Source organism: Magnetofaba australis IT-1 (assembly GCF_002109495.1).
GTDB classification, from domain to species: Bacteria; Pseudomonadota; Magnetococcia; order Magnetococcales; family Magnetococcaceae; genus Magnetofaba; species Magnetofaba australis.
In genome coordinates this window covers 576,716-692,058 of the sequence record NZ_LVJN01000019.1, presented here as the reverse complement: position 1 = coordinate 692,058, position 115,343 = coordinate 576,716, and the positions used below count along the sequence as shown (strand labels likewise).

The following is a 115,343-nucleotide window of genomic DNA, read 5'->3' as shown; positions in this document are numbered from 1 at the left end:
GTTGAACCCCTCATACTCCTTCCGATCCGGCGTAATGGCGAACTGGATGGTGTTTTTGTCTGAGCCGTCGCGCTGATCTTTCTCCACATCAATCTTGGCCAGGAATTCGATCCCATCCAGATCGGCAAATCCGTTGATGCGCCGCGCCTGCTGCGCGTTGGGCGAGTTGTCCTTGTCCTTCAAGCCACGGCTTGAGTTGAGAATGGCGCGCACGAAGGAGCGACCCATGTTGCCCCATTCCGGCCCTTTGGGGCTGAACAGGCCGATGCGGCTCCACACCTTGCGTTTGGCGTACTGACCAGCGGTAATGACGAACTCGCAGTTCAGATACACCGCGCCGGTTTCCGGATTCTGCTTCGCGTAGCCGCCGGTCCATCCCCGGTTGGGATCGTCATAACCGCCGGGTTTGACGGTCATGCGCACCGGCGCGATGGTCCCACGGGGGATCAGGTCAAAACTCTGCTGACTCTCAGCATCGTTGAAGTCGGTCCAATTGCCGTTCATGATGATCGTGCTCCTTATTGCTGTTGCAGGCTATCGGGGGCCCCGGCGGCGGGGGCGGCTTCGGTCACTTTCTCAGGGCGTTCGAAGCTCAGCCTTTCCGCCGCCGGTTTCACCGGCTGGTGAATTTTTTCCATGAGGCGACCCAGATGGGGCTCCTCGATCATTTCGAGTCGTCCGCTGCGATCCTTGGCGGGATACCCCCAGGGATTGAGCGTGTGGCAGATGAAGGCGCGATAGGACGGTCCCTCCTCCGGGCGGATCTCCGTCATGGTGATCACCTGGTCGACGATGCCGGGAAGCTCCAGCCCGGTTTTGGCCCCCTCGATCTGTGGGGCAAAGTAGCGACGGCTGAAGTCGTCGGTCTTCTCATCAAGGATGCCGACAAACCAGACATTCTTGCCCCGGGTGTGCTGCAGATGGGTAATCCAGGCGATCATCTCCTGACCGTGCAGACCGTAGGCGCCGCGAATGTCGGGTTTGCCGCTCTTCTCCGAAAATGCCTGTGGCTGACCTTTGCACCACTGAAAGCAGAGACGCCCGGCCACGGTAATGCTGTCGACGAAGATGGTGCGGTACTTGGCGAGCAAACTGGGATCGCCGAACTTCTGCACCACCGCATCGTAGTGCGCTTGGCTGTAGTACTGGTCATCGCGCAGCGCCGGATTGGGGCCGCCGATGAACACCGCGAAATCTCGACATTCGTCCCAGGTGCGGGGCCGGATGGTGTCTCCGGGCCATCCCTCCACCGCCAGATCGCCAGCCTCCAGATCAAAGAACAGGGTGGTGGCCGCACCGACGGTGTGGAGCAACGAGGTCTTGCCGATACCGGATTTGCCGAAGATCACGCCCTTGTCGCTCCTCGGCTCCGCCATGCGCGCATCGGCGCTGATAATGGGTAAGCCGCTCATTGCCGCCCCTCCAGGCTCGGGTTGGTCAAACGAATTTCATTTTCTAATCGACGTTTGATTCTGCTCAGCTCAAGGTGGGCGCTACCCAACTCCGCTGGTTCAATCTCCCATGCCAAGGCCTGTCCGATGGGCAGCGACTCAATGGCGTCCATCACCGCTTGGACCTTGTTATGAAACTCAAAGGCATCCATTTCACTTCCCTTCCATGTCAAAAGGTTGTTCACCCGCCACATGACAGCGTGGCGCGCATTGCTCTAGACTCAGCTGAAGCCGATGCACGATCTCCGCGTTCATACTGCGGTTCTGCGCGCGCGCCGCGCGTTTGATCTGCTCTTTCATGCCAGTAGGGAATGAGAGCGTGTAGCGCTCCTGATCGCTGGGATAATCCCTTCGGCGCGTTATCGTGCTGCTCATCACGCCGCCTCCTGGCTCTCAGCCGACACGGTCAGCTTGAAGGTGGGTTTGCCCGGCTTAACGGTGCGCGCACCCTCGAACGCGCTGCGGATCTGCGTCGGCCACGCCTTGAACTTGCTCTCGGGCACTTTGAAGGCAACGTCCAGATATTCATGCGGATTTTCGCCCGCCTTGGCGATGCGCTGAAACAGGTCCGCCAGCCGTTTCTGATCCCAGTGGGGGCGCTTGGGCAGATCGGCAACCACCTGCACGTTGCCATCATTAAGACGCACCGTGCCGAAGTCCTTACCGCTCTGCTGGCGCAGCTGTTTGATGAGGTCCCCGTATTTGCGGGCGATGGCGCCATCGAGAAACTCCTTGGCGCTTTTGGCGCGCTCCAGAGCAGCGTTGGCTTGTTGCTGAAGGTCCGCCAGGGCGGCGCCGTCCAGATTGGCGACGTCACCGAGGGGCATGGTGTGCAGTTGCTTGAGGGTGATGGTGTCGTTCATGATCACTGACTCCGTTGCATCAGGTTGTTGTCGGCGCTGCTCATCGCCACTTCGACGATGGCGAGCGTTTTACGCAGACGGTCGTGTATGGGTTGAAGGTCCGCGACGTGGAGCATCGCGTGTATGGGTTTGATGGCGCTCTCCAATTCGCCAAGCAGGGTGAACAGAGTTTCCCTGGGCAGCATCGGCGCATGCTCATGCACAGTGACCGGCTCCGCATCAATCACCACCTCAGCGCGGGCGGTTTGCGCACTGGCTTGATTGCGCAGGTCGTTGCACTCGCGGCGCACATCCTGGAGTTCACGGGTCAACTCCGCGTTGCGGTTTGACCGGTTTTTCAGATCGAGCTTCAAGGTGGCGACTTCGGCTTTGAAATCTTCCTGCTTTTTCCGGCTCTGCTGTTTGAGTTCACGGATCTCCTCTTTCCACTTCTTCACATCCGCATTGGAAACCGAATCGCCTGCACTCGACTTCTCAACCGCTTTCTCGATGACCTCCTCTGGCGTTGAGGGGGCCGCGAGGAAGTAGAGAACTGAGGGTTTCAAATCCGTCAAATTGACGGATTTGGTTCCAAACCGCTCAGCAACCCGCATGAAACGAAGGGCGCTGCTTTCCGTCATCTCAAACTCAGCCTGGATCCAGGGGCCAAAGCTCCCGTGAGGGATCGCATCCTTCACACGCTGTAAATCCTGGCCAATGGCGATGATGTCCTCCGCCGTTCGGCGCATGCGCAAGCGGATCCGCTCCGCAGCTGGTTTGGCGATCTCGATCATCGGTTCGATCAAGCTGTCGTAGTTGAAGGGGGTGACAGCGCTCATTGTTCGGTCTCCTCGTCCAGTCCGTGGATTTGGGGGAAGGGCTCTTCAGCTGGATCCCAGTGTATGCAGCCGCGCTTTTTGCCCTGGGCAAAGAGGTTCCAGGCTTTGATGGTCATGGCGCGAACTTGAACTGAATTCAGCTTTTTGCTCGTCTGATTGACCAGAAGCGCTTCGCGCAGACGATAAACGGAATCCTGTTTGGTGATGTTTTCACCAGTGGTGAGTTTGTTGAAAAAATGGTCGGCTGCAGGCGTCTCTTTATCGCTATTCATCACGTACTGCGTGCGGCGAAAGAGGAAGTGCAACACCGCGCCGTTGGCCACGTTGATGAACCGGCGAGCCTTATTGCCGAATTGGATGCTCTCTCGCAGCTTGGGGTGTTCTTGAAGCAGATTCTCCAAGGTCTCCTGGTCAGGGGAAAACTTGGGCCCATCCTTGTGGAATTGCTCAGTGCTCCACATGTACAGAAGCCGAAGAGCCGCCCCGAGATTGACGTAGTGTTTTTCACCGTTGATGTTGAGGTGGTCCGCTGTAGTGCGCTTGGAGCCCTGGTCATAAGTGCGCATGACCCCGTTGTCGACGCCGAACACCACGATGGCGGCAGCGGCGATACCGCTCTTTTCGATGGCGTGCAGGCGGTGCTGACCATCAAGCAATTCCCCATGTTTGGAGAAGCAGATGGATTCACCATTCAGCCGCCAGTGGTTGTTCTCCAACACCGAGACCAATTCATGGAGATGGCGTTTTTTAAGGCTACGGTTCTTGACGTTCCGCTCAAGCCATTGCTGAGCCAGCGCGGGGGTGATGTGCATCACGCAGGCGGAGATGGCGTCGGGCCAGAAATCGATCCCCGGCGCGGTCCCCTCATCACAGGTGAGCGGGTCGATCTCTTCGAGCTTGTAGAAGAGCTTGTAGACCGAAAGGTCATCCTGATGAGCGTTTGTGGTTTGTGGGGCGCTGTTCATGTTCTTCCTCCTGATTGAAGATCCTGGAAATGCCGCGCGCCAGACCCGCCAGGAATCGGGCTTTTCGGGTACGTTTCCCTAGACGCGCGGTTCGGGTCCGCCCTGCCGTCGATTTCAATCAACAGCGCGGCGGGTTTTGCTGAACTCTCTCTGGCTAACTACAACTTTCCTTGCATCACTCATCATCACTGATAGAACTCCTGGGCTGATTCAGGCCGCAGGAATCCCGTCCGAGCGCATAGCCCTCGGTGAGACGTTCTGGTTAAATGGGGTTGATCAGTGCGTCACATAGCGCGATTCGATAAACTTCTCCACGTCGGCCGTGCGGTACATCACCTTCCGCCCCACCTTCACATAAGGTAGTGCGTAGCGTTTGGTGTGTCGCCAGTTACCCAGGGTCGTGGCCTCTACCCCCAGGATCCTTGCCGCCTCTTGAGGCGTGATCAATTTAGGGTTGTCCACGGTTTGTTGATTGCGTTTCATCAGCGCCCCTTTCTGCGTTGGCGTTGCTGTTGAAATTAACCGTACACGATCATTTATTTTAACTAAATACGGAATCTCGCGAGATTCCCAAAAGTAGGGTGTGAGATTCCCTTGTGCCTACAATCGAATCTGCAACCACCTGCTTCTAAATGGTTTTTTTGATTGCTCTGTAAACATAAAATCCGAAAAAAATGCAAAAAGGGAATCTCACACCCCCTCTGAGATTCCCTTGAGCGTACAACGTTTACATTGCAGGATGTTTATTTCCTATTTGTTTCCATAATGTTAATTCACGTTCCGCAATGCGGAATTTTGGCCTCGGGGAAAAAGGGAATCTCACTTTTTTAGGTGAGATTCCCTCTCATCTAGACAGTTTGGAGCGTCATTGATCCTCTACCTGTGCGAAAAGCCCTCACAGGGGCGTGATATCGGGCGCGTTCTCGGCGCCACCGCGCGTCGTGAAGGATACGTCGAAGGCTCTGGCGTGCGCGTGACGTGGTGCATTGGCCATCTTCTAGAAATGACAGAGCCCGACCGCTACAAACCGGAATGGAAGCAGTGGCGACTCGATACGCTCCCCATGACGCCTGATGTCTGGAAGCTGGAGCTCACCAAGCGCGGCGGCAAGCAGTTCAAGGTCATCAAGGAGTTGCTGAAGGGAGCTTCGGAGGTGGTGCTAGCCACTGACGCCGACCGTGAGGGTGAAACCATTGGTCGCGAGGTGCTGGAGCGCTGTCGCTATCGTGGAAAGGTCTCCAGGCTGTGGCTTTCGGCTCTGGATGACGCCAGCATCCGCAAGGCGCTCTCCGCCCTCCGGCCAGGGCAACAGACAGAGCCGCTGTATCAGGCAGGCTTGGGGCGAGCGCGCGCCGATTGGTTGGTCGGTATGAATCTAACCCGCGCCTACACCATTATTGGCCGTCAGGGGGGATATGACGGCGTGCTGAGCGTGGGAAGGGTCCAGACACCTACATTGAAGCTCGTGGTGGATCGTGACCGGCAGATCGAGAATTTCAAGCCGGTGGACTACTTTGACGTCACCGCGCTGCACCGAGTCGCCAGCGGCGCGTTCAACGCGAAATGGATTCCACAAAAGCAGCATGCCGACGATGAAGGCCGTTGTCTGGATCGTGCTGTCGCCGAATCCGTCATTCAGAAGGTCCAGGGCCAGGTCGGGAAGGTCACCAAGGCAGAGACCAAGCGGGTTAAGGAACCCCCTCCTCTACCGCTTGAACTCTCCACACTCCAGCAGGAGGCCTCACGCCGTTGGAGCATGAGCGCCAAGAAGACACTGGAGGTCGCGCAGTCCCTGTACGAAAAGCGCAAGGCCGTCACCTACCCGCGCACCGATTGTCGCTTTCTGCCTACGGAGCAATTCAAGGATGCATCCAAAGTGCTACAGGCCATGGCGGCAAGCGACCCGTCAATTACGTCTTTGGTCCAAAACGCCAACCCCAAATTGCGCTCCAAAGCTTGGAACGACAAAAAGATCACCGCTCACCACGCCATCATCCCCACGGCCGCCAAGGTTAAGATTGAGAGCCTGAGCCGCGAGGAGTCGCTGCTCTACGATCTGATCCGGCGCCACTATCTGGCCCAGTTCTTCCCACCCTTTGAATACGACGCCACCATCATTGACACCTTGGTTTGTGAAGAAGCATTCCGCGCCACGGGACGGGTGGAGAAAGCGCCCGGCTGGAAACAGGCTCTGGGGCAACCGCAAAAAGAGGCGAAATCCACCGACAACGAGGACTTGCAGTCGCTGCCGTCTGTTCAGGTTGGTGAGGATGTTCGAATTGAGAAGGCGGAGTTGACCGCCAAGCAGACCAAGCCACCCAATCGCTACACAGAGGGCACGCTGATCCAGGCGATGAAATCGGTGGGCAAACTGGTTGAGGATCCGCGTTTACGCAAGATCCTGCGGGAGACCTCCGGCATCGGCACTGAAGCGACCCGGGCATCCATCATTGAGACGCTGCTTAAACGCCAGTTGCTCGCCAATGAGGGGAAGAAACACCTCATCAGTTCGCCAGCTGCTCGCGCATTGGTAGACGCCCTGCCCCACAGCGTGACGGATCCGGCCACCACGGCGGTGTGGGAGCAGACGCTTGATGACATCGCCAACGGCAGCAGCTCCTTAGACGAGTTTCTGGGGAAGTCCGAACTCTGGCTCAACAAACTGATCGGCAATGTCAAAAAACGCCAGGAGATGGGGATCAATCCCTTTCACAATCTGCCCGAGTTGGCGATCGCCACCAGATCCCGGCGTCTGTCGTCACGCCGGGCCGCTGGCGCGGGCGCGCGCAGAGGGTCGCGCAAGGCGAATGCTGCTATGGTGGACCCTTCGCGCGCTTGCACGCAGTGCGGTAGCGCCATGGTGCGCCGAAAGAGCAAACATGGCGAATTCTGGGGATGCTCTGCATATCCCAAATGCCGCCACACCATGCCCATTGCTTGACGCCTCACTGCCCCGGTTGGAACGGCGCCAGCCAATTGCGCAGCGTCTTGGCGGCATACCCCTTCCCTTCGCAGGCGATGTCGACAATCGCTGTCGATTTAATCATCTCTTTGCAGGGGATCTTAGGATTCTGCGCCCATAGCGTCCGGGCAACCGCCTCCGCGCGGTCACGGTGACGATTGGAAACGCCATGACGACCAGTATACGGTCTGTCCGCGTCCGAGGGGTGGGAAGGAAATTGCGTAGGAGAGATGTTGGGTTCTTCTGCTTCAATATGGTGACGTTTCTCGAACTGGCGGACTTCCTCACCGCTCAACCGTACATCCGCAGGCGTCATAGGCAACCCGGTCTCATCGTCGCCCTCAAGACCAGGAATATGAAAACGCTTGAGCTTCTGGCGATCCCCTTCCGGGGTGTCCGCCAATGACCGGATATCCGCTTTGCCGTAGGACCACAGCAGACCGACATCCTTCATATCCAGTGGCAGCAGACCGGTGCGGTACTGTTCTATAAATGGGTGGAAGGTCTTTCCACCATCTCCCAGCACCACGCTCTCTGACACCTCGACATGCGCATGCAGCACCCACACGCTCACCATCACTTGACCATCCATGGCGTAGGCCAGGACGTCCTGCTCCGAACATCCCCATCGCTCCGCCACTTCGGCAAGCGTGAAGAACTGTTTGGGCGGCAGAGGCATTCGGCATCATCCTTTCATCAAATCGAGTTGCGCGTTATGAGTGGACATGGGCATAGTTTATTGATGCACAGCCTAACACCATACCAATTAGTTTTCAAACACATATATATTTGCGTTCCACGCAACAATCTGCCATCCTCCGCACTATGAGCACATTCGCAACACGCCTGCGCGAAGCGCGCACCGCCCTTAAACTCTCGCAAATGGCTTTGGCCAAACGCGCCAGGGTCAGCCAGGGCTTAATCCACAAACTCGAGCATGAGGGCGACGGTTCCACCACCCGTCTCTTGCAGATCGCCGAGGCTCTCAATGTGCGCCCGGAATGGCTAGCCAATGGCGAGGAGCCGCGCCGCTGGGGCTCGCCCAAACTGATGGGCGCAGACGAAGCCCACCTCCCCAAAGGGGCGCCACAGAAAACAGAACCGACTGCGCACGGATATACCCTGATACCCCGCTTTTCTGTAGAGGCTAGCGCAGGGTCTGGGAATGAGATCCTTCAAGAGGAAGTGCTGGATAGACTGGCTTTTCAGACCGCATGGCTGGAAGAGAAAAATCTCGACCCGCGCTTTCTGGGTATCATTCAGGCCATGGGCGACAGCATGACGCCGACGCTTTGCGATGGCGACACACTATTGGTTTCCATGAATCAGCGCCAAGCAATGGACGGCAGAATCTTTGTGCTGCGCTCTTCCACCGGTCTCTTTGTTAAACGACTTCGAATCCTACCAGGCAAGACCCAACTGATCAGTGACAACGACAAATACCCGCCCTACGAGATAAGCGCTGATCAATCCGACCAGTGGGAGATCATTGGCCGCGTCATTTGGGTTGGACGCGAACTGCTGTAACCTACCTCAGAATACCTCTGGCAACTTTGTCATACCGCGCCCTCATCACAAACACACTTGTATTTGTTTGATTGTTCAGACGCGTGTTACGGTCGCTCTCAGCACACATTTCCAGGAGAGCGATCACAATGCCCACCGCCATCCACCCAGACCTGCTCAGCCCCGAAGAACGCCTCGACGAGATTGCCGAGATTCTCTCGGCGGGCGTGTGTCGCCTGCTGGAGAAACGCAACGCGCCCACCCTGCTGAAAACACGGCGGAATAGCCTGGACTGTGAGTTCGATACGAGCCTGTATGGTAACCAAGTATCCTTACAAAACCAAGGAGATGGTCCCCATGACGACTGAGGTATTGAGACGGGTGGCGGCGCTGCCGGAGAAGTCCACTGACGATTTAAAGAAGATGTGGGTGGATCTGTTTCGGAATGAACCCCCGCCCTACAACCGCACGTTTCTGATCAAGCGCCTGGCCTATCGCATCCAGGAGTTGGCCTGGGGCGGCCTGTCGGCGGCCACGGTCAGCAAACTGGAGGCGCTGGCGGCGCAGGAGAAGACCATGGAGCGCGCGCCCAACCCGGTGCGTAACGACGGCCTGCCGGTTTCCGGCACGCGCCTGGTGCGCGAATGGAAGGGCGTGGAGCACCACTGCACCGTCCTCGATGACGGGTTCGAATATCAAGGACGCCGATTCAAGAGCCTCTCCGCCATCGCGCGGGATATCACCGGCACGCGCTGGAACGGAAAGCTCTTCTGGCTGGGAGCACGCAAATGACGAAAACCCGCTGCGCCATCTACACCCGCAAATCCACCGACGAAGGGCTGGACAAGGAGTTCAACTCACTTGATGCCCAGCGCGAAGCGTGCGAGGCCTACATCGCCAGTCAGAAATCCCAGGGCTGGATGCTCATTCATGACGACTATGACGACGGCGGCTACTCCGGCGGCGACATGGAGCGCCCGGGGTTACAGCGTCTGCTGAAGGACATTGAGAATGGACTGGTCGACTGTGTCGTCGTGTACAAAATCGACCGGCTTTCCCGCTCGCTTTCTGACTTTACCAAAATGGTCGACCTCTTCGACGCCCATCATGTCTCCTTCGTCTCCATCACCCAGAGCTTCAACACCGCCACATCCATGGGCAGGCTCACACTGAACATGCTCCTCTCCTTCGCCCAGTACGAACGCGAAATCACCGCCGAGCGCATCCGCGACAAGTTCGCCGCCAGTCGCAAAAAGGGCATGTGGATGGGCGGCAATCCGCCCTTGGGCTACGATGTGCGCGCCAGACGGCTGGAGATAAATCCTGATGAGGCGGCGCTGGTGCGCCTTATCTTCGACCGCTTTATCGAAATTGGCTCCTCCACCAAGCTCTGCAAAGAACTCACCGCCGCTGGCCACACCACCAAGTCCTGGACTGCGCAGACCGGGCGCTTCAATCCCGGCAAGCGGTTTGACAAAACCGCGCTCTACCGCATCCTGAACAACCGCGTCTACCTGGGCGAGGTGGTGTTCAAGACCGAAGTCTACCCCGGCGAGCATGAGGCCATCATCACCCCGCGGCAGTGGGAGCAGGTCCACGCCATCCTCGAGCAGAACAATCGGCGCGGCAAGCGGCCCATTCGCGCCGACAGCCCCTTCCCGCTCAAAGGCATCATGCAGTGTGGCCACTGCAACCGGGCCATGACCACCAGCCACACCCGCAAACAGGGCAAGCACTATCGCTACTACGTCTGCATGACCGCCACCAAACACAGCTACGGCGACTGCGACATTCGCAACATCTCCGCCGGGGAGATTGAGGCGCTCATTCTGGCCCACATTGAGCACCTGGTGCGCGCCCCCGAAGTGGTCGCCCGCGTCTGGCGGCAGACCAACGATGGCGCCGGTCCCGCCTACTCTGAAAACAGCATCGTCGAAGTCCTCAAAGCCATAGAGCCCATCTGGGCGGAGCTCTTCCCCGGAGAGCAGGGGCGACTCATTCAGCTGCTGGTGCGGCGCGTCACGCTGCGTGAAGACCAGCTTCAGATTCAGCTGCGCATTGAAGGCTTTGAGCAACTCATCGAGGAATTCCAGACCCAGGAGGCCGCATAATGCATCCCGACGCCACCACAGAGCTCTCAGACGACAGAAAGACGCTCACCATCACCATCCCCATCAATCTACGGCGCAAGGGGCTGCGCAAGCAGATCGTGGCCGCCAATGGTCAGGATCTCCCCCTCACCAAGCCACGCAAGGACGAGGCGCTGATCCGGGCTCTGGCGCGCGCTTTCTACTGGCGCAAACAGATTGAGTCGGGACAGTCCGCCAATGCTCGTGAATTGGCCGCAAAGGAGAAAATCGATCACGCCTACCTAAGTCGCATCATGCGCATTACCATGCTGGCTCCTGACATCGTAGAAGCCATTCTTGATGGGCGTCAACCAAGGCTCGTTTCCCTGGACCTGTTGATGGGAGGCTTTCCTGACGCTTGGCCAGATCAGCGAGAAGCACTCGGATTTCCAGACACTTAACAATACATTCTGAAAGTTTTTTCCGCAATCCGTATCAACCGGTCATCGCTCGCATTTCAAACCCACAAAAAAATTGTATGAGCTAAGTGCCCGATTCTCCATGGTCAACAGGCTGTTGACCTTAAAGCCAAGGTCCACAGCTTTCAGAGAATGTGTCGGCAAACGGAGAGTTTGGGGGCGATTTTGGGGCAAACGGAGAGAATCGGAGAAAAACGGGGTCTGCGCTAAGCATTGAATTCATTAAGGATATTCAGACAGAAAAAAGCCCCAAAACCATAAGGCATTGGGGCCAGAGTCTAAGCAGTGGTGCCGGGAGCGAGAATCGAACTCGCACGCTGTCGCCAGCGCCAGATTTTGAATCTGGTGCGTCTACCAGTTCCGCCATCCCGGCTTGGGAGGAATCAAAATAGACAATGGCGCATCGGTTAGTCAATGGTAGAATGCATCAATTCTCACTTCCTCCTGCGCAGCCCTCCCGGGGCGGCCAAAAAGAGTCCGGCGCCGCATGGTCACCTTACTGCAACTCTCCGATTGTCATCTGTTCGCCGAGGCCGACGGCAAGCTGTTCGATAGCATCCCCGCACTGGCGCCGTTGCAAGCGGTGGCGGCGGATCTGCGTCAGAGTCACCCCGACGCCACCCTGGGGGTGCTCACCGGCGATCTGTCGCAGGATGAGAGCGCCGCCTCCTACGCCCACTGCATGGCGGCGTTGAGCGGCTGCGATCTGCCGTTTCTGGCCATTCCCGGCAATCACGATGATGTGGCGACCATGCAGCAAGCGTTTGCCCAGGGCGGATCGATTCGGCTGTTCCTGGGTGAACTGCGTTTGGCGGGCTGGCGTCTGCTATTGCTGGATTCGTGCGACCCCGACGGCGACGAGGGCGGGCTGTTGGGCGAAGAGAGACTGGCGGAGTTGGATGCGCTGCTGAGCAAGGATCCCGACACGCCGACGCAGATCTGGTTGCACCACCCGCCGGTGGGCACGGGCAGCGCGTGGTTTGAAGCGAAGATTCTCAAGGATGGCGCGGCGCTGTTGGCGCTACTGGAGAAGCACAAGCAGGTCAAAGGGGTGGTGTGCGGCCACGCCCATGAGGCGCTGGACACCACCCTGCCCAGCGGCGCGCGCCTGGTGAGCGCCCCCTCCACCTGCGTGCAGTTTCTGCCCAAGACCCCCACCCTGCACATCACCGCGCAGCCGCCGGGCTACCGCTGGCACCGGCTGGATGACGGCGGCGTGTGGGAGACCGGCGTTACCTGGCTGCAGCAGTCGTGGAGCCCCGCATTGCGCGCCATGGGTCCTGAGCCCACCCCGCCGCCGTCAGCCTGAACCGCCCTCTTGCGACGGCGTCAGCCAGTAGTCCACCGCCTCGCGCGCCTGTTCCAACTCCCCATCGGCATAGCGCCCCGCCTGCTCGGCGCGCGCCACCTTGCGCAGGAACGCCGCCTGGGCATCGGAATCCGCCTGCATGTGATCCATCACCCCCAACGCCAATTTGGCCGAGGGCGAGAGCTTGACCCGATACGCCTCCGGCGCCCAAGGCCCGGTGGATGAGGCCGTGCGTCCGCGCGTAGCAGGCGCCGGGGTGGGTTTCTGCTCCGGCGCTCGCGTGCGCAGGCGTCCGGCGAAGTCATACAGCGCATGGGCGCTCTTGAGCGCCGCCTCTCCCAACGAGCGCCCCTGTGCGATCAACCCTTTGAGCGTCTGCGCGGCGCGACTGAGCAGCACCACCCCCGCTTCGGCGCTCCACGCGCTTTTGCCCGTTTCCGCCGCACGATCCTGTGGCGCCGTGCGTTTGCCGCTAGCGCGGGTGATCTCCGCATAGGCGTGCTCGGCGTAAGCGCTGGCGCGGGTCACGGCTTCGGAGACGGGTTGAATCGGTTCGGACACGCGGACCTCTCGCATTGAATGATTTGGCGCACTATTCCCAATAGACGCCAAACCCATTCAATGCAAAACTCAGACCCAACCTATAACACACGTTATGTCAAATAGTTACTCTCACTTTCAGCGAGAAATGCGGCAAAACGGTCCGCCCCGCCCGGCAATTCATCCCACCATCAGGTAATCTTCGCCGGGTTGATAGCCCATGTCGGACAGATCCGCCTCAATCAACTCCCGCGCGCCATGGCTGGCCACGGCGGCTAGCACAAAAGGGTGCGGCGCGGTATCCCGCAGCCACTCTGGCGCAACCACCGGCGCGCCCTGAATGCGATTGCCGATTTTGCGCGCATCGATATCGATCCACGCCACCGACGCCACGCCGCGCGCCCACAATCCATCCAGCCGCCGCCGCGTGCGCCGCCCCGCCCCCCACACCGCCACCGGGCGCGCTCCGGTTATGCGCGCATCACGCGCCAGGTAGTCGGCGCGCACCCGATCGAACGCGGCGCGCGCGCAGTGGGGGTCGGCGCGGGAGAAGCGCGTCGGCGAATCGCGCCAATCCAGCAACACTTCCGGCAGCTTGGCCAACTTGACCCCGGCGTGGATCAAGCGCAGCCACAGCTCGTAATCCTCGGGGAAATCCCCCTCCCGATAGCCGCCATGGGCCAACACCACCCGCCGCCGACACATGGTGGTCGGGTGGGCAATGGGCGACTCCCAGTAGATCTCCCGGGCGATTTGCTCCGGCGTCAAACAGCCGTTCTGCCACGCCATATAGCGATCCAGACCTGGGTTGCGCGCCGCCTCGGGCACAATGCGCGCCTGGGTCGCCACCACGTCGATGTGCGAATTGGCGTCCAAAAAAGCCGCCTGCTTGGCCAACCGCTGCGGGGCCATCACATCATCGCCATCCATGCGCGCCACATACGCCCCACGCGCCGCCTCCAGCCCCAACTGCAGCGCCGTGGCCAGCCCCACCCGCCCCGGCTGCAGCAGCGTCACCGCCACGCCGCTCTGCGCGCCCCACTGTTCGATCAACGCCGCCGAGCCATCAATCGAGCCATCATCCACCGCCACCATGTCGAAATCGCGACAGGTTTGGTTTACTATACTCTGTAGACACGTGGGCAGCGTCGTTGCGGCGTTGTGCACCGGCATCACAATGGAAATTCGCATCAAGGATCACACCCCGCTATGGAACACGCCATTCTGCACGATCTCCCCCACGGTCTGACCCGTGTTGACGTCGACTATGTCCGTCCCGGCTTGGCCGCCGGTTATGTCATGGCGCACAACGGCCGCGGCGCCATCATCGAGACCGGCACCCGCTTCTCGGCGCCGCGCTTCCTCGACGCTCTGGATCGCGCCGGGGTGGCGCGGGAGAATGTGGACTATATCTTCATCACCCATGTGCACCTGGACCACGCCGGCGGCGCCGGGGCGCTATTAGAGAGTCTGCCCAACGCCAAGCTGGTGGTCCACCCGCGCGGCGCCCGCCACATGATCGATCCGTCCAAACTCATCGCTGGCTCCATCGCCGTGTATGGCGAAGAGAAATACTTCGCCCTGTATGGCGAGATCGTCCCCGCCCCCGCCGAACGCGTGATTGAGAGCGCCGACGGCATGCAGTTGGAGCTGGCGGGCCGCCCGCTGGAGCTGCTGCATGTGGAGGGCCACGCCAAACACCACTATGTGGTGTGGGACGACGAGTCCCGCGGCCTGTTCACCGGCGACGCCTTCGGCATCTCCTATCGCGAATTCGACCACGACGGCGCCGCCTGGATCTACCCCACCACCACCCCGGTGCAGTTCGACCCCGACGCCGCTCACGCCGCCATCGACCGCTTGGCGGATAAGGATCCCCAGTGGCTCTATCTGACCCACTTCGACGCCCTGGCCTACCGCCCTGAGCATCGCGACGCGCTGCACGCCCAACTGCAACGCATTGTGGCGCTGTGCCGCAACGCCCCGCAAGCCCCCGGCGCGGAGCGCACGGCGCACCTGTCCGAGGGCATGCGCGCGCTGTTTCTGGAGTTTCTGGAGCGGGCGGGCGCAGGCGGACATCTGGACCTGACGACCAAAGAGGCGCTGATGGCCCCGGACATCGTCATCAACGTCCAGGGGCTGGAAGTGTGGATGGACAAATTGGCCGCCGCAAAACAGTAGGCGACAGAGAGCCTTAGCAAGCTGTTATCACGTATGATAATCTACTGGCATTTCGCGCATTGATGGATGGGTAAGAGAGCCCAACGGAATGATTGAACCCAGCGCACTGCCTGTTATTTGGTTCGACGACGCTCCGCCCGGCGGCGAAACGCTGCGTCGGGCGTTTGATGAGACGCCCGAGCTGCGCATACGCCTGCTGCGGCTGGAGCCGATGCCGGAGAGCGACCGTTTTGAACAGGGAGCGGTGATCATCCTGCACCTGCAAAAGACCACTGAGTTGGCGGCGCTGCTGTCGTTGTACAATCAGATACAAAATCGCGCCTGCGCCCCGGCGCCGATTCTGATTCTGGCGGATCTCTCCCCGGATCTGAGCGCGCGTCTGCTCGATTATGGCGTGCGCGACATTCTGCCCACCAACTGCCCGCCGGAGTTTCTGCAGCAACGCATCGTGCTGCATCGGGCCCACGCCCACCAGACCCGCCAAGGCGCCACCCGCGACCCTCTCGACAGCGGCAAACTCTACTGCCAGGAGAGCGCCTATCTGGTCAGTCGGCTCGATAGCGGCGTGACCATCTGGCGGCATCAGCACAACGAACCGCAAGATCCGTTGATCTGCTGTTGGCTCAACGACGCCGCCAACGCCTTTTTCGTCGGTCCCAACAACTCCGGCATCTGGATGAAGCCGCAAGAGGTGCATCCAGATGCGCAGGAGATCGAGTTCTACGACGCCTGCCTGGATACCCTCAAGCATCAGCAAAGCGTGCACATGCCGCCGCAGGAGATCCAGACCCGCCAGGGCGCGCGCTGGATGGAGATCCGCTGTCTGCCGCTGTCGGCGGATCGCGTGGGGGTGGTCTATCGCGACGTCACCCACCTGAAGCGGGCGGTGGACAAGCAGACCCAATCGCTGCAGCAGGCAATGCAGGAGCAGAGCGACATCTCCGCGCGCCTGCAACGCAGCGTGGAGATCGAACAGGCGGCCCACGCCAACCAGCAGGTGATCCACCAGATCACCCGCCTGGCGCTACAACTGGCCCCGCTGAAGGATATTCTCAATCAGGCGCTCAGTATCATCCTGGCGCTGCCGCAGTTCAACATGCTGCCCAAAGGGGCGATCTTCCTCACCGACGACAACCAGCCCGACGTGCTGCTGCTGGCCACCCATCAGGGGGTGGAGGATAGCCCCATCCCCACCCTGTGCAGCGCCGTCACCTATGGCTACTGCGTCTGCGGACGCCTGGCGCAACAGCCGGAAACCGACCTGCTGATCACCAAAGGCTGCTCGCAGGAGGAGGATCTGCACGATCTGCAATATCCGGAGATCTCACCCCATGGCCATATGGCGGTGAAAATTCTGGGCAAACGGCGCAAGCTGCTGGGCGTGATCACCCTCTACATCACCGTTGGCGGCCACATTAGCGAACGCGAGCAGCGGCTCATCCGCACCATCGCCAACACCCTGGGCTCGCTTATCGAGATCAAGAACGCCGAGAAGGCGGCGCTGGCCGCCGAACAGGCCAAGTCGGAGTTTCTGGCCAATATGGGCCATGAGCTGCGCACCCCGCTGCACGGCATCCTCGGCTTCTCCGAACGCGCGCTCAAACGCCTGGAGAGCACCCAGTGCGAGGAGTCCGACAAGCTCAAACGCTACATGACCAACGTGCAACGCGGCGGTCAGAGGCTGCTGGAGCTGCTCAATGATCTGATGGATCTGGCCAAGCTGGAAGCGGGCCGCATGCGTTTTATCAAACGCAACGCCGATCTGGCCGATGTGGTGCGCATGGCCTGCGATGAGTTCGACGCCCTGAGCAAAGAGCGTGATCTGGAGGTACAGGTCACCCTTCTGGCGCAGGAGACCATTGCGTTGATGGATGAAGGCAAGATGCTGCAAGTGGTCAGAAACTTGCTTTCCAATGCGATTAAGTTCTCTGAACCCGGCGGCGTCATCGAACTGCTGTTGGACAAGGACGCCATGCGCGGCGGACGACGCAAAAATGACCCGGAGATCGTGCCCGCCGTGCATCTGTGCGTGCGCGACCACGGCGTGGGCGTGCCGGAAAACGAGCTGGAGTTGATCTTCGACCGCTTTGTGCAGTCGAGCAAAACCAAAACCGGCGCTGGCGGCACCGGACTGGGGCTGGCCATCTGCCAAGAGATTGTCAGCGCCCACCATGGACGGATTTGGGCGGAATTGACCCATGGCGGCGGCACCGAACTGCATGTCATGATTCCCAGCATCATGCCGTTTGCGCCCAAGGATGCGCCGCGCGACCCCTCTGAATGAAATTTATTACTGGCTGTTGGATAGGGATCTCACGAGGTTTTCTTTATGGCGGACACCCCCATCGTTCTGGTCGTTGACGACGACCCCCTCAACCGCGAGTTGCTCGACGATCTACTCGAAGAGGAACACTATGAAGTGCTGCTGGCGGAAGATGGCGAAGATGGCTGGAAGGTGATGCAGGAGCGCCGTGGCGCCATCGATGTGGTGCTGCTGGACCGCATGATGCCGCGTCTGGATGGCTTGAGCCTGCTCAAGCGGGTCAAAGAGGACCCGGAACTGAAGAAGATCCCGGTGGTGTTCCAGACCGCCAAGACCTCCCAGGAGGAGATCCAGGAGGGGCTGCGCGCCGGGGCTTACTACTACATCACCAAACCGTTTGACCAGAATACGCTGTTGGCGGTGGTGCAGACCGCCATCGCCGAGCGCCGCGATTTCCGCCAACTCCAGACCGAAGCCAAACGCTTCAGCAGCATCATGAAGCTGATGAAGAGCGGCGCATTTGAATTCCGCACCCTGGATGAGGGGTTGGATCTGGCCGCCTTCCTGGCCTCGCTGTGTCCAGATCCCGACCAGGTGGCCATGGGGCTCTCAGAGCTGCTTATCAATGCGGTCGAACACGGCAATCTGGGCATCACCTACGAAGAGAAGAGCGCGCTCAATCTTCAGGGCGCCTGGATTCAAGAGGTGGAGCGCCGCCTGGATCTGCCGGAACATTGCGAAAAGTCGGTGAGCGTCACCTACGCCATGGATGATGAAGGCGACCTGCACTTCTTCATCGAAGATGAAGGGCATGGATTTGACTGGGAGAAGTATTTGGAGTTCGACCCCAAACGGGCGTTTGACACCCATGGACGCGGCATCGCCATGTCCCGCGCCATGAGCTTCAAGAATCTGATCTATACCGAACCGGGCAACAAGGTGCTGGCCATTGTCGACGGCAAGCACGCCAATCCCGATAGCGACGACGACGCCCAGTAACCCCCCCAATGCAAAACGACGCGACCGGCTCTCCTTGAGCCAATCGCGCCGCCCTCCGCCACTCCCCTGCAATATTCTCTTGCGTTATCCGCCCACCGGCGCCATCTGCTTGACCAGGGCCGACTTCTGCGCCGTTTGATTGCCTGTCACACAGAAGCCGATCATCTCGCCCGCCTCATTGTGGAAGCGGCCCAACACGCCCTCTGCGTCGCCCTCCACTTGCCACGCCCCCGCCGCGCCCGGCGCAGGCGGCAGCGTCACGATGGGGTGCAGGGTGGTTTTGATGATCACCGGCATGTGCGGATAGGCCACCTCAGTTGGGGTTCCCGTCAACGTCGCCGCCACCGCCTTGGTCTGCAGCAGCAGCGGCGCCACGAAGGGCAGATTGCGCCCGTGGGCTTCGGCGCAGTCGCCGATAGCGTAAACGTTGGGCGCGCTGGTTTGCATCTGCGCATCGGTGACGATGCCGCGATTGACCGTCACCCCCGCCTCTTTCGCCAGGCCGATATTGGCGCGCACCCCCACTGCCGACAGAATCAGATCCGCCTCCACCACATGGCCGTTCTTCAGCTCGGTGCGGTAGCCGTCTGCGGTTTTTTCGATGTCGCCATTGAAGGTCTCCAGCTCCCACTGCGCCCCCGCCTGCGCCATGCTCTGTTGTAGGGCGCGCCCCGCCTGCTCCGGCAGCAGCGCGCTGATGGGCCACTTGTCCGGACCGATCAGAGTCACATCCCGCTGGATTTGCAGCAGGTCATTGGCGAACTCACAACCGATCAAGCCCGGGCCGATCACCGCCACCCGCTTGGTCCCTTCCAGCGCTGCGCGGAAACGGGCGTAGTCGCCCAGATTATTCACGCTGAGCACATCCTCGGCGCCGCTGCCCTGCATGGGCGGACGGATCGGCGAAGAGCCCACCGCCAGCACCAAACTGGCGTAAGCGATCCGCTCAGCGCCGATGGTGATCTCCGCCGCTGCGGTATCGATGGCGTCCACGCTGGTGTGGACACGCACCTCGGCGTCCAGATCCTGCGCCATCTTCTCGGCGCTGGCCGACGCCAGCGCATCGGCGTCCTGCCCTTTGCCCAGGGCGCCGGAGAGCATCGGCTTGGAGTAGAAGCGGCCATCGTCCTGGGTAATCAAGATCAGCGGCGCGCTCGCGCCCTTTTTGCGCAGCTCCTTGGCCACGCCGTAGCCCGCCAAACCCGTGCCGAGAATCACAATCGGTTTCATCATCTCTCTCCCACTGCTGTCTGCCAAATACATAGTGAACGTTGCAATCACCCTAGCACCAGGCGCACAATCGGTCCAATTGGTTATTTTCTTATCACTGACAGGAAAATCCGATGATCCATCTTCCGACCCTGCGCCAGTTGCAATACTTCATCGCCGTGCTGGAGTTGCGCCACTTTGGCCGCGCCGCCGCCCGCATGGGGGTGACCCAATCCACCCTCAGCGCCGGGATTCAGGATCTGGAGTCCCGCCTGGGCGCCACCCTGCTGGAGCGCACCAAACGCTCAGTCATGCCCACCCCTCTGGGAGAGCGCATCGCCGAACGCGCGCACCAACTGATCGCCGACGCCGAAGAGCTGACCCGATTGGCCAAATGGGGCGATGAACCCCTCTGTGGTCCCTTGAAATTGGGGGTCATTCCCACCATCGGACCCTTTCTGCTGCCGCGTATTCTACCCGATATTCGCCAACACTACCCACAGTTGCAGTTGATCCTGGTGGAGGAGCAGTCCTCCACCCTGGTGGAGATGCTGCAAGGCGGGCGCTTGGACGCGGCGATATTGGCCTTTCCCTACCCCATCGGCGCGCTGCATGCTGAGGTGTTCTGGCAGGAGGATTTTCTTCTGGCGCTGCCCAAAGAGCACCCGTTATGTGACAAGGCTCAGGTTTCCGCCACTGACCTCTCCCCGGGCGATCTCCTGTTATTGGAGGAGGGCCACTGCATGACCGACCACGCGCTCTCCGCCTGCCGCCTGCAAGGCCATGGCGCCGAAGCGGCGTTTCAAGGCGCCAGCCTCTACACCCTGCTGCAGATGGTGGCAGGGGGATTGGGCGTCACATTCGTGCCGCAGATGGCTGTGCGCGATGCGCAAATTGGCGAAAAAGAGATAAAACTGGTATCCTTACAGGAGTCAGGCCCGCACCGGGAGATCGGTATGGTGTGGCGAAGCTCCAGTTCGCGTGAAACAGACTTTCAAACCCTCTGTACGCATTTCCGCCAAAGTTTGGAGCAATAGACGACCGCCCGGGCCCATCATGGAAAGCATACTTGTCGGAAAGCCCACCCATGCACCTCGCTGAACTCAGCGCCAAACGCTACTACGCTCTGTTTGCCAGCCTGTTTCTGGTGTTTGGCATCCTGGTGGCCAGCGCCACCTCGACCATCAACTATCAGCTTCAGTTCACCGATGTCATTGAGGAGATCCGCGCCCAGGCCAAAAGCACGCGCGATCAAAAGCAACATACCCTGCGGCAGTTTGTCAGGCGTATCGAGGACATGACCCACGCGCTGGCGGATAACCCCATTTTGCGCGCCTTCGCCGCGTCCCAAGCGGAAGCGGACCGCGACACGCTCAATTCGCTGTTGCTGACCATCGCCGCCAGCGAATCCGACATTATGCAGGCGCGTTATCTCGACGCCGACGGTCTGGAGCGCGCGCGGGTCAACCGCAAGAGCAATCAGGGCGCGCCCATCGTTGTGCCCGCGGACAAACTGCAGAACAAACGCGACCGCTACTACTTTCAAGAGACCGCGCGGCTGCCCGCAGGGGAGCTATGGCGCTCTAATATCGATTTAAATGTGGAAAACGGCAAAATTGAGGTTCCCATCGCGCCCACTCTGCGCATCGCCACGCCGGTGTGGGCGGACAACCAGTTTGCCGGCATCGTCATCATCAATATGCACGCCAGTCGCCTGCTGGATGCGCTCACCGGCTCGCGCTTTTTCCACATTTACCTGATCGATAAAAACGGTGAGTTTCTGACGCACACGGATCCGGAAAAGTCCTGGAGCCATTACCTGCCCAGCCGCCCCAAGCTCACCTCCGAGTTCCCGGAGATCGCCCAGCGCGCGCTGGCCAACCAGGAGGTGATCGAACCGGAGTTCGCCCTCTTCTCGCTGGCGCAACAACTGCCCAACCATGACGAAACGCGCCTGCTGCTCATTCCGCGCAAAGAGCTGGTGGATCGTCTGCAGGAGGCCAACCTCCACAGCGCCGCCATCATCGGCCTGATCGTGCTGCTGATCTCCATTCCGCTCTCATGGATGGTGGCGCTGATTCCAGCGCGCATGAAGAAAAAGCTGGATCAAGCCTCACAAGAGATCTACGCCTACCATCGCATTGTCGATCGCAACGTCTACACCTCCACCACCGATGAGAGCGGCCGCATCATCAGCGTCAGCAGCGCGTTTTGCGATGTCTCCGGCTATGCGGCGGGCGAGCTCATCGGCTCCACCCAAGCGCTGATCCGCCACCCGGACACCCCGGGCGCCCTCTACGAAGAGATGTGGTCAGCCCTGCAACAGGGCAAAACCTGGCAGGGCGAGATTCAGAACATCAAGAAGAATGGCGAAGCGTTCTGGCAACAGGTGAGCATTACGCCGCAGTTTGATAGCCGCGGACAGATCAGCAGCTACACCGCCGTGGGCAGCGACATCACAGACAAGAAGGCCATTGAGCGCATCTCCATCACCGACCAGCTCACCGGTCTGTTTAATCGCCGCCATCTGGATGCGGCGCTTTCGCGCGACTACGACCTGTTCCTGCGCTACAACCACCCCTTTAGCGTCATCATTCTGGATGTGGACAAGTTCAAGCGGGTCAACGACGAGTTTGGCCACCAAGCCGGGGACGGGGTGCTGGTGAAGATGGCTGAGGTGCTGCGCGCGGGCATCCGCACCGTGGATGCGGTGGGACGCTGGGGCGGCGAAGAGTTTCTGGTGATCTGCCCCAACACCACCCTGGAGCAGGCGGGCAAGGCGGCGGAGAAGCTGCGTGCGGCGGTGGAGGCGGCGGAGTTCCCGGTGGTGGGCCATGTCACCGCCAGCTTTGGCGTCAGTCAGGTGCGCGCAAGCGGTGATGTGGATGACCTGATTCAGCGCGCCGATAGCGGTTTGTATCAAGCCAAGGAGCAGGGCCGCAACCGGGTGGTGCTGGTCCAGGCCGCTGCGCCCAAGAACTAATATAGTCGCTATTGTCAGTTGAAATCAGAATCGGACAGTTGGGATATTGGCCATGAAAGATATCGAGGGCTATGCCCTCGAGCTCCCAAAGTCAAAATCCAAACCGTGGGCTCCGCCCAATTTGTGAGATACGGCTTCGCCTGTGGCCGCTGGGGGCAGAGCCCCCAGCCCCCGCCGCCGACCAGTCGGCGGCCAATAGTCAGTGCATGCCGGGCCTACGTCACGCAAACATTTGAGTGTTTGGAAGTGTGTCATTCGGAATTCAAGCGACTATAGGACAATAACGCTTGTGCTTGGCGCGCTCAGCCGTCCTCGCGCAGCGCCTCCACCAACGGCTTGCCGCGCAGCTTGACCCAGGCGGCTTTGAGCAGGGCGTCGGTGCGTCCCAGCGCCAGCTCCAAGCGCCGCCGCTCAAACCGGCGCGCGCCATTGATCAGGTCCGCCAGGATGGTCCCCAACATGCTCCACAGGAACCAGCCGATGGAGAGTGCGTCGTTGCGGCTGACGAAGAAGAGCCGCCACAGCGTCTCCACTTTGCCATAGTAGCGGTGCACCGCCTTTTTGGTGTGGTCGGTCACATGCTCATGGCGCACGCGGGCGTCGTGGCAAACGTAGAGGCCCGCCCCTTGCGCGCCGATGGGGAAGCTGAAGATCAGATCCTCACACAGGGCGCGCTTCGCATAAATCTCTTCATGCGTATTTTTCTTTAAGAGCTCCAACCGCCAACTGGTGGCGCCGCCGGGCAGCCACTGTGTGCGATGACTCTCAGACACGTTGCAAACCGAGGTGTTATAGCCGGATTTCAACACCCTACCCGGTCCCCACGCATCCATCAGAAAAAAACGCCGCCAGGTCGAAGGCTGGTTGGCGTCCATATTGACGATGTTAAAGGAGACCCCAGCGCAATCCTCGGCGTGGGCGTTCCAGAAATCCACCAGCGCTTGAAATGCGCCCGGCTCCAGTACGATGTCGTCATCCAGCAGAATCACCACTGGCGTGGATTCATCGAGCTTGGAGATCCCCATGTTGCGCTGGCGAATCTGCCCCGGCGGACGACAGGCGTAACGCTCCACCGGCAGCTTGTCGGCATAGGCGTCGGTGACCGCATCGATGGGATTGTCACTGCCGTCAATGACGATGATGCGTCCCGGATGGATGTTCTGCGCCAGCACGCTGTCGAGCATCTCGCGCATCTTCTCCGGTCGATCCTTGGTGGGGACCAGAATGGCGAAATCCTGCGGCTGATAGGTCACGCCGGTTTCTCCCCATAGGTGCGGTGGTCCACCCCCGCAGCCACTTTGGATTCGCCATATTTGCGCCCGGGAATATTGGTCCACACCAGGGATTCGGGCAGGTCATAGAGCTGATCGCAGTTGGCGCAGTAGGGAATATCGTCAAACCGCCCCTCCCGGTGCGCTGCGCGCAGGGCGTTATAGGCGTCGCCGCCCACCACCTCGGCGATGGACTGATCATCCAGATGGCCCAACACCCCTTGGGAGTCCTTACCCAGCACCATACAGCAGGCCACCACCGCGCCATGATGGCCATCCAGCCCGCCCGCGCGCACCTGCAATAGCGGCGAGAAGGGGCGCCCGCAGGTGCGGCGCTGGGTGGCGCCGGTGATCTGCTGGCGGGCATAGGGGATATCCTGGTCCCCGGACCAGTTGTGCATCAGCCAGATCTCCGCATAGGCACCGGTGTAGGCGACCCAGTTCTGCTGATAGGCGGCGGCCTCGGCGTCGCGGTTGGCGTAGTCGCTGGCCAGATGGTACATGTGCACCTCGGTGCGCCCACCCATCTCCTTGTTCAGCTCCACGAAGCGCTTGATGTTATCGCGCACCTCCAGGTAGCAATCCTTGGACATCCACTTTTGGTAAGCTTCGCGATCGTGCCCCACAGCGGAGATGCGCAGCACGTCGAGTCCGGCGTCGATGATCTCCCGCGCCAGTTGCTCGTCCAGCTTCACGCCATTGGTGAAGGAGACGCACTTGAGCCCCTTCTCCTTGATAAAGCGGATGCGTTCGGGCATATCGCGGTTCAGGGTCGGCTCGCCGGAGCCGTGCAGGGAGACCGACTGCACGCCGTACTGCAGAGCGTCGGTGACGATCTTCTCAAACACCTCGGTGGGGAGTTTGCTGAGGAACTCGCGCTCGCGCCCGTGGGCCTGGGGGCACATTTCGCATTTGAGATTGCAGCTGCCATTAAGCTCCAGATCGAGCTGTTTGATTTCAAGGTTCTCAGGAACGGGCATGGAGAGTATCCGGTAGAAAACAGGAGCGACGCACAGAGTGATCACACTTGCGCTAAACGAAAGGGGGAAAAGTCGGACATTCATGGCCGACTTTTCCGGGGTCTGGGGTCCGCGACCCCAGCGGGTCCAGGGCGGCGCCCTGGCGGGTTGAAGGCAGCGCCTTCATGGGTCCAGGGCAAAGCCCTGGTGGGGTTTGGGGCAAAGCCCCAATATCTTTCATCTTCCAAAAGCGCCGAGAATCACGCCTCGCCACGGGCGCGCAAGGCCGCCTCGGCGAGCGGGATATCCTCGGGGTGGTCGACGCCGATGGAGCCAGGCGCGATGGGCGTGCAGGCGATGCGCTGCCCATGCTCCAGGAAGCGCATCAACTCGATGCTCTCAGCGCGCTCCACCGGACCCCGCTCCCACTGGGAGAAGTTGCGCAGGGCGTCGCCGGTGAAGGCGTAGAGCCCCACATGCACATTGCGGGTTCCCGCTTCGCGGAACGATAGCGGAATGGGCAGACGCGAGAAGGTCAACACGCAGCCATCCAGGGTCGGAACCAGATGCACGCTGGAGGGCGAAGCCTCCTGCTCCGGCGTGGCGCCTTCGATGTAGGCGGTAGAGACGCCAATACCGCGACTGATGGCCGCATCCAGACAGCGCGCCACCGCATCAATGGCCGCCGGGTCGATCAACGGCTCATCGCCCTGCACGTTGACATACAGACGCGCCGGACGTTTGGCCGCCACTTCCGCCAAGCGGTCGGTGCCGGTCTCGTGGTCGGGCGAAGTCATCACCACGTCCACGCCGTAGGCGTTGCAGAGTTCGACAATGCGTTCATCATCGGTGGCCACCGCCACCGCATCCACCGACGGCGCCGCCTGCACGCGCTGCCACACCCACTGCAGCATGGGTTTGCCAGCGATCATGGCCAACGGCTTACCGGGAAAACGCGAAGAGGCCCAGCGCGCCGGGATGACCGCCAGAATCTGCTGGGCGGCGTCGCCCATGGCTCAGGCCATGCCCAGCAGCGCCTTGATGGCCGGATGCAGATGCAGCAGGCCACACAGCGCGCCGTTCTCATCCACCACCGGCAGATCCCAGATCTCCTTCTGCTCCATCACTTCGATGGCCTGCATCAGGCTATCGTCCGGGTGCACTGTGGTGGGCTTCTTCACCGCATGCACGATGACGTCATCGGTGAACAGCGCCGGGAACGGCTTCTGGTCCTTGAGCAGCATGCGGCGGATGTCGCCATCGGTGAAGATGCCCGCCAGCTTGCCGTCAGCCTCGGCGATGCAGACAATGCCGAGCTTCTCGGCATTCATCTTCTCCAACGCCAGCTTGAGAAACAGACGCGGCTCACACTGGGGAAAGCTCCCCGGCTGCAGCATCACATCGCGGACTTTCAGATCAGTCGTCGGTGTGGACACGATCTTCCCCCCACTTCTCGAACAGGGCCAGACGGGTTTCATGCATCGCCTTGGCGTGAGACAGGCAATACTCCAGGTACTGAATATCCAACACGGTGTTGGCGTCCGACAGGGCGTTGGCCGGATCGTCATGCACCTCCATGAAGATGGCGTGCACCCCCACCGCGCAGGCGGCGCGCAGCAGATGCGGGATGTACTCGCGCTGACCGCCGGAGATGTTGCCCATGGAGGTGGGCAACTGCACCGAGTGGGTGGCGTCCAGGCAGACCGGATAACCGGTCTCCATCATGATGGGGAAGTTACGCATGTCATTGATGAGCATGTTGTAACCGAAGAAGGTGCCGCGGTCGGTCAGCAGCACTTCGTTGCCGCCAAAATGCTCGATCTTGCGCACCGAGTTCTTCATGTTCCAGGGGCTCATGAACTGCCCCTTTTTCAGATGCACCGGTTTGCCGGTCTGCGCGGCGGCGCGCAGAATGGTGGTCTGGCGACACAGATAGGCGGGCACCTGCATCAGGTCCACCACCTCGCCGGTGGCCGCGCCCCAATCCGCCGAGGAGAAGTCGGAGGTGATGGGCAGACCGGTCTCGGTGCGGATTTTATCCAGAATCTGCAGACCGTCATCCAGGCCGACGCCGTGGAAGCTCTCCGGCGAGGAGCGGCAATCTTTGTCGTAGCAGGATTTGTAGATCCAGGGAATCCCCAGTTTGCGCGTGATCTGACCGATGCGATCGGCCATCATCATGGCGTGGTCGTAGCTTTCGATGGCGCAGGGGCCGCCGATGAGAACCAGGGGGTTGGTGTCGCCGATGGTCACCGGCGTGACGCGGTCATCGTAACCGACGTGGAGTGTTTTGCTGTGCATGGGCGGTCATCCATCCCGCCGCCGGGACAGAGCCGATTGGCGACGGGAACAGGCAAAACGCCGCGTCCGAAGCCTCGGACGCGGCGCTGCGATGTTTACTTGGGCATGCCGTCGAGGGCCCAACGATGGTCCTCGATCTGGTAGTCCTCCTTGATGCGATCAAGCATCTCGCGCAACTCCTCGACGGTCATGAAGTCGGGGTTGGCGTCGGAGACGTAGTCGAACCCTTCCGGGCAGCGTTTGCCGCCCAGCGCGACCAGCTCCTGTTTGAGCTGCTCATCGGGCTGAATAATATAGTGGTGCTCAAATTCGATGGCGTGGCGCGAATCGTCTTCGGAGATCATCGCCTCGTGCAGCTTCTCGCCGGGACGGATGCCCACCACCGGCTGCTCGCACTCCGGGCAGATGGCGGTGGCCAGATCGGGCACGCGAATGGAGGGGATCTTGGGCACGAAGATCTCGCCGCCCTTGCTATCCTGCAGGGCGCGCAGGGAGAACATCACGCCATCTTCCAGGGTGATCCAGAAGCGGGTCATGCGCGGGTCGGTGATGGGCAGTTGGCCGGTGGCTTTGCGCTCTTCGAAGAAGGGCACCACCGAGCCGCGCGAACCGACCACGTTGCCGTAACGCACCACCGAGAACACCGTGCCGTCGATGCCGGCGAAGGATTTGCCCGCCACGAACAGTTTATCGGAGCAGAGCTTGGTGGCGCCGTACAGATTCACCGGATTGCACGCTTTGTCGGTGGAGAGCGCCACCACCTTCTTCACCCCGGCCTGCAGCGCGGCCTCGACCACATTCATGGCGCCATGCACGTTGGTCTTGATGAACTCATCGGGGTTGTATTCGGCGGCGGGCACCTGCTTGAGCGCGGCGGCGTGAATCACATAGTCCACGCCATGGAAGGCGCGCACCAGGCGCTCTTTGTCGCGCACATCGCCCAGCATGTAGCGCATGCAGGCGTGTTTCTCCTGACTGAACACCTGGCCCATTTCAAACTGCTTGAGTTCGTCGCGGCTAAAAATGATGAGCTTGTGCGGTTTATAGTGACGCAGGATCACCTCAACGCACTTTTTGCCATACGAGCCGGTGCCTCCGGTGATCAGAATTGTCTTGCCGTTGAGCATGCTCTACGAACTCCAGAATAAACGGTCAGGATACGCGCAAATAGCGCAACAAATATGAGTCAACAAGCCCAGCGCGCGATGCGGGACGCCCCCGCGACGCACTTCAGAACGGGCCAACCACGAGTCGTGGAAGCTCTGTAGTATAGCCCACGCCCCCCGTTGACGCCACGGAGAAAACGCCCTGCGCCAGCCCGGCGCTCAACCGTGTTGACTGAGGGTCCAGCGCCATGCGGTCTCAATCTGGTCCGCCAACGCGCCCAACTGGGGCCGCCAGCCCAGCTCCTGATGCGCTCGCGCGCTGCTGGCCACCAGCACCGGCGGATCGCCCGCGCGACGCGCGCCGATGCGTAGGGGAATCTCCCGACCAGTGACGCGGCGGGCGGTCTCAACCACCTCGCGCACCGATGCGCCCTGCTCATTGCCCAGGTTGAAGGCGTCAAATCCCGGATGCCCCCCCAACCACGTCAGCGCTTTGAGGTGAGCGTCGGCCAGATCGCTCACATGCAGATAGTCGCGGATACAGGAGCCGTCGGGAGTGGGATAGTCGTCGCCGAACAGGGTGATCGCCTCGCGCTGCCCCAACGCCGCCTCCAGCACCAGCGGGATCAAATGCGTCTCCGGATCGTGGGATTCGCCGATCTCCCCCTCGGGGTCGGCCCCGGCGACATTGAAGTAGCGCAGCGCGACTGCACGCATGCCATGGGCGGCGCAGAAGTCCGCCATCATGCGCTCCATCATCAGCTTGGAGGCGCCGTAAGGGTTGATGGGCTGCTGCTTCTCGGCTTCGGTAATGGGAACCTGCTCCGGCTCGCCATAGGTGGCGCAGGTGCTGGAGAAGACCAGATCCCGCACCTTCAGATCGCGCATCGCCTCCAGCAGGGTGAGGGACCCCACCACATTGTTGCGATAGTAACGTCCGGGATCGCTCACCGACTCCCCCACATAGGCGAAGGCGGCCAGATGGATCACCGCGCGCGGCTGATGGCGGGCGATCACCGCGCGCACGAAGTCGCCATCAGCGATATCGCCACGCTCGAACGGGCCCCATTTCACCGCCCGTTCATGGCCATAGACCAGATTGTCCAGCGTCACGGGGGTCATCCCGGCCCGCGCCAGCGCCTTACACACATGGGCGCCGATATAGCCCGCCCCGCCGGTTACCAGAATCGTGGACATCCGCCCTCCCAGACCGTCACTGCCTTGTTGGAAAAATCCATAAATTTTGCCAGATTGCCCGCGCGCTGACAACACCGCGCCCATGTTCGGCGCACGGCGGCCACGACAGCCTTGAAGCGCGCGCCGTTTCAAGAGATGCTGTAGGAATAAATTCGACTTGTCATTGGCTCATAGGATAATCCTGAATTATGGTGGAACAACCTTCGCCCCTCGCCCCCCGCCTCCCCGCCTCAGGCAAATCGCCTTGGCTCTATTCGTTGCTGGCCATGGGCGCCATCCTGGCGGCGGCGTTTGTCGCCATCATGCTGATCAATCTGTCAGTAGAGGGCTACGCTGCGCCGCTGCTGGCGCTCATCAGCGCCCTGACGTTCACCGTGCTGGCTGCGCCGATTCTCTACCTGACTCTGTTTCGCCCCCTGGCCGCAGAGCTGGAGACGCAATCCTGGAGCGTGGGCGCCATCCGCCGTCTCAACCGCCAACTGCGCGGCCTCAATGATGACAAGGCGCTGTGCCAGGAGACGCTGGACACCCTTGGCCCCCTGCTGGAGCTAAATATGGGGGTCATCTACCTGAGCGAACCAACTGAGGATGCCGAGCAGCCCGCGCAATTGCGCCTCATGGCGGGCTATGCGCTGGATCCACAGATCGCCAAACAGACGCTCATCCCCTGGGGCGAAGGCGCCCCCGGCGCAGTGGCCAAGAGCGGTCGCGCACTGACGTTAGACCCCCTGCAAACGCCACAAGCGCGCATTGATGTGGGGGTGTGCAAGCTCACGCCACGGCACGTCATCGGCCTGCCCATCGCCCGCACCGAAGAGGTCAAAGGGGTTATGATATTGGGCTCCGGACGCGCCTTCAGCGAGGCTACGCGGCGCTTTCTAGAGCGCGCATGCGGCACCCTGGCCCTGGCCCTGACCGGGGTGGACGCCCATGCGCGCATGCAAGGACTGCTGGATCAGACGCGCCAGCAGAAGAACGAACTCTCCATTCATCAGGATCTACTGCGCGAGACCATCGAGAAGCTGGAGCAGAGCAGCCGCTATAAATCACGCTTTCTGGCCAGCATGTCCCACGAATTGCGCTCGCCGCTCAACAGCCTGCTCATCCTCTCCAAACTGTTGGGGGAGAACCGTAAGGGCAATCTGGACGAAAAGCAGGTGGAGTTCGCCCACACCATCCACTCCGCCGGCTCGGACCTGCTATCGCTCATCGACGAGGTGCTGGATCTGGCCCGCATTGAGGCGGGACACATCCGTATATTCAAGGACAAAGCCAGTGTGCCGGAGTTGGCCGACGGCTTGGAGAAGCTGTTCTCCCATGTGGCGCGCAATAAGGGACTGGGATTCAAAATGAATCTCAAACCCGACCTGCCCGAGGCGCTGCACACCGACCGCCAGCGGGTCGAACAGATCCTCAAGAACCTGATCAGCAACGCCATCAAGTTCACCGATACCGGCGCAGTCACGGTGACCCTCGAACCCACCCATGCCCCCAGCGGCCTGCCGGTGGACCACCCCTTCCCCGACATCCCGTGGGTGCGCTTTAGCGTCAGCGACACCGGCATCGGCATCCCCGCCGACAAATTGAAGCTGATCTTCGAGCCTTTCAAGCAGGTGGATGACAGCTCCTCGCGCAAATATGGCGGCACCGGCCTGGGGCTGGCCATCAGTCAGGAGTTGGCCACCCTGCTCTCTGGTCTACTCAGCGTGCAGAGCCAGGAGGGCGAAGGCAGCACCTTCACGCTGCTGCTGCCGGTGGGCGATCTCCAGGCGCTGCGCAAGGCCGAAGAGGAGAGCGCCGAAGCGCAAACGCCGCATATGAAGGACACCGACGTGGAGTCCATTCGCGACGACCGCCGCAAACTGCGCCCCACCGACGCCAGCGTGCTGGTGATCGGCAATGAGCACGAGCCGGTGCGCGATCAACTGGAGGCCGCGCGCGCCCAGGGGTTCGCCGCGGTGGTCGCGGGCGATATGGGCTCGGCGCTGTTTTTGGCCAATTTCTACAATCCGTTGGCGGCGATTCTGGCGACGCCGTTATCCGGCGTGGATGAGAGCCATCTCTACGAGCGCCTCTGCGGCGCGGTCAAACGCGACGCCCTGGCGGTGCTGGAGCTGGCCGCCAGCGGCGCGCCCAAACTCAAGGAGGATCGCGCCGCCGGGGTGTGGACCTGCCCGGCCGACGCCACCGCCCAGGAGCGCGAAGCGTTGTGCTGTGAGTTCCTCGACGCGCTGGCCCTGCCCGCCGCAGCCTCGGAGCAGTCTGAGCCAACGCCTTCCGCAACGGCGGAAGAGCCTGCGCACGTCACCGCTGTGCACCTGTCCACTGTGCAGCCGCCCGAAAGCAAACCGGCCACGCTGGTGGCGGCAACCAGTCCGACTATCGACGAAGACGCAATTCTGCTGGAGGGGCGGCGCATTCTTGTGGTCGAAGACGACATGCGCAATATCTTCGCCCTGACCAGCCTGTTGGAGAGTCAGGGCGCCGAGGTGGTGATGGCGAAAAATGGGCGCGTGGGGTTGGAGAGACTGCACGAAGATGACGCCATTGAGGTGGTGTTGCTGGACATCATGATGCCGGATATGGACGGCTATGAGGTGCTCAAGGAGATTCGCCGCGATCCCGACTATCAACGTCTGCCGGTGATCGTGCTCACCGCCAAGGCGCTGCAGGGCGAGCGTAATCGCTGTTTGCAGGCGGGGGCGTCGGACTACCTGCCCAAGCCCATCGATCCTCCCAAGCTGCTCTCCATGCTCAACATCTGGCTGGAGCGCCGCCCTGCTACAACGAAAATTGACGCTGACACGGTGATCTAGGGCCCTGGCGAAGGCTCCAGCGCATCATTGGGAACCCAGATCCACCCTTCGGCTGGGGAGACCGTTGGCAGCGGCTCGAAGAGCAAATTTCTCTGCTGATCGAACATCTGCCCCAGAAGGGCGCAGGTGATGGCGTCCTGGCAATCTCCCTGCAACGCCGCCCACCCGGGAATCCCCGCCTGCATGACGCGCAGAGTGGGCGAGTGTTTGCTCGGCCCGGGGTAGGCTTCAATGGCGGTGAGGTTGGCCGTCTCATTGCGCCACACGCCACAGGCGATCGACTCCAATCCAAAACGCGACAACACGTGGATCCCCTTGGCAGCCTGGGAGCCGATCATATCCTTGAGGGGCGAGAGCGGCTGCCGCCCGCGCTTGGCCAGTTCGATCTCCGTTTGCCGGTAGAGATAGGGGTTGCGCGAGAAGTCGTCGCCAATCGCCTCCACCGCCTCGCCCGCCAACAGGTGGCGAAACTCATCGGAGAAGCCCAGCGGCGTATCGATGGCCAGGATCATGGCGACGCCGGGCGCTGGCGGCGACGCGCCGCACAGAGCAAACAGCGCCGCAATCCACGTTTGCGCATCCGGCGCGTCGTTGATGCTCTGACGCAGATTGCCGCGCCACACCCGCCGCCCCGTCAATGCGCCATCGGCATCCAGAATCGCGATGGCGTCACGGCTGTTGGGATTGCGGTCACAATTCCAGCCGCCCACATCCCAGCCGATATAATAGTCCATCCCCGCCCCCCAAAAAAACGCCGCCCAACCATTGCCGGTTGGGCGGCGCTCAGTGCAACACATGCGCGATATCTCTTAGCTCGCCATATCGGTGAGCAGACCGTTCAGACGCTTCACGAACGACGCCGGATCCTTCAACTGGCCGCCTTCGCTGAGCAGCGCCTGGTCGAACAGCACGTGGCTCAGATCGGCAAAGCGGCTCTCGTCGCCCTCGCTCTCCAGCCGCTTGATCAGCGGATGGGTGGGGTTGATCTCCAGAATGCGCTTGGCTTCGCTGACGTCCTGCCCGGCCTCTTTGAGCAGCCGCTCCATGGAGGCGCTCATATCGAACTCCTCACTCACCAGACAGGCCGGGGAGTCCACCAGACGATGGCTCACGCGCACCTCTTTGACGCTCTCGCCCAGCGCGCCCTTGAGCTTCTCCGCCACCGGCTTGATCGCCTCTTCAGCTTGCTTTTCAGCCTCTTTCTCGGCTTCGGACTCTTCGCCCTCCAGCTCGGAGAGGTCCAGCTCGCCCTTGGTGATGGACTGCAGCGGCTTGCCGTCGAACTCGTTCAGATGGGTGGAGAGCCACTCATCCACGCGGTCGGAGAGCAGCAGCACCTCGATGCCCTTCTTGCGGAAGATCTCCAGGTGCGGGCTGGCCAGGCAGGCGGTGTGGGTCTCGCCGGTGATGTAGTAGATCTTCTTCTGGCTCTCCTTCATGCGCTCCACATAGTCGGCCAGGGAGACGGTCTGCTCGGACTCACCCGTGTGGGTGGAGGCGAAGCGGCACAGTTTGGCGATGCGCTCCTTGTTGGCGAAGTCCTCGATCACGCCCTCTTTGAGCACCGAGCCAAACGCCTTCCAGAACTCGGCGTACTTCTCCGGCTCGTTCTTGGCCAGCTCCTCCAGGTGCGAGAACACCTTGCTCACCGCGCCTTTTTTGATGGCGTCCACGGTGGGGCTCTGTTGCAGAATCTCGCGGGAGACGTTCAGTTGCAGATCGGCGGAGTCCACCACCCCGCGCACGAAGCGCATGTAACGAGGGAACAGCTCCTCAGTGGTCTCCATGATGAACACGCGGCGCACGTAGAGTTTGACGCCGTGCTTGCGGTCGCGATCCCACAGATCGAACGGGGCCTTTTTGGGGATATACAGCAGCACCGAGTACTCCACACGGCCCTCGAGGCGCGCGTGGGTCCAGCTCAAGGGGTCTTCAAAGTCGTGGGCGACGTGCTTGTAGAACTCCTTGTACTCCTCATCGGACAGCTCGCTCTTGGAGCGGGTCCAGATGGCCGAGGCGCTGTTGACCTTCTCCCACTCGGGTACGGTCTCGGCGTCCTTGGTCGCTTCGCTCTCCTCCTCTTCGCCGAATTTGGGCGTTTCGGGCTTGAGCATCTCGATGGGCCAGGTGACGTGGTCGGAGAACTTGCGCACAATGCTCGACAGGCGCCAGTGATCGAGGAAATCATCCTCGCCTTCGCGCAGGTGCAGAGTCACCGCCGCGCCGTGCTCGGCGCGCTCGATCTCCTCCAGGGTGTACTCACCATCGCCCGCCGACTCCCAACGCACGCCCTTCGCTTCGCCCGCGCGACGGGTCTCCAGGGTGACCTTATCGGCGACGATGAAGGCGGAGTAGAAGCCGACGCCGAACTGACCGATCAGATGGGCGTCCTTGGCCTGATCGCCGGTCAGGCTCTGGAAGAACTCCTTGGTGCCCGATTTGGCGATGGTGCCGATATTGGCGATCACCTCATCGCGGCTCATGCCGATGCCGTTGTCGCGCACGGTGACGGTGCGCGCCTCTTTGTCGAACTCGATGCGAATTTTCAGCTCCGAATCGCCTTCGTAGAGGGCGTCGTTGGCCAGCGCTTCAAAGCGAATTTTATCGTTGGCGTCGGAGGCGTTGGAGATCAATTCGCGCAGGAAGATCTCTTTGTTGCTGTAGAGCGAATGGATCATCAGATCCAACAGTTGACGCACTTCGGTCTGAAACTGGCGAGTTTCGGCGGCGCTCATGGGGCGTATTCTCCTTACGCGGCTCGGACCGCCTAAAAAATGGTCGGGTCCGGTTGCTTGCGGGGGTTGATAGGTGATGTTCGAACGCCTATATGGGAACGGGGCAGGAAAAATGCAACCCGCCAGGCGCATTTTTTTCTCAGGGAGTGTGCTAAGGTGACCTCCCCGGCGCAGAGCTCCGGGGAGAGGACAACCAGGATCAAAACGGAAACAGACCATGAAGGCGAGTAAACGCGAAACGGCGCTGGCGCTTTTGTTTGGCGGCGCGCTGCTGATCCCCTATCAGATGATCTTTGGCGCGTTGATTCCCAACGCCAGCGGCAAGTTGGGCCACGACCACACCGGCTTTATTCCGGCCATGCTGGATGGCTACAACTGGTTTTCCGTCAACGGTCTGTTTTCTGTGCCCTGGTTTACACCGGCCTTCTGCGGCGGCCTGCCCGCCTTCCCCCATCCGCAGAACGGCTACTTCTCGATTCCCCAGTGGCTGGCGTTTTTCGTCGATCCGCTCACCGTGTTGCAGATCACCCTGCTGCTGTTCGCCTATCTGGGCTATGTGGGCATGTGGCTGCTGCTGCGCGATAGCTTCAAAACCTCGCCCATGGCGGCGCTGCTGGGAGCGACGCTGTTCGCCTTCAACGGCTTTTTCGCCTATCGCTTAGCCATCGGTCATGTGCTGTTTCACCCCATCATGCTCACGCCGCTGGCGGCCTTTCTGCTACTGCGCGCAGTGAATACGGGCGGGCGACTGGCAACAGCGGGCTGGTTGAGCGGCGCGGCGCTGTTGTTGGCCTACGGCATGATCTCCGGCATGGGCTCGCTGATGCCCGCCATGGCCTTTGCGCTGCTGCTGACCACTGCATTGCACATGCAACAAACGCACTGGCGCGCCCGCCCGCTGCTGATCTGGGCGGGGGTGTGCGTCCTGGCTGTGGCTATTAGCGCGGCGAAAATCGTCGCCTCGTTTGCGTTCCTGTCGCAATTCCCTCGCGTCGACTATCTGTTGCCGGGCTTTCGCACCATTCTCATGGGATTGGACCTGCTGGTCCGCTCACTTTTCTGGACGCCGCCAGATCTGCAGACCATCAACCACTACATGGACAACCGCACCTGGGGGCTGGAGCGCCATGAGTTCGAGTATGGCCTCTCGCTGGTTCCGCTGATCATCCTGGCGATTGTGGCGCTACTGTGGTTGCGCCAACGCCCCTGGAGCAAAGACTGGTCACGCCCCAAGACACACAGCATCGTTTTGGCGCTCTTGATTCTTTTCCCTTTCGCCATCAACACCTTTGAACCGCACTGGAACGCCTTTCTCAAGAGTCTGCCAGTCCTCGGCAGCTCCAGTTTTTTGGGTCGTTGGCTGGTGATCTACACCGTGCTGGTCGCCATGGCGGCGGCATGGGCTTTCGACGCCCTGCCCTGGCGTAACAAAGCCCTGCCCTGGCTGGCGTTGGCGCTCTGTGTGGGCGGCGTCATCGCGCAGAACGCGTTGACTGACAAACAGCACTATCAAGCTCAAGGGTATGACCCCACGGCTGTGGTCAAAGAGTACAACGCCGTTAAACAGCGTGAGGATTACGCGCCCCAGATCGAAGCTTTGCTGATGTATCGTGATGGCGCAGGTCGCCCCCTACTGCACGCCAACCGCAACGACTCGCTCATCGTGCGTCAGTCGCCCATTCTCTGTTATGAGCCGATCTTCGGCTATCGCCTGGGCCGCTTCCCCTGGCGTCCGCTGCGCCCCGGTCCGGCGGATATGAGCTTTGAAAAGAATATTTTCAACTTCAAGAATCCGGCCTGCTACGTCTATCCGGACGAAAACCAGTGCAAGCCCGGCGACCACTTCCGTCTCGATCAGCATGCGCAGTTGATGAAGCTGCTGCGCTACCATCCGTATGAGTTCGAGATGTCCACGGCGCAGAAGATCGCCAATGTGGTCTCCCTGGCGGCATTGGCCGGGGCGATGTTGTGTCTACTGGCCAATCTTGTGGTGGGAATTATGCCGTCCGGTTTCAGGGGGACCCGACACCTAGGAAAGTAGCGGTTGTCGCCGACATTTCCGTAGTCCGCCAGTCCCTGATAGCAACTCGCGTGTACGCCTTCGCCAGCTAACGAATCACAGCGCTTTTCATCATAGCGAACCAGAAAATCATTGCATAGTGAATCGCAGGTTCTACCCAACTATTGGCGGACCAGACTCCTGCGTTACGCAAATAACCTGATCGAAATTACGGTAGTGGCTCCGTTTAGCTGATCACTATATTTCCAGACCAAACTCGTAGCGGTTGATAAACAGGCCAATGACCGTGTCGTGCATCACCTCGCATTTGGAGAAGCAGATGGTCTTTCTGGCCAGTCGCTTGATGCGAGTGCGCCAAGTCAGATGCTTGCGCTCAATACGCTGAGTGTTGCGCTTGCCCACGAAATGATTTGGGGCCAATGGGACGCGATGGTAAGCGCCCCAATCATCGGTAAACAGGTTGGCGATGCCAAAAGGCTCCAGCAGTTTACGCAGCTCTTTGAGCACAGCATCTTTCCGAGTTCCGAAGACATATGCCAGGACGCGGCCTGACTGGCGTTCGATGGCATGCCAAATCCATCGAGGGTTGGCCTTGCTGCCGACATAGGACCACATTTCATCAGCTTCTGCTTGATCAACCCGAACCACGTCGACCGGCGTATCGGAAGCCAGTTCAGCCAGAAGTGGAAGATTCACCTGTGAGATTCCGGTGTTTTTTTATCTCTCGGGTGATGGTGTTGCGCCCGACACCCAGGACGCGAGAGGTGTCACGAATCCCAGCGCCGTTAAGAGTCATCTCAAGGATTTGACGTTTTACCTCTGGTTGACGCCCTTTGTGGGTGTAGGTCGTTTGGAAATAGCGGCGTTTACAGTCTGGATTGTCGCAGCGGAAGCGCGGCTTCCCATTGGACTGTTTTCCATTCTTTACAACGTTTTGGCTTCCACATTCTGGGCAATGCACGGTAATCATGGCCATCTGTTTTCTCCACTATCCATGTGAGAACGATGGCCAAATCCATGCAAGTTTTATACAAAATCAGCTAAACGGAGCCACTACCAAAACATGATTGTATCGTATAGAATTCACCAATCGATGACTCATTTGTGAAAACTCCCTGAGACTATTGTTAACGCCAACAAAAGCAACACAACCCATGATATTTTAAATTATTTATCTTATCTGGACAACAGTATAAACGAACCTCCCTTCACCGCAGCCCGAAACTAGCAGGGTGCTGAAAAAGTCTTACTTGATCCGAGCTTGTCCATTATCGTCATGATATAATAATTCTCAACGATATCATATGGAAAGGTTGGGATTATGCGCGGAGATGATACTCAGCAAGCTTCACTGATCAGCTACGTTTCCATTGAATCCCGGATTCCGCAGCGCCACCCGTTGCGATCAATCCGCGCGCTGGTTGATCAGGCGCTGGCTGAGTTGAGCGACGCGTTTGCGGAACTCTACTCCCCGACGGGACGGCGCTCCATCGCGCCGGAAAAACTGCTTCGCGCCTTGCTGCTCCAGGTTCTGTACTCCATTCGCAGTGAGCGGATGTTGATGGAAGAGCTGGATTACAACCTGCTGTATCGGTGGTTTGTGGGGCTGTCGATGGATGATCCGGTCTGGGATGTGACGACCTTCAGCAAGAACCGGGAGCGGTTGATCAACACCCAGGTTGCTCGGGATTTTTTCAATCAGATCAAAGACCAGGCTGGCAAAGCCGGATATCTGTCTGACGAACATTTCAGCGTGGATGGGACATTGATCGAAGCGTGGGCGTCAACCAAGAGCTTTCGCCCGCGCGATGGCTCTGGCGATCCGCCCAGCGGAGGATCGCGCAACCCGGAAGTCGATTTTCATAAACAGACGCGCGCCAACGACACCCATGCGTCCACGACAGATCCCGATGCGCGTCTCCACCGCAAAGGCAAAGGGAAAGAGGCCAAACTTTCCTACATGGGCCACGCCCTGATGGAGAATCGCAACGGTCTGGTGGTTGACTCCCGATTAACCTGCGCCAGCGGCACAGCAGAGCGGGACGCCGCCCTGGAGATGGCGTCTGAATTGCCGGGGCGTCACCCGGTCACCCTGGGAGCGGATAAAGGCTATGACACGCAAGACTTTGTGAAAAGCTTGAGAGTTCTGCGAGTGACGCCGCATGTGGCGCAAAACACCACCAATCGCCGCTCGGCCATTGATGGACGCACGACCCGGCATGCAGGCTATGTGATCAGCCAGAGAAAGCGCAAACGCATTGAAGAGGTGTTCGGCTGGATCAAGACGGTTGGAACGATGAAAAACGCGCTTCATTGGCCAGCAGAGGGTGGAATGGGCCTTCACCTTTGCCTTGGCGGCATACAATTTGGTGCGAATGCGCAAGTTGGCGGAAATATGAACGCAAAAGGGCTGGAATGACCGCCCTCTGACCGCATAAGTGGACAAACAGGGAGGGCTCAACTCAATCAGAACTCAAAAACCTCAGAAAAAAATCTTCCCGGCGCTGGTGAGCGGAGAAGAGATCATAATTTCAGCACCCTGCTAGCGGAATAGACACAGAGCAAACAGCGCAGGATAAATTTTTCAAGGCGGTAGCGCGCTCATCCTCGACTCCCTTGGAGCGGACGATCCTATACATACCTGTCGCATATTCAGAAACTTCACCAACACTTGTTGGCTTTCCCTGGCTACGGCTTCTACGGCATTCGCTCCTGTCGGCTTGGCCGACATATCGCTCACCGCCGTTTCCCCGACAGCTTCCTGGCTGGCTCGTCAAGTCGTGCTTCTCTTGCCGCTTTGTGCTGACGCCTACTCCGTTCAGCGGGGAAACGGCTTAAGGCTTAAAGATATTGGGGCTTCGCCCCAAACCCCACGAGGGCGCCGCCCTCGACCCGCTTAAGGGGCGCTGCCCCTTAAGAATCCCGCCTCCGGCCAGCCGGAGGCCAATAGTCACCCTGACTCGACCGCTTTCCCGCACACACTTTTACTCCGTGCTGGTCTGGCCCGTTACGACTTGCCTTTGAGCAGCATCTGGTTGGCTTTGGACCGCGTCTCGCCCACCGAGGTAATCCGCACCGCCGCATAATCCTCCACCGGGCACTTGTTCTCGCAAATCCCGCAGCCAATGCACAAATCCGGCGCCATATACGGCTGCTTTAACTTCACCACCGAACCATCGCGCTTGAGCAATTCCACCCGCTTGTACCAGATCGCCTTGGGAGTGGTGGGGCAGACCTCCTCACACACCACGCACTCGGTATGCATGGACCACGGCAAACAGCGTCCATGGTCGAAGAACGCCGTGCCTAACTTCACCGGTTTCTCAAACGGCTTCTCGCCCACCTTCTCCTGCACCGAGATGCGCTGAATCGCCCCCGTCGGACACGCCTGTCCGCACAGCACGCAGTGGTGTTCGCACCAACCGATCTTGTTGACCAGAATCGGCGTCCACAGCCCCTCAAAGCCCGCCCCCAGCAGCGCCGGTTGCAGTACGTTGGTGGGGCAGACCCGCATGCACGCCGCACACTTGATGCAGCGGGCGTTGAACTCCTCTTCCGGCAATGAGCCCGGCGGGCGGATGGTCTGGTGTTGCGGCTTGGTGGAGGCGGAGACCGCGCTCTTGAGCATGGGGTAGAACACCACCGAGGCCACCGCCACCTCGCCCAAACGGCGGCGGTTGATGTCGAACGGTTTGGCCGCTGAGGTGCGCGACTCCGGCAAACCATAGTGCAGCGCGCCTTCTGGGCAATCCTCGATGCAGTTCATGCACGCATGGCACTCGGAGACGCGATGTTCGGCGTGGGGATCGCAGCCGCCCTGGCAGTTGGCCAGACACTTGTTGCAGTCGGTGCACTTGTCCACGTCGCGACGGATGCGAAACGGCGCACGCAGCGACATCACCCCCAGCAGCGCCCCCAACGGACACAGCACCCGACACCAGTAGCGGGTAATGAAACGGTTGGCCAGAATCAACACGATGAGCAGCGCGCTGATCAGCGCCCCGCCCAGGAAGATCGGTTGGTTCAAGTAAGGACCAACTCCCCACTGATTGATGGCCGGATAGAGCGACACCGTAAACGAGCGCGTCAGCAGCGCGATGGGGTCGAGCAGGCCGATCTGCAGCGCGCCGAAGGCGGAGAGAATCAGCAGTCCGGCGAGGATGTAGTATTTGAGCCGGAAGATGGGACGATAGGCGTTGTTTTTGTACTGATCCACCGGGCGGCGGCGGTTGAACAGCCAACTGGAGAACTGGTTGAGAATGCCCAGCGGGCAGATCCAGGAGCAGAAGAAGCGGCCAAAGAAGAGGGTCAGGAAGATGATGGGCAGCGCCCACGCCAGCCCGAGGTAGACGGTGCCGCTGGTGAAGAACCCGGCGATGGCGGTGAGCGGGCTCAACTCCAGGATCAGGCCGGTCTCGTAGCCTTTCATATGCTGCGGGTCGAGGATCCACAGCAGCCATAGGAACAGGCCGAAGAAGAAGATGGCGTAGATGCGCCGGATGGCGCGGATATTGGGCATGTTCATGATGTTGGACCTATTCAGCCCGCAAGCCCGCTGCGTCGAAACATGTCGCGCAAAGTTCAAACGGTGGAAAATCGGGACATTTATGGCCCGATTTTCCGGGGCCTGGGGGCCGCGCCCCCAGCGGGGTGTGGGGCGGAGCCCCACGGTTTGGCCTTTGATCTTCGGGAGCTCGAGGGCGTAGCCCTCGATATCTTAAAGCATTCCAATCTTTTCCCTCACCACTACCCCACCTGCTCCTCACGGGGATTGAGGGATTTCCAATCCACCACCCCCAACCCGCGCGCTTCGCCCATAGCCAGATAGTTCAACTGGGCGCTCTCCAACTTGAGGAAACCGAGGGCGAAACTGTCCATGGCCACTTCATCGGTTCCGGCGATGAGGGTGTTCTCAATGGAGACGTCGGCCAGGGAGCCGCCGGTGGGGCCGTTGCGCATCAACACGCGGGTGGCGTCCATGACGGTGAGGGTCGGCTTGGCGGCGGCGGCCAGATCGACGATGGATTGATGGATGTCCTGGTGCAACTGATTGCGCCGTCCGCCAATCATGCCGTAGTGGTTCTTCATCGCCAGGGTGGCGTGGCACAGGGAGTGGTTCTTGACGATGGGCAGATTGATCAGCTTGTCGGCTTCGTGGAACGCCGCCGCCACCGGCCACTCGGTAAGCAGCTTGCCGCCCATATCGGTGTCGATGAAGTCGCTATTGCCCGGTAGCCACACATCGGCCCCCGCCTCCTGGGCGGCGGCCTGGATGCCGGAGCGGAAGAAGCAGCGCCGGGGATCGTTCAGCGAGACGTCGGTAACCGTGACCGAGGCGGCTCCCGCTTCGCGACACAACATCACCATGGCCGCCACCAACTCCGGGCGGGTGTTGGCGGCCTGCTCCGGTTGCCGGTCCCAGCCCACGTTGGGTTTGATCACCACCCGATCGCCCTTTTTGATAAAGCGATCGATGCCGCCCAACTGCGCTACGGCGGCGCGGGTCATGCGCGGCACATCCTGGCCGCGAATGATGGCCAGCTTGGGATATTGCGGCGCGTCATCCACGCGAAAGTCCGGTAGGACTTTGAGAATCTTGGGCGCCCGGGCGATGGGCTGATCGCTGCGATAAGCCAGCCCGATCCCCACCGCGCCCACCGCCAGACCGGCGGTGACGGCGGTGTGGCGTAGGAAGTCGCGCCGACTCTGCGGCGTAACCACGCGATCATGGATGGAGTGCTGTTTTTTGCGCCGACGCGGCGTTGGCGTCTCCGCCTCGCTCATGGCGACTTCTCCCCGGCGGGTGTAAAGGGCGGCAACTCGTTTGCGAGCTGGCGAATGGGATCGAGGAGCGCGGCGTCGGCCTTGGCGAAACCACCCCAAGCGCGGGTGGTGGTGAGGTAGACGAACCAGTCCCCTTCATAGGGATCCTGGAAAACGATCAGTTTGGCGCTGGACTCCGACGTGATCTGTGGCGTAAGCCCCTCCTCTTGGGCATAGACCGTCAACGCGCGTTCCAGTTCCGTCATGGCGGCGGGCGCGCCCTGCATCAGGAACAGCGTCAGCACGCCGCCGTCGGCCCGTTCAAACTCCCGGTCGATCACCCCTTTGAAGAACGACAGGCCGCGATAGTCCTGCTTGACGTAGTTGGTGCGCACGACCTTGCCCAGATCCGGGAAGGCGAACAGCTCACGCAACTTGCCTGCATCCGCCTCGCCCAGGGCGGCGACCACCGCGCTGGCGGCGGCGGGAAAGTCCATGTTCGCGGCATTGGGCCCCTGCGCGCCCAAACGCACAAAATAGGGACCATGCAGAAACAGCCCCACGCCACCGCTGACGAAGCCCATCTGCCCCATGGTCACGCTTTGAGAGTCCGGCGTCACCTCGGCCATCATGATGCCAAACGCCTGCAGCGGCGTGCCCATATGGTAGATGTCGGCGGTCAGATCGGGCGCCGGGGCGTTGGCGTCCACAGCGTAGTCGGCCACGGTCAGGCTTTGAAAACCGGCGCTGATGAAGGCGTCGGCGTGGCCGTCGATGTATTCATACAGGTTGGTTTTGTCGTAGGCGCGCGGCGCGCCCATCACAGCGAGACCTGGCGGAGGCGACTGGGTGAGTTTGGCCGCCAAACCGCCGCCTGCGCCCTCCTCGCTTTTGAAGGCGAGCAGACCCGGATCGTAGTTCTGTCCGGTCACATAAAGCGCGACGACCAGCAGAGGCAACAGCGCCAGCAGGCCGCCGCGCAACCATGCGGGGGGTTCGCGAACGGGGTTGGGCATGAGTTACGCCAGGGTCAGCATCCGATGCGCCGCCGCCGCCATGCCGCCCACCGGCAAACCGTGGGGACAGGCGGCATTGCAGGCTTGACCATCACACGCCACACAGGCCTCGGCATTGGTCTCCAGTTGCGCGTATTGGGCCATACCCTGCTTCTCCTGGCCGTAGTCCTCGAAGTACATGCGATAGCGCAGGATATGCCCCACCGGCACGCCCGCCGGGCAGCTCGCTTCACAGTCCGAACAGCCGGTGCGGCAGTATTCGCGGCCATACAGCGCTGCATACTGATCCAGATGGCGCTGGTCGGCGGCGCTGAAGGCCTGGCCGGAGGCGCCCACATAGAGATTCAGATCACGACGACTCTTGATGGTCACCACCAACCCGGCCACTTCGGGATGCTTGAGCACCCACTTGAAGGCGGCGTGCTCAAACGGACCGGGCTCCTTGAGGTTGGCCCCTTTGGCTCCGGCCAGCGTCTTCATCGCCACCACGCCGATCCCTTTGCTGTGGGCGGTTTTCATCACCTCGCTGATGCGGGGGAATTTCATAAAGTTGAAGGCGGGCATGATGACGTCGTAGTGGCCGGAGTTGACCGCTTCCAGCATCAACGTCTCCATGTTGTAGGGGCCATGGGAGGAGACCGCCAGAAAACGCGCCTTGCCCGCCTGTTTGAGGACGGCAAACGCCGCCAGCATCTCTGGATCCAACAACCGTTTGCGCTCGCCCTCCAGATCGTTCTTCTCACCCATGGCGTGGACGAAGAGCAGGTCGGTGTAGTCGGTCTTCATGCGCTGAAGGCTCTCTTCGACCATGGCGATGTACTCCGCCTTTTTGGTCCCCAGCGGCAGGTGCCCCGGGTAGGCGCCTTGGCGGCAGAATTTGGTGGCGATGATCAGTTTGTCGCGCTGAATGCGTGGCATCGCCTCGCCGATGTGGGATTCGGAGGCGCCGTAGTCGGGCGCGGTGTCGATGTAGTTAATGCCCTGATCCATCGCTCGCAGCAGCATGGAGCCCGACGGCAGATGGCCGCCGCCGAAGGAGATGTCGGACATCTTCAGCCCGGTTTTGCCCAGGGTTCCATACTTTTGAATGCCGGTGACGGCGGCCTGCGCGGAGGCGGCGCCGCCCAGAGCGGCGGAGGTTCCGGCGGTAGCGCCGACAGCCCCTGCCAGGGCGGTGGATTTGAGAAAATCGCGACGTTTCATCAAGGCATCCCCCGGATAATGGGTGCGCGTTAAAATATCGCTCACGCGCGGGCGGTTTTCCGAATTGTGCGCCTTGGATGCCAACCATGCAAGCGAACAAAGCCAGGGAGATGGCGCCTAACACGCCCCAACAGTGCGGAAATAGCGTCAAAAAATCGCGCCCGACACACGCCGCTGACAGCGCGACGGCCCCGGACGCGGAGGCAATGAGGAGAGAGACGAAAGAGATCCGCTTGGGCAGAGCTTTCCTCCCGAACGTCGCCCGTCTCATGGGGGGAGACGAACGAACGCCTTAACTCTTTAGAGGAACTTGAACATATTTCGTTCGCTCTGAAACGTCACCCGCAGCCTCTATCGCCACAAAAATGTGGTCGCCCCCCCGAAACTGGGGACTCAGGTAAGCTATTTGCATGACGGCGTGCAGACGCTCTGCGTCATGCTTCAATCAAAACACTGCAAAGAGAAGCCTCCGCCATGGCCAGTATTCCACAGAACGCCTCGTCCGACGCGCGAAAACAAGAGCGCACAAACAAGCTCAAACTGGCGATCTATCTCATCTCCGGTTTGGCCGTAGCCATCGGCTTGGCGTCTCTCCTGTTTTGGGGCAACCCTTTTGGCGGCGATGAGGCGATGACTCGCGCCGAACGCATGCGCCAACGCGCCATCAGCCGCGAGCAGACCAAACGGCATATCGCCGATTCGGCGCAGAACAATACCCAGTCGCGCATGGAGAGCCACAACCCCTGGCCCAATGTGCGCACATCTCAGTAACGCCACTGTGTTTCCACGACTTATTTTGCCTGATACACGAAGGAATGCTCATGCCCGCCTCTGTTGAAGAGACCCTTCAAACCATCGCCAACATGTCGACCGAAGAGCTCATTGAAGCCGGCAAAGAGGCTCAGCAGATGGGCCGCTTCGAAGAGGGCGTATTTCTCGCCCAAGAGGCGCTAAAACGCGAACCGGAAAACTCGGATGTATTAACGCTTCTGGGAACGCTGGCCTATCGCGCAGGACGCAAAGAGGAGGCGATTAAAGTCTTGGCGCACGCCGTGGAGCTCAACCCGGGCTCCCCAGACCTGCTCTACAATTTGGGCGTTGTCCTGGCGGATCAGGATCACGCGGAGTGGGCCAAAAGCTGCTTTGAAAGCGTGCTGAAAATCGACCCGATGTTTCGCGGCGCCAATCTTCAGTTGGGACGCTACAGAATTGAGCGATACGAAGTGGGCGAAGCCATGGAGCACTATCGACGAGAGCTGGAGATCAATCCTGGGCAACCGCAAACACATTTTGAACTCAGCCAGATCCTGAAGCATTTTTCCCGTTTTGAGGAGGCTGATAGGCATCTTCACATGGCCCTGGAGCGCGAGCCTGAGTTGGCGCAGAACGCAGCGTACCATGGAGAGCATCCCGCGGAACTCGCGGTGGCGGATGAACCGCAAAATTTCCTCATTGTCTCCTACCCCAAATGCGGCACGCACCTGATCTCCGACGTGGCCCAGGGCATTACCGGAAACCCCTTCTATTGGCCCAATGAAGAGAGCTCCAACCTGGTGACGGAAAAACTGCTCACTGAGATGCCTGACGGCGCCTTTCCCATCGGCCACTGGTATCCCACCGAGTCGTTGGTGGCGGCGCTCAAAGAGCGTAACTACCGCGTCATCATTCAGTACCGCGACCCGCGCGACCAGTTGGTTTCGTTCTACTACCACTATATGGATGAAAAAGCGACGAAAGAGAACTACATCGGCAACATCGTTCGACTGCTGCCCAAGGAGCAGGCGCTGACTCTGCTGTTAGCCGGGTTCAATGGCGCCGATGACGCCCACACCTCGGGCAGCACAGCGATTATGGATAACTGGATTCAACAGTGGATCGAGTCCGGCGTGCCCTATCAGATTGTCACCTTCGAGCAGATGGTGGAGCACAAAGCCGAAAGCATCGATCGCATCAGCCGTTTTATTGGTTATCCCATGGACGCCGCGCGTCGCGACGCCATTGTGGAGAAGACCGCCTTCAACAAGCCCTCGGCGACCATGGCCGCCAACAAACTGCCCAGCTCATTCAAACGTAAGGGCAAAAGCGGAGATTGGGTGAACCATCTGCTGCCAGAACATAAAACGCTTTTCAAACTGTTGGCTGGGCAGCTCTTGGTCCGTTTGGGGTATGAAAAGGGGTATGTTTGGTAAGCGGCCGTCCACGCCCACGGCGCGCGCAACACGGCCGCCATTGTCCGAATCGGCTGAAAATCAGAACGGACTGGAGTAGTTGATGCTCACCGCATCGCCTTCGGAGTGCAGTCGGGTGTTGAGCGACATATTGGCGCCCAGGGAGTAGCTGGCCTCCAGGCTGGCGCCCTCGCCCGCCTCCACATCGCCCTGAATGCGCATATCGCCGGTGCGCCACTGCGCCGAGAAGCGTTGATCGCTCACATCCACGCCCGCCTCAACATCCGCCACGCCGCCGCGGGTGTCGCGGTTCCGCCAGGTAAAGCGATCCACACCGCTCACGCTCCACCCTTGCGCCAGAGGGGCTCCCGTCGCGGCTGCGCCATCGGCGTCGCTGGGGCTGGCGGCTTGCGCATCCTGGGCGGCTTTCCAACGCCGCGCCTGGCGTTGTTGCTCAGAGAACGCGCCGCGCAGATGGCCGCGCGCCCACTGTTTGGCTTTCTGCCGACGCTGCTCTTGCCACACAGCATTGGTGGGTTGGCGCATATCCACGCCGGAGACGCTTTCCGACCGCTCGGCGTCATTGACATAGACCGATGAACCGGGGTCCGAGCGCGGGAGCATGGCAACCTCCGCCGTCCCGCGCGCAGGGAACATCCACTGCGGCAGCGGCGCATCCCAACTGGCGCGCGCCGCCACATCTGGGGGGGCGCTCTGCGCCATCAACGGCGATGCGCTTGCCAGAATTGCGCAGACACTCAAGCACAGCGGCGACCAAACGCCGCATTGTTTCGCCCTTTGCCGTGTGCGCTTTTCGTCCATGTCCGCCCCCTGAAAACTCTTTCCCAGCGAATCGCTTTTTTACATCACGATTTTCGCCAACTTACGCGCCTTCTACAGATTTAGAGCGGGACACGGCGCGTAAAATTCCCCTATCCCCTTTTCCGGTCAGGAGTAGAGGTTGTCAATGCTTTGGAAGTGATCGATGTTCTGCTGCTGCTGTTTTTTCTGCACCGCGCCCAGGGTCATCGCCTGTTTCCACACGCTTTCCGCCAGCTTGGGCACCAGATAGCCATTGGCGGTCAGATAGTCGCGCGGATCCAGCCCCTTCTTCTCCAACGCCTTGAGCATATTGCCCGGCAGCGACTCCGAGAGCGGCGCCATATCCACCTCTTTGCTGTTCTCTCCCTTGACGATGCGCGCCTTGAGCAGCCCCAGGTGGTAGATCTTCATGCCATCCTTGCCTTCGTAAATCAGGCGGGTTTTGATCTCCGCGTTCTCCTGCTTGGCCTGCTCGAAGGGGTTGGAGGATTCGCCATGAGCGGACGCCTCGCCATGAGCGGACGCCTCGCCATGAGCGGACGCCTCGCCATGAGCGGACGCCTCGCCATGAGCGTATGACTCGCCATCGTCATGGTGCTGCTGCTTCTTATGATAGTTGGCGTTGGCCTCTTCAAAGAAGGCGCGCTGGGCGTCCAGATGGTGGATCAGAATATTGATCAACTTGTCCTTGACCAGGTCCCGCGTATCATGACTAAGCTTGGTCATCATTGAGCGTTTGAACTCGATGACGATGGTTTCCGATTCAGCGGAGATGCTGGTGGTGCGTTTGCGCGGGCTCAGAAACGCGATCTCGCCAAACAGATGGCCCGGCTTGATGGTGGCGATGGGATCGCCGATGGGCTTCTTGAACACCAACAGGGAGCCCGACAGCGGGATGTAGAAGGAGTCGCCCGGATCGCCTTCGTTGACGATGCCCTCATTGGCGCGATATTTCAAAAACCGCACATCCTCCAGGGCGCTAATCTCAGCCTTCTGCTCAGCAGTAAACCCTTTAAAGAACGGGATTTTATCCAGATATTCCTTTTTGATCATGACGCCCAAGCCCTCATCGACCATAATCCACCGGCGCAACCGTGCGCCCCATAGCTGAAAAAGTAACAGATTGTCGCCGCCAACGCATACCCATTTTAATACTGCATTGGGCGGTCTGGGACGGCTTTGCCCTGCGAAAGCTGGCGGATGTTGACGCGCATGGCCGAATTTTATATAAGAATATGATCATACTGTAATGAGGCGCGCTTATGTCCATTAGTCCGCTTTATGCGCGATAAATCCGGCCACTCTGACGCTTCCCGGCCTGTCGCCGCCTCAGACCAACCACGCTTAAGCCCACGGAAAACCACGCCATGGAAGATCCGACCACGACCAGCGACTTCGAACGAGGCCGCGTTGAGGTAAAGAACACCACATGCTACATGTGCGCCTGTCGCTGTGGCGTGCGGGTGACCCTGCGCGATGGCGAAGTGCGGCACATCCAGGGCAACCCCGACCACCCGCTCAACCATGGGGTGATCTGCGCCAAGGGCTCCTCGGGCATCATGAAACAGGTCTCCCCGGCGCGCCTGCTCAAGCCTCTCAAACGCAAAGCACACGCTGAACGCGGCGAGGCGCAGTTTGAAGAGATCACCTGGGAGGAGGCGTTCGACACCCTCACCGAGCGCCTGACCAAACTGCGCGCCGAAGATCCGGCCAAGTTCGCCCTGTTCACCGGCCGCGATCAGATGCAGGCCCTCACCGGCCTGTTCGCCAAGCAGTTCGGCACCCCCAACTACGCGGCCCACGGCGGTTTCTGCTCGGTCAACATGGCCGCTGGCATGATCTACACCATCGGCGGCTCGTTCTGGGAGTTCGGCGGTCCCGACCTGGATCGCGCCAAGGTGTTCGTCATCTTCGGCACCGCCGAGGATCACCACTCCAACCCCATGAAGGCGGCGCTGGGCAAATTCAAGAGCCGCGGCGGTCGGGTGATCTCCATCAACCCCATCCGCACCGGCTACTCGGCCATCGCCGACCAGTGGATCCCCATCCGTCCCGGCACCGACGGCGCCATGATCCTGGCGCTAATCCATGAACTGATCAAACTGGGTCTGTACGATCGCGAATTCCTCATCCAGTACAGCAACGCCGCCGAGTTGGTGATCCAGAGCCCGGACAATGATGACCACGGCCTGTTCATGAAGAGCGGCAAGGAGGCCCCGGACAGCTGCTTCGACCCCCAGGACCGCATGTGGTGGGATCTGGAGAAGAACCAGCCGGTGCCCTCGCGCAGCGAAGGGGTGGCCCCCAAACTGCTGGGCGAGTACCGCCTGGACGACGACACCGTGGTCAAGCCCTCGTTCCAACTGCTCAAGGAGCGGGTGGAGGACTTCACCCCAGAGTGGGCCGAGCGCATTACCGGCGTGCCCGCCGAGGTAATTCGCAAGCTGGCCCATGAGATGGGCGTCACCGCCCGCGACCACAAGATCGAACTGCCCATCTCCTGGACCGACGCCTGGGGCAAGGAGCACTCCAGCATCACCGGCAACCCGGTGGCGTTCCACGCCATGCGCGGTTTGGCGGCCCACTCCAACGGCTTCCAGACCATTCGCGCCCTGAGCATCCTGATGTCGATTCTGGGCACCATCGACCGTCCTGGCGGTTTCCGCCACCGTTCGCCCTTCCCGCGTCCGGTGCCGCCCTGCCCCAAACCGCCCAAGTCCCCCGCCGATGTCGCCCCCAACACGCCGTTGGAAGGGCTGCCGCTGGGCTGGCCCGCGTCGCCGGAGGATCTGTTCGTCGACGAGGAGGGCGAAGCGGTGCGTCTGGACAAGGGCTTCTCCTGGGAGTATCCGCTCTCCGCCCACGGCCTGATGCACAACGCCATCACCAACGCCTGGCGCGGCGACCCGCACAAAATCGACACCCTGCTGCTATTCATGGCCAACATGGCGTGGAACTCCAGCATGAACACCACCGAAGTCCGCGACATGCTCAAGGACAAGGATGAGAACGGCGACTACAAGATTCCGTTCCTGGTGGTGGCCGACGCCTTCGCTTCCGAGATGGTCGCCTTCGCCGACCTGGTGCTGCCGGACACCACCTATCTGGAGCGCTACGACGCCATGTCGATGCTCGACCGGCCCATCTCCGAATTCGATGGGCCGGTGGACTCGGTGCGCATCCCCGTGCTGCCGCCCAAAGGGCAGTGCAAACCGTTCCAGGAGGTGCTCATCGAGATGGGAACCCGCCTGGGACTGCCCGCCTTTGTCAATGACAAGGGCCAGCGCAAATATCGCGACTACCCCGACTTCATCGTCAACTTCGAGACCGCGCCGGGCTCCGGCGTCGGCTTCCTGGCTGGATGGCGCGGCAAGAACGGCGAGAAGATGATGCGCGGCGAGCCCAACCGCAACCAGTGGGAGATGTACAAGCAGCACGGCTGCGTGTTCCATCAGGAGCTGCCGCGCGCCTATCAGTACATGCGCAACTGGAACCGGGGCTATCTCAACTGGGCCAACCACCACGGCATGATCCGCTACGCCGAGCCCATCTCCATCCACATCTACTCCGAGGTGTTGCAGCAGTTCCGCCTCGCCGCCCAGGGCAAGCGTCCCGGACGGCGTCCGCCCGAACGCCTGCGCAAACGGGTGGAGACCTACTTCGACCCCCTGCCGTTCTACTACGAACCGCTGGAGTCGCAACTGCTGGACACCAACAAGTACCCCTACCACGCCCTGACCATGCGCCCCATGGCCATGTATCACTCGTGGGACAGCCAGAACGCCTGGCTGCGACAGATCCACACCTACAACTACATGTACGTCAATCCCCGCGTGGCCCGCGAGTGCCACTTTGAGGATGGCGACTGGATTCGGGTGGAGTCCCAGTGGGGTAAGATCGAGTGTATGGCGCGTCTGACCGAAGCGGTGGAGCCCAACACCATCTGGACCTGGAACGCCATTGGCAAAGCCTCCGGCGCGTGGGGGCTCTCCCCCGACGCCAACGAGTCGCGCCAGGGCTTCCTGCTCAACCACCTGATCTCCGAGGAGCTGCCCGCTCACGACGCCGGCGACCATATCTCCAACTCCGACCCGGTCACCGGTCAGGCGGCGTGGTTCGACGTGCGCGTCAATATCACCCGCATCGCGCCGCCCGACAGCAAGCTCAAATCCGCGCCGCAGTTTCGCCCCATGGGCATTCTGCCGGGCATGATCGCGATCAAGGATAAACTGCGCGGTTACTTCGCTGGGGGCAAGAAGGCCATCGGCGTCACCACCCCCAAAGAGAAGTAAGCCGGGAGGACGAAGCATGACCCAATTGGCTCTGGTCATCGATTTGAACATCTGTGTGGGCTGCCACGGCTGCGTCACCAGCTGCAAAAGCTGGAACACTTCCGGCTGGGCGGGCCCGCTCACCGACGTCAACCCCTATGGGGCCGATCCCCACGGCACCTTCTTCAACCGCGTGCAGACCTTTGAAGTGGGCGAGTATCCCAGCACGGAGACCATCCACTTCCCCAAGAGCTGCCTGCACTGCGAAGAGGCCCCCTGCGTGCCGGTGTGCCCCACCGAAGCCAGCTACAAGCGCGCAGAGGACGGCATTGTGCTGGTGGACTACGACAAGTGCATCGGCTGTAAGTACTGCTCCTGGTCCTGCCCCTACGGCATGCGCGAGTTCGACCCCGGGCAGAAGGTGATGAAGAAGTGCACCCTGTGCGTGGATCGCATCTATGACCAGAACCTGCCCGAAGCCGAGCGCAAACCCGCCTGCGTGCTGGCCTGCCCGGCGGGGGCGCGCCTGTTTGGCGACGTGCACGATCCCGACTCCGCCGCCTCCAAGGCGATTCGCGAAAAGGGCGGCTTTGTGCTGATGCCGGAGATGGGCGCCAAGCCCTCCAACCACTACCTGCCCCGGCGCAAGACCGAGCTGGAGATTCAGCCCGAGGAGTTGGTGCGCACCGACAACCCGCTGGCGGTGGAAGGCGAGCTGTCGGCGCTGGAAAAGGGCGCCCACACCCTGGACGATTTCATGTCCGGCGGCTAAGCCGGATCGATCGGGAGCGATATTATGAAACCTGCTTTTTCGGTGATCTTCCTCACCACTCTGATCGGCGCGGGCCAGGGCCTTCTGTTCGCCATGGTCACGGCGCAGACCTATCTGCGCCTGCAAGAGGCGCAGCCGCTGCCCGGCGACACCTTCTACGCCCTGGGCGCGCTGGGCGCATTGATCCTGTTGTCCCTGGGTCTGCTGGCCTCCACTTTCCACCTCAGCCACCCGACGCGCGGCTGGCGCGCCATTGCGCGCTGGCGCACCTCGTGGTTGTCGCGCGAAGTGATCATGCTGCCCCTGTTCATGGGCTTCGTGGCCCTGTATGGGGTGATGCACTACTTTGACTTCAACCAACCGCACCTGACCCTGGGCGGTCTGGTGAATATCGAACTGACCCTGCTGGTGGGGTGGATCGCCTCCATCGTCGGCCTGCTGCTGTTCATCTGCACCGGCATGGTCTACGCCAGCGTCAAGTTCCTGCCGGAGTGGCGCTGCGGCCTCACTGTGGTCAACTACACCCTGCTGGGCAGCGCCTCCGGCTACACCGCCGGCGCGGTGCTGGCGGTGCAGAAAGCCGGGCGCGTCTCCGACTACATCCTGGCCTGGGCCATCGCCATCACCCTCACCGGCATGGTCACCCGCATCATCCAGTTGCGCCGCAACAAACGCCTGCGCCCGGCGGTGACCCACAAGTCGGCCATGGGCGTGCACCATGGCAAAATCCGTCAGGTCTCCATGGGTTTCATGGGCGGCTCCTATAACACCAAGGAGTACTTCCACGGCAAGAGCCCCAGCTTTGTCTGCAGCGTCAAGTGGGCGTTCCTCTTCTTGAGCTTCCCCATCCCCATTGCGCTGCTCATCGCTGGACGCCACTTGGATATCCTGGACCTGATGTTCGCCGCCTTCATCGTGCAGATTTTCGGCCTGATGCTGGAGCGCTGGCACTTCCTGGCCGACGCCAATCACGTACAGAATATCTACTATCAGACAGTCGGCTAGCCTCCGCCATCATGGCGCAACAAAAAAGCCGCTTCCTACTGGAAGCGGCTTTTTTGCGTTTCGTCACTGTGCTGACACGCCATCAACGTCCGGTTCAGCCCTCGCGACCGATCCAACCGGCGCCGTCCGGCGTATTCATCTCAATCACCACGCCCGCCAAAAGACCTGCGCCCGCCAATACCAACAACAGCAATGCCGCTTCCGTCATCCTGAGCTCCCAGCCAGAGTGAATCACCGCGCATGACCGGTCGTGCTCAGCGCGCGCTCCCATAACTTTCAATCCGTTTGCATACGGCTTGCCAAAACCCTGCCGCCGCTCTGGCTTTTTTTCCCCACGCCGCCCCAAAAACGGCTCACAAAGCGCTTGGATATCATGCGCATACACAGTATACTGGTTCGGTTTGAAATGAAAATCACCCGCATTTAGGAGTCAGCGTCACATGGCGCACAAACTGACTCACCGCCTGTCGTCGCGTCTGGCGGCCATCACTGTGGCCATCTCATTGGCTATTGGCGCTGTGATGACGCTGGGATACCTGCTGTGGGACATGCAGTGGGAGCGCCATCACATCGTGGCCGAGCAGACCCGCCTGCTGCGCATCCAGTCCCAATCCCAGTTCGACGCCTTTGACCACCCCCTGACGCCCCAGTCTGCAATCGAGTTCACGCAGCAGTTGCTGCACGCCAATCCTGTCACCATGGTGACGCTGCGCGACGCCAATGGCAAACCCCTGGCCTATGCCGAGCGCTCGCCAAAAGAGAGCTTTACTGCACAGGTTTCCGCCTGGATGCTGGGCGACTCCGCCGATCTGGAGACGCTGCTGCATGTCGCCGGCGCGCCCGGACCGTGGCGACTGCAATGGATGCTGGATGCGCCGCTGGCCGCGCAGATCTACTGGCGACGCGCGCTGCTGACCGTGCTACTGGGATTTGGCGGCAGCCTGCTGTTGGGCCTGCTGCTGCTGCGGGTGGTGCAGCGCAACATCTCCACCCCACTGAATCAGATCGTTGCGCACCTGCTGCGCATCTCTCCCGATCAGCTCGACGCCTGCCGCTTGGAAACCCCTGTCAATCATGAGCGTGACGAACTGGGGGTGCTGGCGAAGATTCTCGATGAACTGCTGGTCTCCTCCGGACAGACATTGATGCGCAGCAAACGCGCAGAAGAGCGTCTGCTGGGAGTGATCAAGGCGCTGCCGGACGTGGTGTTGATTCTCGACGCCCATGGCGGCTGTCTGGAGGTGCTCAGTTCCGATGAACCCACCCGCCGCGCCTACGCCGCGCAGATCGCCAACCGGCAGTTCGACCGCGTCACGGTGGAGGGGGTGGAAGAGGAGTTTGAACACGCCATCGCCCGCACCCTGGCCACCAACTCCTTGCAGATCGTCGAGTTCCATCTGGCCGTTGAAGAGGGGGGGCGCATCTTCGAAGGGCGCATGACGCCACTGGGCAAGCACCCGGAGATTCATGAGCCCTCGGTGATACTGGTGGCGCGGGACATCACCCATCGCAAGCGGGTGGAGGAGCGCCTGCGCGACCAGTTGCATTTCCAGAACGTGCTCATGGACAACATCCCCAACCCGCTCTTCTACAAGGATATTCGTGGCCGCTACCTGGGTTGCAACAACGCCTTTGAAGGTATCCTCGGCATCAGCGAACAAAACCTCATCGGCAAAAACGTGCACGATCTGCTCGATGTCGATACCGCCACCAAATATGAACAGGCCGACATGGATCTCTTCCAACGCGGCGGCGAACAGCGCTACGAAGGACGGCTCACTTATGCCGATGGCGCCTCCCATGACGTCATTTTCAATAAGCGCGCGTTCTATACCGCCGATGGCAAGATTGGTGGACTGGTTGGGGTGATCCAGGACATCACCATGCGCAAGAATATGGAGGGGCAGTTGCGTCAGGCCCTCAAGATGGAGGCCATCGGCGCTCTGGCGGGCGGTATTGCGCACGATTTCAATAATATCCTTAGCGCCATTCTGGGGTTCACCGAACTCTCCCTGAGCGAGGTGGAGCCCGACAGCCTGATCCATCGCAATCTCACCCAGGTCTATACCGCAGGCGGACGCGCGCGAGATCTGGTCAAACAGCTGCTGGACTTCAGCCGCCCCTCCGACGAAGGGATGTCGCCGCAAAACCCCTCCACCGTGGTGCGCGAATCGGTCAAGCTGCTACGCGCCACCCTGCCCAGCACCATCCGCATCGAAACCCGGGTGGATGAGCAGGACGGCATGGTGCGCGCCGATCCCACCCAATTACAGCAGGTGATGATGAACCTGTGCACCAACGGCGCCCGCGCCATGCGTGAGACCGGCGGCGTGCTCTCCATCTCCCTGGAGAACCGTATTTTGCCGGATCCCCCCAGCGGATTGCCGCCGGGCTCCTACTTCGTACTTTCGGTCTCCGATACCGGCGTGGGCATCCCGCAAAGCCATCTGGAGCATATTTTCGACCCCTTCTTCACCACCAGCAAAGTGGGCGAGGGCTCCGGATTGGGGCTGTCGGTGGTGCATGGCATCATCAACAAACATGGCGGCGCGGTCACCGTAGAGAGCCAAGAGGGCTCCGGCTCCACCTTTAGCGTCTATTTGCCCCGCGCCGAGCTCACCGCCGAAGAGGGGCAAGCGCAAAACAACCTCCCCTCACCCGCCTCCCCCCTCGCCCCCAGCCGCTCCCGGCGCTCCGCGCGCATCCTGTTAGTGGATGACGAACTGGAGGTGCTGGACGCCGCCCAGGGTCAGTTGCAGCGCGCCGGTTTTCAAGTGGAGGCCTTCTCCAGCCCGGTGGAGGCCTGGCGCGCGTTTGAGCAGAATCCGCAGCGCTTCGACCTGCTCATTACAGACCAAACCATGCCGGGCTTGACCGGCTTACAACTTGTCGAAAGAGTGAGGAGTTTGCGTAACGACCTTCCCATTGCCCTGTGCACCGGGTACAGTGAGTTGGCTGGCCCCGATGAAGCGCGCGAGATGGGCGTCGGCTCCTACCTGATGAAACCGATCCTCGGTCGGGAGATGGTGGAGACCGCCGATGCGCTGCTCGACCGAACCGCCAGCCCCCCGCCGCGCAAAGACGAGACGGACCCTCAACCAGCGGATGGAACGTGATTCAACCGACGCCACGACAGACTGCTCACGCTTACGGATGGGCGCGCAAATGAGCCTCCTGCCGGACAGCGCTGTCCTCGGCGACGCTTTGCCCTGCCCGGTGCTGGGCGTCGATGCGCTGGGCGCGATCTGCTACGCCAACGCCGCCGCGCTTGAGCGCTTTGCGCGCACGCGACAGCAGATTGAAACGCTGACGATCCAGCAACTGCTGCCTGGCTTCAGTCTCAGCGTCGCCAGTTCCGAGCCGCAACCGTTACTGGCGCAGCCCGCCAGCGGCGCGTCGTTTGCCGTGATGGCCCACTCCAGCCCGGTGGCCAGTGACACGGAACTGAGCCACCTGATCACACTGCTTGCGCCCCCTTCCGACGAAACCCTGCATCAACAGTTGGCGGACCTGACGCAGCGCTATCGCGCGGCCATGCTGGAGATCTCCCACCAGCTGCGCGTCACCACACAACTGTATGAAAACGCTATCGAAGGAATGGTGGTGATGGACGCCAACGGCGTGGCGCTGTCGGTCAACCACGCCTACACCAACATCACCGGCTACAGCATGCAGGAGGTGATTGGCAAACCCACCCCGCTGCTGCGCGGCGACACGCTGGAAGAAGACGGCGGCCAAGCGAAGATTTTTGAGGCGGTCAAGCAGAGCGGGCAGTGGCGCCGTGAGATTCTCAACCGCCGTAAGAATGGCGAATCCTATACCGAGATGCTCACGGTTAGCGCCATACCCGACACCCAGAACAACACCCGCAACTTCGTCGCCGTGTTCTATGACCTGTCCCAGGTCAAACAGTGCGCCGACGACCTGAGCGAAAAAGGGCATCACGACGCCCTCACCGGGCTGCCGCTGCGCAATCTGTTCCTGGACCGTCTGCAACAGGTGCGCGACCACGCCCTGCGCAGCGGCGAACGCTTCGCCGTGATGATCATCGGGCTGGATGGATTCCGCCTCATCAACGACAGCCTGGGCAATGACTTCGGCGACCAAACCCTCATCGCCATGACCAAGCGTCTGACCGCGCAACTGCGCGGCAGCGACACCATCGCGCGCATTGGCGGCGATGAGTTCGGCATCATTCAACGCGAAGCCGATAGCGCCGATTCCGTCGCCGTGGTGGTCTCCAAACTGCTGGACGCCATCAAAAACCCGCTGCACATCCACGAACAAACCCTGACCATCTCCGCCTCCATCGGCGTTTCGCTCTCCCCCGACGATGGCGATACCCCGCAGGAGCTGATGCGCAACGCCAACGTCGCCCTCAGTCGCATGAAGACCCAGGGCGGCGATGGTTTCCGCTTCTATACCGCCGCCATGGGCGAAAAAGCCTCCCAGCGTCTCTCGCTGGAGAGCCAACTGCGCAAGGCGGTGGATAACGGCGAATTCATCCTGTTTCACCAGCCCAAGGTCTCCATTCCCGAGCGACGCATCGTCGGCATGGAGTCCTTGATCCGCTGGCGACTGCCTGATGGCTCCATGGTCTCTCCCGGCGCGTTCATTCCGCTGGCCGAAGAGACCGGACTGATCGCCCCCATGGGCGAATGGGTGCTACAGACCGCCTGTCGCGACGCCCAAGCCCTCAACGAAGCGGGATTCGGTCCGCTGCATGTGGCCGTCAACCTCTCTGGTCGTCAGTTCCAGCACGGCGATATCGCCAAATTCGTCGACGCCACGCTGTCCCAGACCCGACTCTCGCCCAAACGCCTTGAGTTGGAGATCACCGAAAGCATCGTCATGCGCGATGTGGAGAAAGCCATCGGCGTGATGAACCAATTTAAGGAGATGGGCGCCGGAATCGCCGTAGACGACTTCGGCACCGGCTACTCCTCTTTAAGCTATCTGAAGCGCTTCCCCCTCTCCACGTTGAAGATCGACCGCGCCTTTGTCATGGGCGTGGGTCAGGGCGAAGGGGATGAGGCGATTATTCTGGCGATTTTGGGCTTGGCCCGCTCGTTGGGCCTGAAAGTGGTGGCCGAAGGGGTGGAGGACTGGACTCAAGCCAGTTTCCTGCAACAACAACACTGTGATATGATTCAAGGATTCCTGTTCAGCAAACCGTTGCCTTTCGATGAGTTGAAAGCCTTGCTGGAGCAGGATCGTCAAAGTGGCGGGTTGCCGGGTCCAGAAAAAGAGTCGTGAGTGGATTTTTTTTTGCAACTTCCCCACAACGTCGGTTACAGAATAAATAAGAACAGTAGAGCGTTCTATAATCTCATCCATTTTTTGCAATTGGAGAACCCCATGTTCGCCCTGAAATCCGCCTCTCAGTCGCTGCTGCGCACGCTCATCGCCGCCGTCGTCATGATCGGCTTCGCCAGCATCTCGCAGGCCGCTGACCCCATCGGCAATATCAAGAAGTTCGAGGGCGACGCCAAAATCGTGCGCTCCGGTCAGGACGTGGCGCTGAACCTGGGCGACCCCATCTACGTGGATGACCTGCTCACCACCGGCGATGGGGGCTCCATTGGCGTGACCTTCCAGGACAACACCATGATCTCCATCGGCCCCGCTACCGAATTCGTGGTGGACCGCTTTGTGTTCCAGCCGCGCCATAACCGCTTGGCGTTTGGCTCCAAGATTACCAAGGGCACGCTGCAGTTCATCTCCGGCACCATCGCCAAGCTGGCGCCAGAGAAGGTGGCTGTAAACACCCCGACCGGGACCATCGGCGTGCGCGGCACCCGCTTCCTGGTGAAAGTGGAGTGATCCGACAAACCACGGCGGATTGACTGCATCTTGGTCGTCACAGAGAACGCGCCCCGCGGTTGAGCGGGGCGCGTTTTTGTTTGCCCACACGGCTGATGGATGCAGATGAAAAGACGCATATGGCTTGTGGATGGCGCCGCGTATGCTATAAAGTGTAGAATCTTTTGTTCAGCAGGCTTGTGCGAGCTGCTGAAACTTATCTGTCACGACACATTCTGCTGTCAATTCAACGGTAAGCCATTATGCTGTGGAACCTGAAGACTCCTCGCGCATTGCGACATATCGTCATCGTCCTGGCGTGTTTGGGCCTAACGACAACGCTTCTGCTGCCGATATCAGCCTCCGCACAGCCGAAAAAAGATGTCTTGACGGAGCAGGAGCGCGAAGTGGTGGACTTCAGCGAACGTCTCAAGCGCGTTCGAAACCTGCCTTCGTTCTATTATATCCTGCATCAAGTCACCACAGCCGCCACCAACAGCATGCGCATTGACCATCTGCGCATCACCTATGACGCCAACAAGACACCCATTGTTGAACTGGAAGGGCGCGTATTGGGCGGGTTTGCCGAAGCCAGCCAAAACTTCTCCAACTTTGTGCGCAGACTCAAAGAGATGCGCTACCAGGTGGACGAGCGCTACGCCAAATCGGACCTGGAGTGGATCGACTATAAACTGAAACTGAGTCGCCCGCTCAAGCCAAAGCCCAAAAGCTTTGTGGTTCTGATGGAGAATCTGGACGGCAAAGTCGGCGCAATCCTGGTGGAGAACAATACCGGACAACAACGGGTTGACCAGGCCAACGCCGCTGTGGGCATGGATGACGCCGACGCCGTGCTTGAAGAGCCCTTTGTGATGAAGAGCAGCGAAATTGAGGCTGAGTTTGGCGGAGCGCTGCAAACCTTGCCGGAGAAGCCGGTTAAGTTTGTGCTCTACTTCAAATCCGGCGGCGCCGAGTTGACCGATGCATCCCAGCGTGAACTCCCCATCATTCTGCGGACGGTGCGCGAACGCACCGCGCCTAACGTGAGCATCACCGGACACTCCGACAAAGTGGGCAACGAAGACTACAACTATCGCCTCTCTCTCAAGCGCGCCCAATTGGTGCGGGATCTGGTCATCGAAGAGGGCGTGGAAGAGAAACTGGTGGAAGTGGAGTCCCACGGCGAGAACAACCCGCTGGTGCCAACCCCTGATAACGTCGCCGAACCGCGCAACCGTCGCGTTGAGGTGTATGTGCGCTAACTCTTGCTGCGCCCAGTCGTCACAACAGTCTCATGCTCTCTCTTGACGCCATCGATAAACAGTATGGCCCCCAGGTGCTGTTGCAGCAGGCCAGCCTGCTGCTGCACCCGGGGGAAAAAGCGGGGCTCATTGGCCCCAACGGCGCAGGCAAAACCACCCTGTTCCGCATTATCGAAGGGATCGAGGAGTTCGATGGCGGTCAACGCCGTCTGACGCCGCCCACCCTGCGCATTGGCGTCCTGCGCCAAGAGCTCTCCCCATCCGAACGCTCCATCCTGCAAGAGACCCTGCTGGGCGATGCCGAACTCACCGCTCTGCTCAAGCAACGCGACGCGCTGCATACAGAGTTGGCGCAGTGTGCCGACGCCGACGCACAGATGCGCCTGTCTCACGACTTGGGTGAAGCCGAACACCGTCTTGAGGAGATCGACGCCTACTCCGCCGAAGCGCGCGCCGGCGCCATTCTACAAGGGTTAGGTTTTGCGCCCCAAGTATTGGCGCAGCCATTGAACGCCTTCTCCGGCGGCTGGCGCATGCGTGTGGCGCTGGCGCAGTTGCTCTTCTCGCGCCCTGATCTGATGCTGCTGGACGAACCCACCAACCACTTGGATCTGGAGTCCGCCGCATGGCTGGAGCGCTACTTGGCCAATCAACCCGGCGCGTTTCTACTCATCTCCCACGACCGCGGCCTGCTGCAACGCGCCTGCACTGTCATTGTCGAGTTGGAGGGCCGCAAACTCACCCGCTATAAAGGCGACTTTACCGATTATCTGCAGCAGAAAGAGACCAATCTGGCTCTGCTGGAGAAACAGGCCGCCGCGCAGGATGCGCGCATCGCCGAGTTGACCCGCTTCATCACCCGCTTCCGCGCCAAAGCCACCAAGGCGCGGCAAGCGCAGAGCCGAGTCAAACAACTGGAAAAGATTGAGCGCATCGAGTTGCCAGAGTCTGCGCGCAAAGCGCCGGTGATCCGCCTGCCGGAGCCGCCGCCTTGCGCTCGAGAGATGGCCACCCTGCGCAATGTGCACAAAGCGTTTGGCGAAACCCAGGTCTTCACTGGATTCAATTTGGATCTGATTCGTGGCGGCAAGATCGGCTTGCTGGGTCCCAATGGCCAGGGCAAATCCACCTTCCTCAAGCTGCTCAGCGGCGCTCTGGCTGTGGATGCTGGCACGCTCGCTTTGGGGGATCGCGTTCAGCCCGGTCACTTCGCTCAACACGCGTTAGAGGCGCTGAATCCAGAAGAGAGCGTACTGGACGCCGCTTGGCGCGCCGCACCCAAAGGCATGGACCTGACCGGGGTGCGCAATGTGCTGGGGGGGCTGCTATTCTCCGGCGAGAGCGTGGAGAAGCGTGTTGCGGTTCTCTCCGGCGGTGAGAAAGCGCGTCTGGCATTGGCGCGCCTGTTCCTCTCGGGGGCCAATCTGCTGCTGCTGGACGAACCCACCAACCACTTGGATATGGGCGCGCGCGCAGCGCTGGAAGAGGCGCTGGAGTCCTACACCGGGTCAATTATCCTGGTGTCCCACGATCGTGATCTGCTGGAGGCGGCGTGCGACAGCTACTGGGTGGTGGGCGATGGCGCAGTGCGCCCGTGGGAAGGGGAACTGGAGGATTACCTGGAGCAGTTGTCGCAGACGCCCGACGCCCTGAGCAATTCGAGCCGTGGCGCCGCTGACGCCAGCAACCCCTCCACAGCGCCTGATGCGAAAACGCTCAAACGGCTGGAGGCGGAGATCCGCAACCGTCTGCATCAACAAACCAAACCGCTCAAACAACGCTTGGCGCGTCATGAGCGCGACATTGAGGCCCTGGAGAACGAAAAGGGCGAATTGGACGCCGCCCTGGCTGATACAGCGCTATACGAAGAGCAGAATAAGCAACGATTGCAGCCCATGGTGGAGCGTCATGGACGACTCAATGTCGAATTGAGCGAGAAAATGAGCGCATGGGAGCAGGACTCCGAGCGCATAGAAGAGCTGGAACAGGATGCGCAGGACGCATTGGCTGCACTGCGCGGATCGCTATAGTCGCCGCAGAAGAGAATTAAACATTTGAAGCGAGGAGATATCGAGGGCTCCGCCCACACCCGCTTAAGGGTCACAGACCCTTAAGAATCCCGCCTCCGGCCAGCCGGAGGCCAATAGTCAGCGCAAGCTTTACCTGTGTCACACAATCATTGAGGAGCCTGTGCAATTCAGAATTGCGGTGACTATATAATCTGCGAATGGGCCGTCCCCTACTCCACAAAATCCCCCTGAGCCGTATCACACGCCACACCCATCACCCGACTCAACCGGTCAAGCTCGCGCAAACGTTGGTCCCAGGCATACTCCCGCGGCTGCTCGCCCCACCACTCTGGCCGCGCCTGACGCAGCTGATGCAATCGTTGACGCACCCAGTGTGGCGTCACCGTCTGCGCGACGCACCCCTGCTCAGCAATCAACGCCACAATACGGCGGCATAACGCCTCATCCACCGGCGTATACACAAAACGCAAATAGAAGCCCGCCAACTCCTGCGCCCGTTGTCGATTGCGCAGTCGGCAATACAGCTCTGTCTCGCGCGCTTGCGCTTGGCTCCAACCGGGATCGGGATTCAACGACGTCATCAACAAACAGCTCACTGGATCAGAAGGTTAAGCAAATCATCTCTATCCAACAGCACTCCGAGGCAAAGCGCAATGGCGCGCGTTATCGCGCAACAAACAGCGCATGAATCAGCGGCAGTGTTACGAACGAGAGGGGAATGCTCACCCCCACCATGGCGGCGGCCAAGCGCGGCGCCAAACCCGCAGACGCCGCCAAGGCCCCTGCTGTGATCATGGAGCCCATACCCGCTTCAAATACGCTCACTTCAAAGCCAATGCCCGCCAGCCCCATCGCCGCGCCAACCAAGCCGAACAGCAACGGCGCGGCCAGCAATTTCAGTCCCAACCCCAGTCCCATCGGCGCCCAAAGATCACGACTCAAACGCGGCTCCAATTGCAATCCCACCGCCAGCATCACCACAGGCATCAACGAATTGCCCACCCGCTCCAGCAGCCCGCTGATCGCCTCAGGCCACACCACGCCATGCAAAGCCAACCCCGCCAACAGCGCCACAAATGGCGGGAACACGAGAATGCGCTTGGCGATTCCCAGCGGCCCAGGACGCTCCCCATGGGCATAGGTCGCCAAAATGATCGCGCCATAAGACGCCAATAATGGAAACGTCCCCAGCTGGTCGTAGATCATCGCATAGACCACAGGTTCCGGCCCAAACCACGCTTCGACCAAAGGGAACCCCAAAAACGACGTGTTCCCCAACGGAACTGTGAGCAACAGGCACCCCGTGACCCCGCGCGACCAGGAAAACACCCGACTCAATCCCAGCACAGCAAGAGCTGAGAGCGCCAACAAGAGCCAAGGCGTCACCGCTGGCACGATCGCCTCGGCATTCAGCCGCAACCCCGGAAGTCGTAGCAAGACCAGTGCGGGAAGAGCCACCGTCACCACATATGCATTCAGCGCAACAGCGGCGTCAGCGCGCATGGCGCCGACCCGCTTTAAGCCCCAGCCAAGACACACCAACGCCAACGCCCAGTACGGTTCAACCATCGACCCTCTCCAAAACCCCAGCGTAAACGCAGACAGACATTCTCATGCGCCCTTTCGGCTGATATACTGTGTTTTTGTAAATATATGCGAATAAGCAGGAATTAATTGCGCCCACAATAAGGGCTCCCACTGTTTGGCCGATTTCGGCGTTTGCCTAATTTGCAGGATTGGTCCATGAGCATACACAGCATCGGCAACCGAATTCTCTTCCTCATCGGCTCCGCCGTGATGGTCGGCCTGTGCGCCATGATGTTCTTCTTCCTGCGCCAGCAGGAACAGGCTATCTTGGCGCAAAACGAACGCACCATGGGGCTGCTGGCCACCAGCGTCAGCCAGACACTGCAAACCGTCATGCTCTCTGGGAACGCTGAGGTGGCGGAAGACTTCGCCGCCAATCTCACCGCCACGCCGGGCATCATCGATTTTCGTATTCTGCGCGTCAATGGCGTTGAAGCGTTTCACGACAACGAAACCATCAACGCCGTGAACAGTCGACTGGGCGATGAGGCGTTTCACATTAAGAGCAACCCCAAGCCGCCGAACAAAGTATTAAGCGACACCAAGCGCTCGACAGTCCATAGCGGCCTTTTCGCCAAAGGCTATGTGGCTGACTACGCCATGGATGAAAACTCCGGCGTGAGCAGCGTCACCTTCTGGGCGCCAATCCATAGCGGTGAAGAGTGCGCGGCCTGCCATGGCGAGAACGAGCGTCTGCGCGGCATTCTGAAACTCACAACATCGCTGGTGCCGGTGCAAAACGATATTGCCCACGCCAAGATGCAAGGCATCCTGCTGCTGGTGGTATCGCTGGGCGTCATCATCCTTCTTCTGCTTCTGGTGGTGAATCGCTCAGTGGTCGCCCCCATCAATCGCGTCAGCAACGCCATGGGCGATGTCACCAATGGCGATTGGAACTCCAAGGTGCCTGAAGACGGCAAGGATGAGCTCAGCCGCATGGGCCAGATCTTCAACACCATGACCAATGAGTTACAACGCACTTACAGCGGCTTGCAATCCGAGCGCAACAAGCTGACCACCATCATTCTCTCCGCCAAGGAGGGCATCGTGGTGACCAACCCTCTGGGCGAGGTGGTGCTGGTCAACCCCGCCGCCGAACGCTTGCTGGGCAAATCCGACCAACAGATCGTCAAAGAGGGCTTTATCAATCTGCTGGATGACCCGGACTACGTGCAGAACTATCTCGACACCAACGGCTTGGAGATGCCTGACACCATCGTCTACAACAGCCGCGTGCTCAACTTCTACGCCTGCTCCATCAAGAACGATGATGGTTCCGAACGCATCGGCTCCGCTGCGTTGATCCGCGATGTGACCGATGAGAAGAAACTCGAACGCCAACTGCGCGAACTCTCCACCACCGATGCGTTGACCGGTCTGCTCAATCGTCGCCGCTTGGACGAGGTGCTGGCCGAAGAGCTCAATCGAGCCAAACGCTACCATATGCAACTCGGCCTACTGATCTTTGACGTCGACCACTTCAAACGCTTCAATGACGAACATGGGCACGATCAGGGTGACCGGGTGCTGCAGGCAATCGCCGCCGAAATGAAGGATCATTTCCGCAACATCGACTTCCCCTGCCGCTACGGCGGCGAAGAGTTCGTGGCGATCCTCCCCAATACATATCCGGAAGGCGCCATCAAGGTTGCTGACCGTCTGCGCGAGCGTATTGAGGAGATGGTTGTCGATGGCCTGAAAGTCACCATCAGCATCGGTGTCGCGGTCTACCCGCAATCCCCAGGGGATGAACCTGATACGCTGCTCAAGAGCGCGGATAATGCGCTCTACCGCGCCAAACGCTCGGGGCGCAATCGCGTCATCTTCGCCGACATCAACGATGCGCCAGAAGAAGAGTAATCACATTTCCGCGCGCGCGCGCCAGATGCGTAGAGATGGAGCGACAGGTGAGTGATAAAATCCGAGTCGGCGTGAGCGCATGCCTGTTGGGAGAAGAGGTCCGCTACAACGGCGGCCACAAGAGAGATCGATTCCTCACCGACATTCTCAGCGCATATGCGGAGTTTGTGCCTCTGTGCCCGGAAGTTGAGGCGGGATACCCCACGCCTCGTCCCACCTTTCGTCTGATAGGCAATCCCGACGCTCCGCGCATGCAGATCCCTTTGACACAGAGCGATGTCACTGATCACATGCGCGTTTGGTGTGATACAAAGCTTGATGCTTTACAGCAACAAGCCCCATTGTGCGGCTTTGTGCTCAAAAGCAAATCCCCCTCTTGCGGCATGGAGCGCGTCAAAGTCTACAACGATAAAAACGCCCCCATCGCCGAAGGTCGTGGGCTTTTTGCCCACGCTCTGATGCAACGTTTTCCAACGCTACCGGTGGAAGAAGAGGGACGGCTGCACGATCTACGCATCCGGGAAAACTTTGTCGAGCGTCTTTTTGTGGAGCAGCGCTGGCGGGAGCTGATTGATCAGTGCCCAACCAGCAACGGCTTAGAACAGTTTCATCGGCGGCATAAGCTACTGTTTATGGCTCGCCATGCTGATGGTCTCAAATTACTCGGGCAAATTGTCGCACAAGGCGAGCAGGGCGACTTCTCAGCGCGCCTGAATGCGTATCATACAGGCATACACAAATTGATGGCGACCCCGGCGCGAATCAGCCGACACGTCAACGCCCTGCACCATGCGATGGGATACTTCAAAAACCAACTCACGGCTTGTGACAAGCAAGAGCTGCTCCAGTCGATTGAAGATTACCGCGCCCAAAATCTCCCTTTGATTGTGCCCATCACGCTTATCCGCAGTTATGCGCGCCGATTTGAGTGCGACTACCTGCTGGATCAAATCTATCTCAATCCGCACCCCAAGGAGTTGAAACTCCGCAACCACGCATAAAAAAAGGCCGCCTTTTAGAGGCGGCCTTTTTTTTCATCACACCCTTTGCCTACTGCTTCAAGGTATTGATCATATCTGTTAAGCTCTTGAGTGTTTCCATCGTCTGACCAGCCTGATTGACATTGCCGCCCAGGGAGTCGAAGTTCACGCCAAATGCGCCATTTTTTGGACTACCTGGCCCTTTTGCGCTGATGTTCTGCTGTTCCTGTTTCAGTTTTGCATCTGCAAGCAAGGGATCTTCCTGAACCGGCTCCACAGCGGCCACTTCAACCGGATTAAACACCTCAACCCACTGACGGATTTCGCGGCCAGCAATAAGCACCTTCTCTGGCGTGATTGTGCGAATGCGCGCGCCCTCTTGGAACTCTTCGCCTTCACGATAGAGTTTGCCATCAATGACGGCGAACTTATCTTTCCCCGCAACGTACGCCATGGAGATAATGCGCGAGCCAAAATCTTCGGGCGGCGCCAGATCCACTGCGTCCTGGCTTCTGATGGAGGTGTTGGAGTAGCCGATCATCGCCAAATTGATGCCGCCTGTCTCGCGACTACGCGGCGTGCGCAGTTGGCCCAACATGCCAATATTCGCCTCCAAGACGCTCTCCAACTCCTTGTCAACGTCGGGCGCCTTCTTAATTTCCGGCAGCCGTGGGAAATCAGGGAACATCGAAGGCGTCACATTGGTTTTCTGCTTCGCAAAAGCGCCCTCTTGCGAGTAGATCAAAACAGCGTAACCACCTGTTCCCACGAGGGATGCAGTGACAATTAAGAGGGCGATCACCCCAAACATCTTTGTGTTCACGGTCACTCTCTGCTTAAGTCGACGTTAAAGAAAATTTGGGTAATGTCCGTGGTGAACTTCTTGGCTTTCACCACGTATTTGACTCTCTTCAAAGCAGTCAAAAAGTGATCATAATCCTGGTTTGCTTTCTCAAACGGGTCCATGACCCGGCCCACGATTTTGATGATCGGTTTTTTCTGCTGATCAAAAGCCACGCTCATCTTGTCGATGAAGATACTCTTGTCCTCACGCGCAGCAGACAGATCATGCAAGATCTGCTGAACATCCATGGAGTCGCGTAAGCTGGCGAGTTTTTCGCTGAAACCAATGACGCCATTGTCATACTGGGAGACCGCGCCTTCCACCTGAGGCAGCGTTGAGCTTGTCAGTTGCCCCTCTAAAGATTCATCAAAAATGATGGAATTGGCTTCTTTGTCGAACCACCAACCCGTAAAGAAGAGCAGCAGGGTCACCACCGCGGTGAGAAAGAGCATCATCGGGGCCAGGCGGGTACTCACATAACTCAACTTAGCCGCCATGGTTGACGAGGAGTCGGCTGTATCCAAATGCTTGAGGACAGCAGGCAAGCCTGTCATAACAAAGCCGCCGTCATCCAGGTTCAGACGCGTGGCCTTCTGCATGTTGCAATCGCAGCCGAGCCGTTCAGCTGTCACTTTCACCCATTCAGAATCGAGTTTGACATCACTGGCGGAATGCGCGGTGGATTGGGCCCAACCACCGGTCTCTTCGCTCCCCGTATTGGTCGACGCGCCGAAACCTTGCAGCGTGCCGGACAGACTCGCTTCAGTATCGCTGTCCTCAGCCCCGGCCTGGGCCACAAGGAATCCATAGTGAATGATCTGATCGATTTTGGCGTGCGCTTCCTCACACATGCGCTTCAATTCGTCAGCCAGTGACTCCGCCAATGCGCTTTTTGCTTCTTCTGTGGCTGCGTAAGAGGAGAGCCGACCGGCGCCGAGCACTTTGCCCGAACGTCCAATCATGAAATCCACATGACGGTCATGCTCAAACAGCACCGCAGTCACTTTTCCGCCGCCCATATTACGCAGCACGGAATAGAGCAACGCATTATGCGAGAACTGCAAATGGTGATCTTCATCATCAAACGCGGCGTCCTCGTAAGGACTGATGACGTCATTGTCAACGATGGTGAAGCAGATATCCGTAGAGCCTTTGCCCCGCGCCTGCTTCCAGTGCGTCAGCACACGGGTCTGATTGCCAATCTCACCCAGTTCTTGCAGCTTGCGCTGGACCAACACGTCGGCATAGCGCGCCTGGGATTCCACTGACATCATCCGCGGCTCAGCGCCTTTATAGTCGCTGACAACCCATTTGCCGCCATGAACTTCGCGCAGGTCTGGCACCAAGTGCGCGCGACTCTTACTCAGCTTATAGGTCACCCCATCAACTTCGATGAGGGTCAGATCTCCTGAAGATTTCATCATTGGCGCTGAAAGACCATATAGGTCCCCTTCAGTGTAACCAGAACCTTCGAACCAAGCTCCGCGCCGTCTTCGGTCAGCAGCGACTGGATGCCTTGCCCGGCCTCATTGACATAGACGGGCGACGTGATCTCAAGCTCTGTAGGATCAAAATAATATTGCTCGCCATGGCGCGCATTATCAAGCAGCACACGCATCAGTGAGACCGGCACCGCGCGATTTTCAATATCCACCTCGTACCGCACCCAGGCTTTGCTTTCGGCGCCGGACTCCTTGGCGGCGATTACATACTCCTCGACTTTATCTTTAAACTCTTTGTAGCGCTTGACGCCAGCAGCATACTTTTTGGCATCGCCGATGCTCCTGAGCCGCAAATTGCTGTAGGCTCTACTATCTTCATACGCCTGATAGGAGTCCAGCGTTTTGAGCGCCTGATAGGGCAACGCAACCGCCAATACGATGGCGAGTGCGAGCAAAAAAGTGCGAACTAACTTCTTCTTCATGGCTCTGCCCGTAGAATCTGATTAACGCTGCAAACGTATTTCTGGCCTGCACAGGTTCGCGCGGCTAAGGAATGCATCAATGATGTTTTCTACCTGTTTTGGCGCAGGATAGCAAATGAGAATCCGCCATTCCTGCAAATCCGGACGCCTCAAATGGATCCAGACGTTGCCGAAACATTTCCTAAAAAGCTTATCGGCATGCGCGCCACAAATCTGTACGCGTACGCTCAAGCTAAATCTCACCTTAACAGTAAACAAGAGCAAGCAATCAGTATGCCATGCAGAGGAGAAATGGCGCGCCCTGTTTGATGGGTGGAGGTCCAGATGTTGTCGGTGCTCTTGATAACAGGCCCTGAACAAAACGCTTCAACGACCCGGTATGTCGCGGCTGTTACCTGTTGGACTGACGTTTTTTTGGTCGCGGTGCGGGTCTCGGCTTTTCAGCCATGCGCGGTTGCGGTTCCGCGCGCGTCTCCACTGCCAAAGACGTCTCTCGCATTGGAGATGAGACGCTCCCATTTTGGCCAGAGAGCCCCCCCTCAGAGCCTTGTTGTTGATGCTGGAGACCCTGACCTGTGGCCATCGAGGTTCTCATTGCGTCGACAGACGCTGCGGAAGGACTGTTTGAGATCACGGTTTGTGGCGGGGTTGGCGCGATGCCGCCACCATCCAACTTTTCCAAAATATCGCGATAATGGCGGATCTTGCGCACATACAACACAGGTTCAATCCCGCGCGCGTATCCGCGTTTGAGGGTACGGTAGTATTTGCGTTGCGCCAATAGCGGCAGTACTTCACGTAAGGCTGGCCACTCATTGTGATTCAGCCCTTTACGCTTGGCCAGGGTGCGCGCGTCAATCACATGGCCCAGCCCCACATTATACGCCGCCAACGCGATCCAGGTGCGGTCCGGTTCGGTAATTTCACTTGGCAAGCGTCTTCGCATATTCGCCAGATAGCGGGCGCCGCCCATGATGCTCTGTTTGGGGTCCAGCCGGTTGCTCACCCCCAAAGCCTTGGCGGTAACGCGCGTCAACATCATGATGCCGCGCACGCCGGTGGGACTCTTTGCCTCAGGGTTCCAATGGGACTCCTGATACGATTGCGCCGCCAGCAGCCGCCAGGGGATGCGATAGCGCCGACCCGCCTTCTTGAACCAACGCTCATACTGAGGCAATCGACTCTCAATGCGCTGCACAAAGCTCCGATTGTCTACATAGTCGTAGTCTTCCGGCTCCAGCGTCATATAGCCGTAGTAGCGCTCGAACACATCATCAAACTGGCCGTTGGCGCGAATTTTTTCAAACCAGCGCTGCAACTCGCGCTGCAGGAACACCGCGCGCTTGGGCAACGCCCAAGCCAGCGCATTGCCCGCGTCCAAGGGGAATTTTACGACGAGTTCTGGATAGTACCGCCGGTTGATCGCAACGATGTTGGAGGAGGCGATGGTGCAGTCATATTTCCCAGCTTCGACGAGTTGCAGAATCTGCTCTGTCGAGAGATCCTCCAACGCGATCCAGTCCAGCTGTGGCGCCAGCGCGCGCAACTCCAGCAGACGCGCTTCATAGCCGCCGCCAGCCCCCACCACCAGATTGGCGCGGCTCAGTTCAATCAGATTTTCCGGGCGCACGCCGCCGCGACGACACACCACCTCCAGATCGACATTCTGGTAGACGGGTCCGTACAGGAACGCCTGCGTCCCCTCCTCGGTGCGCTCCAAACCTGCGGCGGCCAAGTGGCCCTGCCCGTTGCGCAGACCATTGAGCACATCGGCGCTGTTGTGATGCACCACGAACTCGGCGCGCACGCCGAGTTCCTGCGCGAACAGCATGGCCAGATCGTGTTCAAAGCCCATTTCACGATCGCGACCTTGGAAATAGACAGTCGGGGCGTTGCGGGTGAGGACGCGCAGCACGCCTTCCTGACGGATTTGATCCAGCAGTGGAACATCCACGCGCAGATCACAGCCGCCAAGAAGCGCCAGAATGAGAAGCAAAGGGAGGAGTGCGTGGGGACGGTGCATGCCAGCGCGCCTTGGCCACAACAGGGAAGCAGAACGGGGAAACATCATCGGCGAATCGCCCGATACTTGGGCGCATGCGCGCGAAACAGGGTTACCAGCGCACCAGCGCCGAGCCCCAGGTGAAACCGCCGCCAAAGGCCTCCATCAACACCAATTGGCCCGGTTGAATACGACCATCGCGCACCGCCTCATCCAGCGCCAGCGGCACGCTGGCGGCGGAGGTGTTGCCATGGCGATCCACCGTGACCACCACCTGATCCAGGCTCATCGCCAGACGCTTGGCGGTGCTTTTGATAATCCGGATATTGGCTTGGTGCGGCACCAACCAGTCGACATCCTTCTTTTGCAAACCGTTGGCCTCGAGGGTGGCGTCGACGATCTGCTCCAGGGCGATGACCGCGCGTTTGAATACCTCATTGCCGCGCATCTGCACGTAGCCGTAGCCCTCCAACAGAGCCGCACGCCCGGCGTCATCCACTTTGGCGGTCTCATTGAGGATGTGTGCGCCGCGATGGGAGACGCCACAGGAGACCCGTAGCAGGTCCACATAGGAGCCATCGGCATGAATGTGCGTGGAGAGCAGGCCACTGCCGCTCTCTGGCTCCGCTTCGAGAATCACCGCGCCAGCGCCGTCGCCAAACAGAATGCAGGTGCCGCGATCGCTCCAATCGATGATGCGCGAGAAGGTCTCGGCGCCGATCACCAGGACCCGCTTGCACGCGCCGGAGCGAATGTATTGATCGGCCACTGAAAGGGCGTAGATAAAGCCGGTGCACACCGCTTGGATATCGAACGCGGGCATGCGCGCGGTGTGCGCGCCCAGCTTATGCTGCACGATGGTGGCGGTGGCGGGAAAGGTGAGATCCGGCGTGGTGGTGGCCACCAGAATCAGATCCAGCGTATCGGCGGCGACGCCTGCGGCGTCCAAGGCGTTCTTGGCCGCCTCCACCGCCAGATCCGAGGTCACCTGGTTATCGGCGGCGATGTGGCGCTGGCGAATGCCGGTGCGCTCCTGGATCCACTGATCAGAGGTGTCGACCTTCTGCGCCAACTCTTGGTTGGTGAGGCAATATTCGGGCAGATAGGAGCCCGTGCCAATGATGCGCGCGCGCATACCGCTCATGAGGCGTCCTCCGTGGTTTGTTGCGCCTGAGCGCTGGCGACCTTGCTGCGGATCTCGTCATTGACGCCATTCACAGCCAGATGATAGGCAACCTCAATGGCGTTGGCGAAGGCGGTTTCGTCCGCCGAACCATGGCTTTTCACCACCACCCCATTGAGCCCCAACAGCATGGCGCCGTTGTACTTGCGCGGATCCACACGATCGCGGAATCGACGCAGCGCGGGACGCGCCATCAAATAGCCCAATTTGGTCAGTAACGAGTGGCCAAACGCCTCGCGTAGGAAGTGGGTGAGCATCTGCGCCACCCCTTCGCTGCTTTTGAGACTGATATTGCCGACAAAGCCGTCGCACACCACCACATCAGGGCCGCCCTTGTAGATATCGGTGCCCTCAATGTTGCCGATATATTCGCCATACGGCAACCATTTGTCGGTGTCCGAGCGCAAACGTTCGCCCGCCACCTTGACCACCTCGTTGCCCTTCATCTCCTCTTCGCCGACGTTGAGCAGACCCACGCGCGGAGCCTCGACGCCCAACACCGAGTGGGCGTAGACAGAGCCCATCAGCGCGAACTGGCAGAGATGATCAGAGTTGCAATCGACATTGGCGCCCAGATCCAGCATCACGCACTGGCCCGCTTTGGACGGCATGCGTGCGGCGATGGCGGGGCGATCGATGCCCTTAAGGGTTTTGAGGACAAATTTGGCGGTGGCCATCAACGCGCCGGTGTTGCCCGCCGAGACAAACGCTTCGGCTTCGCCCGCTTTGACCAGATTGGCGCCCACGCGCAGGGAGGAGTCTTTCTTGGTGCGCAAAGCCACTGAGGGCTTCTCGTCCATCTCCACCACTTCACTGGCGTGGCGGATGGTCACGCGCGGATCATCCAACCCCACCCGAGCCATGGCGGCGGCCACATCATCCTGCCGGCCGACCAGAATCACGTCGGCGCTGGGAATACTCGCCAAAAAGCGCTTCGCGCCCAACAGAACAGAGTCAGGCGCGTTGTCGCCTCCCATGGCGTCCAAAGCCAGTCGCACTGCCGCCACGTCAGGCCACCTTCCACTGAAGCAGGTCAAGACGCGGCGGGGTGTGCGCCGTCACAACAAATTCTGATACCAGGTGCAGATCAATCACTCTTCGATCGCCACCACTTCACGGCCTTTGTACCAACCGCACTTGGGGCAGACGCGATGCGGCATCATCGGCTCCTGGCAGTTGGAGCAGGTGGAGAGGCTGGGCGCGGAGATCGCGTGGTGCGCGGCGCGGCTACGGGTGCGGGACTTCGAGGTTTTCTTCTTGGGCACGGCCATTTCTAGGGACTCCTGTTCACTTCCATCGATAAAGAGACTGCAACATGAACCAACTGCTAAATGCCGCTCGCTTAAGCGATACGGCGATCACGCAAACCCGACGCCCCGACTACTGGCCGGTCAGACGCAAATTCTTCAGTGCCGCAAACGGGCCATCCTCCACTTCGTCGCGGCAGACGCACGCTTCGTCGTTGAGATTGACGCCACAGCCGGGACAGATGCCCGCGCATGCTTCGCGACACAACGGCGCAGGCGGAATCGCCAGCACCAACTCCTCATCCACCATCCGCCGCAGGACAAACACATCATCCTTCAAGTAGGTGGTTTCATCTTCCATCCGCACTTCGCCCGCGCTCTCGGCAACAGGGTCATCGCCACTGACAAACTGCCGCGACACAGAGACCTCTAGCGATTGGTCGAACTCGCACAAGCAGCGCGAGCAGACCAGCGGCGCCACGATGCTGACGCGCCCTTGGACACTCAGCTTGCCCTGATCGCGTTGTGCAGTCACATCCACCTGCGCCGGTTGTGGCGCATGGGCCATCATGGCGACCGCCTGCTCCAGCGAGGCGGCGTCGATATGGCCGACCAGATGTTGCGGCTTATGGCCCAAGGCCGACAGCGGCAGCCGCTTGTCACTCAATTCGCGAGACATCGCCAGCGCCCTCCGGGCGCATCCATTCAAGACATCCAACTCGCCGTTGGACTATCCGCGCGCCAACCACACCACGCCCAAGCCCAACAGCATCAACACAAAACCGGTCTGGCGCAGCACCCCATCAGGTTGCTCGGCCATTTTCATCACCCAGCCGCGCATGCGGTTGGGTGAAAGAAAATAGGGCGCGCCTTCGATAATCATCAGCAGCCCCAAAGCCTGCCCCAGCGCGGTCCAGAACTCATCCATTGCGCACCGTCGCGCCGCTCATGATCACCCAGCGGATCAACGGGCGTCTGCGCCTTTGAGGTGGCGGAAGAAGCCATCGGGCTGCAGCACCACCGTGGTGTTGTTCTCACGCATGGCGTTACGATACGCCTCCAACGAGCGATAGAACTCGTAGAAGCTGCTGTCCTTGCCGTAAGTCTCGGCATAGATGCGCGCCGCTTCCCCATCGCCTTCACCGCGCAGACTCTCGGCTTCGCGATACGCTTCGGCCAGCAGGATCTCCTTCTGTCGGTCGGCGTCGGAACGGATCTTCACCGCCTCCTCTTCACCCTCGGCGCGATACTGCTTGGCCTGGCGCTGACGCTCGGTCTGCATGCGGCGGAACACCGCCTTCTTGTTCTCTTCCGGCAGATCGGCGCGCTTGATGCGCACGTCCACGATCTCGATGCCGTAGTTCTTCGCCTGCTTGTTGGCCGACTCGCGAATCTGCTGCATCAGATTGGCGCGCTCGCCAGCGACGATCTCGTGCATGGTGTACTGACCCAGCACTTCACGCAGGTTGGAGAAGACGATGTCGCGCAGGCGCGATTCGGCGCCGAACTCATTGCGCACCGTCTTGAAGAACTCCAACGGATTGTTGATGCGCCAGCGAGTGTAGTTATCCACCTTGAGGTTCTTCTTATCCGAAGAGAGAACCTCCTGGGCGTCGTCATCCACCACCAGCAACCGCTTGTCAAAGGTGTGCACGGTCTGGATGAACGGCAGCTTAAAGTGCAACCCCGGCTCCGTGATGGCGCGCACCGGCTTACCCAATTGGATAATCAGCGCCTGCTCCACCTGATGCAGGGTAAACAGCGATTGCGACAGCAACACCAGAGCCGCGATGACGCCAACGACAATCAGAGGCGTTTTATTGGTCATGATCGTGCCTCCCCTTAGCGTTGATTGGCCGTCGGCGCATACATCCGACGGTCCAACGGCAGGTAGGGCAGCACGCCATTGCCGCCAGCCTTGGGTTCAATGATCACCTTATTGGCGTTGCCCATCACCGTCTCCATGGTCTCCAGATAGAGACGGGTGCGGGTCACGTCCTTGGCCTTCTGGTACTCGGTGTAGAGCGATTCAAAACGCTGGGCGTCACCGGTGGCGCGGGCCACTTTAGAGGCCTTGTAGGCTTCCGCCTCCTGCACCATTTTGGCCGCTTCGCCCTTGGCCTTGGGCAGGATATCGTTGCTGTAGCCTTGCGCTTCGTTGATGGCGCGTTCGCGGTCTTCGCGGGCGCTGGCCACATCCTTGAAGGCGTGAATCACCTCTTCAGGCGGCTGCACCTGCTGCAACTGCACCGTCACCACCTTCACGCCGCTCAGATAACCATCCAGAATCTCCTGCATCTTCTGATGCGTTTGGGTCTGGATGCGATCCTTGCCGGTGGTCAGGGCGACGTCGATCTTGTTGGTGCCGATCACCTCGCGCACGGCGGTCTCGGCGGCGTTGCGCACCACTTGGTGCGGATCCTTGCCGGGATTGCGCACATTGAACAGGTAGTTGGCGGCGCCGCCCATATTGCCTTCCATGCCGACGGACTGGCTATTTTCATGGTCGATGCGGTACTGCACCGACAGATCGATATCGATGATGTTCTCATCGCCGGTGAGCATCAGCGACTCGGCGGGCACATCGATATTGTTGCGACCGCGCGAACGGTAGCCGATCTCGATGCGCTGCACCTGCGACACCTTCGGTTTGTAGACCGATTCGATGGGAAACGGCAGGTGCCAATGGGGACCGGACTCGGTGGTCTCCACATATTTGCCGAAGCGGATCACCACGCCCTGCTCTTCGGGACCCACCACATAGATGCCGGTGGCCATCCAGATCGCCAACGCCACCCCCGCCAACACCATCCACAGCTGCTTGCCGCCGCTAGGGATGTTGCTGTTGCTCAGGCGCGCCCGCGCCATCTCGATAATTTTTTCCACGTCAGGCGGTTGCGGACCATTGCCGCGCGGAGACTGGCCCCAAGGGCTCTGTCCGCCGCCGCCGTTATCGTTCCAACCCATTATGCGCTCCTTGGCGTAGCAGTCGCGATTCTGTGGCCGATCAGGTCTGTGTGAACAGCGTTCCGGTTTCCGCCAATTTCGAGAAATCCCGCATTATTCCGAAACGCGCTCGATTTGTAAACTCCAAAACTCAGTCCAATCCAATGTATTCAACAATCATCAGCCGCGCCGACGCTCCCCGCTTACGTTTCAAACGCAGCCAGAGTCGCCAATACGGCCAATCCCGCGCTCTCTGTGCGCAACACCCGCGCCCCCACCCGTACGGTGACGGCGCCCGCCGCGCGCAGCACGGCGCGCTCTTCCACGCTCCAGCCCCCTTCAGGCCCCACCAGGATCGAAAGCGGCTGATGGCGCAGATCCGCAGCCAAGACGCCCAACGGCTGCGACTCGTCGCGATCGAGCATGAACCAGATCTCATCAGCATCGCGCGCCGCCAGCAAATCAGCAAGCGTTTGCGGCGTTCTGACCGGCGGAACCGTCGCGCGCCGACACTGCCGCGCCGCCTCCAGGGCCACCCGGCTCCAGGTGGCGGATTTATCCTGCTTGGGCGCTTGCTCGCCCACATAGGCTTTGTCACACGCCAGCGGGATCAGCTCCGTTGCGCCAAACTCCACCGCCTTCTCCACGATCCAGCGCATGCGTTCGCGATTGGGCAGGCACTGGATCAAACGACGCGGAGCAGGCGGTTCAGGCGCGGGAATTAAGGGTTCAAAAACACGCACCTGAGCGCCGTTATCCAGTAAACGGCCACGATGGAAGGTTCCGTCGGCGGCGCAGACGGTGAGGATATCGCCCGGACGCGCCCGCCAGATATCAAGCGCGGCGGCTGTGGCAATGGGAAGAACGGATTCGACTCCCGGAACGGGCGTCTCAAGCAGTCGGATCAATCCCGGCGCGTTTGAGCTTGCGGTCACAGTGTGCGGTCACTTCAGTGAGGATGCCGCGCAGAATCGCCACTTCACGGCTATCGAGGGCGGCGCGTTGAATCAGGGTGCGCAAGCTGCCGTGCATGTGGCGATGCTGCTTGGGTTTGAGAAACCCGATCTCGTTCAACACATCGAACAGATGCTCAGTGAGCAGCTCAATCTGAATCGCGGGGGCGCGCTGCTCCAGCTCCTGCGCCGGGTCCAGCGTCGCCACCGGCTCGGCGCTCTGACGCGCCATCATGAGTTCATACGCCACCAGCAGCACCGCTTGGGAGAGATTGAGCGAACCGTGGTCGGCATGGGTGGGGATGGTGCAGATCCAGGCGCACCGGCCCACATCTTCGGTGGTCAGCCCCGCGCGTTCGCCGCCGAACAGCAGCCCCACGCGTTGTCCGTCGCCCGCATCCCCTGCACGCGCCTGCGGCATGCGCGCCAGGCGCGCGCCCAACTCCCGCGCCGTCATGATGGTGTGACGTTGACCGCGATCGCGACGTGTTGTGGCCACCAGCAGGGTCAAATCCGCCGTGGCGGCGGTGAGGGAGTCGAACACCTGCACACTATCGATCAGCCCCTCGGAACCGGTGGCGAAGGCGGCCACATCAGGATGGGGAAACTGACGGGGATTCACCAACCGCAGCTGGGTGAATCCCGTGTTGCCCATGGCGCGCAGAGTCGCGCCGATATTGCCCGCATGGCCCGGGTGATCAAGAATAAACACCGGATCCACCGGCGTGAACGCCGCGCCGGAATTCACGCCGCAATCCTGCATCGTCTTATTTGCTCGCCGCGGCCTCGTCGCCGCTCGCGCTCGCCGCCGGCTGGCCATTGGGACGCAGGTTGCTGCTGCGCTGCCATTCGAAGATATTCCGCAACGTCGGCTTGTAGCCGAGCTTTTTCAATTGTGCGGCGCGCTTACGCAGAAACCCCACGGCGGTAAACAGCGCCACCGAGGCGAATAGCACCGACACCCCCGCCATAAACAGCCCCAGCACCTGCGTGGTGGCTTGGCCATGATGGCCGCCGTCAACGAAAATCTTGGTGCCTTGCGCCACGCCCACAACCAGCAGAGCGGAAATAAAAGCAAAGAAAAACATGCCGCTGACGATTTTAAAAGTACTGCGTCGCATCTGCGCCTCCTGGGTGGCTGGTGGGATTTTTCAAAATCTCCATTAATATATACCAATTTTCGCCGACTGTCAGCCATCCACGCGCTCAGACGCCGACAGAGGCGTCAATGGCGCAGCGCAATCCGACTGTTTGACGCCTGGATCATCACACTCCCGGCAGATGCGCGGCGTGTAGGGCTGGCGCACCTCACAGGTAAGCGCATGGTCGATCAACAGGCGGGCGGCTTCCTCATTATGCCGCACAAGGTGCTTGATGGGCAATCCACTGAGCAACTGCTGCTCGTCGCCATCGGCGGCGGTGACCACAATCACCGGATCCTGACACAGTCGTGAGACCGCCTCGCCGATAAGACGCTTACCGCGACGGTCGCCCAGGGTGATCAACACCGCCGCCGCATCCCGCGCCCAAGCGCGCTCCAGCACATTGGGGTTGGCGGCGTTGCCGAACATCACCGCATCGCCGCGCATCGCGCCCTCCTCCACCGCGCTGCGTTGGTGGTCGATGGCCACCGCAGGATGGCCCAATTCGCCCAGCAGACGCATCGCTTCGCGCCCCACCGCGCCATAGCCGCAGACGATGATGTGCCCCTTCTCCAAGTGCACGGTCTCGGCGCGATCCACCCCGCACAGCACCACATGGTTGTGGTCCGAGGAGATCAAACGCGCCGGATCGGGGCCCAAGTCGGCCCCCCGGGAGCGTGACAGCAGACCGCCGCCATCCTGATGCACCCACTCCAGAATACGCGGCGTGAGCAACATGGTCAGAGCCAGACAGGAGATCACCCACTGGAACAACTCCTCACTGAGCAGCCCTGCCGCTCGCGCCGCCTCAAACAGCGCAAAGGAGAAGCCGCCGCCCTGACACAGCGCCAACCCGGTTTTCAACGCATCGTGATGATCCCCATGGCGCCACGCCGCCAAAGTCGTCATCACGGTCTTCAGCGCCATCAGGGCGATGCTGGCGACGACAATCAAGCCCAGATGCTCCCAGGCGAAGCCGATATTGACCTGCATCCCCACCACAATGAAGAAGGTGGCCAGCAGCAGATCGCGAAATGGCTGCATCTCCGCTTCAATCTGATGTTTATAGCGCGTCTCCGCCAGCATCAGACCCGCCAGAAACGCCCCCAGGGAGTAGGAGAAGCCCAATGCATGGGTCAACCACGCCGCCGACACCGCAATCAGCAGCACCATGGCCAGAAAAATTTCGGAGCGACGCAGATCGCTGACCGCATCCAACGCCCGCCCGAGCACGAACTTGCCGGTCAGATAGATCACCGCCAGCGCCGCCAGCGCCGCCAACACCGTCTCCGCCGCCACCAGCGCCACCGCCTGCTCTTGACGCGCGGCCAAGCCGACCATCAACAGCAACGGAATCATGGAGAGGTCTTGAAACAGCAGCACACCGATAGTCTGACGCCCATAGGGCTTGTTCAGATCGCCGTTGTCATTGAGTTCACGCAGCACGATGGCGGTGGAGGAGAGCGCCGCTCCGGCGCCGATCACCGCCGCCTCCCAGCCGCCGATATCCAATCCAAACACAAGAATGGCCGCGATCACGCCGCTGGTGAGGGCCATCTGCGTGCCGCCCAACGCCAGCGCCTGCCGCGCCATGGCGCGCAACTGCCGCGGCGAGAACTCCAGCCCGATGGTGAACATCAGAAACACGATGCCGAACTCGGAGACCGACTGCAGTAAGGAGGTCTGATCCTGGCGCAGGCCATACAATTCGCCAATCAACAGCCCGGTCATCATATGCGCGATCACCGGCGGCATGCTCAGGCGCTTGAGCAGAACCGACAGCCCCACCGACAGCGCCGCCGCGCCCATGATCAGTAACAGGATATGATCCATACAGCCCTTTCCAGCCATTGCGCCCTTGGCGTCAGCGCAAAAAAAATTGAGCCGAGGCGCATTTTCTCCTCAAGCTCCTGCACCTCAGATCCGAAACAATACCCAAAAGATCCCAAGAAGGGATCGTAAACCGGGAAGATACCCGGGATATCACTGGCCCGAACGCCGCTTGGAAGGCTCAGTTCGGACCTCAGTGAAGGGTTGGGAAAATGAACGCCATCACGCAGTTCCAGCCGGGGACCACGAACGCCTCCCCTTATGGGAAGGTGGCGCAAGGAAGCGCCGGGAAGACCGCTCACAAAACCGAATCGAGCGATCAAGCCGTCAGCTCTGAGAAGAGCTCGGGATTTACCCCACAACCGTTGATCACCGAGAACAAGACCTCGCAACAGGTCGCCCAGCATGGCAGACAGGCCTTCTATGAGTTGATGCCTGATGCGCCCAGCGAAAGCGACATGAAACGATTTATCGATGAGAGTCGCTCTGTGGCGCGCAATATCTACCAACAGAACCCGGTGCGTCAATTCCCCGATTCCAGCCGGGTGCAGGCCGCCTACGAAGCGGCCAAGGACGGATTCAGTCCCTACGAATCCTCCCAATCCCTGACGGAGGCTTACGCCTGATCCGCCACGGCGCAGAAATTTGACCAAACAGAAAGGCTCCCCTCGGGGAGCCTTTCGTCTTTTCGACGCGCATCACATGAGCGGAAGATGAGCCATCGTCCTAGTCCGCCGGTTTGGTGATGCAGCGGATCATCCAGGAGGGCTGTTCAAAGTGTTCGCTGCCCTCGCCCGCCACAATGAGCTGCTCCTCCACCGGGATGGGATCCGGCGGCGGCCAGAACTTGGGATTGGGGTCGGAGTGCATCAGCGCTTCGGTCTGCGCCACATGGTCGCGCAGATCGGCCTGCTCCAACACATTGATCCCCGCTGCATTGCAGGTGAACTCAATGGGGATATTGTTGGGATCGTAGGTGTAGATGGAGAGAAAGTAGCCGTGGTCGATCACATCAGAACAGCCGAAGTCCGCCCCATCCAGACGCCCCATGATCTCCCACAACGCCTTCTCGTCAGGCACGCCAATGGAGAAGTGGTCGAAGGTAAACGGTCCGCTGGCCGGTTCGCCGTGACGCCGCCGCGCAGGCGCCTCCACCCCGGGCCACTCAAAAAACGAGATGCGCGAGTCGTGGGAGATCTCAAAGAAGTATTGCCGGTAGCCGGGTTGGCCATAGGCGTAGATCAGGCGCATACCCAGCAGGTCGCGCCAAAACCGTACGGTCTTTTCGATGTCTCCGGTTGCAAAAGCAGTATGGTGGATGCCTGTGTAGAAGCTCATGGGCGACTCCTTGCCAATCCTGACGCGGCGACCTGTCGCAGCGGCTGCGGCAAAATTCCTCAGACCGCAACAGCGCTTGCGAGCCGCAAGCTGGCTTTAGGGGTTTATTATCCCGTTCTACAAATTTATCGCTAGGATTTTTTCCGAATTCCCGGCATAAATGAACATGCAGGGTCGGTATAACCCGGCCGCGATAGGCTCTGAACCAGGAGACATTCGATGCGAAAAGCCCCTGAATACACCCGCACGATCACTGTTCGCGTGGTCGCTCGCGAGCCCCTTTCGCCCTGGCCGGTTCTGGTGGGCGGATTCGTTTCCCTTGCCGTGGCCAGCGCTTTCCTGCTGTCGCTGCTGTAATCTCCACGCATTCTCGATTCCCGCAGGGCGCGGTCGCGCGCCCCGCTTTCCCCACCCCTCCAAGCAACGCCGACATCGACGCACGTTCGCTTGCGTGAGCGCGCGCCCTGCGCTTGCCCTTCTGACTTTTCCATATCTCCCCGCCAATTCCGCGATGCGGCCAACTCCCGCACATTTTCGTGTTAGAGAGTTGCGCCATACCCGCAGTTCACCACCATGATTTCGCGTTCTAATTTTCTCCTTTCCCCCACTTCACAGCGCCGCTGAATATGAACTTTATGACATCAAACTGGGCGGTTAGTAACTTTTTCGCACTATTTTTATGAATCATTAACACAGGACTGGAAACTCTCGCGTCACGCTTTTAAACTGTAAAAAATTTGCAACAAACCAGCATGCCGCCTGAGGGGTAACGCTGAACACATTGATCGAACGTCGCTTTTTTGTGACGCTCGCGATGGTTTGCAGCCAACTCCCAGACGGTATTGCACGCTCACTGCGGGAGGCGGGATGGAAATTCACGACATCAACAAAATTGAACAGGCCACCCATTGGGGGCGCAAAGAGTTGGGCCGCCTGGGGCTGGGCATCCTGTTCATCATCGGCGTGATGGTCTACGCCAGCAACATCGCCTCTCCAGACGTCAATATCATGCTGGTGGCCGCCGCCATGATCGGCGGTTACATGGCGATGAACATCGGCGCCAATGACGTCGCCAACAACGTCGGCCCCGCAGTGGGATCCCGCGCCTTGTCGCTCACAGGGGCCATCCTCATCGCCGCCATTTTTGAGGCCGCCGGGGCGCTCATCGCAGGCGGCGATGTGGTGGGCACTATCCGCAAAGGGATCATTGATCCGGCCATGATCCCCAATCCGGAGACCTTCGTGTGGCTGATGATGGGCGCGCTGCTGGCGGCGGCGATCTGGCTCAATCTGGCCACGGCGCTGGGCGCGCCGGTCTCCACCACCCACTCCATTGTCGGCGGCGTGCTCGGCGCAGGCATCGCCGCAGGCGGCTGGCACATCGCCAACTGGGCCAAAGTGGGGCAGATCGCCGCCAGCTGGGTGATTTCGCCAGTGCTGGGCGGCGCCATCGCGGCGTTTTTCCTGTTCATCATTAAGCGCAAAATCACCTACCAGGAGGATATGATCTCCGCCTCCAAACGCATGGTGCCGCTACTGGTGGCGCTGATGACCTGGGCCTTCAGCTCCTACCTGATCATGAAAGGCCTCAAAAAAATCTGGAAAACCGACGTCCTCACCGCCATGGGCGTGGGTTTGTGCATCGCCGTGGCTGTCTACCTGATTCTGCTCCCCGTCATTGGCCGGGCGGCGAAATCCATGAGCAATAACAAGGAGAGCGTCAACAGCCTGTTTACCATCCCGCTGATCTTCGCCGCCGCCCTGCTCAGCTTCGCCCACGGCGCCAACGACGTCGCCAACGCCGTCGGGCCTCTGGCCGCCATCAATGGCGTGCTCAGCTCTGGCGGCATGACCGCCAAAGCCGCCATCCCGCTGTGGGTCATGGTGGTGGGCGCAATCGGCATCTCCATCGGTTTGGCGCTGTATGGCCCGCGCTTGATCCGCACCGTCGGCTCGGAGATCACTGAACTGGATCAAAGTCGCGCCTTCTGCATCGCCATGGCCGCCGCCATCACCGTCATTATCGCTTCTCAGCTGGGCCTGCCTGTGAGTTCCACTCACATTGCGGTGGGCGGCGTGTTTGGCGTGGGCTTCCTGCGTGAATATCTGAAAATCTGCTACGCGCGCATGGTGGAGGAGATCCGCGAACACCACGCCGAGGAGGAGCAAGAGGAGCTACAGGCATACCTGGAGCGTTTCAAAAACGCCAGCATTGACGAAAAAGGCCGCATGCTCAAACAGTTAAAAGAGTCGCGCAGCCAACTAGCCCTGACCAAACGCGAAAAGAAAGGGCTGCGCCGCATCTATCGCGAACAGCTGGTGCGCCGCGATCATGTGTACAAAATCGCCGCCGCCTGGGTGATCACCGTACCCGCATCCGGTCTGCTTGCCGCCATGTTCTACTTCATGTTGCGCGGAATGCTGTTGCCGTAAAAAATCCCCAACAACAAATTGCCTCATCAACAAACGCCTCTCCTTTGGAGAGGCGTTTGTTTTTATGCGAAATTTCAACGCTGCTCCGGTAACATAGCGTCGCAAAGAAAGGCATGAAAAGTTACCAACACGTCACACAGTGGACCTCATGCGCCAACGCACGCCCCGCACAATGCGCCGCTCGACTGGCCAAGGCGTCTGAAACTCGCCGCCTTAGCAGTCGATTTCGCCATGATCAACACCGCACGGGCCGCAGAAGCTCGCCGCCGAAGGGACACGCGCCACATGTACGCCACGGCATTACTCCTCATCGCCCTCTTCTGGATCGTCGCTTGGTATATGGGGCGAACGCGCGCTCTGGCCATGATTAAGAGCGGCCGCACCAGCGACCTCCACTCCCGCCCCAGCTACCACGGTCTGTATGTGGCTGTCTGGTGCGGCATTCCAGGCCTGATCATCACCCTGCTGTGGCTGTTGGGGGAGAATACGGTTCTGCAATCGCTGGTGATGAGCAGCTTCCCCGACCTGCCCACCGACGACACCCGCCAGGACGCGATCCAAACCATCATGAGCCAGGTTCGCACGTTGGCCAACGGCGGTGCGCTGTACGGTGAAGTGACTCTGTCGATCAAAAACGCCGTCAGCCACTACGCCCATCTCAAGACCATCAGCTTTATGGCGTTGGGTGTGGTGCTGTTGAGCGCCATGACCCTGGCGCTGCGCCACGCCCGGGGAAAAATCAGCAAGTCATTCCGCGCCCGCAACGAGGTGGAGCGCGTCGTCTCGGTGGTCCTGGTGATCTGCTCGGCCATCTCCATCGTCACCACCGTGGGCATTGTGCTGTCGCTGCTGTTCGAAGCGATGCGCTTCTTCGGTAAGATCCCGCTGCTGGATTTCCTGTTTGGCCTGCAGTGGAGCCCGCAGACGGCGCTGCGCGCCGACCAGGTGGGCGGCTCCGGCTCCTTCGGCGCTATCCCGCTGTTCGTCGGCACCGGCATGATCACTCTCATCGCCATGATGATCGCCGCGCCGGTGGGTCTGCTGGCGGCCATCTACATGTCCGAATACGCCTCGCCGAAGATGCGCGCCATCAGCAAACCGCTGCTGGAGGTGCTGGCGGGAGTTCCCACCGTGGTCTATGGCTTCTTCGCCGCTCTCACCGTGGCTCCGTTGGTCTCTCAGTGGGGCAATGCGGTGATCGGCGCCCTTAACGCCATCGGGTTGAATATTGAATACACGGTGGCCAGCGAGAGCGCTCTGGCCGCTGGCGCGGTGATGGGCATCATGGTGATCCCCCTGGTCTCCTCCCTCTCTGACGACGTCATCAACGCGGTGCCGCAAGCCCTGCGCGAAGGCTCTTACGGTCTGGGCGCAACCCAGGCGGAAACCATCAAACAGGTGATTCTGCCCGCCGCCCTGCCCGGCATCGTCGGCGCCATGCTGCTGGCCATGTCGCGGGCCATCGGCGAAACCATGATCGTGGTGATGGCCGCTGGTCTGTCGGCCAAAATGACCGCCAACCCGCTGGAGGCGATGACCACTGTTACGGTGCAGATCGTCACCCTGCTGGTGGGCGACCAGGAGTTTGATAGCGCCAAGACCCTGGCCGCCTTCGCCTTGGGTCTGACGCTGTTCATCGTCACCCTGGGCTTGAACTTCATCGCTCTGCGCATCGTGCAGAAGTATCGCGAACAGTACGATTGATCACATCGATCAGATTGAACGCGTCCTCCATCCGCACCACTTAGATTGAGAAGCCAATGAGCACGAACGTAGGCAATCCCTTTACCAGCAAATCGGCGCTGGCCCTGCTCAAAAAGCGCAACAACGCAGACCGCAACTTCCGCCTGATGGGGCTTTCCGGCATCGCCCTGGCCGCCATCGCCCTGGCGATTCTGCTGGTCACCATGGCGGGCAATGGCTTCAGCGCCCTATGGCAAAGCCAGATCCAACTCCAGGTCAATCTCGACCCGGAGGTGATCTACGAGCAGGGCAAAACCCCGGAAGAGATGCGCCAGGCCGACTATTTGCGCCTGGTCAAATACGCCCTGCGCGACGCCTTCCCCAAGGTGAAGTCGCGCCGCGACAAAAAGGATCTGTATCGGCTGGTCAGCCCCATCGTGCAGTTTGATCTGGCCCACTATGTAGCCAAAAATCCGGACCAGATCGGCCAGACCGTCACCCTGTGGATGCTCGCCTCCGACGATGTCGACATGAAGCTCAAAGGGCTGGTGGACGGCAACGGCGGCTTGAGCGACAAGCAGGCCGCCTGGGTCGAGGAGCTCCTCTCCCAGGGCAAATTGGAAAAACAGTTCAACGCCCGCTTCTTTACCGATGGCCCGTCGCGCGACCCGGAAGCAGCCGGCATCTACGGCGCCATTGTCGGCTCCTTCCTGACCATGGTGATCTGCTTCTTGGTCTCCTTCCCCATCGGCCTACTCACTGCGGTCTATCTGGAGGAGTTCTCCAAGCGCAACCGCTTGAGCGACTTCATTGAGATCAACATCAACAACCTGGCCGCCGTGCCCTCCATCGTGTTCGGTCTGTTGGGTCTGGTGCTGTTCATCAATCTGATGCACATCCCCCGCTCGGCGCCGCTGGTGGGCGGCCTGACCATGGCGTTGATGACCCTGCCCACCATCATCATCGCCACCCGCGCGGCGCTCAATGCGGTGCCGCCCTCCATCCGCGAAGCCGCGCGCGGCGTGGGCGCCTCCTCGCTGCAGGTGGTGGTGCACCATGTGGTGCCCCTGGCCATGCCCGGCATCCTCACCGGCACCATCATCGGCATGGCGCGCGCCCTGGGCGAAACCGCCCCGCTGTTGATGATCGGCATGGTCGCCTTCGTGATGGATATCCCCGGCAGCTTCACCGACGCGGCCACCGTGCTGCCGGTGCAGATCTACCTGTGGGCGGATATGCCCGAACGCGCCTTCATGGAGAAGACCGCCGCCGCCACCCTGGTGCTGCTGGGTTTCCTGGTGGTGATGAACGCCATCGCCGTGGTGATGCGCAAACGCTTTGAACGTCGCTGGTAGGGCGCGCTACGCCTCTTGCTGCACAACTGACTCATCCCGCCGCAAACGCGGCTGACTGGTACAGGGAGATCCATTGAACATGGATACGCAAGCCAACATGAATGAAACCGCCGCCGCCCAGACCCTGGATGCGCATAAGATGATCGTGCGCAACGCCAAAGTGTACTATGGCGACAACGAGGCGCTGCACGGCATCGACCTGGACATCCCCGAACGTCAGGTCACCGCCTTGATCGGCCCCTCCGGCTGCGGCAAGTCGACCTTCCTGCGCTGCTTGAACCGCATGAACGACACCATCGACGGCTGCCGCGTCACCGGCGACATCCGCCTTGATGGCGAAGATATCTACGATCCCAATGTGGACGTGGTGCAGGTGCGCGCCCGCGTGGGCATGGTGTTCCAAAAGCCCAACCCGTTCCCCAAGTCGATCTATGACAACATCGCCTATGGCCCGCGCATCCACGGTCTGGCCAAGGATCGCACCGAACTGGACGAGATCGTCATGACCAGTCTCGAGCGCGCTGGTCTGCTGGGCGAAGTGAAGGATCGTCTCAGCTCGCCGGGCACTGGCCTGTCCGGCGGTCAGCAGCAGCGTCTGTGTATCGCCCGCGCCATTGCGGTGTCGCCCGAGGTGATCCTGATGGACGAGCCCTGCTCGGCCCTGGACCCCATCGCCACCGCCAAGATCGAAGAGTTGATCGACGAGATCAAAGAGAACTACACCATCGTCATCGTCACCCACTCCATGCAGCAGGCGGCGCGGGTGTCGCAAAAGACCGCCTTCTTCCATTTGGGCGATCTGGTGGAGGTGAACGACACCGAGACCATGTTCACCAACCCCTCCGACGAACGCACCCAAGGCTACATCACCGGTCGCTTCGGTTAACGCACTGCTCTGCGCGGCGGCGCCCGCCGCCGCGCAGATATGCGCACGCTTTCCCCCCCACTGAATCCCCCCAATATCTTCACAAATAGCGTCACTTCTCTTTTATAGGTTGTGAGTCGACGTTACCTGTTACAAAATTGGCGAGATTGCACCCTAAGTCTTTTTACCTGGGCGCCAGAGTCCATCTGGCGTAAGTAGGCGATGGCCAATATGCACGCATTTGAACCGTCACAATTGGGAACCCTCCTGGAAGCGTTGCCCGATGGCGTAGTGGCCCATGATGGCGACGCCATTCTCTACGCCAACGTCGCCGCCGCCGCGCTGTTCCAATTGCCCGACGCCGCCGCCGTCACCCAAAGCGTCTTCAGCGACCATTTTCACCCGGAAGAGCGCCAGCCGGTGCAGCAACTGCTGCTGGCGCAAGCCAACGCTGAAGCCGACCGCCGCCCGCTGGAGATGCGGCTGCGGCATGACGATGGCGAACTGCCGCGCTTTATCGAAGCGATCACCGCCCGTGCCGAGACCCACGAACACGGCCTGTTTCAGATCACCACCCTGCGGGACATCTCGGAAAAAAAGCGCGCCGAAGAGCGCATCCGCCATCAGGCCAACTACGACGCTTTGACCGGTCTGCCCAACCGCGCCCTGTTCATCGAGCGGTTGAAACACGAACTGGTGCGCGCCGACCGCTCCGACAGCCGTGTGGCGCTGATGTTTATCGACCTGGATCGCTTCAAATGGGTCAATGACACCCTGGGCCACTCCGCCGGCGACGAACTTCTCAAAGAATCCTCGCGGCGCCTGCTTAAGTGCCATCGTCAGTCCGATACCGTGGCGAGACTGGGCGGCGACGAGTTTACCGTGATCCTGCCGGACATGGCGCGCGGCCCCTACGCCGAGCGCGTGGCCGCCGAAGTGATTCGTCAACTGTGTCTGCCGTTTACCCTGGAGGGACAGGAGGTGACCATCTCCGGTTCGGTGGGGGTGACGGTGTTCCCCGACGACGCCCAGGACCTGGACTCCCTGCTCAAGAACGCCGATGCGGCCATGTACAAGGCCAAATCCGATGGCCGCAACAACTACCGCTTCTTCACCTCGGACATGCACGACGAGGCGATGGAGCGGATGCAGTTGGAGAAGGATCTGCTCAAGGCCATCGAGGCGCGTGAGTTGACCCTCAGCTATCTGCCCATTTTCGATATGCAGAGCGACGGCGCCCTGCGCGGCGCCGAAGCGCTTCTGCGCTGGAGCCACCCGACGCGCGGCTACATCTCGCCGGAACTGTTTGTGCCCATCGCCGAAGAGACCGGCATGATCGCCGAACTCACCGAATGGGCTATCGACACCGGCTTGGCGCAAGCGGCGCGCTGGCGCGCTCAGCACCCGGCGGCCAAAGAGTTCTTCCTCTCGGCCAACCTCTCCTGCACCCGCTGTCGCGAGCTCTCCACCGACAACCGCATCCCGGAAATTCTGGAAAAGAATGGCCTGCCGCCCAGCGCCTTGGTGCTGGAGATCACCGAGAACATCATTATGGAGGATGAGCCGCGCGCCATGTCCATGCTCAATCACCTGCGCGAAATCGGCGTGGAGTTGTGGCTGGATGACTTCGGCACCGGCTTCTCATCGCTCTCCGTGCTGCGCAAGCTGCCGGTCTCCGGAGTCAAGATCGACCGCGCCTTTGTGCCGGACATCATCTCCGATAATGAAGCGGCGGTGCTGGTGGAGACCATCATGTCCATGGCCCACAGCCTGGATCGCGTCATCATCGGCGAAGGGGTGGAGAGCGTGGAGCAGGCGCAATTCCTCAAAGCGCGCGGATGCCACTTTGTGCAGGGGTATCACTACGGCAAACCCGCCGACGCCGAAGAGTTCGCCAAATTCTTCGAGACCTGAGCGCCGCTTGTCTCACATGGAAAATGGCGGCTGAAAACGCCGCAGACGCAACGCATTGAGCACCACCGTCACGCTGGAGAGTCCCATGGCTCCCGCCGCCAATGCAGGCGATAGCGTCAGGCCGAAACTGGCGAATACCCCTGCCGCGACAGGTATCAATGTGACGTTGTAGGCGAAAGCCCAGAACAGATTCTGTTTGATGATGCGCATCACCGCGCGCGAGAGTCCCAACGCCGTGGCCACGCCGCGCGGGTCACTGCCCATCAACGCCATGTCCGCCGTCTCCATGGCCACATCCGAACCGCCGCCCATGGCCACCCCCACGTCGGCCTGAGCCAATGCCGGGGCGTCATTGATCCCATCGCCGATCATCGCCACCCGCGCCCCCTGATTGCGTAACTCAGCAGTCAAATCGGCTTTGCCATCGGGTAGTTGCTCGGCGTGTATATCCGCCTCGGCGAGCCCCAGTTGCGCCCCCACATAACGCGCGGCGGCGGCGTTATCGCCGGTCACCATAAGACAGCGCACCCCCTGCTCCCGCAGCAAAGCCAGCGCCTGAGCAGCTTGCGGTTTGGGCGCATCCGCCACCGCCAGGAAGCCGCGATAGGCCCCCTCCACAGCGATCAGCATCACCGTCTTGCCTTCCCCTTCCAGTTGCCGCACCACCGCTTGTTGCGCGTCCGGAACGTCCACCCCCTGACTGATGATCCAGTGCGGCGCGCCCACCAGCACCTTCTTCTCCTCCACCCGACCACGCACCCCGCGCCCCGCCAACGCTTTGAAGCTTTTGACCGGCCGCTCACAATCGATCTGCGCGGTTTGCAATCCCGTAACGATGGCGCGCGCCACCGGATGCTCTGCATGACGCTCGACCGATCCCGCCAGCGAGGCCGCCTCAAGATCCGCCGGGCCATCGGTGAGTTCTGGCTTACCCTGGGTCAACGTGCCGGTTTTATCGAACAGCGCCACGTCGATGCGCCCGGCGCTCTCCAGCACATCGCCGCCACGAATCAGAATACCCAACTCCGCCCCGCGCCCGGAGCCCACCATCACCGCTATGGGGGTGGCCAAGCCCAGCGCGCAGGGGCACGCCACGATCATCACCGCGATGAATCGGCTCATCGCCTCGCCCACAGTGGCGTCAGGCACGGCAAACGCCCAAATCGAGCCCGTCAGCGTCGCCAGCGTCACCACCACCGGGACAAAAACTCCCGCGATGCGATCGGCCAGACGCGCAATGGGCGGTTTGGCCGCCTGCGCCTGGCGCACCCGTTCGATAATATGCGCCAACGCGGTGTCGCGCCCCACCCGCTCGGCGCGCATGGTCAGGGAGCCGTGGCCGTTGATGGTTCCCCCCGCCAGCGCGTCGCCCACGGATTTATCCACCGGCATGGATTCGCCGGTGAGCAGGGACTCATCCACCGTCGATTCACCCTCGGTGGCGACGCCATCCACAGGAATGCGCTCACCGGGACGCACCCGCAGCAGGTCGCCCACCCGCACCTGCGTCAGCGGGATCTGCTGCTCGTCGCCATCGGCGTCAATGCGTATCGCCTGGTGCGGCGTCAGATCCATCAACTGCCGAATCGCCTGGGAGGCTCTGCCCTTGGCGCGCGCCTCCAGATAGCGGCCGATCAGAATCAGCGTGATGATCATGGCGGCGGTGTCGAAGTAGACATGGCCGCCGCTGGCTGCGCCCCATGGCGGGTTAAGGGCAACCAACACTGAGAACAGATAGGCGCTCAAACTGCCCACGCTGACCAGCACGTTCATATTGGCCGAGCCGTGGCGCAACACCCGCCAGGCGCCCGCGTGGAACCCCCAGCCCGACCAGAACGTCACCGGCGTGGCCAGCGCCCAGAGCAGCAGATTGCGCCAGCCGCTCTGCGGCGCCAGTTGCATCGCCGCCATCCCCGCCAGAGTCAAAACCACGCCGCCCCAGAGCCGCTGGCGCAGCGTCGCCAACTCCTGTTCTCGACGCGCGTCGGCCTGGGCTTGGGCGGCCTCTTCGGCGCCCTCCACATCCATCTCGTAACCGACTTTGCGCACCGCTTCGGCCAGTTGCTCCGGCTCCACCACCCCCGCGACATAGGCGACCAAGGCTTCGCCATTGGCCAGATCGACTGTGGCGCGGGTCACGCCGGTGAGAGCGGCCAGCGCCGCCTCGGTCTTGTTCACACACGAAGCGCAACTGAGCCCGCTGATGGGATAGCGCGCCTCCCGGCGCGGCACATCAAAACCACAGGCGCTGACAATGGCCTCCAACTCCGCCAATGAAATCTCACCAGAAATGCGCGCCTGCGCCGTAGCCAAGTTGACGCTGGCGTCATTTATCCGCATATCTTCATTGAGCTTTTTCTCCAACCGGCTGGAGCATGCCGCACAACTCATTCCAGATACTGGAATTCGCCAGGAGTCCATGTTCATCTTCACATTCCGTCCAGGTCTGGCAAAACTCTGGAGTTTTGCATGTTCTGACATTGTAAATGCGCTTTTTTTCGATTTATAATCACTTAATAGCTGCTTGTTTAAACAGTAGAGCACAAGAGAGTGCTGTGCGTCACACCGCACGCTTTAGACGGCGTTGCATTGCTCCTGACTGATCTGGCAAGGATACGATGATGAGCGATTCCTCCATAGACATAAAAATCTCCGGTCGCAACGTCGCCATTACGCCACGGGGGAAACTCTCCATCAACAACGGGTTTGATGAAACCCGTCCGGTGCTGAATCAATTCCGGGATGAAAAGGCCGAGAGCATCGAGGTGGACCTGACCCACTGTACCCATATAGACAGTTCCGGGCTGGGTCTGTTGCTGATGTTGCAGGAGGCGTGCGCCAACAAGGTGCGTCTGCTGCACCCGCAACCCGGCGTGGCCAGCGTGCTGAAAACCGCGCTGATGGAACGCATTATGGAGGTGGTGGCGTAACGCCGCCAACCCGCTTTTGCTTGCCAGTAGCCTGGAAAAGTGAGAACAGAATCATGCGGAAAGCTGTGCGCAACCAGCTTGCGCACAAGGAAAGCTACTCTCTCGGATTCTCCGAGGCGAAGCGTTTGACCCACCACTCATCGGGCGGCAGGTACTTCTCCACCTCCTGCCGTTCAAACGAGTAGCGATACTTCTCGCAGTACGCCTCCAGCAGCGCCTGTGCCTCCAAAATCTCCCGCGTCTTTGCATTGCACAAATCCGCTTTGTCCACTGGATTCAGGTCAGGGTGCCAACGCTTGAGCAAGCGTTTAACGGCGGCGTCAATCTCCTGCAGCGAGGCGCTCATGCCCAGCCCCAGAGACTCCCTGGCCTCGGTGATGCGATCGTAATATCCCGGTCGGTTCTTGCTCTGGCCCGCCACGCAGCTATCCCACCTTCTCCCGCGCGGCCGGTTCGGCGCCAACAGCGGGATTATCTCTTCTTCATCAACTCCCGCTCCTGCTTGTGCTGACGCAGCAGGTCATCCATCTCACCGGCAAAGAAGCTGATCTGGATGTAGCGACCGGAGTTGCAGTTTCGGCACTGGGAGCCGGCGCTGGCCCACCCTTTGATGCCGCTGCGCGAGCCGGTGCAGTCATTCTGACCACAACGGATCTCATCACAGTGATTGCATTTGTAGATGCGCGCGGGACGCCCGCCGCAAACCGGACAACGTACTTGGGACATGGTGTCTCCCCCTCATGGCGAATCCGCGCGCGCCGCCCGCCACAGGCCGCGCCGCACGATTGTTCGCCTTGCAACGACGAAGACCCGCCCATGCGATCTCCGTATAATGTCTGTTGTTCCACTCTATCGTCAATCAGCCCGCGCCACATCAGGAAAAAATCGTTATTTGGGAAAAATAGCGCTGTGGTCTCAAGACTTTTTATACACGTCTGGGGCCTTTTGCAGCTCCGGCGGCACCTCTTTGATCACCTCGTCGGGCTTATTGGGTAGCGGACAGCGCCCCATCTCCATGTTCAGCAACGGCGCCAGCGGCGCGGTGTCATCCAGGGTGCGGAACTCCAACCGGATCTCCACCCGACGCGACGCCTCGCGGGATTCGCGCACGCTGGTGGTGGTGGCGCCGTCAATGACAATCATCCGCTGCAACAACCGCTTATCTTCCATGGGCACATCGGTGGACATCAGCGCGCACAACACCGCCTGAGCGCGATTGAGGCTCAGATGCACATTGTACAGGTAGGTGCCGATGTCGTCGGTATAGCCTTCGATGTGGATGCGCTTGAGCCACTTGCCACCCGCTTCGCGGCGCTGGGAATCCAGCAGCAGCGGCACGAACGCTTGCAAGCTCTCAATGGTCTGCGGGTGCAGATAGTAGCTATCGAGGCCGAACTGGGCTTGATCGCCAAAGCCGATGGTCTGTGCGTTGCGATCCACCACCAGGGGCAGTTTGGCTTCACGCCCGGCCTGCTCCAGGTCGTCGAAGATCTCGCCAATCTGCACTTCGCGCTCCTTCATGCGGGCTTCATCGCGAGAGGCCACCGCCACCATGGAGATGCTCATCACTACCAGAAACAGCATCACCAACGCCGTCATCAGGTCGGCATAGCTGATCCAGAACGGATTATCCGCCGTCTCGGTCCGTCTTGCCTGTGTGGCGATGCGCACGGACATAATCGCTCCTACTCCACCTCGGCCGGATCCAACGCGCCGGCGCGCGCAATCTGATCGTTGAGAACGCTCCACTCCGAGGGCGTCAGATGCAGCGCCACCAGCAGCGCAGGCCCCTGCTCACGCCACTGGGCGTCGGATGTCTGTCCGGCAAGGCGCAAAGCCAGACTGAGAATCCCCTGCAGCGCCGCCACCGTGCGCTCGGAGGCGGGTTGATCCGGGCGCAGAAAGCGCACCCCATCATGGTGCGCCGCCACCGCGCGACAGAGCGCCTTGGGCAGCCCCCAATCGCGCCACGCCAGCCAACCGGCCAGCGTATGATCAAACCCGTAACGGCTGCGCTCGGCGGCCAGCAGCTCTGCGCCGTCGCTGTGGACATGCTCATCACACAGGGCGGCGTAGTCACGGAAACGGCGCGTCATCAACATCGCCCCCGCATCGTGCAGCAGTCCCAAAGTGTGGGCCACATCCGGCGCCACGCTGGGCAGATGCCCGCTGAGCATCGCGCCAGCGCGCTGCGGCAGCAGCGCCGCCAGCAGTTCACACACCCGCGCACAGATCTGGGCGCGCAGACGAATTTCATGAGCGGGCGAGCCCATCACCGCCAACGGCGCATCCAGGAACTGCTCCGCCACCAACTCGCGCAAGCCGCCAAAACCCAGCAGCATCACCGCCTCGCGCACCGAGGCGATTTTACCCTGATAGCCGCTCAGATTGTGATTGGCCGCGCGCAGCACTGCGGCGGAGAGGGCCATATCACGACCGATGGCGTCGGCGGCCACCGCCAGATCCGGCGCAAATGCGCTCTGCGCCTTGAACGCCTCCAGCAACCCTTGGGGCCGCGACGGCAACTCCGTCTCCTCCAGCGCCTCACGGGCGGCGGCGATCTCCTGGTCGCTCCAGTTACTCATGGGGCGTCTCCTCGGCGGCGTCCAACGGCGGCGCACCCAACCAGAAGGGCGGACAGTTGGCCGCATGGCGCCACGCCTCGCGCCCTTCATGACGCATCTCCGCTGCGCGCGCGCCCAACCAACCGGTAAGCATGTGCAGCAGCTCCTGCGGCAGGGTCTGTTTCAGACGACCCAACGGCGCCATGCCGTCGAGGAGCATGCGCTGCTCTTCGGCCAGACGCCGCCAACGCGCCATGGCGGTTTGGTACTCACGCCGCGGTTTGGCGTCGATAAAAGCGTCGCCCAACAGCGCCAGCGCATCATCCTGGGCGCGTCCCGGCCACTCCGGCGCATCGGGATGGCTGGCGTCGAAACCGAAACGCACCCCCTGGCGGCGGATAAAGCGGTGCCCCAGGGAGAACTGCTCGGCGGCAAAGGTTTTGACTTCGCCCTCAAACGCCAAGCGCTCCTCCTGATCGAAGCGATTGCGCCAGCCACGCCCGGTCATCCAGTGGTAGAGCCCCAGCAGGAAGCGGGCAAAGCGCGGATGCGCCAACGCCTCCTGCAAACGCGCGCGGGCCTCGCGCCAGCGGGCGTCGGATTCGCTCATCATGGCGGCCACGCCGGGCAGATCGGCGAAGTGTTCGGAGAACGGCGCCAACAGACTCTGGCGCAAGGCGCCCCAGGCGCGCGCCTCATCCAAACGCTCCTCAATCCACGCCAACTCGCCGCCCATGGCCTGACGGATCCCATCGGGGATGCTGGGAGCAAACCACGACTCCATCAAACGCAATCGCCGTACGCCATCGAGCAGAGTGGCGTGCCCCTGCATCCACACCGCGCCCTGTCCATGGCTCACCAACGGCAAGGCGGCGACCATGGCGTCGAGGACGTTCTGATTGATGCGGCCATAGGCCTGATCCAGATGCATATCCGGGCGCAGGGCGTTGCGCCGCGGCGCGCGCGGTTGCAGGGCGTCAGGGCGCCGCGCCGCCTGCCAGCGCGCGGGTGGCCCCAACGGCGTCAGCGCCGCATGCAGATAGTGCATGATCGCCAGCGAGACTTCATAAAAACGCGACGGCGAACCGCTGGTCAGCTCCAGCTCGATCTCGCGATAGGGCTCCACGCAGTCGCCATCATCCAGCGCCCCCACCTCCTCGCGCACCACCAGTTTATCGCCGTTAGGAAACGCCAGTTTCCAGGTGCGCCGCTCATAATTGAGGATAAAGCAACGCCGCAGTTGCGCCAGGTCGATGCCGCCGATCTGCCCCAAGGTGTCGGTTGAGGCCGCCAGTTGCGAAAGATTGAGTTGCGCATCGCTGGGCGCCGGACCTTGCCAGATCAGCAGCGCACGCCCTTCAGGCACATGCGGCGCGGCCAAACCGACATTGAGCAGGCGCTGAATCGGCGCGCCCTGAGGCCCGCGCCCCACTTGCAGATCCACCCCCCGCGCGGCCAGATCCAGATCCGGCGTATCGAAGAAGGCGGTGCGCCCCTGGATGCGCGACTGCTTGGCGCACGCCGCGCCGATGAGGGGGTGGGTGGCCACGGTGTCCGGCGCGCCGACGCCGGGGCGCATGCGCAAAATACGCGGCCCGCTCACGCAGTGCGCTCCGCAAGCAGAGACGTCCCCAAGCCTGACGAGACCATCGGCTTACACCTTAAGCCGCTTGCGCAGAGCATCCAGGCGTTCGCCCAGCATCTCCACAAAGATCGCCTGCTCCTTGCCGGATTTGATCAACAGACTCTCCACCTGTTTGGCCAGTTCGACCCCAGCGGCGCGATTCTGCTCGGCCAGCCGCTCATCCAGCCGCTCCAGCTCCTGATGGAAATTGCGACTGATCTGATCCAGCGCCTTGAGCATCCCCTTGTGACGCGACTCGTTGACCCGCGCGGCCTCTATCATCTGTTCGGCCACATCGCCGGTCGCGCCGTCGGCGCCGCGCGTCGCCCCTGGAACCAACTGCTGCAGTTGCTCATTGAGCTCCTTCCGCAGCGCATTTTGGGCGCCGTTGACCTGCGCCTGCAGCGTGCGCAACTCCTCCTGAAGCGCGCCCACCGCCGTACTCACGCGACCCGAAACGGCGTCGGCCAAGCCATCCATGCGTTTGGCCAACTCCGCAACCTTGGCGCCCGCATCGCCGGACTCCGCGCTGGACGCAGTCTGCGCCTCCATGGCGTTCAGACGCGCCAGGATCTCTTCGCTGAGGGAACTCAAGCGCCCCACATCGGGCGCATCGCCGCCGCTGGTCTGCGCCAGTCGCGCCAGCCGCTGATCCACGGCGTCCAGACGCGCCCCCAGGGTCTTGGTGACCGCCGCCACGATCTGCGCATCGCGGCCCGCGTCGGACGGCGCCGCCGCCGCGCCGCGCCCATCGCGCAAGCTCTGCTCCAGCTCGTGACGCAGCCCGGCAAGCAGTTGATCGCGGGTCACATCATCACCCGCCACCAGACGCTCCTCCAGCCCCGCCAGCATCTCCTCCAGGCGCGCATCCAGCTTGCGCCGCAGCACTTCGGACAGACGCGCCTGGGTCAGGGAGATCTCCTTGACGCCGCCCTGCACCTCTTCGCGCATGCGCGCTTCACCCTGTTCGGCGATCTGCTCCATCTTCTGGCCGCTCAACTCGTTTTGTCGCTGCAGCGCGCGCTCCAGATCCTCCTGCAACTGCCCCAGCAGGGTGTTGAGACGATCCTCGGCGCGGGCCTGATCGGCGCCGGTGATATCGCGCACTCCGTCCAGCACCCGCTGACTCAAATTCTCGCCCAACTGCGCCAGTTCGGCGGCGGCTTGACGCGCCACCTGGGCCTGACTGTCGGCGATGCGCTCATCCATCTCCTTGCCCAGCTCCTGACTGTGGGCGGCCACCTCGGCGCTGATGCGCTCGCTGGTCTCCTCCAGGGCGCCGCGCATGCGCTTGTCCAGATTCTCGGCCAGGGAGTCCGAGGCCTCGCGCAGAGCGCTGCGGGCGCTCTGCTGCTGGGCCTCGGACTGCTCGCTCATCATACGCTGCATCGCCTCGCCCAGACGCGCCATCTCCTGCTGCATCTGCACGGCCAGTTGCGCCGCCTCCTCGCCCGCGCCCGCCTGCTGCAGACTTTGGCGCATCTCCTCCTGCAACGAGCGATTGGCCATCTGCGCGCTCTCGCCCAGTTGGCGGGTCTGCTGCTCCAGGCTGCTCACCGCGCCGGAAACCGCCTCCTCCAGACGCTGACGCACGCCGTCAATGGTCTGGTTGACCCGCACCGAAAGCGACTCCAATGCTTCGATCAGAGCGTCCTGACGCCCCACCGCCGCCTCCATGGCCTGGGCCAGACGATCGGCCATGCGCGCTTCGCTCTCCGCCGAGAGACTCTGCGCCGACTCGCGCGCCTGCCGCATCGCCTCCTCCAGCGCCGCACGCTCCTCGGCCAGCCCCGACTTGAGGCCATCCAAGCGGCCATCCAGCGCGATCATGGCGTCACGCAGCGGCGCGGTGAAGCGCTCCAACAAACCCGAGAGCATGGGGCCGGGATCCTCCGGCAGCGCTTCACGCAGGCCGAACAGGGCGTCATCCTGCGCCGACAGCCGTTGCAATAGCGTCTCCTGCGCCGCGCTCTGCTGCTGGGCGCTCGCCTGCTGCGCCGATTGCAGCGCCTCGCCCAATGCATGAACCGCCTGCTGCGCCCCCTGCTGGGTTTGCTGTATTTCCGCCACCTGCTCCATCAGTTGACTTTGCGACTCGCTCAACGCCTCGCTACGCGCCTGCGCGCCATGCTGCGCCGACTCCAGCGCCGCCACCCCGGAGAGCAGCTGCTGCTGCCCCTCCTGCAGCGCCGCGCTGGCCTGATGCGCCCGCGCCGCTTCGGCCTCGGCCTCGCGCTGGGCGGCGATCAGACTCTCCAGGGAGGCGTCCAGACGCTGCTGGCCATCGGCCAACGCCTGACTGGCGGCGTGGGTCTGACGCACCTGTTCGCGAGACTCGTTGGCGCTCTGCAGCCACTCGCCCATACCGTGCTGGAGCCCCTGCACGCTGGCGTGGATGCCCTCCTGCGTCTGCTGCGCGCTGCGTTGGGCGTCCAGCAGTTGTCCCATGGTTTCGCGTCCTTCCAGCAGCGCGCCCTGAATCCCCTGCTGCTGCGCCGCGCTCTCCTCCAACTGCGCGCTCAAACGATCGATGGCGCCGGACTCCCGCTCCTGCTGCCCCTGCATCAGCGCCAGGGCTTCGCGGGCGCTCTGCGCCGCCTCCACCACCCCCTGCTGCGCCTCGCTCAATCGCTCCAGAGCGGCGCTGGCCTGCTGCATGCGCTCGGCCTGTTCGCGCTGCGCCGCATCCAGACTGGTCAGGCGCTCATCCTGCTCGCGGCCATCGTTGAGCAGCGCCGCCAGACGATCCATCGCCTCGCCCTGAATCGAGGTCAACCGCTCCAGCAAGCCGCTGGCGGCCTGAGCCCCGCGCTCGCTCTCGCTTACCGCGTGATGCAGACGCGCCAGCGCCTCGCTGTGATCCGCAGCGCGTTGGGTCAAGCTCTGCAAACTCTCGCTGGCGGCCTGCTGCTGCGCATTGATGGCGTCCAGCGCCTCATCGCGAGCGGTCTGACGCGCCTGCTGCTGCGCCGCATCCTCGGCGGCGCTCTGCTGATCCGCCTGCATCTGCGCCACTGCGCGTTCGATGCCGCCGACGCCGTCGAACAGCGCATTGGCCGCATCGGCGGCCTGGGCGGCGGACTGCTCGGCGGACTCCAGCGCCGCCGTGGCGCCGATCTGACGATCATTCAACTCGCGCAGCGCCGACTCCGCCTCGCTCTGCAGATCGGTCAAACGCGCCACGGTGTGTTGCAGATCCACCTGGCCGTCGCGCACGCTGATCACCTCATTGGCAACGCTGGTCATGGCCGAGCTCAAACCCTGCTGGGCCGAGGCGATGGCGTCCAGATGGCCGCTATCGCTGGCGCTGCGCTCACGCGCCTCGCTGGCGATTTCCAATAACTGCTGCTGACTGGCCTGCAACGCGCCCGCGCCCTCGGCGGCCTGCTTGGCCGCCTCCTGCGCCCCCAGCAGGGCGGCGTCGATGCCCTCCTGGTTGCTGATCAGGGCGCCCAGCGACTCCTGCACGCTCTCCAACTCGGCGCGTCGGGCGGCGCCCTGCACTTCGAGTCCGGTGAGCGCCTCACGCACCCGCGCCAGCGTCTCCAGCGCGCCGTTCTGAGCGTCGCGCACCCCGGCGATATCGCCGCGCAAATTCTCTTGCCCCTCGCGCAGCCCCAGCGCTTCGCTGGCCACGCTGGTGATGGCCGTGCGCAGCCCCTCTTGCGCCGCATCCAGGGCGTCCAGACGCGACTCGGAGCCGCTGAGGAGCTGTTGCAGCGCCGCCAACGCCTGTTGCGTCTGGCTCTGCCCGTCGCGCAGACCCAGCGCTTCGCTGGCCACGCTGGTCACCGCGGTGCGAATCCCCTCCTGGGCCGCATCCAAAGCGTCCAGACGCGACTCCGACTCGGTGATCAGCCCTTGCAGCGACGCCACCCCGTCGCGGGTCTGCGTCTGCCCCTCGGCCAATCCTTGCAGCGTCTCCTCCAGACCGTGCACGCCGGAGAGCGCCGCCGTGGCCGCCACCCGCGCGCCCTCCAGGGCGGCGCGGGCGCTCTCCTGGCGCTCCTGCAGCGCCTGGATCAACTCCCGCGTAGTGGCTGCGCCGGCGCGCAACTGCTCCTGCTCCTGGGCGATCTCCAACGCCTGCTCCTGCAGCGCTTGCAGAATGGCGTTACCGGTCTCCTGCCCGGCGCCCAGCGCGCCCAATTTCTCCTGCAGACCGCTCTGGCCTTCGCGCAGCCCCAAGGTCTCCTGAGAGAGGGTGGCCAGCGCCGTGCGCATCGCCTCCTGCGCCGCGTCCAGCCCAGCTTGATGCGACTCGATAGCCTCCAGCGCCGGTTGGATGGGCTCCATCCCCTCCTGCAACTCGCCCACGCCGGAGAGCGCCGCCGCCGCCGACATGCGCGCGCTGTCGATGGCCGAGCGCAACCCCGCCTGCCCTTCGCGCAGCGCCTCGAAGCCCTGCTCGCTCTGCTCGCGGCCCTGAGATTGCGCCTCCAGCAACTCGCCGTGACGCTCGCTCAAGGCGCGCAGCCGCTCGGCGGCGCTATGCTGCCCATCGCGCAGTTGCTCCAGCTGCTCCTGCATGCGCGCGGCGCGCTCCATCAGCGGCGACTGATCAGGATCCTCCTGCGCCTCGATGCGTGATTTGAGCGCATCGAGAGTCTCTTGCAAATGCTCGATACCGCTCTGGGTCTGCTCCAGACCGGTATAGACCCCGGCCTGATGCGCCTTGAGCAGGTCGACGTTTTCCCCCAGCGCCTGTTGCGCCTCAGCGGCGTTGTGGGACTGCGTCTGCACATCGCTCAAAGCATCGCGCGCGGCGTTGAGGCCTTGCGTCAATTCGCTCTGCTGGCCGCTCAAAGCCTCCAGTTGCGTCAGGGCTTTGTTTTGTCCCTCCAGCAATTTGGAGAGATCCTGCAACGCGCCGCCAACGCTGCCCAACACGCTGCCCAGGGTGCCGCCCGCGCTCTCCTGCATCTCGCGCAGGGCGACGATCTCCTGTTTCATCGCCTCGCCGTGACGGATCTCCTCTTCGCGACCATCGCGCAGAGTCTCCAACGTCTGCTTGATCTCGGCGCTCTGCGCCTGATCCTCCGTCCGCCCCTGTTGCAGGGTTTCCAAGGTCTGGGTGATGGCGTCGGCTTGGCGCTTGTCGCCCTCGCGGTCGGCGCGCAGCGCCATCAGGGTCTGCTTGACCCCGCCCACGGCGTTGCCCATCTGCGTAATCGCTTCGCGGGCGGCCTCGGTTTTCTGCAGAATTTGCATTTCGCGCTCGGCGGCGGCGACATTGTGGTCGCCCGCATCGGCCAGCACGCTGCGCAACTCATTGAGGGCGCCGAGGGCCTGCTCCTGGGCGTCCCGCGCCAGCGCCATCTGGTCGCTCTGATCACCCAGCAGCCCCAACGCCTCCTGTCCGCCCTGGGCCGCCAACTGCGCCTGACCGGCCGCATCCTGAGCAGCGTCGCGGGCGGCGGCGATCTCATCAATGGCGCCATCCACGCTCTCGGCCAAGCCCTGTTGCGCATCGCTCAGGCGCGCCAAGCTCTCGGCGCTGCGCTCCACCGTCTGTTGCATGCTCTGCATCTCATTGTGCGAAGCATCCAGACGCCCCTCCACGGCGCGCCCCTGCTCGGCCAACGCCTGCAGGCGACTCTCCATACCTGTGTGGAACTGATGGCTCTGCTCCACGCTCTGAGTCGCGTTCTCACGCAAAGAGTCGATGCCATCGCGCAACGCCGCCTGCCCGTCGCGCACCCCCTGCACCTCGGCTTGCAGCGGCTCCAGGCCATCGCGCACCGCATTCATGCCTTCACGCACCGCGGTCATGCTCTCACGCACCGGCGCCAGCCCAACCCGCAGCGACTCCATGCCAGACTGCAACGGCGTCAAGCCTTCGAATACCGCGTTGACGCCATCGCGCACCGGCGCGACCTCCTCACGCAGCGCATCCATCCCGCTGTGCAGCGGGGTCAGACCATCGCGCACCGCATTGACGCTCTCGCGCAGCGGCGTCAGGCCATCGCGCAGCGCGGTCACTCCTGTCTGTAGCGGGGTCAGACCATCCTGAATGGCGTTGACCCCATCGCGCACCGGGGCGACCTCCTGGCGCAGCGCGTCGACCCCGGTTTGCAGCGGCGTCAATGCATCGCGCGCCATCTGCATCTCCTCACGCAGCGGCGTGAAACCCTCGCGCAACGCTTCACTGTGGGTGCGCGCGGCGTCATCCAGCGCCGCCAACTGGGCGCTGGCGGCGTCCCAGGCGTTTTGCGCCCGCTCCGCTGCTGAAGTCTGCGCCGCATCCAGCACGGTCAGACGCTGCACCGCGTCATCCTGCGCCAGCGCCACCGCATTGATGCGCTCCTGCAAGCCGCTCTGAATGCTCTGCAGATCCTGCAATGCGATGCGCAACGCCTGACCGGCGGCCAAGCGCTCCTCGGCGCTCACATCGCCCATGGCGCGCTGCACCTGTTGGCCCATGGCGTCGATGCGCTCACGGGCGTTGCGTTGCAGATTGGCCAGTTCGTTCAGGCGGGTCTGGATGCCGTCGCCCTGCCCCGCCAGTTGATCGCGCAACCCCTGCTGCGCTTCGCCCAGAGCGTCCAGCTTACGCAGCTGCCCCACCTGTTCAGTCAACTGCCCGCGAATACGCTGCTGCTCGGCGGCCATATCGTCGAAGCGGTCCAGCCGTTCGGTCTGCGCCGCCACGCCGTCGCGCGCCTCCTGCACCCCCTCTTTGAGCGCGTCCAGGCGATCCAATTGCGCCGACTGCCCCGCCATCATCATGCTGATGCGCTCGTTGTGGGCCTTCTGGTTATCACTCAGCCCCGCAACCTGTTCGGCGACCTCGGTGTGGCTGTCGGCCATGTGGGTCATGCGTTCGGAGAGCGCATTGTGCTGCGCGGCCACCGACATCAACTGCCCCCGCGCCGCGCCCAACAGTTCGCTCACTTCATGGAAGGCGTCCTCCTGGGTTGAGGCGCCCAGACGCAGCGCCTCCAGATCGGTCAGGGCGTGGGCCTGATCGTTGACCATGGCGGCCAGTTGCGCCGCCTGCGCCTCACGCGCCTGGGCCGCCTGTTCGATCTCATGGGCCTGGGCCTGCTGGGTCTGCGACAGGGTGGCCATCATCGCCCCCTGCTCCTGGCCCATGCGCGACAGCGGTTCGGCGATCTGCTCGGCCAGCGCCGCGCGCCAGCTCTCGCCCAACTGCTCGCCCAACGCCTGACGCTCCTGCTCCAGCCCGGAAGCCAACGCCTCGGAATGGGCGCTGGCGGCGGCGGCCAACTGCTCGCCCAACGCCTGACGCTCACTCTGCAGGCTCTGATTGAGGGAATCGGCGCGCTCAGAGGCGGCCTGTTCCAGACGCGCAATGGCCTCGGCGATGCGCTGCGGCCCGGCCTCGCTCTGTTCGGCGATGCGCGCAAGGGTCTGCGGCAGTTCGGATCCGGCGGCCATGGAGGCTTTGAGCGCCTCCATCACCTCGGATAGACCGTGCAGCGACTGCAACGACTGCAGCGCCTCGGCGATGCCGGATTCATCGTTGGATTGCGCCAGCATGCGCATGGACTCGCCCAGCCCGGTGAGTTCGGTCTCCCAGGTCTGCGCCGCACGGCCCAGATCCGAGGCCATCTGCGTCAGATGGTCGCGCGCCTCCTGCAGCGCCTCGCGTTGGGCGCGCTGCTCGGCGGCGGCCCCCTCGGCGGCGGCGGCGATGAGCTTCACCGGCTCGGCCAGCGCCTTGGCGAATGCCGCCTGCATCTCCAGCGCCAGCGCGCCCAGCTCTAAGTCGTCGGGATTCACCCCCGCTTCGGAGCCGCCTGCGCCCATGCCGCGCTGGGCCAGTTGCGCCAGATAGTCGGCGTCCACGCCGCCGCGAAACAGATCGTCCAGGCGCCCTTGCAGATAGGTCACCTGGGCGTAGCGCCAGTAGAGCAGCAACTTCTCGGAAACAGTAACGACGATGGCGGTGAGGATGGCCAGGAAGGAGGCCACAAAGGCGGTGGAGACGCCGGTAAACAGATGCTTGAGCTGGGTGGTGACCTGGGCGGCCTCCACGGTGGGATTGAACTCGGTCAACCCCAAGAGAATGCCGGCGAAGGTGCTGACGATGCCCGCGCCGGTGAGGACGCCGGGCAGGTGGCGGAAGAACTCCACCTTCATCGGCGTGTCCACCAGCACCTGCGGATTGAAGTAGATCTCCGCCGGAGCGGTGGCGCGGTATTGATAACGGATCTGATCGGGCCACTTGTCGGGGTGGTCCTGACGATGCAGGGTTTCGATGAAGTCGCGCCATTGGCGCGCAAACAGCGGATAGAAGGCCCAGCCCCAATCCCCCGGCGGCGAATCGGGGTGTTCAAAACTGCCGCGACGCGCGGCCACATCCAGGCGGTGGTTGATCACCCCCAAACGGATGGCGTCAAACACCCCCTGCCACAGGTAGCCCAGCGCAAAGAAGGTGAGAAAGCCGCCAATCACCCCCATCAAGGTGGCGACAATGGGCGCCTCGGTCTGGTTGGTCAGCGGCACGGCCAGAAAATGCGGCAGCGGCGCATGGGCCATCAACGCCGACGCATTGTGGGATACATAGAGTCCCGCCTGAATGGAGACCGCTATTATGATGATGGTCCACGCCGCCGCCAAAACCGGAGACGCCAATCGCGCCGCTCTGCTCATCGCTTCGCCTCACCGCCGCCCGCTTACGCCCGGGCGTAGAATGGAAAAAATTCCTCCCATACTACTGACCCGCCCGGCGGACTCCAATGGATGGCGCGCGATCGACCAATTTTCCCGCCCAAGTGGCGCACAATGGCGCAACTCTCAGCAACCAAACCGCAAGAATGATTAATATATGTGCATTTTGCGAGGAAAGATGAATTATTCATCACCTGTATTGCACAAAATATATGCATACGCTGCATAAAAGATAGACCAACCTTACAATGATCCCCGTGTTTTCAGTAATTTGCCAATGGTGGCACACGCCCTGCTCTCTGCTGCGTGTCTCACCCCACGCGTTTGGACTGTGCACAGCGCAGTTTCCGCCACGCGCTGGAGCAAAGCACAACCTCGGAACCTCTTATTTTCCGCACTCGAGCGGAGCAGCCCGGCTTTCAAGGAGAGCGACATGAAGTGGATTGTGGCCATTATCAAACCGTTCAAGCAGGACGAGGTGCGCGAAGCCCTCACTGCGGTGGGCATCACCGGCATCACCGTCACCGAAGTGCGCGGCTTTGGCCGCCAAAAGGGCCACACCGAGCTCTATCGCGGCGCGGAATACCGCGTGGACTTTCTGCCCAAACTGAAGATCGAACTGGCCGTCAATGACGACATGCTCGACCAAGCCGTCGAAGCGATTCAAAAAGGCGCCAAGACCGAGAAAATCGGCGACGGTAAGATCTTCGTCTTCGACATGCAGCAGGCGATTCGCATCCGCACCGGCGAAACCGGCCCCAACGCGCTGTAATTCTCCCGACCCAGACGATTCCCAAGGAGCTGAAATGATGCAGAACTTCCCTCGTAAATGGCTTGCGGCCGGCGCCGGCGCGCTGGCCCTGACCCCCCTGGCCGCCTGGGCCGAAGAAGCCCCCACCCTGAACACCGGCGACACCGCCTGGATGATCGTCGCCACCGCGCTGGTGCTGATGATGACCATCCCCGGCCTGGCTCTGTTCTACGGCGGCCTGGTGCGCGCCAAGAACGTGCTGTCGGTGCTGATGCAGTGCTTCGCCATCACCGCGGTGATGTCGGTTCTGTGGGCCATCTACGGCTACTCCGTCGCCTTCGGCGGCGGCGACGGCTGGAGCCTCAACTGGTTGATGGGCGACTTCTCCAAACTGTTCCTCTCGGGCGTGACTGTAGACTCCCTGTCCGGCACCATTCCCGAGTCGGTGTTCGTCACCTTCCAGATGACCTTCTTCATCATCACCCCGGCCCTGATCGTGGGCGGCTTCGCCGAGCGCATGAAGTTCTCCGCCATGCTGCTGTTCATGATCCTGTGGGGCACCCTGGTCTACCTGCCGATCTGCCACATGGTGTGGGGCGGTGGTTGGATGGGCGCTGACGGCGTGCTGGACTTCGCCGGCGGCACCGTGGTGCACATCAACGCCGGTATCGCCGCGCTGATGGCCGCTATCGTGCTGGGCAAGCGCAAAGGCTACCCCAACACCGCCATGCCCCCGCATAACCTGCCCCTGACCGTGGTTGGCGCCGCTCTGCTGTGGGTGGGTTGGTTCGGCTTCAACGCTGGTTCCGAGTTGGCCGCCGACGGCACCGCCGGTATGGCCCTGCTGGTGACCCAGCTGGCCACCGCCGCCGCCGCCGCCACCTGGATGCTGGTGGAATGGGCGCGTCACGGCAAAGCCTCCGTGCTGGGCGTGGTCACCGGCGCTGTGGCCGGTCTGGTCGCCATCACCCCCGCCTCCGGCACCTGCGGCCCCATGGGCGCCCTGGTGATCGGTGTCGCCGCCGGCTTCTTCTGCTTCATCGGCGCCACCACCATCAAGCGCATCGGCGGCTATGACGACTCCCTGGACGCCTTCGGCGTGCACGGCATCGGCGGCATCGTCGGCGCTCTGCTCACCGGTGTGTTCGCTGCGGACACCCTGGGCGGCTCCGTGGCTGTGGCCGACATGGTTGGCGGCTCCATCGGCGGTCAGGTGATCGCTCAGGCCAAGAGCGTGGGCTTCACCATCGTCTACTCCGGCTTCGTCTCCCTGCTGCTGCTCAAGATCCTCGACGTGATCATGGGCCTGCGCGTGGACGAAGAGGGCGAGACCATGGGTCTGGACCTGGCCGACCACGACGAGCGCGGTTACAACCTGTAATCCTCGCTTACGCCACATCGGCAATGCTGTACCCAAGAGGGGCCTTCGGGCCCCTCTTTTTTGTGCCGATTTTCAACCGCTACCCGGCGATCGACAGGCAGGGATTCCGTCCGCGGCGCAAAACAGATATGATTTCCCCACTTAGCTGTGAACTTACCGCCTGCTCACCGCCTGCCCAAGAGTGCGTCCATGTTCACTCGCCTCCTGACCACTGCTTTGCTCCTCCTGGCGCTCACGTCAAACAGCGCCCAAGCCGCCGCAGATCGCGGCCTGAAGCTGGACAAAGCCACCGATCCCGCCCGCCGCGTGGCGCTGGTGATCGGCAATAGCGCCTATCAACATGCGGGCGCGCTACGCAATCCCGAGCATGACGCCCGCGCTGTGGCCAGCAAACTGCGCGCGCTGGGCTTCGATGTGGTGGATGGGCTGGACCTGGATCGGCGCCACATGGAGCGCGCCATTCGCGACTTTGCGCGCAAACTGCGCGGCGCGGGCGTGGGCCTTTTCTACTACGCCGGACACGGACTGCAGGTGCAGGGACGCAACTATCTGGTCCCCGTGGATGCGGCGCTCCAAGACGTGGAGGATCTGCCGTTTGAGGCGATCCCCATGCGCCTGATCATGACCCAATTGGAGCGCGAACAGCGCACCAATCTGGTGTTTCTGGACGCCTGCCGCAACAACCCCCTGGCGCGCAATCTGGCGCGCAGCATGGGACTCAGCCGCGACGCCGCCGGTTCCGGCGGTCTGGCGCGCGAGCAGGCGGGTCTGGGCACTCTCATCGCCTACGCCACCCAGCCGGGCAATGTCGCCGCCGATGGCGAATCCCGCAACAGCCCCTTCACCCAGGCGCTGCTTCGACACATCGACGAGCCCGGTCTGGAGGTGCGCCAACTCATGACCGCCGTGCGCCGCGACGTGGCGCAAACCACCCACAATCGACAGATCCCCTGGGACCACTCCTCGCTGATGTCGGACTTCTGGTTTGTGCCCAAGACACGGGAGAAGAGCGGACCGGAGTTGGCCGCCGCGCTACTGCCTGCGTGCGATCTGATGCTCTCGCGCAACGCCTTGACCATGCCGCCCACCGCCAAAGACCAACCGCCACAAAACGCTTATGACTGCTATCAACAGGCGCTAACGCTGGATTTCGCCAATACCGAGGCGCGCAAGGGGATTGCGCACATTGAACAGCGCATCGCCGAGCAGTGCGATACGGCGCTGCGGCGCAATCAACCCGACAGAGCGCGCATCCACCTGGACAAACTGCGTCAAATCAACCCCGAGAGCGCCGCCGCCGATGAGCTGGAAGCGCGTTTGAATGATCTCATCGCCCTGATGGAGCGGGACAAACAGGAGCGCCAGGACGCCATTGATCGCAAAATCGCCCAGGCGCAGAAGGAACAGGAGCGTTTGCGCCAAGAGCAGGAGCGCCTGCGCGCCGAGCAGGAGGAGTCCTCCCGCCGCGCCCGCGAGGCCGAACTGGCTCGCCAGAAGCTCCGCGATGAGCAATTGCGCCAAGATGAACAGCGCTATCAAGAGTTGAAACAGAAGATGGCCAGCATTCCAGAGCCCACTCGCGCCCCGCCGTCCGCGCCAGCGGCGCCCAGCCCCTCTGCTCCTGAGCCGGAAGATCCCGAAAAAGGACGTCCGCTCCAGGAAGCGGAACTGCGCGCTGTTCTCTCCGGCAACACCATGAGCGGCGACAACATCATGAAGGGAAAACAACTCTCTATCTTCTTTGCGCAGGGCGGCGCAGTATACGGCGCTCCGACCAAGCGTGGCATGAGCGCCATCAGCATGGGATTTGGCAGCAAAAAAATTGGCGATACCGGCAAATGGTGGGTGGCGGGCAATGTGTTCTGCACCAAATTTGAACGCTGGCACGGCGGCAGAAAGGCGTGCCGTCTCATGTATGAGAAGGACGGCGAGTATCACACCTACACCACCGCCCGCTCGGCGCGGGGCGCTGGCGTGTTGATTGAAAAATTCCGCCAGGAGAAAGGGGACTCCCGCGGACTGGCCCGATAACGCAATCCAGATCAGACCGTCGACAAAAAAAGCCGCCCGGCGCAAGTCGGGCGGCTTTGATTTCTGTCCGGTGACTGGCTGTCAGCGCGCCGGGGCAAAACTCAGGCGGCGGTGCCCGCTTGCGACAGCGCGCCCATAGCGCCCAGGCGTTGCCCCAGACGGCCATGCTCGTCGATCTCCCGGAACAGCGCGCCGGTGAAGATGCGCGCGGCGCACATCCAACGCTCCACCGCCGAAGCGGCGTCCGGGGCCAGACATTGTGACGGCAGGTAGCTGCGCGGGGCGCCGACTTCACCCGCCTCCAGCAGCATCACGGTGGCGAAGCCATCGCGGCCAAAGTGCAGATTTTCCGCATCCAGCAGCGCCGCTTGATCGGCGGAAAAGCGCGTATCGCGCAGGATCAAGCTCCAGGCGCGCTCGCGCAGATCGCGCAGGGCGTCGCGGTGGCCGCGAGCCATCGCTTCAGGAGCCAGGGCGTGAATCGGCGCGCCCACGGCGGTCAGTTGTTTGTTGCAGGAGTCGTTAAATTGAAGGGACATTTCGCTCTCCTTTCATTCTCTACCCGTTATTTATGGGTCGGGAAGATGCCGAAAGGGAATGACCGGATGATGTCCTCAATGTGAACCTTGATTAACACAACCGTTTTTTCACAACGGCTGTGCATCGCCCGTATTCGTTACTGTTTGGCATCCAGCAGCGACTGGAACAGCGCGTCCAGATCGTAGCGCGGGCGCCACATGGGGAACTCCTGGCGGAATTTGGCGGTGTTGGTGACCCACCACGCCTGCCCCCCCGCCGGGGCGCCCTCTTCGACGTTCAATTCGATCTCTTTGCCCGACAGCCGCTGCATGCGCTCCACCGCATCGCGCGCCGAGCAGGCCATGCTGCGTCCGCCGCCCAGGTTGTACACCGACGCCGGTTTGGGCGCCTGGAACTTGAACCACAGCGCATTGGCCAGATCCGCGACGTGCAGCGGGTCGCGCACCTGCTTGCCCTGGTAACCATGAATCACGAACGGCTCACCACTGCCTGCGCACTCCGCCAGACGGTTCAAACCCAGATCATCGCGCGGATGCTCGCCCTGGCACGGCCCCACGATGGAGCCCACACGAATGGATGCGGTGTTCATGCCAAAGGAGTGGCCATACTCCTGCACCATCAGGTCCGCCGCCGCTTGGGACGCGCCCAGCATCGAATGGGGGGTGGCGTCGATGGACATGCTCTCATCCACCCCATCGTCGGCGTAGGGGTGGCCATCCAGCAGCTCCCAGCGCCGCCCCAGATCCATCAACGGCAGCCCATTGGCGTGCTCGCCATACACCTGCATGCTGCTCAGGTAGAGAAAAGCGCCCTGTTTGCTGTGCTTGCGCAGGGTCTCCAACAGAACGTTGGTTCCCATCACGTTGATGGCGTAGGCCTCAGCGGGGTTGGCCTGGCAAAAAGCGCGGTTGTGCGCGCCGCCGCAGTGGATCACCGCCTGCACATTGCGGCCAAACTCCGCAAACAGGCGATCCATGGCGGCCGCGTCACGGAAATCGGCGTCCACATGGCGATAGTCAACGGCGTGCTCCAGCAGATCGCGGCGGGTCTGCTCGCCACTCCATTGGGAGGCGGCGTGGATATCCTTGCGCAGATCGTTATCCACGCCCACCACGTCCACGCCTTTGTCGGCGAACAGTCGCGCAATGTGGGATCCCAGCAGTCCGGTCGAACCGGTGACAATCACAACGCCCATGGAAAGTGCCCTAAATGTGTTAAATGTATGGAAACCTCAGATCGCCCAATCAGGTGAACTGACTCAAGTTACCTGCGCGCCTGACTGTTTCGCAATAGCTGATGCGCAGCTCAGATCATGCGCGCCATCCACACCCCGGCCCAGACGGCGGCGATGCAGACGCTCACGCTGGCGAACATATTGAGCGCAGCCAGACTCCAGGCGCCTTTTTCGATCAGTTGCAGAGTCTCGATGGAGAAGGTGGAGAAGGTGGTGAACGCCCCCAGCCCGCCCACCAGAATGGTGGAGCGCAGCTCCAGCGGCAGCGCCGTGCGCTCCACCATCAGCACAAACAGCAGCCCCATAAGGAATGAGCCAAAGAAGTTGACCGCCAGGGTGCCCCAGGGGAAGCCGCGCCCGAGCCAGCCATACACGCCATTGGAGACGCCATACCGCGCCACCGCGCCCACCGCGCCGCCCACGGCGACCCACACCAGTTGACTCACGACTCGTCTCCCTGCTCCGGCTCCGGCGCCTGCGCCATCGCCTCGAGCTTGCGCTTGCGCCACCACTGCAACCGTTTGGCGATCTCGCGTTCAAACCCGCGCTCCACCGGTTCATACAACACCGTCCCCGCCAGCGCGTCAGGGAAACACTCCTGGGCGGCGAAGGCGTCGGCGTAATCGTGGGCGTATTTATACCCCTTGCCGTAGCCCAGCTCCTTCATCATGCGCGTGGGCGCGTTGAGAATGTGCTTGGGCGGGGCCAGATGGCCGCTCTGTTGCGCCAGTTTTTGCGCCTTCTTGTAGGCCACATAGACGCTGTTGCTTTTGGGCGCGGTGGCCAAGTACACCGCGCACTGCGCCAGCGCCAGATCCCCCTCGGGCGGGCCGAGAAAGTGGTAGGCGTCGCGCGCCTGAATCGCAATGGCCAGCGCCTGGGGGTCGGCGTTGCCGATATCCTCGCTGGCGAAACGCACCATGCGCCGCGCCACATACAGACCATCCTCGCCGCCGCCCAGCATGCGCGCCAGCCAGTAGAGCGAGGCGTCGGCGTCGGAGCCGCGCAGGGATTTGTGCAGCGCCGAGATCAGATTATAGTGCCCATCGCCTTTTTTGTCATACAGGGCGGCGCGTCGCTGCAGGCTGTTCTGCAACTGCTCCCGGCTCAGGGTCTCGCCTTTGGCCAAGGGCTGGGCATGCAGATCAACAAAGGTCTCCAGCATGTTCAGCGCATAGCGCGCATCCCCCGCCGCCTGCTCGGCCATCAGCTCCAGAGCGTCATCGGCGATCTGCGTGCGGCTCAATCCTAATCCGCGTTCGGCGTCGGTGAGCGCCCGCTCCAGCAGCACAATGAGCTTATCGGGCTCCAGCTCCTGCAACACCGTTACCCGACAGCGTGAAAGCAACGCGCCATTGAGTTCGAAGGAGGGATTCTCAGTGGTGGCGCCGATGAGGGTGATGTCGCCATTCTCCACAAATGGCAGAAACGCATCCTGCTGCGCCTTATTGAAGCGGTGGATCTCATCCACAAAGAGAATGGTGGGCTCGCCCTCGGCGCGGGAGTTCTGCGCACGCTCCACCACCGCGCGCACATCCTTCACCCCCGCCAACACCGCAGAGAGCTGTTCAAAACGGTAGTCGGCGCTGTGGGCCAGCACCCGCGCGATGGTGGTTTTACCGCAACCGGGCGGACCCCACAGGATCATCGACGGAATGCGCCCCTCCGCCAGCGCCAGCGCCAGCAGTTGGCCTGGGCCGGTCACCGCCTCCTGACCCACCACCTCCTCCAGGGAGCGGGGACGCATGCGATCGGCCAGGGGGGCTTCAGCAGTCATGGCGGGTCTCTGAGAGTTTTTTGGAAGATGAAAGAGACTGGGCTTTCAGCCCAGACCCGACCAGGGCTTTGCCCTGGACCCACGAGGGCTCTGCCCTCGACCCGCACGGGCGCCGCCCGTGACCCGCTGGGGTCGCGGACCCCAGCCCCCCGAAAATCGGGCCATAAATGTCCCGATTTTCGAATTTTCGTTTGTGCTGTATTGGCGGATTTGCCCCATATCAAACGGGATGGCCAACCAGGTCATACGCATCGGCTTCGTCGATGTGGACCCGGATCAACTGCCCCTCCTCCAGCGGATCGTCGCCGGTGATCAACACCGTCCCATCCACCTCCGGCGCCATGCCCGGCCCGCGTCCGATGAGCAGATCGGGATCCTCTTCATCCTCCCCCTCCACCAGCACCGGAATGGTCCGCCCCACCCAGCTTTGCAGGCGCTCGGCGGTGATGGCCATCTGCCGCTCCATCAACGCGCCCTGACGCTGCAAAGCGATCTCGCGATCCACCTTGCCGGGCAGTTGATAGGCCGGAGCCTCGGGTTCGTCGGAGTAGACGAAGCAGCCCATCCAGTCGAACTGCGCCTCCTCGATAAAGTCGGCCAGGAACTCGAACTCCGCCTCGCTCTCGCCGGGGAAGCCGACGATGAAGGTGGTGCGAATCACCGCATCGGGGA

The 115,343-nt window shown here is 61.3% G+C and carries 95 protein-coding genes, 1 tRNA gene and 1 pseudogene (2 of these 97 running past the window's edge); 38 read left to right on the top strand and 59 right to left on the bottom strand.

The features are described 5' to 3' along the window. From MAIT1_RS12250 to MAIT1_RS12215, 8 genes are all read right to left on the bottom strand, one after another. Positions 1–504, bottom strand: partial view of a hypothetical protein gene (locus MAIT1_RS12250; RefSeq protein ID WP_085442545.1) — the 5' portion only. 153 nt of this gene lie to the left of the window's left edge; only the first 504 of its 657 coding nucleotides appear in the window; it begins with the start codon at positions 502–504; the stop codon falls past the left edge of the window. A 14-nt stretch (positions 505–518) separates the two neighbouring features. Further along, positions 519–1,412, bottom strand: coding sequence for an ATP-binding protein (locus tag MAIT1_RS12245; RefSeq protein ID WP_085442544.1), 894 nt, complete (start codon positions 1,410–1,412; stop codon positions 519–521). After that, positions 1,409–1,603 carry a hypothetical protein gene (locus tag MAIT1_RS12240; RefSeq protein ID WP_085442543.1) on the bottom strand — a complete coding sequence of 65 codons (195 nt, stop codon included), beginning with the start codon at positions 1,601–1,603 and terminating at the stop codon, positions 1,409–1,411. Before MAIT1_RS12240 ends, MAIT1_RS12245 begins: the two co-directional genes overlap by 4 nt. 1 nt (position 1,604) lies before the next feature. Continuing rightward, positions 1,605–1,826: an Arc family DNA-binding protein gene (locus MAIT1_RS12235; protein ID WP_085442542.1), complete on the bottom strand. Its 222-nt coding sequence runs from the start codon at positions 1,824–1,826 to the stop codon at positions 1,605–1,607. Continuing rightward, positions 1,826–2,314 (bottom strand): hypothetical protein, encoded by a 489-nt coding sequence (locus MAIT1_RS12230; RefSeq protein ID WP_198947873.1) that lies wholly within the window; start codon positions 2,312–2,314, stop codon positions 1,826–1,828. The genes MAIT1_RS12235 and MAIT1_RS12230 overlap by 1 nt, the downstream gene beginning before the upstream one ends. A gap of 2 nt (positions 2,315–2,316) precedes the next feature. Next, complete coding sequence (locus tag MAIT1_RS12225) at positions 2,317–3,132, bottom strand: DUF3102 domain-containing protein (protein WP_085442540.1); 816 nt, start codon at positions 3,130–3,132, stop codon at positions 2,317–2,319. Beyond that, positions 3,129–4,097, bottom strand: coding sequence for a hypothetical protein (locus MAIT1_RS12220; protein WP_085442539.1), 969 nt, complete (start codon positions 4,095–4,097; stop codon positions 3,129–3,131). Before MAIT1_RS12220 ends, MAIT1_RS12225 begins: the two co-directional genes overlap by 4 nt. 276 nt (positions 4,098–4,373) lie before the next feature. Next, positions 4,374–4,580, bottom strand: a complete 207-nt coding sequence (locus MAIT1_RS12215; RefSeq protein ID WP_085442538.1) for a helix-turn-helix domain-containing protein — start codon at positions 4,578–4,580, stop codon at positions 4,374–4,376. A gap of 385 nt (positions 4,581–4,965) precedes the next feature. On the opposite strand from MAIT1_RS12215, the gene MAIT1_RS12210 reads away from it, so the two are divergent. Then, positions 4,966–7,038 (top strand): DNA topoisomerase III, encoded by a 2,073-nt coding sequence (locus MAIT1_RS12210; RefSeq protein ID WP_085442537.1) that lies wholly within the window; start codon positions 4,966–4,968, stop codon positions 7,036–7,038. Between the two features lie 4 nt (positions 7,039–7,042). Here MAIT1_RS12210 and MAIT1_RS12205 read toward each other — a convergent pair whose 3' ends face one another. Next, on the bottom strand, positions 7,043–7,738 hold the full coding sequence (locus MAIT1_RS12205; protein ID WP_085442536.1) for a hypothetical protein: 696 nt from the start codon (positions 7,736–7,738) through the stop codon (positions 7,043–7,045). A 146-nt stretch (positions 7,739–7,884) separates the two neighbouring features. On the opposite strand from MAIT1_RS12205, the gene MAIT1_RS12200 reads away from it, so the two are divergent. The 5 genes from MAIT1_RS12200 to MAIT1_RS12180 all read left to right on the top strand — a co-directional run bounded on the left by MAIT1_RS12200 (position 7,885) and on the right by MAIT1_RS12180 (position 11,095). Then, positions 7,885–8,586: an XRE family transcriptional regulator gene (locus MAIT1_RS12200; RefSeq protein WP_085442535.1), complete on the top strand. Its 702-nt coding sequence runs from the start codon at positions 7,885–7,887 to the stop codon at positions 8,584–8,586. A gap of 128 nt (positions 8,587–8,714) precedes the next feature. Next, entirely contained in the window at positions 8,715–8,933 is a 219-nt protein-coding gene (locus MAIT1_RS12195; RefSeq protein WP_085442534.1) for a hypothetical protein, read from the top strand. Further along, positions 8,923–9,357 (top strand): DUF2924 domain-containing protein, encoded by a 435-nt coding sequence (locus MAIT1_RS12190; protein ID WP_085442533.1) that lies wholly within the window; start codon positions 8,923–8,925, stop codon positions 9,355–9,357. The genes MAIT1_RS12195 and MAIT1_RS12190 overlap by 11 nt, the downstream gene beginning before the upstream one ends. Beyond that, positions 9,354–10,676 carry a recombinase family protein gene (locus tag MAIT1_RS12185; RefSeq protein WP_085442532.1) on the top strand — a complete coding sequence of 441 codons (1,323 nt, stop codon included), beginning with the start codon at positions 9,354–9,356 and terminating at the stop codon, positions 10,674–10,676. Before MAIT1_RS12190 ends, MAIT1_RS12185 begins: the two co-directional genes overlap by 4 nt. Beyond that, the gene (locus tag MAIT1_RS12180; protein WP_085442531.1) at positions 10,676–11,095 is read left to right on the top strand and encodes a hypothetical protein; all 420 of its coding nucleotides are present in this window, start codon (positions 10,676–10,678) and stop codon (positions 11,093–11,095) included. The genes MAIT1_RS12185 and MAIT1_RS12180 overlap by 1 nt, the downstream gene beginning before the upstream one ends. Positions 11,096–11,399: 304 nt before the next feature. Here MAIT1_RS12180 and MAIT1_RS12175 read toward each other — a convergent pair. Further along, positions 11,400–11,486 (bottom strand) — tRNA-Leu (locus tag MAIT1_RS12175). Positions 11,487–11,600: 114 nt separating this feature from the next. On the opposite strand from MAIT1_RS12175, the gene MAIT1_RS12170 reads away from it, so the two are divergent. Next, positions 11,601–12,422: a metallophosphoesterase gene (locus MAIT1_RS12170; protein WP_085442530.1), complete on the top strand. Its 822-nt coding sequence runs from the start codon at positions 11,601–11,603 to the stop codon at positions 12,420–12,422. Here the strand turns inward: MAIT1_RS12170 and MAIT1_RS12165 are convergent. Beyond that, positions 12,414–12,983 (bottom strand): hypothetical protein, encoded by a 570-nt coding sequence (locus tag MAIT1_RS12165; RefSeq protein ID WP_085442529.1) that lies wholly within the window; start codon positions 12,981–12,983, stop codon positions 12,414–12,416. The two genes, MAIT1_RS12170 and MAIT1_RS12165, sit on opposite strands and share 9 nt — an antisense overlap. A gap of 159 nt (positions 12,984–13,142) precedes the next feature. Then, entirely contained in the window at positions 13,143–14,153 is a 1,011-nt protein-coding gene (locus MAIT1_RS12160; RefSeq protein WP_085442528.1) for a glycosyltransferase family 2 protein, read from the bottom strand. Positions 14,154–14,171: 18 nt separating this feature from the next. Between MAIT1_RS12160 and MAIT1_RS12155 the strand changes: the two genes are divergently transcribed. The 3 genes from MAIT1_RS12155 to MAIT1_RS12145 all read left to right on the top strand — a co-directional run bounded on the left by MAIT1_RS12155 (position 14,172) and on the right by MAIT1_RS12145 (position 18,405). Continuing rightward, on the top strand, positions 14,172–15,143 hold the full coding sequence (locus MAIT1_RS12155) for an MBL fold metallo-hydrolase (protein WP_085442527.1): 972 nt from the start codon (positions 14,172–14,174) through the stop codon (positions 15,141–15,143). Positions 15,144–15,231: 88 nt separating this feature from the next. Next, the gene (locus MAIT1_RS12150) at positions 15,232–17,427 is read left to right on the top strand and encodes a GAF domain-containing sensor histidine kinase (RefSeq protein WP_085442526.1); all 2,196 of its coding nucleotides are present in this window, start codon (positions 15,232–15,234) and stop codon (positions 17,425–17,427) included. A 45-nt stretch (positions 17,428–17,472) separates the two neighbouring features. Beyond that, positions 17,473–18,405: a response regulator gene (locus tag MAIT1_RS12145; RefSeq protein ID WP_085442525.1), complete on the top strand. Its 933-nt coding sequence runs from the start codon at positions 17,473–17,475 to the stop codon at positions 18,403–18,405. Between the two features lie 84 nt (positions 18,406–18,489). On the opposite strand, the gene MAIT1_RS12140 is transcribed toward MAIT1_RS12145, so the two are convergent. Further along, complete coding sequence (locus tag MAIT1_RS12140; RefSeq protein WP_241893465.1) at positions 18,490–19,638, bottom strand: FAD-dependent oxidoreductase; 1,149 nt, start codon at positions 19,636–19,638, stop codon at positions 18,490–18,492. A gap of 110 nt (positions 19,639–19,748) precedes the next feature. Between MAIT1_RS12140 and MAIT1_RS12135 the strand changes: the two genes are divergently transcribed. Further along, positions 19,749–20,651 carry a hydrogen peroxide-inducible genes activator gene (locus MAIT1_RS12135; RefSeq protein WP_085442523.1) on the top strand — a complete coding sequence of 301 codons (903 nt, stop codon included), beginning with the start codon at positions 19,749–19,751 and terminating at the stop codon, positions 20,649–20,651. Positions 20,652–20,701: 50 nt separating this feature from the next. Beyond that, the gene (locus MAIT1_RS12130) at positions 20,702–22,597 is read left to right on the top strand and encodes a sensor domain-containing diguanylate cyclase (protein ID WP_085442522.1); all 1,896 of its coding nucleotides are present in this window, start codon (positions 20,702–20,704) and stop codon (positions 22,595–22,597) included. A 302-nt stretch (positions 22,598–22,899) separates the two neighbouring features. Here the strand turns inward: MAIT1_RS12130 and MAIT1_RS12125 are convergent, their stop codons facing one another. From MAIT1_RS12125 to galE, 7 genes are all read right to left on the bottom strand, one after another. Continuing rightward, the gene (locus MAIT1_RS12125; RefSeq protein WP_158089462.1) at positions 22,900–23,850 is read right to left on the bottom strand and encodes a glycosyltransferase; all 951 of its coding nucleotides are present in this window, start codon (positions 23,848–23,850) and stop codon (positions 22,900–22,902) included. Further along, on the bottom strand, positions 23,847–24,848 hold the full coding sequence (locus tag MAIT1_RS12120) for a radical SAM protein (RefSeq protein ID WP_158089461.1): 1,002 nt from the start codon (positions 24,846–24,848) through the stop codon (positions 23,847–23,849). Before MAIT1_RS12120 ends, MAIT1_RS12125 begins: the two co-directional genes overlap by 4 nt. 239 nt (positions 24,849–25,087) lie before the next feature. After that, positions 25,088–25,840, bottom strand: coding sequence for a 3-deoxy-manno-octulosonate cytidylyltransferase (locus tag MAIT1_RS12115; protein WP_085442519.1), 753 nt, complete (start codon positions 25,838–25,840; stop codon positions 25,088–25,090). A gap of 3 nt (positions 25,841–25,843) precedes the next feature. Then, positions 25,844–26,224 (bottom strand): CBS domain-containing protein, encoded by a 381-nt coding sequence (locus tag MAIT1_RS12110; protein WP_085442518.1) that lies wholly within the window; start codon positions 26,222–26,224, stop codon positions 25,844–25,846. 19 nt (positions 26,225–26,243) lie between these two features. After that, positions 26,244–27,128 (bottom strand): 3-deoxy-8-phosphooctulonate synthase, encoded by an 885-nt coding sequence (gene kdsA / locus MAIT1_RS12105; RefSeq protein WP_085442517.1) that lies wholly within the window; start codon positions 27,126–27,128, stop codon positions 26,244–26,246. A gap of 95 nt (positions 27,129–27,223) precedes the next feature. Beyond that, a complete protein-coding gene (gene pseB, locus MAIT1_RS12100; protein ID WP_085442516.1) occupies positions 27,224–28,255 on the bottom strand; it encodes a UDP-N-acetylglucosamine 4,6-dehydratase (inverting) in 1,032 nt (343 codons plus the stop codon). 198 nt (positions 28,256–28,453) lie between these two features. Beyond that, positions 28,454–29,431 carry a UDP-glucose 4-epimerase GalE gene (gene galE, locus MAIT1_RS12095; protein ID WP_085442587.1) on the bottom strand — a complete coding sequence of 326 codons (978 nt, stop codon included), beginning with the start codon at positions 29,429–29,431 and terminating at the stop codon, positions 28,454–28,456. Between the two features lie 188 nt (positions 29,432–29,619). Between galE and MAIT1_RS12090 the strand changes: the two genes are divergently transcribed. Beyond that, complete coding sequence (locus MAIT1_RS12090) at positions 29,620–32,247, top strand: hybrid sensor histidine kinase/response regulator (protein ID WP_085442515.1); 2,628 nt, start codon at positions 29,620–29,622, stop codon at positions 32,245–32,247. On the opposite strand, the gene MAIT1_RS12085 is transcribed toward MAIT1_RS12090, so the two are convergent. Continuing rightward, positions 32,244–32,981 (bottom strand): hypothetical protein, encoded by a 738-nt coding sequence (locus MAIT1_RS12085; RefSeq protein ID WP_085442586.1) that lies wholly within the window; start codon positions 32,979–32,981, stop codon positions 32,244–32,246. The genes MAIT1_RS12090 and MAIT1_RS12085 overlap by 4 nt on opposite strands. A gap of 75 nt (positions 32,982–33,056) precedes the next feature. After that, a complete protein-coding gene (gene htpG, locus MAIT1_RS12080) occupies positions 33,057–34,982 on the bottom strand; it encodes a molecular chaperone HtpG (RefSeq protein ID WP_085442514.1) in 1,926 nt (641 codons plus the stop codon). A 217-nt stretch (positions 34,983–35,199) separates the two neighbouring features. Between htpG and MAIT1_RS12075 the strand changes: the two genes are divergently transcribed. After that, the gene (locus MAIT1_RS12075; RefSeq protein WP_085442513.1) at positions 35,200–37,023 is read left to right on the top strand and encodes a glycosyltransferase family protein; all 1,824 of its coding nucleotides are present in this window, start codon (positions 35,200–35,202) and stop codon (positions 37,021–37,023) included. A gap of 216 nt (positions 37,024–37,239) precedes the next feature. Here the strand turns inward: MAIT1_RS12075 and MAIT1_RS12070 are convergent. Beyond that, positions 37,240–37,978, bottom strand: a protein-coding gene (locus MAIT1_RS12070; RefSeq protein ID WP_414673634.1) for an IS1 family transposase whose coding sequence is annotated in 2 segments (ribosomal slippage) — positions 37,240–37,680 and positions 37,682–37,978 — 738 coding nt in all. Because the reading frame shifts where the segments join, the coding sequence is not laid out codon by codon here. A 345-nt stretch (positions 37,979–38,323) separates the two neighbouring features. Here MAIT1_RS12070 and MAIT1_RS12065 point away from each other — a divergent pair. Continuing rightward, a pseudogene (locus MAIT1_RS12065) lies at positions 38,324–39,401 on the top strand (IS5 family transposase). 608 nt (positions 39,402–40,009) lie between these two features. On the opposite strand, the gene MAIT1_RS12060 reads toward MAIT1_RS12065, so the two are convergent. The 4 genes from MAIT1_RS12060 to MAIT1_RS12045 form a co-directional block, all read right to left on the bottom strand. Then, positions 40,010–41,527: a 4Fe-4S binding protein gene (locus MAIT1_RS12060; RefSeq protein WP_085442512.1), complete on the bottom strand. Its 1,518-nt coding sequence runs from the start codon at positions 41,525–41,527 to the stop codon at positions 40,010–40,012. A 221-nt stretch (positions 41,528–41,748) separates the two neighbouring features. Continuing rightward, positions 41,749–42,786 (bottom strand): DUF362 domain-containing protein, encoded by a 1,038-nt coding sequence (locus tag MAIT1_RS12055; protein ID WP_085442511.1) that lies wholly within the window; start codon positions 42,784–42,786, stop codon positions 41,749–41,751. Continuing rightward, positions 42,783–43,781 carry a DUF6599 family protein gene (locus MAIT1_RS12050; RefSeq protein WP_085442510.1) on the bottom strand — a complete coding sequence of 333 codons (999 nt, stop codon included), beginning with the start codon at positions 43,779–43,781 and terminating at the stop codon, positions 42,783–42,785. Before MAIT1_RS12050 ends, MAIT1_RS12055 begins: the two co-directional genes overlap by 4 nt. 3 nt (positions 43,782–43,784) lie before the next feature. Continuing rightward, a complete protein-coding gene (locus tag MAIT1_RS12045; RefSeq protein ID WP_143814808.1) occupies positions 43,785–44,984 on the bottom strand; it encodes an aldo/keto reductase in 1,200 nt (399 codons plus the stop codon). Between the two features lie 474 nt (positions 44,985–45,458). On the opposite strand from MAIT1_RS12045, the gene MAIT1_RS12035 reads away from it, so the two are divergent. Beyond that, positions 45,459–45,755 carry a hypothetical protein gene (locus MAIT1_RS12035; RefSeq protein ID WP_085442507.1) on the top strand — a complete coding sequence of 99 codons (297 nt, stop codon included), beginning with the start codon at positions 45,459–45,461 and terminating at the stop codon, positions 45,753–45,755. Between the two features lie 50 nt (positions 45,756–45,805). After that, entirely contained in the window at positions 45,806–47,173 is a 1,368-nt protein-coding gene (locus MAIT1_RS12030; protein ID WP_158089460.1) for a sulfotransferase domain-containing protein, read from the top strand. Between the two features lie 60 nt (positions 47,174–47,233). Here MAIT1_RS12030 and MAIT1_RS12025 read toward each other — a convergent pair whose 3' ends face one another. Both MAIT1_RS12025 and MAIT1_RS12020 read right to left on the bottom strand, forming a co-directional pair. Further along, positions 47,234–47,875, bottom strand: a complete 642-nt coding sequence (locus tag MAIT1_RS12025) for a hypothetical protein (RefSeq protein ID WP_085442505.1) — start codon at positions 47,873–47,875, stop codon at positions 47,234–47,236. A 225-nt stretch (positions 47,876–48,100) separates the two neighbouring features. Then, positions 48,101–49,027, bottom strand: a complete 927-nt coding sequence (locus MAIT1_RS12020) for a cyclic nucleotide-binding domain-containing protein (RefSeq protein ID WP_158089459.1) — start codon at positions 49,025–49,027, stop codon at positions 48,101–48,103. A 314-nt stretch (positions 49,028–49,341) separates the two neighbouring features. Between MAIT1_RS12020 and MAIT1_RS12015 the strand changes: the two genes are divergently transcribed. From MAIT1_RS12015 to MAIT1_RS11980, 8 genes are all read left to right on the top strand, one after another. Then, positions 49,342–52,266, top strand: coding sequence for a molybdopterin oxidoreductase family protein (locus MAIT1_RS12015; RefSeq protein WP_085442503.1), 2,925 nt, complete (start codon positions 49,342–49,344; stop codon positions 52,264–52,266). A 16-nt stretch (positions 52,267–52,282) separates the two neighbouring features. Beyond that, on the top strand, positions 52,283–53,017 hold the full coding sequence (locus MAIT1_RS12010) for a 4Fe-4S dicluster domain-containing protein (protein ID WP_085442502.1): 735 nt from the start codon (positions 52,283–52,285) through the stop codon (positions 53,015–53,017). A 24-nt stretch (positions 53,018–53,041) separates the two neighbouring features. Further along, positions 53,042–54,022 (top strand): dimethyl sulfoxide reductase anchor subunit family protein, encoded by a 981-nt coding sequence (locus MAIT1_RS12005; protein ID WP_085442501.1) that lies wholly within the window; start codon positions 53,042–53,044, stop codon positions 54,020–54,022. Between the two features lie 440 nt (positions 54,023–54,462). Beyond that, a complete protein-coding gene (locus tag MAIT1_RS12000) occupies positions 54,463–57,138 on the top strand; it encodes a PAS domain-containing hybrid sensor histidine kinase/response regulator (RefSeq protein ID WP_085442500.1) in 2,676 nt (891 codons plus the stop codon). A gap of 49 nt (positions 57,139–57,187) precedes the next feature. Further along, complete coding sequence (locus MAIT1_RS11995) at positions 57,188–59,278, top strand: putative bifunctional diguanylate cyclase/phosphodiesterase (RefSeq protein WP_158089458.1); 2,091 nt, start codon at positions 57,188–57,190, stop codon at positions 59,276–59,278. A gap of 102 nt (positions 59,279–59,380) precedes the next feature. After that, a complete protein-coding gene (locus MAIT1_RS11990) occupies positions 59,381–59,845 on the top strand; it encodes a FecR family protein (protein WP_085442498.1) in 465 nt (154 codons plus the stop codon). 242 nt (positions 59,846–60,087) lie between these two features. Further along, positions 60,088–61,086, top strand: coding sequence for an OmpA family protein (locus MAIT1_RS11985; protein WP_085442497.1), 999 nt, complete (start codon positions 60,088–60,090; stop codon positions 61,084–61,086). A gap of 32 nt (positions 61,087–61,118) precedes the next feature. Continuing rightward, positions 61,119–63,116, top strand: coding sequence for an ABC-F family ATP-binding cassette domain-containing protein (locus tag MAIT1_RS11980; RefSeq protein WP_085442496.1), 1,998 nt, complete (start codon positions 61,119–61,121; stop codon positions 63,114–63,116). Between the two features lie 209 nt (positions 63,117–63,325). Here the strand turns inward: MAIT1_RS11980 and MAIT1_RS11975 are convergent, their stop codons facing one another. Continuing rightward, positions 63,326–63,697, bottom strand: coding sequence for a hypothetical protein (locus tag MAIT1_RS11975; protein ID WP_085442495.1), 372 nt, complete (start codon positions 63,695–63,697; stop codon positions 63,326–63,328). Positions 63,698–63,779: 82 nt separating this feature from the next. Further along, positions 63,780–64,685 (bottom strand): AEC family transporter, encoded by a 906-nt coding sequence (locus MAIT1_RS11970; RefSeq protein WP_085442494.1) that lies wholly within the window; start codon positions 64,683–64,685, stop codon positions 63,780–63,782. A gap of 174 nt (positions 64,686–64,859) precedes the next feature. Here MAIT1_RS11970 and MAIT1_RS11965 point away from each other — a divergent pair, with 174 nt between their 5' ends. Together MAIT1_RS11965 and MAIT1_RS11960 are read left to right on the top strand one after the other, a co-directional pair. Next, complete coding sequence (locus tag MAIT1_RS11965) at positions 64,860–66,563, top strand: sensor domain-containing diguanylate cyclase (protein WP_085442493.1); 1,704 nt, start codon at positions 64,860–64,862, stop codon at positions 66,561–66,563. Between the two features lie 47 nt (positions 66,564–66,610). Continuing rightward, positions 66,611–67,564: a YbgA family protein gene (locus tag MAIT1_RS11960; protein WP_085442585.1), complete on the top strand. Its 954-nt coding sequence runs from the start codon at positions 66,611–66,613 to the stop codon at positions 67,562–67,564. 49 nt (positions 67,565–67,613) lie between these two features. Here MAIT1_RS11960 and MAIT1_RS11955 read toward each other — a convergent pair whose 3' ends face one another. From MAIT1_RS11955 to MAIT1_RS11885, 15 genes are all read right to left on the bottom strand, one after another. Then, positions 67,614–68,366 (bottom strand): hypothetical protein, encoded by a 753-nt coding sequence (locus tag MAIT1_RS11955; protein WP_143814805.1) that lies wholly within the window; start codon positions 68,364–68,366, stop codon positions 67,614–67,616. 2 nt (positions 68,367–68,368) lie between these two features. Then, a complete protein-coding gene (locus MAIT1_RS11950) occupies positions 68,369–69,811 on the bottom strand; it encodes a hypothetical protein (protein ID WP_143814804.1) in 1,443 nt (480 codons plus the stop codon). Next, positions 69,808–70,311 carry a hypothetical protein gene (locus tag MAIT1_RS11945; protein WP_085442490.1) on the bottom strand — a complete coding sequence of 168 codons (504 nt, stop codon included), beginning with the start codon at positions 70,309–70,311 and terminating at the stop codon, positions 69,808–69,810. Before MAIT1_RS11945 ends, MAIT1_RS11950 begins: the two co-directional genes overlap by 4 nt. Positions 70,312–70,702: 391 nt before the next feature. After that, positions 70,703–72,334: a membrane-bound lytic murein transglycosylase MltF gene (gene mltF / locus MAIT1_RS11940; protein WP_085442489.1), complete on the bottom strand. Its 1,632-nt coding sequence runs from the start codon at positions 72,332–72,334 to the stop codon at positions 70,703–70,705. A 91-nt stretch (positions 72,335–72,425) separates the two neighbouring features. Then, positions 72,426–73,457 (bottom strand): beta-ketoacyl-ACP synthase III, encoded by a 1,032-nt coding sequence (locus MAIT1_RS11935; RefSeq protein WP_085442488.1) that lies wholly within the window; start codon positions 73,455–73,457, stop codon positions 72,426–72,428. After that, entirely contained in the window at positions 73,454–74,503 is a 1,050-nt protein-coding gene (plsX, locus tag MAIT1_RS11930) for a phosphate acyltransferase PlsX (protein ID WP_241893464.1), read from the bottom strand. Before plsX ends, MAIT1_RS11935 begins: the two co-directional genes overlap by 4 nt. A gap of 84 nt (positions 74,504–74,587) precedes the next feature. Then, entirely contained in the window at positions 74,588–74,767 is a 180-nt protein-coding gene (rpmF, locus tag MAIT1_RS11925) for a 50S ribosomal protein L32 (RefSeq protein ID WP_085442487.1), read from the bottom strand. Positions 74,768–74,876: 109 nt separating this feature from the next. Then, positions 74,877–75,422 carry a YceD family protein gene (locus MAIT1_RS11920; protein WP_085442486.1) on the bottom strand — a complete coding sequence of 182 codons (546 nt, stop codon included), beginning with the start codon at positions 75,420–75,422 and terminating at the stop codon, positions 74,877–74,879. 51 nt (positions 75,423–75,473) lie between these two features. Then, positions 75,474–75,671, bottom strand: coding sequence for a DUF2065 domain-containing protein (locus MAIT1_RS11915; protein WP_085442485.1), 198 nt, complete (start codon positions 75,669–75,671; stop codon positions 75,474–75,476). A 36-nt stretch (positions 75,672–75,707) separates the two neighbouring features. Then, positions 75,708–76,571, bottom strand: coding sequence for a protease modulator HflC (gene hflC / locus MAIT1_RS11910; RefSeq protein ID WP_085442484.1), 864 nt, complete (start codon positions 76,569–76,571; stop codon positions 75,708–75,710). Between the two features lie 14 nt (positions 76,572–76,585). Continuing rightward, a complete protein-coding gene (hflK, locus tag MAIT1_RS11905; protein WP_085442483.1) occupies positions 76,586–77,710 on the bottom strand; it encodes an FtsH protease activity modulator HflK in 1,125 nt (374 codons plus the stop codon). A 182-nt stretch (positions 77,711–77,892) separates the two neighbouring features. After that, positions 77,893–78,597, bottom strand: a complete 705-nt coding sequence (locus MAIT1_RS11900) for an RsmE family RNA methyltransferase (protein ID WP_158089457.1) — start codon at positions 78,595–78,597, stop codon at positions 77,893–77,895. Beyond that, a complete protein-coding gene (locus MAIT1_RS11895) occupies positions 78,581–79,390 on the bottom strand; it encodes an RNA methyltransferase (protein ID WP_158089456.1) in 810 nt (269 codons plus the stop codon). The genes MAIT1_RS11900 and MAIT1_RS11895 overlap by 17 nt, the downstream gene beginning before the upstream one ends. 19 nt (positions 79,391–79,409) lie before the next feature. Beyond that, positions 79,410–79,763 carry a hypothetical protein gene (locus tag MAIT1_RS11890; RefSeq protein WP_085442480.1) on the bottom strand — a complete coding sequence of 118 codons (354 nt, stop codon included), beginning with the start codon at positions 79,761–79,763 and terminating at the stop codon, positions 79,410–79,412. A 69-nt stretch (positions 79,764–79,832) separates the two neighbouring features. Beyond that, entirely contained in the window at positions 79,833–81,617 is a 1,785-nt protein-coding gene (locus MAIT1_RS11885) for a cation:proton antiporter (protein WP_158089455.1), read from the bottom strand. A gap of 209 nt (positions 81,618–81,826) precedes the next feature. On the opposite strand from MAIT1_RS11885, the gene MAIT1_RS11880 reads away from it, so the two are divergent. Further along, positions 81,827–82,240, top strand: coding sequence for a hypothetical protein (locus tag MAIT1_RS11880; protein WP_085442478.1), 414 nt, complete (start codon positions 81,827–81,829; stop codon positions 82,238–82,240). A gap of 100 nt (positions 82,241–82,340) precedes the next feature. Here the strand turns inward: MAIT1_RS11880 and MAIT1_RS11875 are convergent, their stop codons facing one another. Then, positions 82,341–82,952, bottom strand: a complete 612-nt coding sequence (locus MAIT1_RS11875; RefSeq protein ID WP_085442477.1) for a VOC family protein — start codon at positions 82,950–82,952, stop codon at positions 82,341–82,343. Positions 82,953–83,171: 219 nt separating this feature from the next. Here MAIT1_RS11875 and MAIT1_RS21850 point away from each other — a divergent pair, with 219 nt between their 5' ends. From MAIT1_RS21850 to MAIT1_RS11850, 6 genes are all read left to right on the top strand, one after another. Further along, complete coding sequence (locus tag MAIT1_RS21850; protein ID WP_158089454.1) at positions 83,172–83,309, top strand: hypothetical protein; 138 nt, start codon at positions 83,172–83,174, stop codon at positions 83,307–83,309. A 510-nt stretch (positions 83,310–83,819) separates the two neighbouring features. Next, positions 83,820–85,385, top strand: coding sequence for an inorganic phosphate transporter (locus MAIT1_RS11870; RefSeq protein ID WP_085442476.1), 1,566 nt, complete (start codon positions 83,820–83,822; stop codon positions 85,383–85,385). A gap of 285 nt (positions 85,386–85,670) precedes the next feature. Further along, on the top strand, positions 85,671–87,089 hold the full coding sequence (gene pstC / locus MAIT1_RS11865; RefSeq protein WP_085442475.1) for a phosphate ABC transporter permease subunit PstC: 1,419 nt from the start codon (positions 85,671–85,673) through the stop codon (positions 87,087–87,089). Between the two features lie 56 nt (positions 87,090–87,145). Further along, a complete protein-coding gene (gene pstA, locus MAIT1_RS11860) occupies positions 87,146–88,423 on the top strand; it encodes a phosphate ABC transporter permease PstA (protein WP_085442474.1) in 1,278 nt (425 codons plus the stop codon). A gap of 139 nt (positions 88,424–88,562) precedes the next feature. Then, positions 88,563–89,309: a phosphate ABC transporter ATP-binding protein PstB gene (pstB, locus tag MAIT1_RS11855; RefSeq protein WP_241893474.1), complete on the top strand. Its 747-nt coding sequence runs from the start codon at positions 88,563–88,565 to the stop codon at positions 89,307–89,309. A 210-nt stretch (positions 89,310–89,519) separates the two neighbouring features. Continuing rightward, entirely contained in the window at positions 89,520–91,202 is a 1,683-nt protein-coding gene (locus tag MAIT1_RS11850; RefSeq protein WP_158089453.1) for a putative bifunctional diguanylate cyclase/phosphodiesterase, read from the top strand. A 12-nt stretch (positions 91,203–91,214) separates the two neighbouring features. Here MAIT1_RS11850 and MAIT1_RS11845 read toward each other — a convergent pair whose 3' ends face one another. After that, positions 91,215–93,629, bottom strand: a complete 2,415-nt coding sequence (locus MAIT1_RS11845; RefSeq protein WP_085442471.1) for a heavy metal translocating P-type ATPase — start codon at positions 93,627–93,629, stop codon at positions 91,215–91,217. A gap of 194 nt (positions 93,630–93,823) precedes the next feature. Between MAIT1_RS11845 and MAIT1_RS11840 the strand changes: the two genes are divergently transcribed. Continuing rightward, entirely contained in the window at positions 93,824–94,132 is a 309-nt protein-coding gene (locus tag MAIT1_RS11840) for an STAS domain-containing protein (protein WP_085442470.1), read from the top strand. 94 nt (positions 94,133–94,226) lie between these two features. Here the strand turns inward: MAIT1_RS11840 and MAIT1_RS11835 are convergent, their stop codons facing one another. From MAIT1_RS11835 to MAIT1_RS11810, 6 genes are all read right to left on the bottom strand, one after another. Then, the gene (locus MAIT1_RS11835) at positions 94,227–94,553 is read right to left on the bottom strand and encodes a hypothetical protein (RefSeq protein WP_085442469.1); all 327 of its coding nucleotides are present in this window, start codon (positions 94,551–94,553) and stop codon (positions 94,227–94,229) included. 50 nt (positions 94,554–94,603) lie between these two features. Continuing rightward, positions 94,604–94,858 carry a hypothetical protein gene (locus MAIT1_RS11830; protein ID WP_085442468.1) on the bottom strand — a complete coding sequence of 85 codons (255 nt, stop codon included), beginning with the start codon at positions 94,856–94,858 and terminating at the stop codon, positions 94,604–94,606. Between the two features lie 189 nt (positions 94,859–95,047). Next, positions 95,048–95,809: an OmpA/MotB family protein gene (locus MAIT1_RS11825; RefSeq protein ID WP_085442467.1), complete on the bottom strand. Its 762-nt coding sequence runs from the start codon at positions 95,807–95,809 to the stop codon at positions 95,048–95,050. An 8-nt stretch (positions 95,810–95,817) separates the two neighbouring features. Then, positions 95,818–96,717 carry an HDOD domain-containing protein gene (locus MAIT1_RS11820; RefSeq protein WP_158089452.1) on the bottom strand — a complete coding sequence of 300 codons (900 nt, stop codon included), beginning with the start codon at positions 96,715–96,717 and terminating at the stop codon, positions 95,818–95,820. Then, a complete protein-coding gene (locus tag MAIT1_RS11815) occupies positions 96,710–98,299 on the bottom strand; it encodes a CHAD domain-containing protein (protein WP_085442465.1) in 1,590 nt (529 codons plus the stop codon). Before MAIT1_RS11815 ends, MAIT1_RS11820 begins: the two co-directional genes overlap by 8 nt. Before the next feature lie 51 nt (positions 98,300–98,350). Beyond that, entirely contained in the window at positions 98,351–106,939 is an 8,589-nt protein-coding gene (locus tag MAIT1_RS11810) for a hypothetical protein (protein WP_085442464.1), read from the bottom strand. A 451-nt stretch (positions 106,940–107,390) separates the two neighbouring features. Between MAIT1_RS11810 and MAIT1_RS11805 the strand changes: the two genes are divergently transcribed. The 3 genes from MAIT1_RS11805 (at position 107,391) to MAIT1_RS11795 (ending at position 111,120) form a co-directional block, all read left to right on the top strand. Next, the gene (locus tag MAIT1_RS11805; protein ID WP_085442463.1) at positions 107,391–107,729 is read left to right on the top strand and encodes a P-II family nitrogen regulator; all 339 of its coding nucleotides are present in this window, start codon (positions 107,391–107,393) and stop codon (positions 107,727–107,729) included. Between the two features lie 37 nt (positions 107,730–107,766). Further along, the gene (locus MAIT1_RS11800) at positions 107,767–109,089 is read left to right on the top strand and encodes an ammonium transporter (RefSeq protein ID WP_085442583.1); all 1,323 of its coding nucleotides are present in this window, start codon (positions 107,767–107,769) and stop codon (positions 109,087–109,089) included. Between the two features lie 189 nt (positions 109,090–109,278). Further along, a complete protein-coding gene (locus MAIT1_RS11795) occupies positions 109,279–111,120 on the top strand; it encodes a caspase family protein (protein WP_085442462.1) in 1,842 nt (613 codons plus the stop codon). Between the two features lie 101 nt (positions 111,121–111,221). Here the strand turns inward: MAIT1_RS11795 and MAIT1_RS11790 are convergent, their stop codons facing one another. From MAIT1_RS11790 to rimO, 5 genes are all read right to left on the bottom strand, one after another. Beyond that, a complete protein-coding gene (locus MAIT1_RS11790; protein WP_085442461.1) occupies positions 111,222–111,659 on the bottom strand; it encodes a site-specific integrase in 438 nt (145 codons plus the stop codon). 137 nt (positions 111,660–111,796) lie between these two features. Next, the gene (locus tag MAIT1_RS11785; protein ID WP_085442460.1) at positions 111,797–112,855 is read right to left on the bottom strand and encodes an NAD-dependent epimerase/dehydratase family protein; all 1,059 of its coding nucleotides are present in this window, start codon (positions 112,853–112,855) and stop codon (positions 111,797–111,799) included. A gap of 110 nt (positions 112,856–112,965) precedes the next feature. Continuing rightward, the gene (crcB, locus tag MAIT1_RS11780; protein WP_085442459.1) at positions 112,966–113,340 is read right to left on the bottom strand and encodes a fluoride efflux transporter CrcB; all 375 of its coding nucleotides are present in this window, start codon (positions 113,338–113,340) and stop codon (positions 112,966–112,968) included. After that, positions 113,337–114,671 (bottom strand): replication-associated recombination protein A, encoded by a 1,335-nt coding sequence (locus MAIT1_RS11775; RefSeq protein ID WP_085442458.1) that lies wholly within the window; start codon positions 114,669–114,671, stop codon positions 113,337–113,339. The genes crcB and MAIT1_RS11775 overlap by 4 nt, the downstream gene beginning before the upstream one ends. A 220-nt stretch (positions 114,672–114,891) precedes the next feature. After that, positions 114,892–115,343, bottom strand: partial view of a 30S ribosomal protein S12 methylthiotransferase RimO gene (rimO, locus tag MAIT1_RS11770; RefSeq protein ID WP_085442457.1) — the end only. 880 nt of this gene lie beyond the right edge of the window; the window shows 452 of its 1,332 coding nt (coding positions 881–1,332); the start codon falls outside the window, past its right edge — the gene reads right to left on this strand; it ends in the stop codon at positions 114,892–114,894.

Excerpts from the sequence above, each read along its gene's own strand:
- MAIT1_RS12245 (WP_085442544.1), bottom strand. The coding sequence starts at position 1,412 with ATGAGCGGCTTACCCATTATCAGCGCCGATGCGCGCATGGCGGAGCCG.
- MAIT1_RS12240 (WP_085442543.1), bottom strand. The coding sequence starts at position 1,603 with ATGGATGCCTTTGAGTTTCATAACAAGGTCCAAGCGGTGATGGACGCC.
- MAIT1_RS12235 (WP_085442542.1), bottom strand. The coding sequence starts at position 1,826 with ATGAGCAGCACGATAACGCGCCGAAGGGATTATCCCAGCGATCAGGAG.
- MAIT1_RS12230 (WP_198947873.1), bottom strand. The coding sequence starts at position 2,314 with ATGAACGACACCATCACCCTCAAGCAACTGCACACCATGCCCCTCGGT.
- MAIT1_RS12225 (WP_085442540.1), bottom strand. The coding sequence starts at position 3,132 with ATGAGCGCTGTCACCCCCTTCAACTACGACAGCTTGATCGAACCGATG.
- MAIT1_RS12220 (WP_085442539.1), bottom strand. The coding sequence starts at position 4,097 with ATGAACAGCGCCCCACAAACCACAAACGCTCATCAGGATGACCTTTCG.
- MAIT1_RS12215 (WP_085442538.1), bottom strand. The coding sequence starts at position 4,580 with ATGAAACGCAATCAACAAACCGTGGACAACCCTAAATTGATCACGCCT.
- MAIT1_RS12205 (WP_085442536.1), bottom strand. The coding sequence starts at position 7,738 with ATGCCTCTGCCGCCCAAACAGTTCTTCACGCTTGCCGAAGTGGCGGAG.
- MAIT1_RS12200 (WP_085442535.1), top strand. The coding sequence starts at position 7,885 with ATGAGCACATTCGCAACACGCCTGCGCGAAGCGCGCACCGCCCTTAAA.
- MAIT1_RS12195 (WP_085442534.1), top strand. The coding sequence starts at position 8,715 with ATGCCCACCGCCATCCACCCAGACCTGCTCAGCCCCGAAGAACGCCTC.
- MAIT1_RS12190 (WP_085442533.1), top strand. The coding sequence starts at position 8,923 with ATGACGACTGAGGTATTGAGACGGGTGGCGGCGCTGCCGGAGAAGTCC.
- MAIT1_RS12185 (WP_085442532.1), top strand. The coding sequence starts at position 9,354 with ATGACGAAAACCCGCTGCGCCATCTACACCCGCAAATCCACCGACGAA.
- MAIT1_RS12180 (WP_085442531.1), top strand. The coding sequence starts at position 10,676 with ATGCATCCCGACGCCACCACAGAGCTCTCAGACGACAGAAAGACGCTC.
- MAIT1_RS12170 (WP_085442530.1), top strand. The coding sequence starts at position 11,601 with ATGGTCACCTTACTGCAACTCTCCGATTGTCATCTGTTCGCCGAGGCC.
- MAIT1_RS12160 (WP_085442528.1), bottom strand. The coding sequence starts at position 14,153 with ATGCGAATTTCCATTGTGATGCCGGTGCACAACGCCGCAACGACGCTG.
- MAIT1_RS12155 (WP_085442527.1), top strand. The coding sequence starts at position 14,172 with ATGGAACACGCCATTCTGCACGATCTCCCCCACGGTCTGACCCGTGTT.
- MAIT1_RS12150 (WP_085442526.1), top strand. The coding sequence starts at position 15,232 with ATGATTGAACCCAGCGCACTGCCTGTTATTTGGTTCGACGACGCTCCG.
- MAIT1_RS12145 (WP_085442525.1), top strand. The coding sequence starts at position 17,473 with ATGGCGGACACCCCCATCGTTCTGGTCGTTGACGACGACCCCCTCAAC.
- MAIT1_RS12140 (WP_241893465.1), bottom strand. The coding sequence starts at position 19,638 with ATGATGAAACCGATTGTGATTCTCGGCACGGGTTTGGCGGGCTACGGC.
- MAIT1_RS12135 (WP_085442523.1), top strand. The coding sequence starts at position 19,749 with ATGATCCATCTTCCGACCCTGCGCCAGTTGCAATACTTCATCGCCGTG.
- MAIT1_RS12130 (WP_085442522.1), top strand. The coding sequence starts at position 20,702 with ATGCACCTCGCTGAACTCAGCGCCAAACGCTACTACGCTCTGTTTGCC.
- MAIT1_RS12120 (WP_158089461.1), bottom strand. The coding sequence starts at position 24,848 with ATGCCCGTTCCTGAGAACCTTGAAATCAAACAGCTCGATCTGGAGCTT.
- MAIT1_RS12115 (WP_085442519.1), bottom strand. The coding sequence starts at position 25,840 with ATGGGCGACGCCGCCCAGCAGATTCTGGCGGTCATCCCGGCGCGCTGG.
- MAIT1_RS12110 (WP_085442518.1), bottom strand. The coding sequence starts at position 26,224 with ATGCTGCAGCCGGGGAGCTTTCCCCAGTGTGAGCCGCGTCTGTTTCTC.
- kdsA (WP_085442517.1), bottom strand. The coding sequence starts at position 27,128 with ATGCACAGCAAAACACTCCACGTCGGTTACGATGACCGCGTCACGCCG.
- pseB (WP_085442516.1), bottom strand. The coding sequence starts at position 28,255 with ATGCTCAACGGCAAGACAATTCTGATCACCGGAGGCACCGGCTCGTAT.
- galE (WP_085442587.1), bottom strand. The coding sequence starts at position 29,431 with ATGTCCACGATTCTGGTAACCGGCGGGGCGGGCTATATCGGCGCCCAT.
- MAIT1_RS12090 (WP_085442515.1), top strand. The coding sequence starts at position 29,620 with ATGGTGGAACAACCTTCGCCCCTCGCCCCCCGCCTCCCCGCCTCAGGC.
- MAIT1_RS12085 (WP_085442586.1), bottom strand. The coding sequence starts at position 32,981 with ATGGACTATTATATCGGCTGGGATGTGGGCGGCTGGAATTGTGACCGC.
- htpG (WP_085442514.1), bottom strand. The coding sequence starts at position 34,982 with ATGAGCGCCGCCGAAACTCGCCAGTTTCAGACCGAAGTGCGTCAACTG.
- MAIT1_RS12075 (WP_085442513.1), top strand. The coding sequence starts at position 35,200 with ATGAAGGCGAGTAAACGCGAAACGGCGCTGGCGCTTTTGTTTGGCGGC.
- MAIT1_RS12060 (WP_085442512.1), bottom strand. The coding sequence starts at position 41,527 with ATGAACATGCCCAATATCCGCGCCATCCGGCGCATCTACGCCATCTTC.
- MAIT1_RS12055 (WP_085442511.1), bottom strand. The coding sequence starts at position 42,786 with ATGAGCGAGGCGGAGACGCCAACGCCGCGTCGGCGCAAAAAACAGCAC.
- MAIT1_RS12050 (WP_085442510.1), bottom strand. The coding sequence starts at position 43,781 with ATGCCCAACCCCGTTCGCGAACCCCCCGCATGGTTGCGCGGCGGCCTG.
- MAIT1_RS12045 (WP_143814808.1), bottom strand. The coding sequence starts at position 44,984 with ATGAAACGTCGCGATTTTCTCAAATCCACCGCCCTGGCAGGGGCTGTC.
- MAIT1_RS12035 (WP_085442507.1), top strand. The coding sequence starts at position 45,459 with ATGGCCAGTATTCCACAGAACGCCTCGTCCGACGCGCGAAAACAAGAG.
- MAIT1_RS12030 (WP_158089460.1), top strand. The coding sequence starts at position 45,806 with ATGCCCGCCTCTGTTGAAGAGACCCTTCAAACCATCGCCAACATGTCG.
- MAIT1_RS12025 (WP_085442505.1), bottom strand. The coding sequence starts at position 47,875 with ATGGCGCAGAGCGCCCCCCCAGATGTGGCGGCGCGCGCCAGTTGGGAT.
- MAIT1_RS12020 (WP_158089459.1), bottom strand. The coding sequence starts at position 49,027 with ATGATCAAAAAGGAATATCTGGATAAAATCCCGTTCTTTAAAGGGTTT.
- MAIT1_RS12015 (WP_085442503.1), top strand. The coding sequence starts at position 49,342 with ATGGAAGATCCGACCACGACCAGCGACTTCGAACGAGGCCGCGTTGAG.
- MAIT1_RS12010 (WP_085442502.1), top strand. The coding sequence starts at position 52,283 with ATGACCCAATTGGCTCTGGTCATCGATTTGAACATCTGTGTGGGCTGC.
- MAIT1_RS12005 (WP_085442501.1), top strand. The coding sequence starts at position 53,042 with ATGAAACCTGCTTTTTCGGTGATCTTCCTCACCACTCTGATCGGCGCG.
- MAIT1_RS12000 (WP_085442500.1), top strand. The coding sequence starts at position 54,463 with ATGGCGCACAAACTGACTCACCGCCTGTCGTCGCGTCTGGCGGCCATC.
- MAIT1_RS11995 (WP_158089458.1), top strand. The coding sequence starts at position 57,188 with ATGAGCCTCCTGCCGGACAGCGCTGTCCTCGGCGACGCTTTGCCCTGC.
- MAIT1_RS11990 (WP_085442498.1), top strand. The coding sequence starts at position 59,381 with ATGTTCGCCCTGAAATCCGCCTCTCAGTCGCTGCTGCGCACGCTCATC.
- MAIT1_RS11985 (WP_085442497.1), top strand. The coding sequence starts at position 60,088 with ATGCTGTGGAACCTGAAGACTCCTCGCGCATTGCGACATATCGTCATC.
- MAIT1_RS11980 (WP_085442496.1), top strand. The coding sequence starts at position 61,119 with ATGCTCTCTCTTGACGCCATCGATAAACAGTATGGCCCCCAGGTGCTG.
- MAIT1_RS11975 (WP_085442495.1), bottom strand. The coding sequence starts at position 63,697 with ATGACGTCGTTGAATCCCGATCCCGGTTGGAGCCAAGCGCAAGCGCGC.
- MAIT1_RS11970 (WP_085442494.1), bottom strand. The coding sequence starts at position 64,685 with ATGGTTGAACCGTACTGGGCGTTGGCGTTGGTGTGTCTTGGCTGGGGC.
- MAIT1_RS11965 (WP_085442493.1), top strand. The coding sequence starts at position 64,860 with ATGAGCATACACAGCATCGGCAACCGAATTCTCTTCCTCATCGGCTCC.
- MAIT1_RS11950 (WP_143814804.1), bottom strand. The coding sequence starts at position 69,811 with ATGATGAAATCTTCAGGAGATCTGACCCTCATCGAAGTTGATGGGGTG.
- MAIT1_RS11945 (WP_085442490.1), bottom strand. The coding sequence starts at position 70,311 with ATGAAGAAGAAGTTAGTTCGCACTTTTTTGCTCGCACTCGCCATCGTA.
- mltF (WP_085442489.1), bottom strand. The coding sequence starts at position 72,334 with ATGCACCGTCCCCACGCACTCCTCCCTTTGCTTCTCATTCTGGCGCTT.
- MAIT1_RS11935 (WP_085442488.1), bottom strand. The coding sequence starts at position 73,457 with ATGAGCGGTATGCGCGCGCGCATCATTGGCACGGGCTCCTATCTGCCC.
- rpmF (WP_085442487.1), bottom strand. The coding sequence starts at position 74,767 with ATGGCCGTGCCCAAGAAGAAAACCTCGAAGTCCCGCACCCGTAGCCGC.
- MAIT1_RS11920 (WP_085442486.1), bottom strand. The coding sequence starts at position 75,422 with ATGTCTCGCGAATTGAGTGACAAGCGGCTGCCGCTGTCGGCCTTGGGC.
- MAIT1_RS11915 (WP_085442485.1), bottom strand. The coding sequence starts at position 75,671 with ATGGATGAGTTCTGGACCGCGCTGGGGCAGGCTTTGGGGCTGCTGATG.
- hflC (WP_085442484.1), bottom strand. The coding sequence starts at position 76,571 with ATGACCAATAAAACGCCTCTGATTGTCGTTGGCGTCATCGCGGCTCTG.
- hflK (WP_085442483.1), bottom strand. The coding sequence starts at position 77,710 with ATGGGTTGGAACGATAACGGCGGCGGCGGACAGAGCCCTTGGGGCCAG.
- MAIT1_RS11890 (WP_085442480.1), bottom strand. The coding sequence starts at position 79,763 with ATGCGACGCAGTACTTTTAAAATCGTCAGCGGCATGTTTTTCTTTGCT.
- MAIT1_RS11885 (WP_158089455.1), bottom strand. The coding sequence starts at position 81,617 with ATGGATCATATCCTGTTACTGATCATGGGCGCGGCGGCGCTGTCGGTG.
- MAIT1_RS11880 (WP_085442478.1), top strand. The coding sequence starts at position 81,827 with ATGAACGCCATCACGCAGTTCCAGCCGGGGACCACGAACGCCTCCCCT.
- MAIT1_RS11875 (WP_085442477.1), bottom strand. The coding sequence starts at position 82,952 with ATGAGCTTCTACACAGGCATCCACCATACTGCTTTTGCAACCGGAGAC.
- MAIT1_RS21850 (WP_158089454.1), top strand. The coding sequence starts at position 83,172 with ATGCGAAAAGCCCCTGAATACACCCGCACGATCACTGTTCGCGTGGTC.
- MAIT1_RS11870 (WP_085442476.1), top strand. The coding sequence starts at position 83,820 with ATGGAAATTCACGACATCAACAAAATTGAACAGGCCACCCATTGGGGG.
- pstC (WP_085442475.1), top strand. The coding sequence starts at position 85,671 with ATGTACGCCACGGCATTACTCCTCATCGCCCTCTTCTGGATCGTCGCT.
- pstA (WP_085442474.1), top strand. The coding sequence starts at position 87,146 with ATGAGCACGAACGTAGGCAATCCCTTTACCAGCAAATCGGCGCTGGCC.
- pstB (WP_241893474.1), top strand. The coding sequence starts at position 88,563 with ATGATCGTGCGCAACGCCAAAGTGTACTATGGCGACAACGAGGCGCTG.
- MAIT1_RS11850 (WP_158089453.1), top strand. The coding sequence starts at position 89,520 with ATGCACGCATTTGAACCGTCACAATTGGGAACCCTCCTGGAAGCGTTG.
- MAIT1_RS11845 (WP_085442471.1), bottom strand. The coding sequence starts at position 93,629 with ATGAACATGGACTCCTGGCGAATTCCAGTATCTGGAATGAGTTGTGCG.
- MAIT1_RS11840 (WP_085442470.1), top strand. The coding sequence starts at position 93,824 with ATGAGCGATTCCTCCATAGACATAAAAATCTCCGGTCGCAACGTCGCC.
- MAIT1_RS11830 (WP_085442468.1), bottom strand. The coding sequence starts at position 94,858 with ATGTCCCAAGTACGTTGTCCGGTTTGCGGCGGGCGTCCCGCGCGCATC.
- MAIT1_RS11825 (WP_085442467.1), bottom strand. The coding sequence starts at position 95,809 with ATGTCCGTGCGCATCGCCACACAGGCAAGACGGACCGAGACGGCGGAT.
- MAIT1_RS11820 (WP_158089452.1), bottom strand. The coding sequence starts at position 96,717 with ATGAGTAACTGGAGCGACCAGGAGATCGCCGCCGCCCGTGAGGCGCTG.
- MAIT1_RS11810 (WP_085442464.1), bottom strand. The coding sequence starts at position 106,939 with ATGAGCAGAGCGGCGCGATTGGCGTCTCCGGTTTTGGCGGCGGCGTGG.
- MAIT1_RS11805 (WP_085442463.1), top strand. The coding sequence starts at position 107,391 with ATGAAGTGGATTGTGGCCATTATCAAACCGTTCAAGCAGGACGAGGTG.
- MAIT1_RS11800 (WP_085442583.1), top strand. The coding sequence starts at position 107,767 with ATGCAGAACTTCCCTCGTAAATGGCTTGCGGCCGGCGCCGGCGCGCTG.
- MAIT1_RS11795 (WP_085442462.1), top strand. The coding sequence starts at position 109,279 with ATGTTCACTCGCCTCCTGACCACTGCTTTGCTCCTCCTGGCGCTCACG.
- MAIT1_RS11790 (WP_085442461.1), bottom strand. The coding sequence starts at position 111,659 with ATGTCCCTTCAATTTAACGACTCCTGCAACAAACAACTGACCGCCGTG.
- MAIT1_RS11785 (WP_085442460.1), bottom strand. The coding sequence starts at position 112,855 with ATGGGCGTTGTGATTGTCACCGGTTCGACCGGACTGCTGGGATCCCAC.
- MAIT1_RS11775 (WP_085442458.1), bottom strand. The coding sequence starts at position 114,671 with ATGACTGCTGAAGCCCCCCTGGCCGATCGCATGCGTCCCCGCTCCCTG.